Origin of the sequence: uncultured Marinobacter sp. (assembly GCF_947259545.1) — a bacterium.
Classification (GTDB): Bacteria; Pseudomonadota; Gammaproteobacteria; order Pseudomonadales; family Oleiphilaceae; genus Marinobacter.
In genome coordinates, this window is record NZ_CAMYMK010000002.1 from 682023 (window position 1) to 796819 (window position 114797).

Below are 114797 nucleotides of genomic sequence, written 5' to 3' on the forward strand. Positions count from 1 at the left end.
CGGAATATCGAAGAGGTCGTTTCATTTCGTGGATCCGGATTGAGGGGAGTTATAATAATACTGTCCGGGGTTTGCCCGCTTCTGTTGCGTCTTCTAGGCTCAAAGGTAACAGTTAGTGTATGCAATGGGAGGTGGTATGTCAGACCATCATGTTTACAAGAAAGTGGAAATCGTTGGCTCGTCGAAAACAAGCATTGAAGATGCCATCGAGAATGCGCTGTCTGAGTGTGGCAAGAGCGTCCGCAACATGGAGTGGTTCGAGGTTCTCGAAACCCGCGGCCATATTGCAGATGGCAAGGTTGGGCATTATCAGGTAGTCATGAAAGTGGGCTTCCGCATAGTGGACAGTTAACGCTTTCCGCGCCCGGAAGTCCGGATCCGGTACACAGGGGGTGGCATTATGTCTTCCGATAAATGCGCCCTGCTGCTCGTCGATATACAGAATGATTTCTGTGAAGGCGGCAGCCTGGCGGTACCTCAGAGTGATGCGATCTTTCCGGTCGTGAATGAGTGGGTCAGCAAGGCCCGGCAAGAGGGCTGGGCGATTATTGCCAGTCGTGACTGGCATCCTGTTGACCACGTCAGTTTTGTTCAGCGTGGTGGCCCTTGGCCTGTGCATTGTGTACAGGATACCCGGGGAGCAGAATTTCATCCGGCGATGGACCTGCCGTCCGAAGCCGTACGGGTAAGCAAGGGCACGGCCTTTGATACGGATGCTTACTCGGCGTTCGATGGTACCCAGCTCGACAGCTACCTGCGGCGTCACGGTATTGGGTCCCTTTATGTCGCTGGCCTGGCGCTTGATGTGTGCGTGCGTGCGTCGGTTATCGATGCGGTGCAACTGGGATTCAGGGTCAACCTGATTGTTGACGGTACCTACGCGGTAGACAGCGACAGCGCGCCAAAAGTGATGGACGAGCTCGCGGGGCTGGGAGTGTCGCTGCAACACTGACAGGATGCAGGAGCCTGACAACATGGTGCATGAGAAAGATCTTGCACTGCTGGTGGATCTCTACGAGCTTGCCATGGCCCAGGCTTACTGGGCCGAAGGCATGCACGACACGGCGGTATTCAGCCTGTTTTTCCGGGAGCTGCCAAAAAACCGGAATTTTGTCCTTGCCTGCGGGCAACAGCAGGTTGCCACGGTCATCGAGACCCTGAGGTTTTCCCGCGAACATATCAAACGCCTGGAAAGTCTTGACCGCTTCCAGCCGGAGTTTCTCGAATGGCTGGGCAAGTTCCGGTTCAGCGGACATATCAGAGCGGTCCCGGAAGGTACCCCCCTGTTCCCCCAGGAGCCGCTGCTGGAGATAGAGGCACCTATCGCCGAAGCCCAGATCCTGGAAAGTCTGGTGATGAACTATGTGCACCTGGAAACCGTACTCGCATCCAAGGCGGTCAGGGTGCGACTCGCGGCCGGCGAGCGCCCGGTAATTGATTTCGGGATGCGGCGAATGCACGGCGTGGATGCGGCCCATCGGAGTGCACGAGCGTTTCGTCTCGCGGGGCTCGCTGGTACCAGCAATGTGCTGGCGGGCCTGGACTATGGCCTGACGGTCAGCGGTACCATGGCCCACAGCTTTGTCCAGGCGTATCCCGATGAGATGGACGCCTTCAAGGTGTATGCGCGGCTATACCCGGGTACGACGTTGCTGGTGGACACATATGACACCCGGCGGGCGGTTCGGCGCATCGCCGATTGGCTGGCACAGAATCCCGATGTCCGGATCAGCGCCATCAGGCTGGATTCTGGAGACCTCGGGGCCGAGGCCCGGGACTGTCGCGCGATACTGGACGAGGCGGGCCTGCAGGATGTTCGCATCATGGCGAGCGGTGGTCTGGATGAGTATGAAATTTCCCGGCTGGTTGCGGAGGGAGCGCCCATTGATGGCTTTGGTGTGGGGACGGCCATTGGCGCGTCAAACGACGCTCCGGCCCTGGAGCTGGCATACAAGTTGACCGAATATGGTGGCCTGCCGCGGATGAAAAACTCATCGGGTAAACAGTCGTTTCCCGGTGGTAAGCAGGTTTTCCGTCAGTATGACCGGGATGGCCGGATGAAGCTGGATGTGATCAGTGGCCGGGAAGAGGTGTTTGATGGTGACCCGTTGTTGCGTCCTGTCATGAAACACGGGGTGGTGTTGCTGGATGCTATAGACTCCCTGGACCAGCAGACGCAGTATGCTGCTAGGGCGATCCGCTCGCTTCCAGCGGCATATCTTGAGTTGCAACCCTCCGAACCGTTTCCCGTGGTCATCAGTCGCTATCTCCGGGCATTGCAGGTCGATGCCCTGAAGCGGATCCGGGGCTAGCCTTTCCTGAGGGTTCTTTCCCTTATAGTGGTAACGAGTTGGTTGATCATTTCCCTTGCCTCTCCGTCATACAGCATGTGGAACTTTTCGCGCTGGATGTTCCGGTCATGGGTGGTGTTGGAGGTCGCGGACTCCTTCAGCAGATCCATGTACTGGCAGGCGGCAAGGTGCGCCTTGATATCGGTGTCGATGATCTTGGTGACCAGCTCGTCCACATCTCCGTGGCAGAATGGCCGGTTGCGATTGAGTGCGCTGCGCGCCTCCAGTGCGGCGTTACGGGCTTCCAGGCGTAGTTCCCCGACGGTCTCTCCGGATTCCACTGCGCGCAGGAACATGCCGAGACGATCATGGAGTTGCCAGACCAGTGGCCATATCGTTTCGTAGGCGGCCTTCTCGGTCGCGAACTGGTCCGCATCCGACTCGCGATTGCCCGGACCCTGCGAGGAAAGGTCGCTGCTGTTGAACTGACTGATACGCAGCTCGTCCATGTCGCGCCACAGGGTTTCAGTCCGTTGTTTGAGCTGTTTGTCCAGAAAATCCTGCCTGCGCTTGTCATTGGCCACATAAGCCAGCGTCAGTATTGCCACGATGGTTGCTGCGACAGACAGGGCAAATGCGGCGCCGTCATTGGCAATGAGGCTGAGGAGCTGATCCGTATCCATTGGTAGTGCCTCGTTTCGATTCCTGAAACTGATGGTTCCGAAAGTATCAGGAATTCGCGATCGGGGATATTACAGGACAGTATAGTTAACCAGTGTCCTGTTGCCTGAAAGGTAGCGCACTGGTGGCGTCGTCGAAGTACTGCTGGACGTGGTCCGCCTCCTCCAATGTGAAGCGATGGATGGCGTCACGGAAGCCCTGATGGCGGATGCCATGCCAGGAATGGGTGATCACGGGCTCGAAACCGCGTATCAGTTTGTGTTCGCCCTGAGCGCCGGCGTCAAATGTGGACAGACCGAGTTCGATGGCCAGGTCGATGCCCTGGTAGTAGCAGGTTTCGAAGTGCAGGAAGTCGTACTCCTCCAGGCAGCCCCAATAACGGCCAAACAGGGTGTCATGGTCTGTTAGAAACAGGGCCCCGGCGATCATTGTGTCCTCTTTAACCGCCATGATGAAGTGACACTGGTCGGGCATGGTTGCGCACAATTGGCGGAAAAACTGTTGGTTCAGGTATGGCCGCTGGCCGCGCTTGAAATAGGTGGCCTGATAGAATGAGTAGAAGACCGAAAGTACCTGGTCAGGTAGGTCTGTTCCGGAAAAGTGGCGGAACGACACCCCCGACTCTGCAACCTGTCGGCGCTCCTTGCGGATGGATTTTCGCTTGCGGGAGGTGAGCTCGCCAAGGAACGCTTCGAATGAGCGGTACCCCCTGTTGTGCCAGTGGAACTGGCAGCCGAGGCGGTGGAGGCTCCCTGGTTGGTCCAGCAGGCGCTGATCGTCGCTATCGGGAAACAGCAGGTGCCACGAGTGAGCGCCGGTGGACTCACAAACGCTGTCCAGTAATTGATGGACTAATGTCGGCGATAGACTGGCCCTGAACGCGTCATCCAGCAGCAGCCGGGGTCCCTGGCACGGCGTGAAGGGAACGGCGATCAACAGTTTGGGGTAATAGACCTCTCCGTAGCGCCGATAGGCATCGGCCCACGCCCAGTCAAACACGTATTCCCCCATGGAATGGGATTTCAGCCACGCCGGGGCGACGCCAACCAGACGATCCCTCAGCCAGAAGCTCAAGTGTGATGGTGTCCAGCCGGTGGCTGTTGAGGTGCAGCCCGAATCCTCCAGGGCTTTCAGAAAGCCATGTTTGATAAACGGATAGGTGCCGGGGCACAGAGCGTTCCAGTCAGCCTCGGGGACATCGTGAATGGATGAGCAGACTCGAATGTGTGGGAACGGGTAACCGGATTCGGGCATGGTCGGGAATACTCCTTGGTGTTACCCGATACCATACGCCAGAATCCGGTATGTGATCACTGTTGACCTTCTGATGTAAAGGTTATGCAAAAGCAAAGGCGGGCAAAAAGACACCGCCGGCCAGCGTGTTATGCTGAACGCCGTTTATCGGGAGGACCTACATGCAGAACAGGGTATTACTGGTCGAGGATGACGATGAATTACGGCAGCTGCTGGCGCGCTATCTGACCAATCAGGGGTTCAGCGTGCGTGAAGCGGCCAATGGTAACGATGGCTTGTCGCTGGCCCTCGGTCAGAACTGTGACATTGTGGTGCTGGATATCATGTTGCCGGATATCAGCGGCCTCGACGTGCTGCGATCATTGCGTGCGGATACTCATTTACCCGTTGTACTGCTCACGGCCCGGGGGGACGAGACCGATCGCATTGTCGGATTCGAAGTCGGAGCCGACGATTACATCCCCAAGCCGTGCAATCCGCGCGAGCTGGTCGCTCGCCTGCAGGCATTGCTGCGCCGTATAGCATGGGATCAGTCGGTGGAACTGGATGTCGCCAGGACCTACGGTGACCTCAGGGTGGAGCCCGCCCACCGCCGTATCTACCAGGATGATTCAGCTTTGGATCTGACTGCCACCGAGTATGAGGTTTTGCAGGTTTTGCTGGCTCACGCCGGTAGTGTGGTTCGCAAGACCGACCTGATGCAGTGGGCCCTGGGGCGACGCCTGGAAGCCCATGACCGGACTCTGGATATGCACATCAGTAATTTACGCAAGAAACTGGGAAACGATGATCCTCCCCGAATAGAGACAGTTCGTGGCCTGGGCTACAGCTATCGGGTGCCCACATGAAGCGGCGGACGATATTTCCGCTGTTCTGGCGGATCTTCCTCTCGGTCTGGTTGGCCATGGCCGTGACTCTGGTGGTCAGCAACCTGGCCACCCGAATGCTTCTGGATCGTGAACGGGAGGCCATCGAACGTCAGGCGGGGCTCCGGGATCTGGCCGAGGAGGCAATAAGAATTCGTGAGTCTGGTGATAGGGGTGGGGCCTGGCGTTTTCTCAGGTCGGAGGGCGAACGCATAGAATTGCACCTGATCCTCATTGAACAGGAGGAAAACGACGGCAGGCTCCCCTCTTTCATTCGTGAACGGGTGGAATCCGCCTGGTATCCCCAGAAGCCTGCGGTTCTGGATGTTGGTGACGGCTATCGCCTGGTGGCGTGGCCACGGATGCACGGTGCCGGCTGGCTGGACCCGAAATTTTTCCGCGCCATAGAGCTGGGGCTGGCATTTGTGATGATCTCCCTGGCTTGCTGGTGGATTGCCCGTCGGGTCTCGCAGCCACTTCTGCACATGGAAACGACCGCTCAGGCCATCGCCCGGGGGAATAACTCGCTGAGGGTGAGCGCCAGAATCACGGAGAGACGGGATGAGGTGGGGCAGCTGGCGACGGCATTCAATGCGATGACTGAACAGCTGTGCAGTTTGCTGGAGCGTCAGAATCATCTGCTTCGCGATATCTCCCATGACCTTCGGACACCGCTGACACGCCAGCGCATTGCTATTGAGCTGGCGAGCGAGGGTGGCGCGGATGAGGAGCTCATGGCCAGCATCCTGCGTCAGAATGAGCGACTTGAAGCGATGACAGGTCAGATTCTGACGCTGTATCGGGTCAGCGAAAGCGGAGGCGACATAGCGCGGGAGTCGGTGCTGCCCGTGAATGTCATAAACCGGGTTCTGCAAGAAGCCGCAGATTACGCAGAGCATCAGGGGGTGGACTGCAAGCTGGTTGTCTCACCCGCCGGTGCTTCGGTATCCGTGCTCGGCGATGAAGGACTGTTGCAGCGGGCCTTGGACAACGTTCTGCAGAATGCTCTTGATCACACGCCTCCCGGCCGATCTGTACATATCGATTTGACGGCTTCCGGCGAATGGCTGGAGCTCGCTATTGAGGATGAAGGGCCTGGCGTCACCGCGGAACTGCTTCCTCACCTGTTTGAGCCGTTCTTCCGGGCTGACAAATCCCGGGGCGGCAAAGGTTGGGGGCTGGGGCTGGCTATCGCCAGGGACATTGTTGCTGCTCACGACGGCGAGATTGCAGCGTCACCCGGGGAGCGGGGCGGCTTACGGGTTCTGGTTCGCCTTCCGGTGTTTGCGGCGGGTTGAGGATTCTGGTTCACTGCTGTCTTCCAGGCCCTCATCCGCGGGCTTCAGGTCGGCAGCGCCGGAAAAGTCGATGCCTTCCTGTAGCTCCTCTTCATCAAACCGGATTCCGCAGGCGGCTTTCCTGATTTTTGCCGGTTTCGCTGTACCCGGGCTGTCATGTTCGTCTTCAGAGGCCATAGGTCGGTTTCCATGAAAAAAGATTACCCTGTTCCGGCAGGATACCTCGAGCGGGAAACAGAAGTGAAGAAGAGCCGCTTTATCGCAAGGGTGGCTCCAGTGAGCTCCAGGGACGAGGTCAAAGACTGGCTGGATCAGGCTCATAAAGACCACCCGGATGCCCGCCATATTTGCTGGGCCTACCAGATAGGTCGCCCCGGTTCGGCCGCTGAAGCCGCCATGAACGATGATGGTGAGCCGTCGGGAACCGCCGGAAAACCAATCCTGAATGTGATTCAGCACAAGGACATGGGGGATGTCCTGGTCATGGTGATCCGTTATTTCGGCGGCATCAAACTCGGTGCTGGCGGCCTGGTCAGGGCCTATGCGGGAGCAGCGGAAAGTGTGTTGTCGTCAGTGGATCGTGTGGTACAACGGTCGATGGATGCGGCTGTTGTGACTATGAGCTTCGCCGATGAGCAGCCGCTGCGGCACTGGTGTGAAACCAATGATGCCGTGGTGGAGTCCATCGAGTATGGTTCGGCGGTAACCGCCCGACTACTGGTGCCGACCGATCGCGGTGAGCAATTCCGGGGGTTCTGCGATGCCCAGAAGCTGGATTACCGTTTTGACAGGTAGGGAACGGTTGTTACATCTCCGAGCGTCAAGTGTCCGTATACTACCTTAAAGGCAATCTTAAGGAGGTTCGCTATGACTATTCGGATGATGATTGCATCGTTTCTGATGTTGGCGCTGGCCGGCTGCGCCAGTAACGTAGTGACGGATTATGATTCCGCGGCCGTGTTCGGGAACTATTCCTCCTGGGCGTTTGCGGATGAGCTTGACGAGGGCCAGCCCATGGTGTCACTGGATGGCAGTCGCATACGCGACGCGGTGGAACGTGAGCTGAATCGCAAGGCCATGAAGAAGGTGAGCGCGGACGAAGCGGACCTGCTGGTGGCCTGGGAGATCGTGGAAGAAGAGCGACTCGAAAGTTACGGCGTGGGATTTGGCTTGGGATTTGGCAACAGTCCCTTTGGCTGGGCGATCTCATCCGCACCGCCGGTACGGGAAGTTCAGGAAGGCAAACTGGTGATTGAGCTGGCAGACACCAGCACGCAACGCGTGGTCTGGCGAGCGGCCAGCCGGCGCTACCTGAATGAAGATCAGTCTCCGGAGTATCGCCGTGAGCTGATCGACGAAGTGGTGGCCGAAATGTTTTCCAAGTATCCTCCGGGGCTGGACTAAGCAGCTGATTCTTTAAAACGAAAACGGAGAAAGCATGAAGTCGAAATCCTCGGGTGGGTTGGTCTTTTCAACCGAGCAGGGGCGCATGTGCCCTGACTGTCGCAACCCGGTTGCTGACTGCACCTGTGGCCAATCTGCCCGTCCCGCCGGGGACGGGATTGTGCGTGTCAGCCGGGAAACCAAGGGCCGCAACGGCAAGGGTGTGACACTGGTTACCGGCATCCCCATGGATGACAAGGAGCTCAAATCCTTCGCGAAAGTTCTCAAGGCCAAGTGCGGTACCGGTGGCACGGTGAAAGACGGCGTGGTGGAAATCCAGGGCGATCAGCGGGACACCCTCGTTCCGTTGCTGCAGGCCAAAGGCTGGACCGTAAAACGTGCCGGTGGCTGATGGTATAACACGCAAGCCCGCCTTCAGACGCTAGAATAGGTCTGCTCTTGAACTGCCCGTACAGGGACTATCGTTTACCGGAGGATAAGAATGCACATACTGGTGCTGGGTGCAGGTGTTGTAGGCGTCACCACTGCCTGGTTTTTGCGCAAGCAGGGCCATGAGGTCACCGTGGTTGATCGCCAGAGCAAAGCCGGTCTTGAAACCAGTTATGCCAATGGTGGGCAGATTTCCGTGTCCCACGCACAGCCTTGGGCCAACCCATCGGCACCGCTCAAGATATTGAGGTGGTTGACCCAACCGGATGCCCCCCTGCTTTTTCGTCCGAGTCTCGACCCTGCCCAGTGGCGCTGGGGACTGTCATTCCTGATGCAATGCACGTCCGCCAGGGCGGCCCATAACCTCCGGCAAATTGTTAATCTGGGTACTTACAGCCGTAACCAGTTGCAGGCCGTGCGTCAGGAAACCGGGATTGAATATGACCAGCTGGAGAAGGGCATACTGCACTTCTATACCAATCCGAAGGAGTTTGAGGGGGCACTGGAGCCGGCCCGGCTGATGCGTGAACTGGGGTGTGACCGTCAGGTAATCGATGCCGCCCGTGCGGTTGAGCTGGAGCCGGCACTGGCTCCGATTCGCGAACGGATTGCCGGGGCGACCTACACCTCGGAAGATGAATCCGGTGACGCCAGAAAGTTCACCCAGGGCCTGGCACGGAAAGCCGAAGAAGCCGGTGTGACGTTTCTCTATGGCACGGAGATCCTGGGGTTCGACCGTACCCGGGACCGGATTCTCGGGGTTCAGACTCTGAGGGAGGGGCATCACGAAATGCTTCGCGCTGACGCTTATGTGTTGAGTCTGGGGAGCTTCAGTGCCGTACTGGCCCGCAAGCTGGGATTGTTCCTGAATATTTATCCGGCCAAGGGATACTCCATTACCGTTCCGGTCAAGAATGAAGATGCGGCTTTCAAGGTAAGTCTCACCGATGATGAATACAAACTGGTGTTTTCCCGCCTGGGAGACCGGATCCGGGTTGCCGGTACCGCTGAACTGAGCGGTTACAGCCGAAACCTGGATTACACCCGCTGCCGGGCTATTGTCAGACGTACGGCGGAAGTCATGCCGGATGCGGCTTACTGGGACAAAGCTGAGTTCTGGAGCGGTCTGCGACCCGCAACACCTTCCAATGTGCCTTATATAGGTAAAAGTCATTTCGGCAATCTCTACCTGAATACTGGCCACGGCACGCTGGGCTGGACCCATTCCTGTGGTTCGGCGGCTGCCATTACCGATATCATTTCCGGTCGACGGCCGGACGTCGATTTCAGTTTCATCGGGTTCTGAAGCCGGCCAGAGTCCGATCAAGTGCTTCTTTTTGGCCCCCAAAGCCTCATGACTGTCATTTCTCCGTAATAGACTAGATGCAGAATGTGAGTACTTATCACCTTTTGTGTTTCGTTGTAGGTGTACCGCCAGGCGACTTCAGGCGGGACCGTTGGAGAGACGTCATGAACAAACAGCGTCGTGCTGTCGTAAAGGGGCTCGCTGCCGCATCGTTTACCGCCTTGACCGCCTGTGGTGGTAGTTCGTCAGAGTCTTCTCGTGCTGGCCAGGCACCTTCCCCGGGAGTCGTTGCTGGAGACGAGTTGTCGCTTCCGGCAGTCGCTTTCAACCACGGTGTGGCCTCCGGAGATCCTCTGGCTGATCGGGTGATTCTCTGGACCCGGGTGACACCAACAGACGCTTTACCCCGAACTGTCGACAGCATACCTGTGCAGGTGACTGTCGCGCGGGATCGGGACATGAAAGAGGTCGTCGCGAAGTTTGATGCCTCTACCGGTCCGGACAGGGATTTTTGCGTCAAGGTTGATGCCGTGGGCCTGCAACCGGATACCTGGTACTACTACCAGTTCGCAGTTGGACGTCAGCGCTCTGCCATCGGGCGCACCCGTACCTTCCCAACCTCCAGCGCGGCAACTGAACGGGCACGGTTTGCGGTCGTCTCCTGTTCAAACTATGCGTTTGGTCTGTTCTCGGTTTATAAGGCGGTGAGTGACCACGCCGACCTGGATTTCGTGTTGCACCTGGGCGATTACGTCTATGAGTACGGGCCTGGTGAGTATGGCGATTTCCCCGGGCGAGAGCCGTTGCCTCCCCATGAAATGATTGAGCTGGCGGATTATCGTCAGCGCTATGCCCAATACAAGACGGATCCCCATCTGCAGGCCGTTCACCAGCAGTTCCCGATGATTTGCATCTGGGATGACCACGAGTCTGCGAACGACAGTTACGCTGGCGGCGCGGAAAACCACGATGAAGCCACCGAGGGCGACTGGTCGACACGAAAGGCGGTCTCCATACAGGCCTACCATGAGTGGCTGCCAATCCGCGAGAACCCGACGGACCCGGAGAGGATCTGGCGTGGTTTTGCTTTTGGCAATCTGATTGACCTGTTCATGATGGACACTCGATTGGAGGGCCGGGATCAGCAGGTTTCCTCGCCCAGTGACCCGGCTCGTTTCAGTGCGGATCGCAGGCTGATCAGTGAGGATCAGTTAGGTTGGTTGGTGGCCGGGCTGACAGAGTCCGCAGCCCGGTGGCGAATGATCGGCCAGCAGGTAATGTTTGCCGAACTGAATATAGCCCGCACTGTCGACGTAGCCAAAACTCTCGGACTGGAAGATGAGACCGAGTTCAACGGTCAGTTGGCAGCCCTGAATGTCGATCAGTGGGACGGTTACGTGGCCGATCGCGAGGTTATTCTGCAAACGCTGGCAGAAAACGGGATCGACAACACGGTCATCTTTACCGGCGACATTCATACCTCCTGGGCAAATGAGGTCTACGCAGATTCGGGCAACCTTCTGGAAAACAACCTGACCACACCGTTGGCTGCCGAATTTGTCACACCCTCTGTAACGTCGCCCGGATTACCTGATGGGGTGGCGGAGCTTGCGGAACTGGCTGTGCCTGTCGCTAATCCACACATGAAATATGTTGAGCTGAAAGCCCGCGGGTTCATGCTGGTGGACGTCACTCTGGAGCGCACCCAGGCAGAGTTCTATTACGTGCGCAATATCACCAGTGAAGATGATGTCGGCAAGATCGATCCGGCTAAAACAAAAGTGGTTGGCGTGGATGATGGAAACAGTTCCATATACCAGGATCGGGCGCTTTCCGAGCCGCGGGCTCTGCGTACGGCCATGTTTCATCCGCCTGTTCGAACGGCTGTAAGTTGAGGAAGCTTCTATGTCTGAACCAATGATCCCCAATAACAAGCGATGGAGCCGTCGTGATGTGCTGCGCACCATCTTCTTTACAGCGGGGGCGGTTGGATCAGCCTCCTGGCTGAGCGGGTGCGGTGGCGGCTCGGAATCGTCGGCTTCACCCATTGCTCCCGGGCCGGGTGTTGAGCCAGTGCCAGGAGACATTCCTGATACAGTAGAGAGTCTGGTTGGTCGTTTTGCGAATATTGGCCCCCTGCGTGAGACTCCGGATATACACGGCGTGCGCACACCGGAGGGGTTCGCGACGAGGATCGTTGCAATCAACGGCGAGTTACCCCAACCCAATGGCATGTCACCACTGGTACCGGAAACCGGCGGTGTTGGTAACCGACCCTGGCACATTTTTCCGGATGGCGGCGGCGCGGTTCCCAGAGACAACGGCGGTTGGATATATATCAGCAACAGTGAAGTACCCGGAGTCGGGACCATTGGTTTTACCTATCCGGCATTGGCGACATTGGCCAATGCCGCGGAAGAACTGACCCCGGGTCTGGCCCAGGTAGGCACGCTGGTTTTTGATCCCGATGGCACAATTGTTGACTCGTACACCATCCTGTCCGGAACGACCTTCAACTGCGCCGGTTGTGTTACGCCCTGGAATACCTGGCTCTCCTGCGAGGAGTTTCCCAATGGTCAGGTGTGGGAGTGTGACCCGTACCAGCCGGGTGAGGGTCTGGCCCGCCCGACGCTGGGGTATTTCTCCCACGAGGCCATTGCCATTGATCCGCAGCAACGTCTGCTCTATCTCACTGAAGATATGCCGGATGGCCGTTTTTACCGCTGGATACCGGATCCCTCCGATTGGCCTGAGGGGGCAGAGCGCGCCGCCCTGCAGTCAGGCCGATTGCAGATGCTGAGTGTGGGCGGGGGCGGAGCGGAAGCCGCGGTCGACTCGCCCCAGCCCGTGACCTGGGTCGATGTGCAGAATCCCCATGAGCCCCAGCATGAGAATCGTCTGGAAGAAGCTACGGTCTTTGATGGGGGAGAGGGCGTCTGGTTTTTCCAGGGTATCGTCTACTTTGCAACCAAGGGAGATGATCGAATATGGGCCCTGGATGTAGCCGCTCAGACCATAGAGGTTATTTATGATCGCGCCACCGCCGAGGCGCCCAATGACATCCTTTCCGGCGTCGATAACCTGTTTGTGACCTCCCAGGGTGACGTGCTGGTGGCCGAAGACGGTGGTGACATGCAGGTGGTGGTGATTCTCCCGGATCGCACCCTCAAGCCCTTGCTGCAGATTGTTGGTCAGGACGCCTCGGAAATCGCCGGCATTGCGTTTTCGCCGGATGGCAAGCGTATGTACTTTACCTCGGATCGGGGAGGCCGGAATGGCCTGGGCGGATTTACCAATGGACTGGGCATGGTTTACGAGCTGATTCTGCCCGACGGTGTATAACGGTCCTCGTTGCAGGGGTGATCTCCCAAGCAAATGCAGGGTACATAGTAAAACGCCGCCCCTCGGGGCGGCGTTTTCCATGGTGCCAGTGAAACGCAGCGTTTACTTGAGTTGGTCGCGGATCAGCTTCTTGTTGATCTTGCCGACGCTGGTTTTCGGGATATCCTCCACGAAATCGATTTGTTCGGGGATGGCCCACTTGTTGATTTCACCGGTGTCGACAAACTGCTTCAGATGACCCTGAATGTCTTCCAGTGACGCTTCTTCACCCGGCTTCAGAATGACCAGAGCGTGAGGACGCTCGCCCCATTTCTCATCGGGAATACCTACAACGGCAGCGCCGTCTACGGACGGATGCTGGCTGATCAGGTTTTCCAGGTCCAGGGATGAAAGCCATTCACCGCCGGTCTTGATGACGTCCTTGATGCGGTCCTTGATCACCAGGGTGTTGTCCGGTTCAATCGACGCCACATCGCCAGTGTGGAGCCAACCACCTTCCCACAGTTCTTCCCCTTTCTCAGGTTCCTTGAAGTAGCTCTGGGTCAGCCAGGGAGCGCGGGCGACCACTTCCCCTTTGGCTTCTCCGTCATGGGGGACCGGGTTGCCGGACGGGTCCACGATCTCCAGTTCGGCCATGGGCACCGCGATGCCGGTTTTGACCCGCTTGGCGGTCTGTTGCTCCAGTGGCAGCTCAAGATCTTCCGATTTCAGGTGGGTAGCGCTCAGCAGCGGGCAGGTTTCCGACATGCCGTAACCGGTGTACATGCGGATGCCAAGCTTGGCGCCGGCATCACACAGGCCCTTGGTCAGAGCGCTACCGCCAATCAGCACGTGCCAGTTGCTGAGGTCTGCTGTCTTGATGGACTCGGTGCCCATCATCATCTGCATGATGGTGGGTACGCAATGGGAGAAAGACACCTTGTGCTCTTTCAGCAGGTCCACCAGCAGTTCCGGTTCATAGCGGCCAGGATAGACCTGCTTGATGCCCATCATGGTAGCGGCGTAGGGGACGCCCCAGGCGTGGACGTGGAACATGGGGGTGACAGGCATATAGACCGATGATGATCGCAGCAGTGGCATCTCATCATAGGCTGACAGGGACCCGGTCATCGCCAGTGTGTGCAGTACCAGCTGGCGGTGACTGAAAAAGACGCCTTTGGGATTGCCCGTTGTGCCGGTGGTGTAAAAGGTGGTTGCGACGCTGTTCTCGTCGAAATCCGGGAAGTCGAATTCAGTCCCGGCCTTTGCCAGCAGGGCTTCGTATTCGCCGGCGGCGTCGAGACTGGTGGACTTTGCGTCGTTCTCGTCGGTGAGCTGGATGTAGCTTTTTACGGTTTTAATCTCATCCTTGACGCCCTCGAGAATGGGCAGGAAGTCATCATGCACCAATACGACATCGTCTTCGGCGTGGTTCATGGTGTAGACGATCTGATCGGGCGAGAGACGTACGTTGATGGTATGCAATACCGCGCCAATCATCGGGACCGCAAAGAAGCACTCAAGGTAGCGCGGGGTGTCCCAGTCCATTACCGCAACGGTATCTCCGGGCTTTACGCCCGCATCGGTGAGAGCGTTGGCCAGGCGGTGGATACGTTCAACCAGATCGGTGTATGTGTACTTGCTGCGGTTGGCGTAAACAATTTCCTGGTTGGGAGAGTACCTGGGGCCAGAGAGCAGAAGCTGTTTGATCAGCAAGGGATACTGGTGGGCGTTGTCCGCTGGTGGAAGAATGCGGGTTTGTGCCATTACTTGTTACCTCTTTCCCGGTTGTTGATGTTATTGCGAGAAACAGGAGTAAATCTGACACACTTTGGCTGAAACCGGAACCTTGAATTGCAGAAAAATCGCAGAACGAATCAGGTGTTACAGAAATTCTGTTTCGCTCTGCAATTCAATATCGCCAGTCTTATTTACTCGTAGGTGCAGAGGTAGGCGGTATCGATATCGGTTTTCGCCTTGAAGCTTGCCTGGCCGGCAACATCGAAACTCTCACCGGAACCGTAGGTCATCCACTCTTCCATACCGGGAAGCAGAACCGTCAGGGCACCGCTGATGACGGTCATGGTTTCTTTCTTGCTGGTTCCAAACTCATATTCGCCCGGGCTGATCACGCCAACGGTGGCGGGAAGCGTGGACGTCTGGAAGGAGATGGACTTCGCCTTGCCGTCAAAGTATTCGTTTACATTCAGCATGGGTATGGCTCCTTGATGAAAAGTGGGGGCCTACTATACGGCAATTTGCTTTCCATCCAATGACATTTTTTCGGCCCGGTTCATTGTTCCCAGGGATTGCCTTTGGTGCCTTCCATTACATCGACGTCGAGGTGCATGGCCGCCTTGGCCAGCATGTTGGCACTGATCGGCGCGGTCATGAACAGAAACGCCATAATCAGGATCTCTGTGATACCAATGCCTTCTCCCTGGAAGCTGAAATAGACCACAGACGCCAGTATGATAGCGCCCACGCCCAGAGTTGTAGCCTTGGTCGGCCCGTGAAGGCGGGTAAAGAAATCCGGCAGGCGGGCCAGGCCGATGGCCCCGACCAGGGTAAACGCCCCCCCGATCAACAGCATGACTACTATCGTGTACTCGGCTAGCGTACTCATGAGGTATATCCTCCGTTAACCTTCGATACGTCCGGCAACCTATTCAATGACGCTGCCCCGTTTCAGGTACTTCGCCATCGCAACGGTGCCAACAAAACCCATGACGGCAATCAGAATCGCCGCTTCCAGGTACATGCGGGTTCCGAGAGTAATGCCGAGCAGAATAATAAGGGCGATGGCATTGATATACAGAGTATCCAGTGCCAGGACCCGATCGGGGGCATCCGGCCCCTTGAACAGCCGATAGACATTCAACACGGCTGCCAGTACGACCATGGCAATGGTAATGTTAAGAGCGATGGCAATCATCGAAACATCTCCATCAGTGGTTTTTCGTAACGCTGCTTGATGGCGTCTATAACCTCCTGTTCACTGCCCGCATCCAGGGCATGAATCAGCAGTATTTTCTGGTCGTCACTGACATCGGCGCTCACCGTCCCTGGTGTGAGAGAAATGGTGCTGGCAAGAATGGTTATGGCCATCGGTTGTTCCAGTTCCAGGGGATAGCTGACGAAAACTGGTTTCGGGGGGCGCCCACTCAGAATCAGGCGGGCAACCGTGACGCTGGCGATGACAATATCCACCAGTACCCGCAACAGGTAGCCAGGCAGGCGCCATGGCCTGGTTAGCGCCGGACGATCCGGCCAGAAGCCCTGGGTCAGTTGGGGGATCAGCCAGGCAAGAAGTAGCCCCATGACCACGCTGGCACCGGAAACACCATTACTCAGAAATTGCCAGACTAGAAACAGGGTCAGGCTGAGCCATGGTTGGGGAAAATTCAGGCGGTCAAACATTATTCCTCCTTCCCTACCATGGGTGTTTTCAGTATCTCGATGTAGTCGCTGCTGTTGTGCAGTTGTGCTGCCGTTGCATCGGTGTAGCGGGTGATGGGTCCGGCCAGGACGACGATCACAAAACTGAGTGCGACCAGTGCGCCGGCTGAGACTGACACGGTACCACTGAGCCTTCCCGGATTTTCAACGTGACCATCGACGGTGCGCCAGAATACGATGCTGCCGGCGCGACTGTATGCAATGAGTGTGAAGAAGCCGCCAGCCAGCACTACCGACCATAGCCAGGCCATTTGTGTGCCTGGTGTTGCGGCCTGGAGGATCAGCAGCTTGGCAAAGAAACCACTCAATGGCGGCAGGCCGGCAGCTGCGACAGCGCCGATCAGGAACAGGGTGCTGAGGAATGTGCGGTTGTGCATTCTGGGCGCCGTCACGATTCGGTCCCCGGCGCTACCGCGCTGTCGGCTGATCAGGTCGGCTACCAGGAACAGGCCGCCCACCACCCAGGTAGTATTGAGCAGATAGAACAGAGCAGCGGAAGTGCCCGCTTCGGAGCCCAGCGACATCGCAGCCAGAAGAGTGCCCACGGAAATGATGACCTGCCAGGCAACGAGGGTTTTCAGGCTTTCGGAGCCAACCGCGCCAACAACGCCCATGGCCAGGGTGACCAGCGCCATTGGGAACAGCCAGTCCATGCCCAGGCCGGCGAGCTCGCCGGCCTGGTCTCCAAAGACCAGAGTGTAGACGCGCAGGATCGCGTAGATTCCCACCTTCGTCATCACCGCAAAGAGTGCGGCGACAGGCGCGGTCGCCTTAGCATAAGCCCTTGGCAGCCAAAAGCATAGGGGCAGGATCGCAGCCTTGAGTCCAAATACCACCAGCAGCATCATACCGGCGGCTTTGACAATAAGCAGGTCCTCACCGCTAACTCGTGGCACCTGCAGAGCAAGGTCGGCCATGTTCAGGGTGCCGGTAACACTGTAGATCATGCCAACGCTGATCAGGAAGATGGAGGAACCTGCCAGGTTCAGGACCACGTAATGCAGTCCGGGTACCGTGCGTGCGGTGCCGGCGCCATGCATCAGCAGACCATAGGAAGCGATCAGCAGTACCTCAAACGCCACGAACAGGTTGAAAAGGTCACCGGTCAGGAAGGCGATGTTCAGCCCCAGCAACTGAAACAGATACAGGGCATGAAACTGCCGGTTGCCTTCATCCGCGCCGCCGACGGAATAGATGTGGCAGAACAGTGCCAAAATGGCCGTTAACACCAGCATCAACGCCGCCAGGCGATCGAGAACCAGGACGATGCCGAACGGTGGTGCCCAGTTGCCAAACGCATAGGCGCGATAGCTGCCGTCGTCAGCAAGCACCAGGAGAACAATCGCGGACACCAGAATGAGAACGGTGGTTGTCAGGGCGAGGGTTCGGCGCAGGCTGACGGGGGCATATCCCATGAAGACCTGGAGTATGCCGCCCAGAAGGGGGATCAGAATGGGCGCGGTAAGCCAGTGGTTCATTTTTCGGATACCTCCGCTTCTTCTGTCTTCAGCTTTGGCGTCCGTTCGGACTGGTATCCGTCTACATGATCGTCTTCATTGTCTGCGAGGTTCCGCAGCGCCAGCACCACCACAAACGCGGTCATGGCAAAACCGATCACGATGGCTGTCAGAACCAGGGCCTGTGGCAGTGGATCCGAATACTGGCTGGTGCTGCCGATGATGGGTTGCCCGCCGGTAGCCAGCCGGCCGGAAGAGAACAGGAACAGGTTGACGCCGTAGGACAGTAGCGTCAGGCCGATCACAACCGGAAAGGTCCGGGCCCTTAACAGCAGGTAAACGCCGGAGGCGGTCAGTGCGCCGATGGCCAGAGCGAATGCCAACTCCATTATGCGCTCTCCTTAATACTTTTGATGGCGGAATGGGGGGACAGGCGGCCGATGCTGACCAGTGCCAGGAGTGTTGCCCCGATGACCGTCAGGTAGACACCCAGATCAAATACCAGGGCTGACGCCACTTCGAATTTGCCAACGACCGGCCATTTTATGTAATCGAATGTGCTGGTCAGGAACGGGTAACCAAACGCATAGCTGGCAGCGCCGGCGATCACGGCAAACAGCAGGCCGAGACCAATCACGTTGTGGTAGCGGAACGGCACCCGGTACTGGGTCCAGATCATGCCGCTGGCAATGTACTGGAGGATCAGCGCCACTGCTGTAATCAGGCCGGCAATGAAGCCGCCACCGGGCATGTTATGCCCGCGCAGGAAGATATAAGCAGACACCATCAGTGCCAGGGGCAGCATCGGCCGTGCGATCTGGCGCAGCATCAGCGGGTAGGCATCCCGATTCCAGGCATGGCCCTGTCCATCGCCGGGTGGCGGTGTCAGCACGGTATTCTTGAGCATGGAGTAGATACCCAGAGCGGCGATGGCCAATACGGTAATTTCGCCAAGGGTATCAAAGCCCCGGAAGTCGACGAGGATGACGTTCACCACATTGGTTCCGCCGCCGCCAGGCTTGCTGTTGTCGAGGAAGTATTCGGAGATGGATGTAAATGGCCGGGTAAGCATCGCCAGGGTTACCAGGGTCATGCCAGCACCTGCAACCAGTGCGATTGCTGCGTCACGGACCCGTCGACTGGTTGAGCTTTCTATCGGGGTCCAAGAAGGCATGTAAAACAGGGCAAGCATCAGTAGAACGATGGTCACGACCTCCACAGACAGCTGGGTCATGGCCAGGTCCGGTGCGGAGAAGCGGGCAAAACCCAGTGATACCAGCAGGCCAACGACACTTAGCAGGATCAGGGCATAGAAGCGCTCCCTATGCATCACGGCCGTTGCCAGAGCACACAGGATCAGGATGGCAATGCCGATCAGAGTCGGCCAGTCGATGGGGGATAGCCCGTTTTCGCCAACAAATACCCCCAGGCTGGTCAACGGTACGATTGCGACAGCGACCACGCTGATAACCAGTAGCGCCGCATAACGTTGCAAAGAGCCATTTTCGATAAAGAATGTCAGCCGGTTGGCTGTACTGGCCAGCCAGGAAACTACGCCCTCAAAGACCGCCTTTTCATCAATTTCCTTGAAGCGGGCATGGAAGTCGAAAAAACGTTGGCGCTGGCTGTACATAAGCAGGCCACCAAAGAAGGCGGCGAAACTCATCACCAGCGGCAGGTTGAACCCGTGGGCGATCGTCAGATGATATTCCGGCACCGGTCCGCCGAGGGTGGCTGCAGCCGCCGTATAGAGCAGCGGGCCAACGGAGATGGCGGGAAACACCCCGACCATGATGCAGGCAAACACCAGGATTTCCACCGGGATTTTCATATAGCGCGGTGGCTCATGGGGTGGATAAATCGGCAGATCCACCGGTTTGCCGTTGAAGAACACATCGTGGATAAAACGTGCCGAATAGGCGACGGCAAAAATCCCGGCAAGGGTGGCAACCAGCGGTGGTACCCAGGCCCAGAACCCCGGCAGGTTCAACTGCAGGGATTCAGCAAAGAACATCTCCTTGCTCAGGAAACCATTGAGCAACGGCACACCTGCCATCGAGGCGGCAGCAACCATGGCCAGGGTGGCGGTGTGGGGCATGTAGCGCCAGAGGCCGTTGATTCGCCGCATATCCCGGGTGCCGGTTTCATGGTCGATGATGCCTGCCGCCATAAACAGGGAGGCCTTGAAAGTGGCGTGATTGATCACGTGGAAAACGGCCGCGACTGCAGCCAGTTTCGTACCCATACCAAACAGCAGGGTAATCAGCCCCAGATGACTGACCGTTGAATGGGCCAGCAGGCCTTTCAGGTCATGTTTGAACATGGCTACATAGGCACCAATCAACAGCGTGGCCATACCGGTGAAGCTCACCATGTAGAACCATTGCTCGGTGCCTGCCAGCGCCGGGTAAAGGCGGGCCATCAGGAATATGCCGGCCTTCACCATGGTGGCGGAGTGCAGGTACGCCGATACCGGAGTTGGCGCCTGCATGGCGTGGGGAAGCCAGAAATGGAACGGGAACTGGGCCGACTTGGTAAATGCCCCGAGCAGCACCAGGGTGAGGGCGACGGGGTACAGGCTATGGGCCTTGATCAGGTCCCCGGCTGCCAGGACGTCATCCAACTCGAAACTGCCGACAATATTGCCGATGATCAGAATGCCCGCCATCAGGGCCAGGCCACCTCCGCCGGTGACGGCCAGTGCCATGCGTGCGCCGCGGCGGGCGTCCTGCTTATGGTTCCAGAAGCTGATCAGCAGGAAGGAGGTCAGGCTGGTCAGTTCCCAGAACACCAGCATCAGCAGAAGGTTGCTGGACAGGACGATACCCAGCATCGAGCCCATGAAACATAGCAGGAGCGAATAGAACTTCCCGACGTTCTCCTTGGCCTTCAGGTAGTAACGGGCATAAAGAATGATCAGCAGGCCGATAACAAGGATCAGCAAGGCAAACAGCAGCGACAGGCCGTCCAGTCGGAAACTGAAGGAAATACCCAGCGCCGGCAGCCACTCGTAGCTGTGGAGGACGACGCCTCCGTCTGCCAGGGTTGACCAGTGTGGGTAAAGCGCTGCCAGCGCGATGATGGCGGGAACAGACGAGGCAATGGCAATTGCCGTGCGTCCTCCCTGGGCAAACAACGGTGCTGCCAGCGCCCCTAGAAAGGGCAGTAAAACGACCAGCGGTAGCGACATCGCAACCTCGTTATCGGTTTTTCTCTTTCATGGATGAAGATGCAGTCTGTGCCTGAGTCTAGTCCCCGACCAGCCATTCTGCACCGACCGGTGCAAGCCGCCGACGTTGACGGCAGGTGGCGGGAAAAATCAGATCAGATGGGGTGGGTCCGGAAAGTACGGCAACCTGCCCCGGTGTCTCCGCATATCAGCAGTGACCGGGTGGAACCCAGGTTGGTTTAACACGTTGGACCTTGCGGTCATAAGTGCTCCGTTAGTCAGATACGAATGCCGATGATACGTGGCAGGTCCCTCAGGTCAAGTCAGCTTGCGAAAAATCAAGCTGTTGAGTGGTTTTTAAGTCATACATTAGTCTTAGAAGCCTGTGCTACCATGCCACTTTTCATGTGTGTACTCGAGAGAATCACTATGACCGCAGCCTATCCAACGCTTCTAAAGCCCCTCGACCTTGGTTTTACTGAACTCAAGAACCGGGTACTGATGGGCTCCATGCATACCGGCCTGGAAGATCGGTTCTGGAACATACACAAGTTCGCCCGTTACTTTGCCGAGCGGGCTGAAGGGGGCGTTGGGCTGATGGTGACCGGCGGGTATTCGCCAAACCTGGTCGGCCAGCTGGCACCCCTGTCTTCCACCATGAACAATCGTGCCACTGCGTTGTTGCACCGGCACGTTACCGGGGCTGTCCATGAAGCGGGCGGCAAGATCTGCCTGCAGTTGCTTCACGCCGGTCGTTACGGCTATCAGCCACTGATCGTTTCCGCATCCGCCACCAAGGCGCCGATCAGCCCGTTCAAGGCGCGTGCCCTGTCCACCAAAGGTGTGGAGCGGCAAATCAACGATTTCGTCAATGCCGCGAAACTGGCGAAACTCGGTGGCTATGATGGCGTTGAGGTGATGGGCTCTGAAGGCTACTTCATCAATCAGTTCCTGTGTGAGCGGACCAACAAGCGCACGGACAAGTGGGGTGGCCCCTACGAAAACCGCATGCGTCTGCCGGTGGAAATCGTTCGCCGTATGCGTGAGGCGGTCGGACCTGAATTCATCATTATCTATCGTCTTTCCATGCTCGACCTCGTGGAAGGCGGTCAGACCTGGGATCAGATCGTGACCCTGGGCAAGGCCATCGAAAAGGCCGGCGCCACCATCATCAATACCGGCATTGGCTGGCATGAGGCCAGGGTGCCTACCATCGTAACCTCTGTTCCTCGTGGCGGCTTCGCCGACGTAACGGCCAAGTTCTACGGTGAAGTGGATATTCCGATCTGTACCACCAACCGCATCAATACCCCGGAGAAAGGCGAAGAAATCCTCGCCGCCGGCAAGGCGGATATGGTTTCCATGGCCCGCCCGCTGTTGGCGGACAGCGAATTCGTGCGCAAGGCCGAGCAGGGCCGGGCTGATGAGATCAACACCTGCATTGCCTGCAACCAGGCCTGCCTGGATCATGTGTTCAAGGCCAAGCGCGCTTCCTGTCTGGTGAACCCCAGGGCCTGCCACGAAACCGAACTGGTGTTGACGGTAGCGCCCGTGGTTCGCCGCGTAGCAGTCGTTGGTGCAGGGCCGGCAGGCCTGGCGGCAGCTACAACGGCTGCCAAGCGTGGCCACCGGGTGACCCTGTTCGAGGCCGACGATAAGATTGGCGGTCAGTTCAACTACGCCAAGCGCATCCCCGGCAAGGAAGAGTTTTACGAAACCCTGCGCTACTACCAGCGCCAGATCGAACTGTTGGAGATCGACCTGAAGCTCAATGCGCGCGTCGGGGCGGCAGAGCTGGCCGAACAGGGTTTTGACGACGTCATCATCGCCACCGGCGTGAAGCCGCGGACACCACAAATTGATGGCATCGACCATCCCAAGGTACTGGGTTATCTCGATGTCCTGCGCCACAACAAACCGGTTGGTGAAAGTGTCGCGGTCATTGGTGCCGGCGGTATCGGGTTCGACGTCAGCGAATTCCTGACCCACGATTTCGGTCATCACCCGGAAGGCGAGCAGGTCAGTGTGGCGGACTGGCAGGCGGAGTGGGGTGTGAATCCCACGTTTGACGGTCCGGGCGGATTAGCGGAGCGCAAGCCCACATCATCGCCGCGTAAAATCTACCTGATGCAGCGCAAAACCGGCAAGGTTGGCGGCGGTCTGGGTAAGACCTCGGGCTGGGTACACCGCAACAGCCTCAAGCACCGCGACGTCGATATGTTGCGGGGGTGCAGTTACGACCGCATTGACGACGAGGGTCTGCACATATCCATCCGGGATAAGGATGGCAAGGTGCAGGAAAGCAAAGTGCTGAGTGTCGATAATGTGATCATTTGCGCAGGTCAGGAACCCTACCGTGAACTATTTGATCAATTGGCCGGTGCCGGCGTGAAAGCCCACCTGATTGGCGGTGCCGATGTTGCCGAAGAACTGGACGCAAAACGGGCCATACGCCAGGGAACCGAAGTGGCGGCCGGTATCTGACAAAAAGGGACACAAGGGAGGGTGACGTTGAAGGGCACATTAGAGACATTTGGGGCACCGGGATGGTGAATGAAACCGATAATGTCTCTAGCCTTCGCGGCTATATGAAGCAATTGTGGAGCCGACACCGGACATTGGGCTCCGCGATTGATACTTTATCCGTTACCGGATGGACTTCAGGGCATTGAATATGGCTTCCGCTTCCGCTTCAAGTACCTGACAACGCAAGCTGTGTCCCTGCTGACAGGCCTGAGCAAGTTGCTTCTGTTTCATGTCATAAAGCTTGTTCAGAATGTCTGCCTGGCTTTGTCTAATCGGTGCGTTCATGGCGAACCTCCCCATTTTTACACCCGTCAATATTCTTTACGTTCTGTGGCACCTGATGGCTCACATTTAAAACCGATGCATAACCCGGGCCACTCGGGCGTTCCGGCTGCATTAATGTGCAAATCTGGAGCGATAGGTTCCCGGTGTCAGACCGGTGTGTTTACGAAATAGTCGGCTGAACGAACTGACGTCTTCATAGCCTACCCTCCGGGTCACCTCTTCTACTGATATTCGGGAACTTTCCAGGTGTTGTCGTGCCGCCTCTATCCTCAGAACCTGAAGGTAGCCGGTAGGCGTGTCGCCAGTTGCGGCCCTGAACCGCCGAATCAACGAACGCTCTGTCAGGCCGCACTGGGCGGCAAGGAATTGCAGGGTCACCGGTTGACCATAATGCTCGTCCAGCCAGTCCTGTAATTTCAGGATGGCCGCATCCGAATGGTACCGCCGGGCCTGCAGGGCACTGTAAGGCGCCTGGCTCGTGCGCCCGGCATCAATCACAAACGCCTTCGCCAACTCTCGTGCCACCTGGGTTCCGGCGTATCGCTCTACCAGATAAATCCCCAGATCCCACCACGCCATCCCACCGCCCGCACAGGCAATGTCTCCGTCCACCGTCACCAGCTTGTCCTGATGCAGATCCACCGCCGGATACCGCTGCCGGAACTGGTGGCTGAATCCCCAATAGGTCGTCGCCTGCCGCCCGTCCAACACGCCGGCCTCTGCCAGCATGAAAGCCCCGGTGCAGTTGCTGGCTACGCGCACTTGCCCTGACTCCGACGAGTGAAAACCGGCAAGCCACTCAATCAGCTCAGGGTTCTCTGCCAACACCCGCTCTATCGGTCCGCCAATGGTCGGAATAATCACCAGATCAGTGCCGTCTTCAGAGGCCTGGGTCTCGTTCCACGCCCCATCGGGCAGAATCGTCAGACCATTTATGCAGCGGCAGGGTGCCCCGCCTTTAGTTAGCAAACGGGTAGTAAATTGCGGTTCAGGCGGCTCACCGTTTATCCGTGCCCAGGTCACCCCGGCAAGCCGAAACAGATCAATGACGCCAGTGATGGCGCTGGCAAGCGCTCCATCAAACCCAATCACTGCAACAGTCCGCATACTAACTCCCGAAGTAGGGCGTAAGAGGGGCAGTTCCTCCCGGGACTGTGTGCAGCAGGGATGCTGCACTCAAGCCTACATGGATGTATTTACGGCGTGTCCCGGGAGGAACTGCCCCTCTTACGACCGGTCGCCGGACTCCTGCCAGAGCTGTCAAAATATTGAAATGGCGGGATTCACCAAGATTATGGCATAAATGCCGGTTCCCAGAAAAACAGAGGTATGAGAGGCTGTCAGCAACAAACAGGAGACCAAGCATGACCGACACGCTGATTGACCGCCGCGACCTGGCGTTCCAACTCTACGAAGTCCTCGACACCGCCAGCCTCACCACCCGCGAGCGCTTCAGCGAACACAGTCGCGACACCTTCGATGCCGTCATCGAAACCGCCGACAAAATGGCCCGGGAAAAATTTGCCACCCACAACAGCGCTGCCGACAAAGACGAACCCAGGTTTGTCGACGGCAAAGTCGAGATGCTCCCCCAGGTCAAAGAAGCCTTCGACGCCTACGCCGAAGCCGGCTTCATCGCCGGTCGTTACGACTACGACCTCGGCGGCATGCAACTGCCGGAATCGGTCATGGCCGCCTGCAACGGCTTCTTCACCGCCGCCAACCCCGGCACTGCAGGTTACCCGTTCCTGACCACTGCCGCGGCCAACCTCGTTCGTGTCTTCGGCAATGAGCAGCAGAAGGCCACCTTCCTGCCGCACATGCTCTCAGGACGGTTTACCGGCACCATGGCGCTCACCGAGCCCCATGCCGGCTCCTCCCTGGCGGATATTCGCACCTCCGCGACCCCCACCGACGATGGCGACTACCTGATCAAAGGGGCCAAGATCTACATCTCCGGAGGCGAACAGTCCATTACCGAGAACATCGTTCACATGGTGCTGGCGAAAATCAAAGGAGCTCCGGCGGGCGTCAAAGGCATTTCCCTGTTCATCGTGCCCAAATTCCTGGTGGACGAAGAGGGGAATTCCACCGAGCGCAACGGCGTCAACCTCGCCGGTCTGATCCACAAACTCGGATACCGTGGCACCACATCCACTGCCCTGAGCTTTGGCGACGATGCGCCCTGCCACGGTTACCTGGTGGGCGAGCCCCATCAGGGCCTGAAATACATGTTCCAGATGATGAACGAAGCCCGTGTCGGTGTGGGCTTTGGTGCAGCGGTGGTCGGTTATCGTGGCTACATGCACAGCCTGGAATACGCCAAAGATCGCCTGCAGGGTCGCAAGGCCAGTGAAAAGAACCCGGAATCCCCGCAGGTGCCGATTATTGATCACGCCGATGTTCGGCGCATGCTGCTGGCTCAGAAAGCATACAGCGAAGGCGGTCTGGCCCTGTGCCTGTACGGCGCTCGCCTGATGGATGACCAGCATACCCATCCTGACGAACAGAAGCGCCAGGAAGCCGGCAAGCTGCTCGACTTGCTCACCCCGGTTATCAAGGCGTGGCCTTCTGAATACGGCCCCAAAGCCAACGACCTGGCGATCCAGGTTTACGGTGGTGCCGGCTACACCCGGGAATACCCGGTGGAGCAGTGCTGGCGGGATAACCGCTTGAACCCCATCCATGAAGGCACTAACGGCATTCAGGCCCTGGACCTGCTGGGGCGCAAGATCTGGCAGGACCAGAGCCACGGTCTGCAGCTGCTGATGCAGGAAATGCAGGTGGATCTCGAGGCAGCAACCACGGATCGCTGCCAGCAATGGGCGCTGTCACTCAGCGAAACCCTGCAGCAGGCGGTGAAAGTCACCCAGGACCTGGGCAAGTCCCTGATGGGGGGTGACGTGGACAAACCTCTGGCCAACGCCGCCTGTTACCTGCACCTGTTCGGTCACATCATCGTCGCCTGGATGTGGCTCCGCCAGGCCAACGCCGCCGCCAATGCTTTGGCTTCTGCCAACAGTGACGACGAGCGCAACTTCTACCAGGGCAAACTTCAGGCCGCCCAGTACTTTTTCCACTGGGAATTGCCGACGGTGGCCCAGGACCTGGTCCTGCTGCGGAATCAGGACGATACTTGTCTGAACATGAAATCCGAATGGTTCTAGTCAGGGGGTAGGCACAATCGGCTGGTACGGCCTCCCGGGACACGCCACGAGTACATCCATGTAGGCTCGTCTGTGGCCATCCATGGCCACAGACGGTCCCGGGCGGCCGTACCAGCCGCTTGCGCCCAAACATGGGTGGGGCCTACGGAATACTACGAACGAACTTTGAAGGTGTTGGACATGGCCTTGGTTAACGTAGAAAAGAAAAGCCACATCCTTCTGATCGGTCTGAACCGCCCGGACAAAATGAACGCCATGAACCGGGCGATGTACCACGAAATCGCGGCGGCCTATCACCAGCTGGAAAACGACCCGGAATTGAGGGTCGGTCTGATGTACGCCGAAGGCGACCACTTCACCAGCGGCCTGCAACTCGATGACTGGGCCGAAGTATTCGCCAATGGCACCGGCATTGAACCGGGGGAAGGCGAGCTGGATCCCTTCCACATCACCGGTGAAGGCCTCACCAAACCTGTTGTTTTCGCCGCCCAGGGAATCTGTTTTACCTGCGGCGTCGAAATGATGCTCAACACCGACGTGCGCGTTGCCGCCAAAGGCACCCGCTTCGCCCAACTGGAAGTCAAACGCGGCATCTTCGCCTGCGGTGGCGCGACCATTCGCCTGCAGCGGGAAATCGGCTGGGGCAATGCCCAGCGTTACCTGCTCACCGGCGACGAATGGACCGCCGAGCAGGCCCTGCAGTGGGGGCTGATTCAGGAAATGGTGGAGCCGGGCGAGCAGTTCAACGTCGCCATGGAGATCGCAGAGAAAATTGCCAGGGCAGCGCCCCTGGGGGTTCAGGGCAGCCTGAAGTCTTCGAAAATCGCTACCAGCGAAGGGCAGGAAATCGCAAAACAACGGTTGTTCCTGGACCTGCAGCCGGTCATGGCCAGCGAAGATGTGAAAGAAGGAATTCAGTCGTTTCTTGAAAGAAGGGAAGCGGTTTTTAAAGGAAGGTAACTCCGCACTTTGAGCGGGCGGCTGGCCCCTTCTCCCGGGACTGTGTGCAGCAGGGATGCTGCACTCAAGCGTACAGGGACGTATTTACAGCGTGTCCCGGGAGAAGGGGCCAGCTGACCGCCGGCACCCAAGTTCAAAATCTAGGCGGCCTCCTCAGAGTCAGCCTCCCGCCGTGCCTTGGCCTCGGCAGCCACCTCGGCGGCATAATCCGCATACTTGGCCATCAACTCCGCCTTGCGGTCAGGGTCCCAGTTGATCTTGTCCAGATCACCCTCATAGTGCTCGATCACCCGCTTATCCATCATCTCGTACCACCAGGATGGCAGATAGGCCGGCAACAGCATCGACGCATAACCACCCGGCAATTGTGGTGCATCCTCGAAGTGACGCAATGCCTGGAAGCTGCGGGTCGGATGCGCATGGTGATCCGAATGGCGCTGTAACTGATACAGGAACAGGTTGGTCACAATGTGATTGCTGTTCCAGCTGTGGGACGGCTGGGTGCGCTCATACTTGCCTTTGGCATCTTTCTGGCGCAGCAGGCCATAGTGCTCCACATAGTTCACCGTCTCCAGCAGGCTGGCACCGTAGGCTGCCTGTGCCGCCAGGAACGGAATGGCGCGGGGGCCGCACACCAGCGTGGTGGCGCCAAAGAACCCGGCGCTCATCGCCCAGCCCTGCAGCAACTCATTGTCCAGACTCCAGAAGCCCTTGCCCTTGCGTGCCAGACGCGCCTTCTCGATCTTCACGGCAGACTTGATGCCGCCCACCACCGTGCGCGGCAGGAACTTCCAGAAGCTCTCGCCCATGCGACTGCTGGCCGGATCTTCGGGTGTGGCCACACGCTTATGGTGGCCAAAGTTGTGCTCTACCACGAAGTGGGTGTAACCGGTTGGCGCGAGGGCCGCCATGGCCATCAGCTTGTTCAGCTTGTTGGACTTGTGCCCGAGTTCGTGAGCTGTGTTGATGCCCACCCCGTTAATGGCGCCAACCGTCAGAGTGAGACCAATTCGGTCGGACATTGGCGTCTTCTTACGGCTTGCCAGCCAGGCACCCATGAAAGTCATGGCGTATTGGGTTGGAATAAACGCCTTCACGATCCTGTCGTAATATTTGTCCTGCTCAAGCGTCTTTACCGCCGATTCAGGAGGATTGCTCTTGTCTTCGCCGATGGCCCGGTCCAGCCCTGGAATGATGCCATGAACAAGTGCTGGTCCAGTCCAGGCAAGGGCCCGGAGCTTTTTCGGGGCGATGGCATACCCGGCCATGGCGGCAAGGCCTATGCCGGGCAAGGCGGGACCCATCAGCCAAAGATAGCGTTTGGGGTCTTTCCAGTCCTGGCCAACTTTGGAAGGGGAAGAACTCTCAGCGGTGCTGACGCCATTGTTGGCATCAATAGACTTTATATCCAGTTGGTCGCGGGTTTTTGTGCTCATTGTGGGGCTCCAGTGATCAGGATGTGACCTAACTTTATGTCGGACAATCTTGCAATGCAACAAGGATCGTCGGTCATTATGGGTCATACGCTGTTCGCTTCCTGATGGGGCTGGCGCATCAGAGGTTTATGGACCACACTGACTTCATTGGTCACGACCCACAGGGAAGTATCAGCCATGGCCTCGGAAAACCTTTCCAACACCCCGCAATCCGTGCACTGGTCCGTCCACCAGTTTCTGCGTGAGCATCTGTTTTCCTCCCGGATTCTGGAGATTGTGTATCGGGACGATGCCGGTCAGGTCCAGATTGTTCATGATGTCATTCGTGACCTGTTCAGTCGGGCCGGGCAGGAATTCGTGCTGATCGGACGGGGGCAGATGCTTCGTCTTGACCATGTTGTGATGGTTGATGGTATGGAGGTGTCGGCCGGTATTGGTTGATTGCCTAGATAGTGTGCTGGCGGCTGTCAGAGCTAACAGAAGGGTAATCCGCCGGTAATTGCCTCATATGCCTCCGCAGCCATACACTTGCCTGCGTTGTATACATTTGCCAAATAAAGGACATGGTATGAACAAGCTAACTTTAAGTGCACTGGTTCTGATGATGACACTGGGCCTTGCTGCTTGCAGTCAGGAAGACGAGGGTGCCGATTTTGAAAAGGCTGCGGATAACGCTGGTGACATGATGGAAGACGCCGGCGAATCGATGGACGAAGCCATTGATGATACTGGCGATGCCATGGAAGAGGCTGGCGACTCCATGGAAGAAAGCTACGAGGAAGCCACTGACGACAGCAAGTAAACGATAGCCATTGCCAAATGCTGAAAGCCCGCTCCGTGCAAACGGAGCGGGCTTTTTTATAACTGGGTTCCCGAAACCGGTTGTCAAAAAACGTTAAGAAGACTGTCTTCGTATTGTCAGCGGGCTGTCATTCAAAGGCCTGACACTGTCCTCTCAGCACGACATACCGACAACCTGATGAGAGAGGCACCAATGGCCAAACAAGACCTGGACCCCAATTATCTTGATCCGGATTACGAGCCCGTGGTCAATCACTCGGGTAACACCACATTCACCTCTGTTCTGGCGTCGCGGTTGAAGCGGCGTACCGTGATGAAGGGAACCGTGGGTGCAGCGCTGACCAGTTTAATGGGTGCAGCCGCGATTGACGGTAATTTCAAGGGCAATGGCCATGCCAGGGGGCATGAAACAATTCATGGCAACGGCCTTGCCAAAGGCCATACCAAACTTGGATTCAAAGCCGTTGCAGTCTCTGACGCGAACCGGGTTGTGGTGCCCGAGGGTTACACCGCCCAATCCTTTGTTCCCTGGGGAACGCCGTTGAGCGGCGATTATCCGGACTATCGCCCGGATGGGACCAATACCGGGGCTGATCAGGAAAACCAGGTGGGCATGCATCACGATGGCATGCACTTTTTCCCGATCGACCAGAAAGCCGGCGGCAGCAGTTCCACCGAAGGTTTGCTGGTGATGAATCATGAATACATCAACCAATCCGCGCTGCATCCCGCTGGTGCCACCACGAACGAAGACGGCACACGGCCGGTGGATGAGGTTCGCAAGGAAGTTGCCGCTCACGGTGTCTCCGTTATCCATATCAAGCAAGCCAGGGCCGGTGCCTGGGAAGTGGTCCACGGTAGTCCGTTCAATCGCCGGATCACCGGTGGCACGCCGATGGATGTCCGCGGGCCGCTGCGTGGCTACGAAAAGTTGGCTACCAAATACAGCCCCACGGCCACTGAAACCCGGGGTACGCTCAACAATTGTTCCATGGGACCCACGCCCTGGGGCACCTACCTGGCGGCGGAGGAGAACTGGCATGGATACTTTGCCAATAGCGATGCGACCCAGCCCCGTGAACAGGTCCGTCACGGTGTGGGATCAGCGTCCCGCTACGATTGGGAACTGGCCGACAGTGCTGAGGACCAGTATCTGCGCTTCGACGTGTCGGTGAAGGAAGCCTCCGCGGATCTGGACTACCGGAACGAAGCCAACACCTATGGTTTCATGGTGGAGATTGATCCGTTTACCCCGGAAAGCAAGCCGCAGAAACGGACCGCCCTGGGGCGCTTTGGTCACGAAGGCGTCATTTTCGCCCCGGCAAAAGAAGGAGAGCCGGTGGTCTGTTATTCCGGAGATGACTCCCGTTTTGAATACATCTACAAGTTTGTTTCCGCACAGCCCTACTACGCGGCAACCGCCGGTGGTTATCTGCTGGACGAGGGCACCCTGTATGTGGCGCGCTTCAACGAAGATGGGACCGGCGACTGGCTACCGCTGTCGCTGGAGGATGAGAACTTCGCTGCCAGGGTAGCCGCCGCCAAGGGCACCAGCGTGGGCGACATTGCCTTTGACGGTTTTGACAGTCAGCAGGATGTTCTGCTCAATACCCGCCTGGCGGCGGACATTGCGGGCGCAACCACCATGGATCGCCCGGAGTGGGGGGCGGTGGATCCGAGAACGGGCGAGGTTTACTTCACCCTGACCAACAACAGCAACCGGGGCAAGGACGGGTTTGACGACGTCAATGCCGCGAACCCGGTGGTTGAGAACCGCACAGGACACATCATTCGCTGGATGGAGGCTGGCAATGACCACGCTGCCACCGCTTTCGAGTGGGACATTTTCGTGTTCGCCGGCGAGCAGGGCACCGAAACGGTCGTGGATGGCGAGGCCGTTGTGACCCTCGATGACTCCAATACCTTTAACAGCCCGGATGGTCTTTGGTTCGATTACAACGGCCGCCTGTGGATCCAGACCGATGGCAGCTCCAGTGAGCCGTACCTCAACAATATGATGCTGGCCGCTGATCCGCGGACACGGGACATTCGTCGCTTCTTCGTTGGCCCGGTTGGTTGCGAGGTCACCGGCGTTGTTACGACCCCCGATGGCAAGACCATGTTCGTTAATATCCAGCATCCAAAGGGCAACTGGCCTAACGCGGATGAATCACGCCCCCGGGATGCAACGGTCATTGTGACCCGGGATGATGGCCGTGTTGTGGGTGTCTGAGCCTATATCGCCTTAGGCTAACCACGACACAATAGCGAAAGCGGGCTGCTCAATGACTGGGTGGCCCGCTTTCGTTTGGCTTCCTGATTCACGCTGCGGACACTTCCGTGTCTGCCGCCCTATGGTAAACTTCGGCCATCGAATTGACTGGAGTTACCCGTGACTGACCCCGATTTCATCTCTGCCGATTCCGACCCCATCGTACGACGGTCTGAGCCCGCCCGTAATCTGGCGGTTGTCGTTTACGTACTCCAGGGTCTGTTCTTTTTCGCCGGTATAACGCCGTTGGTTGGGGTAATCATCAATTACGTCAAGCTGGATGACGTAACAGGCACCTGGATCGAACCACATTTTCGATGGCAGATTCGCACCTTCTGGATCGGGCTGTTGTGGATGGTTATCGGTACTTTGACTGCTCCCCTGATCATCGGCTGGTTTATTCTGCTTGGCATCGCCATCTGGTTCATCTATCGCATTGTCAAAGGGGCGCTGGCCCTGAATGACGGAAAGTCACCCTAGGTTACTCACAATAACAATTATGTGAGCTGGGTCCTTGATCAATGAAAAGTTGCCATTTTTTTAGAATTTTTTTTGACAAAAAATGGTCGCTAAAAAACCTAATCTTTGGACAGTTTTCTGACGCACCCTGTTCCCGAAGTTAACATCCATCTTATTTCGGCCCGGAGCCTTCGATAAAAGGCATTAAATTTCAATAGCATAAGTAGAGTCATACTTCTCTCGCCCCTGATCATTCTTTTGATTTCCATCTACTACTATGGGTATCACCCGAAAGTGTCATGGCTTTTGTAGCCTTTTGTACGCGGCAATAGAGCCAATTTTTGCGGTGAATTGTTCTATACTCTGGCAGGTTAGCGTGTGAGTCAGTTCGCATGGTGGCTACCGTTCAGACAAAAAATAAAGGGAGAACTTTTGGAATGAGGAAGCCGATACAAATACCTTCGCTGTTGGCCGCAAGCATGCTTGTGTCGCTGGCACCGGACGTTGCAAAGGCTACAGACAGTGTCCAGCACAACACTGAATTGTCGGTTATGGGTGTTTATATTGAGCCGGACAGCGAGCGTACCGATGAGTATGGCTCTGCGGTAAGGGTTATTTACGGCATTCGGCTGGACGACCACTGGTGGGTTGAGCCCCAGGGCTTCTCAGGTGTCATTGAAACAGATGACTCGGCACTGACAGATTATTACCAGCAGGGACTGGGTGTAGACCTGACCTATCGATTCTTCGGCGATGAGGAATTTACCCCTTATGGTCTGATTGGCGGTGGTGTCTCCCGCAATGACGTTGCCAACAATTCCGCAGGCGAGTTTGGCGGTTTTGCCAATGTCGGGCTTGGCCTGATGACCTCTCCCCTGACGCAGTCCGGGATCCGCATTCGCGGTGATGCCCGCTATTTTTACGACTCGTTTGACGATGGGCAGTCTGACATCCAGTTCAGTCTGGGGCTGACGGTTCCGATTGGCGCGACTCGCAAGCAGATTGTCGAAAAGACAAAGGTTATCGAGCGTGAAGTCGTGGTTGAGAAAGACTTTGCGGATTCCGACGGTGATGGCGTGGTTGACGGTGTCGACCAGTGTCCGAACACTCTGGAAGGCCTGGAAGTGAATTCCGTCGGTTGTGTTGATACCGAGCAGGAACAGTCTGTGGTTTTGCGTGGCGTCACGTTTGAATTCAACTCGAACCGCCTGACCGCTAATGCCAAAGACATTCTGATCCGTGCCGCTGACGCCCTCAAAGGTCAGTTGGATATGAAGGTTGAGTTGGCCGGACATACCGATAGCGTAGGCTCCGAGGCATACAATCAGCAGCTGTCCGAACAGCGGGCCAATGCTGTGCGTGACTACCTGATTGATCTGGGGGTTGATCCGGATCAGCTGACTGCCAACGGTTATGGTGAATCCAAGCCTATTCGCAGTAACGACACGGAAGAAGGACGAGAGCGGAATCGCCGCGTTGAATTCAACGTGATTTCCCGCTGAGCTTTGGCAACAGGAGCAATACAATGAGAATGACTCGATTTAGCTGGTATATGGCGTTGCTGTTCACGGCACTGCTGGCATTGGCTGGTTGTAAGTCGGATAGTAATGGCGGCGGCTCTGTAGGCGGGGACACCCAAGGGTTTGACTCCGATGGTGATGGGGTTCCCGACAACGAAGATTCTTGTCCGAATGCTGTGAATTTGGGTATTGATCAGGATGTTGACGGTATCGATGATGCCTGTGACGACAATATCACCGGTAAAGATATCGACGGCGATGGTATTCTGAATAACGAAGATAATTGTCCAGCAGTTCCAAATAATGATCAGTTGAATACCGATTCTGATCTTTTTGGCGACGCTTGTGATATCGACTCTGACGGTGATGGTGTGCCTGACAAGACCGATAATGGCGATGGTACCTTTACTGACATTTCTGACGATAACTGCCCGCTGGTGTTTAACGAGGCTCAGGCGGATCTGGACGGAGATGGAATCGGCGATGCATGTGATGACGATATCGATGGAGACGGCACCGCAAATGATTCCGATGCGTGTCCACTAACAGACGGTACTGATCCGGCCCTTTGTGATGCTACCGCAGATACTGATGGGGACGGTATCCCCAATAATGCAACCGGCTCCACACCAGCGGATAATTGCCCGGACACTGCAAATGCAGATCAGTCGGACATTGACGGTGACGGTATCGGTGATGCCTGTGATGTTGATCAGGATGGTGATGGTGTTGATGACAAGGTTGACCTCGGTTTAGGAGGATTTCAGTCGCTTTCTCCAACATTGGGCGGGGACAACTGCCCGACTGTCCAAAACCCAGATCAGCTAGACTCCGATAATGACAACATCGGTGACGAGTGTGATGCGGTAGACAATGCATTGTACCAGTGTGGCATCAATGGCGAGCAGTATACGCCGATGTTGACTAGCGACTCTGATGTTGTTGCTACGGCCGAGGCTGATACTTCTGAGTGTCTTGGTAGTGCGCTGCTGGGAACGCTGACTTGTGGTGTGGAGAATCCTGATAATGTGGTTACCTTACCGCTGACAGATTTTGCAACCATGAGAAATACGAGCCTGTTGGATGTATTGTTGAATCCTCTTGGGCTTCCGTCTGAGGTACGCCTTAACGTTGCAGCGACTTCTGGCTTTGTCTATCCCGGCGCGAACGTTGTAGGTGTCGCCTTTGAAGACTCTGCGGCGTTGCTGGAACTGGACCTGCAGGGTGGTGATATTCAGGTTCGAACACTAAGAGCAGGCAACGTTGTTCAGGACAGTGCTGATATCTCTGAGGCCGGCCTTGATCTTCTGGGGTTGTCTGGCTTGATCGATACGGAGGAAACTACGTTCCTGATCTTCCAGACATCTGAGCGCTTCGATGCAGTCCAGATCTACAGTAGTTCGAATGTGGCGTCTCTCCTTGAGGATGTCCGGATTCGTTCAGTCTGTGCTAGTAAGACGGACGTGGTTACTCCCTAATGGTGGTAGCTTACTTTTAGATAAAGCGGTTGTATGACAGTTAGTCACAACCGCAGTAAACGAAAATGCCCCGGACGAAAGCTCCGGGGCATTTTTGTTTAAGGCCCAAGGTGATTCGGGGGAGTTGTGAATGCCAGGGCTTGATGGGGGTAGAGGAGGATGTACTGCCGGACCCTCGAACACCTCTCCTGGGTATCGAGGAGACCCTAAGATTCTATGTTATCTGGCCAGACTTGGTGTGCTGGATTCGCCGGGATAATGAATCCGGTAGTTGATATCGCTAGGGGTATAGTCGTAGCTGGCCCAAGTTAAAGCAGCGAGCCCGAAAATGAACCCAAATAGAGCTATGAACACCCTGTGTCGCCGATGACGAGGAACAAGCATCTCCTGCTCGCCCTCATCTATTCGCTGTTGATCCGCTGTCACGAAGCGACCATGCCCTGGCGGAGAATATACGCTTCGGCACACAGGGCGCAGTTGGTTTTATGGCAGTGTGAGGAATCGTGAAGTGAAATTCCCGTGTGCGGTTTGCCGTCACGGTCGTTACGGGTGTTCACTCCTTTATAGACCTGGATATGCCGAGTCAGCGCCTCAGAGGCTTCCTGCTTACTGGGGAAAGGGCCCAAATCCGACTGTTCACGGGTGAGGGCGTACCAGCCAAATGCTGTATGGATCAGCCGCTTTTCATGGCTGGCGGGAATATTCGGATCTGCTCGCATGCTCAATCCTCAGCGGATATTAGTTTCAGAACTACTACGCGAAACAACTAGTCCTGTTCTCCTGCTCATACCGACGCTAGTAGATGGACCTCGGGCATCACGGATACTACGGGCTATACGTGACAATTCATTGCTTTTTGTGACGTAGGCTATGGTATTTTGGGTCAATCTTCAGTCACTTCTTTCAGGCGCATGGCACTGAGCGCGCCTGCCATCCCCATCAAGCCAAGCGTCAGGATGACCGCGACATCGGAAATCATTGAGATCAGGGCTGTGAATCCGCCGATAACAAGCAGCAGAACACCAATAACAGTGTTGCTGACAGCGGTATAATCCGTGCGTTTGTTGCCTCCGGCCATGTCGACCAGATAGGTCTTCCGGCCAAGCCGGACGCCGGCGTGGGCGATGCTGAGGATGAAAAAGGCGATTGGATAGAACCAGACGCTGCCGGTCAGCTCCCCGCTAACCAGGGCGATTACGGCCACCAGAAGGCAGACAGAGCTGGCAATGGTGGCCCCACGAATCATCACCCGTCGGCTGGAGGTGTCCGCCATCCAGCCCCAGATGCTGGCGCTGATAGAACTGGCCAGGCTGCTGGCCAGAAGAAAGGTTCCCAGCAACCAGCCGTTATCTGCTCCCTTTTGGGCCAGCACGACAAAATACGGTGAGGCCAGAGCGGAGCAGAGTAATAGGGCGCGGGTGATGACAAAATGCCGGAAAGGTGCGTCGTCCCGTAACAGTGACAGGCTCTTGAATGCATCTGTGAGGGCGTTGCCGCCCCCGCCTGTTTCGCCGTGATGCTCCTGAATGCCGGCGAACAGGAAACCCGCCATCAGCCACAGGGTGGCTGCCAGCAACAGAAGCAGGGTATAGAACGCAATGCCCGGGTCGCCACGGTCCCAGAACAGGAGGACGGTTAGCACCACAGTGGCGGAGCCGCCGATGGTGGTTGCCAGGCCGGACAGGCGGCCTCGACGGGTCTTGGGAATGCATTTACCCTGCACATCCTTCATCGAGACCGAGCAGAATCCTCGGGACAGGGAAAAGGCCACCAGTGCGGCAATCACTCCGCCACCAGCAGCATACCCCTCGAAGAACCAGATGCTGGCCGCCATCGCCACAACACTGATGGCCTGACCGAAGCTGCCCAGTGTCCAGAACCATTTTCTAATGGGTTTGCGCCGTACCCAGGCCGCAATAACCATCTGCGGCACCATGGACCCGGACTCCCGGATGGGTACCAGCCAGGCGACCAGGGCGGGGGCGCCGACCGCGCTGAGCAGCCAGGCCAGCACGGTCTTGGGGCTGATCAGCAGATCACCGAGCTTGGTCAGGACGTTACTGGCCAGTATCAGGAAGAAATTGCGGGGCACCTCGCGGCAGGCCTCATCGGAAATATCCTTGCAGACCCTGGCGTCTTCCTCGTTGGCGATCAGGGCATAGAGTTGTTCCGCTGCATTTCTGGACTTCGCTGACAAGTGTGCCTCCTCTGGAAACCGGGATCCGCTCGGGATGATAACAGGGCCGGCGCGCAGGCCCCAGTTGGCTTGCTCCCTTTCCGATCTTCGGGCCTAATGCGGACATACGATGACCGATCGCCACAGGATGTTTCATGCTCAGCTATCTCCACGGTTTTCATGCCGGTAACTTTGCCGATGTCCAGAAACACGCGGCCCAGGTTCTCGCGTTGCGGATGCTGCAGGCCAAACCATCCGGTATCGCCTGTTTCGACACTCATGCCGGCAGTGCACTGTATGATTTACACAGCGATCGCTCACTGAAAACGGGTGAAGCGGAGCAGGGCGTCCAGAAGCTGTGGGCGCTCGCCGGCAAGCAGCCATCCTCACTTGGAGAAGATTGGCAGCCGTTGATCGATGCGCTCACAGACATTAACCGGGGGCGCCCAACCCTGGACCGCTACCCCGGTTCGCCGGAGTGGTTCCAGCGTTTCCGGCGCCCTCAGGATTCATTGACCACGTTCGAGCTTCATCCGACCGAGGGACGGCAGTTGGAGGATTGGGCAGGGCGGGGCAAGATCCGGGTCTTTCGTGAGGATGGCCTGCGTGGCCTGTTGCGTCAGCTGCCGCCGCCGTTGCCGAGACTGTTCGTGCTGATTGATCCGTCCTATGAAATCAAATCCGATTACGGCGCGGTGGCGGATACTCTGGCCAGCGCCTGGCGCAAATGCCGTCACGGCGTCTATCTTGTCTGGTATCCGATACTGACGTCGGGTCCGGACCAGGCTCTGAAGCAGGCAGTCGTGGATGGTCCGGTGTCACGGGTTCTCTGTAGCGAAATTCACCTCAAACGCCCGCCTGGCAGGGGTATGGTCGGATCAGGCATGTTGGTTGTTAATCCGCCCTGGGGCTTTGATGAACGCCTTGCGGCCATGCTGGCCGATGTCTCGGGGGATGATTGCCTGTCGGTGTCTGCTTCCATGGACTGGCTGGTTCCGGAGTAGATCGAATCCTGTTTTTGTTGTGAGGGAGTGTGTTGTTTGGCCAAAGTTGCCGAAAAGCAAGTAGTTCATCCGCAACTGCCCGGAGGCCTGATTCCGCTGGAGGAATGGCGGCTTCCTGAAACATCCGTTCATCGGTCTGTAAAGGACGCCATACGCAATGCCTGGACACAGGTAACAACCGGCCTTTCGCCGGACGATGAGGCATTCGAAAGCCTGGATGATCTCCCAATGCTGTCGCGGGGCCAGATTGAACGATTTGCCCCAGACCCGGATTACGGCCGCATCGCCAGTCTGTTGCTGGCGTCGGTGGCGGACAGTCAGGGGAATAATCCCGTGAGTTTTCTGGTGGCACCGCCTTTCTCCGGTATACGCAAAGCCCTTGAAGTGCTGGCAGACGATGACGCCGCTGGGGTACGGAATCTGATTATGCCCCCTGAAAACCTGCTGCTGTCCGACAGCGATGCCTCGGAATGGTGGGATGCCTGCGATCTTTCGACCCCCTGGGTTATTCCCGAATTGGCGAGTTTCTGGCTCAGGCACCGCTCCGGACTGGCGTTGGTGCGGGAGCTTTTGCGACGAGTTGCCGCCAATGAGGTTGGAGACGGTTTGATTGGTTGCTCAAGCTGGTGCTGGCAATTCTGGAGTTATTACCTGCCTGACGCGCGATTTCAGCCGCTGACGCCGGCTCCCATGGATTCCGGCAAGCTTGGCCTCTGGCTGGGTGGCCTGGCGGCCCCGGCCAGCGACTCCGGGGTCGTGGCAAGAATGGCCGATACCGGGTTATGGGTACTCCCTTCGGACCCTGATGCTCTGGGCGAGGGGAACAAAACGGCGAATTTCCTCCGCGATCTGGCTGCCCTGTCCAGGGGGATTCCCGGGGTTGCCCTGGGCATCTGGCAAAAGGCGCTGCGGGCCAGGCCCGAAGAAGAAAAGCTGGAGTCGAAAGAGCAGGGCGAGCGCCAGTCAGTGCGCGCGCACTGCTGGGTCGCGCCACTGAACAAGCTCAGTCTTCCCGTGGTGCCTTCTTCCTCTGGTCGTGGGCTTGAGTTCATTCTTCATGCCTTGTTGTTGCACGATGGCCTGGGCAGCGATCGTCTTGAGTTGGTGACAGGGATGAAAGGCCATGAGGTAGCCCCGGCGCTGAATCGATTGCTGAGGGCCGATCTGGTCGAGTACCACGAGAGTGACGGGGTATGGCGGGTCACGCCTCTGGGCTATCCCGCCATTCGCAGGCAACTGCAGAGCGACGGCTTCCCCGTTGATGCCTTTTGACAGGAGCGGTGTATGGGCGATCTTGATTTAAGCGGTGCATTTTCCGGTATCACGACCGATGCGCTGCTGGAAGCGTTATTCCTGATAGTGCTGGCTTCCATCGTGATCATGCTGGCGCAGAACCTGTTGCCACGTGTGGCGCATACTCTGGGCGGCAAACCACGGTTATACCTGTTGGCTTCCGTTCCCCTGCTGCGGTTGGTGGTCATCGTGGCCACCATCATTTTTGTGGTGCCGGTTCTGGTGGAGCCGTCGTTCGAAAACATGGTGGCGATTTTTGGCGCCCTGGCCCTGGCTCTGGGGTTCGCTTTCAAGGATTACGCCAATAGCCTGATTGCCGGCATCGTGACGCTGTATGAGATGCCCTACCGGCCCGGCGACTGGATAGAGGTCAACGGGCAATATGGGGAAGTAAAGTCCATCGGTACCCGATCGGCGGAGATTGTCACGCCGGACGACGACGTGGTGATCATTCCTCACAGCACCCTTTGGACAGCCCTGATCGCCAACGGTAATGATGGCACTGACAATCTGATGTGCGTGACGGAGTTTCACGTCGAGCCCCATCATGAGGTCAGCGCCGTGCTGTCACTTCTGCGGGATATGGCTTACACCAGTCCTTGGGTGAAAACATGGCAGCCAGTATCCGTGACGGTGCGGAATACTCCCTATGGCATGCAGTACAAGGTCAAGGCCTACCCCCTGGCACCCAGGGAGCAGTTCCGGTTTATTACGGACCTGACAGCGCGGGGCACGGAAGCCCTGGCGTCGGAGGGGGTGCGTATGGTGTCAGTACCCGTTGCTGCTGTTTGAAGCGGTCAGTTCCTGTTCCCGTTTGGCGATCATGTCCAGTAACGTATTGAGTATTTCCTCTCCGCGGTCACCGGCCCGTTCAACATAGGTATCACGGGCACTGAGGCTGGCTTCGCGGAAGCGTTCGCGCTCTTCCTCGGTCAGTCTCACCAGCGAGATATTACTGTCCTCGGTTATTTTTTGCAGCCTGGATTCGTTCAGCTCCGCCTGTTTACGGTAAATCAGCTGGGCAACCTTTGTGAGGGCGCCATCCAGCCATTGCTGCTGTTCCTCCGGCAGGGCTTCGTACCATTCGCGGTTGGAGATTACTGAGGCAATAAACTGGGCCGGGCGTGCAAAGGTCATGGTGTTCTGGACCTCATAGAAGCCCATCTCTTCAATGGCGAAAATCGGATTGGCCTGGCCATCAATCCGTTGCAACTGGAGGTCGCTGTAGACCTGGGAGTAGGGTGTGGGCTGGGGATCGGCGCCATACGCCCGGTAAGCTTCCTTTGCCAGGTTTGCCGTCATGGTCCGTATCTTGAGTCCGTCAAAGTCCTCGGGGCTGCGCAGGGGTTTATTGGCGGTCCACACCATCCAGCCCTCCGGCACAAAACCCAGGAGCTTCATGTTGTGCTCGGCGTAGGGGGCGCTGAACAGCTCCAGAAGCTGGTCGCTGGCCAGGAGCTGGCGATTAACTTCATTGTGGTCGGACAACACATAATGCAGGGTAAACACGCCCACTTCCGGAATGGCGTCAGCCAGATGTCCGGGAGAAGCGAAGGCAAGATGAACGGAGCCATCCTGCGTCAGCTCTGTCAATTGAGCTGACGTGCCCAACGAACCATAGGGGAAAATGTCCAGCTTGATATTGCCCTCGGAAATGCTTTCGATCCGCTCCTTGAGTTCATTGGCATAGACATGCTGGACACTGCCCTCAATCTCTTCCAGGGCAAATCGCCAGGTGACCGGGTAGTCTGGCACACCGTTGTTCGATCCGGTTACCTCGGGCTCTTTCTCCTGTTGCGGTTCCGAGCAGCCTGCCAGCATGGCCAGTACTGCTGCGAACAACAGGGTAAGCCGCGGGCGAAATGATGGCATGTCTGTGTCTCCAATGAATTTTCCGGTCTGAATCTCCATATAACAAGGTATCACAAGATCCCGGTTTTCGGGGGTGACCGTTCTGCTGTGGAACAAAAAAAAGGCCCCGGTAGCGGGGCCTTTAACTGACGACGATCGCCGGGGATGCGATTACATCAGCGCATCAACGCGGTTGCGTACCTTCGGCTCGCTGTTATAGGCCGTAGCAATCGCGTTGTAGGTCGGAATATCCAGTCCGGCATCTTCGATAATGGTGACCATTTTATCGTTGGCCTCCATCTGAAGCTTCTGGGCTTTTTCCTGGGAGTCCGAACTTTCGATCTTCTTCATGTATTCGTCGCGGATATCATTGATGCCGTTTTGCGCTTCGACGAATTTTTTCAGTTCCGCGTCGTTATACGTGGTTTTTTGTGTGCCCGACGCTGCCGGGTTGCTGTAACCATCCTGACCGGTCTGGGTAGGGCTTTGCTGCTGGCTTTGCTGCGCCACGGCAGGGCCTGCGGCAAGCAGTGCCATGGAGATGGTCAGTGACGTGAGAAGTTTGTTCATAGTGTTACTCCTTCCTCTTCATTTGGGCCGTCGAAAGTCAAAGACAGCCGCCGACTTGAAACCAGGTAGTTTCGGTGTATTTGCATCTGTACCCTTCGGACAATCAAAGTGCGTGCCACCTTTCAATATCTGATTAAAATCATTAAAAACAATAAGATATGAATTTTCTTGGTTAACTTCAGTTAATAACGGTTGTGGCTATATGCCACATGTGGCAAAACGTTGTGACATTTTGTCGGAGTGCGCCTTATGCAAAGGCCTGTCCTGAATGCAGGAAGAATGTTTCGTTCGCTGCGCCTGACACTGGTACTGAGTCTGGTGGTACCGCTGATGTTATTCAGTGGTCTGGCGATATACCTGGGCTTGAGCGCAGTTGAGCGCAACCTGAATGATCGGTTGAGGGAAGACCTCGAACTCGTGGCCCGGGCCGTCAGCGGCCCCCTTTCCAGAGCGATGTCGGAAGGGGATGAGATCGTAATGGGGGAATCCCTGGAATCCATTTTCCGGATTGGCAGGGTGTACGGGGCCTCGGTGTTTGATGAGGAGGGTAAACAGGTTGCCAGTCTCGGCGTGGCGGACAGTGACGTCGGTAGCAGTAAAAGTGCCGAGCAGGTCATCGCCAGTGGTGAACTGGGCGGGGCCTTTCGCCGGGTGGAAGGAAAGTCTGTGTTTTCCCAGTTTACGCCCCTGGTCGCGGAGAATGGCCGTATTCAGGGACTGTTGCAGATTACCCGAAAACGCAGTGACTTCCACGAACTTGTGGCCTCAAGTCGTCTTTGGGCCATTGTCATCTGGTGTTCTTTTTCCCTGATAGTGATTTTCGTGGTGGTGCTGGGGCATTACGGCGCCGTGGGTCGCCATGTTAGCCGGTTATTGGAAATTATGTATGGGATGGCGCCCGGGCACTGGCGTGTTGATTCCCGTCCGGGTGGCCCCCGGGAGCTGCGGCAGATTCATGAGGGCCTTCAGGATATTGGCGAGCGAATGGCCGCGGCGGAAGAGGAAATCAGCGAGCGTGTCGTGCGTGAGCGGGAGCTGGCGGAGCAGCTCGAGTACCAGGAAAAGGTGGCCATGATTGGCCGCGTGGCCGGTGGTGTGGCTCACGAGCTCGGAGCTCCGCTGAACGTCATTCAGGGGCGCGCGAACATTCTGCGCCGCGCGGGTTTGCAGGCGGGGCAGGAGCGGCACCTGGACGACATTGAGCATCAGGTGGAGCGTATGACCCTGATTATCCAACAGCTGCTTGATTGTTTCCGTCATGTGCCGGACTCACGAAGAAATACCGATTTGGCGAAGATCCTGCGCGAGGTGACCCATCGCATTTCCGATGATCCCAAATGCTCGGAGAAGACGGTCGTGACCCACGGCCTGGAGCAGCAAGCAGGGATCAAAGCCGAACCAACCCGTCTTGAGCTGGCGTGTGCCAACGTAGTCCGCAATGCCTGCCAGTCCAGCAAAACCCAGGTCGAGTTGTCGCTGTTGCACGATAACGGTTTCTGGGAAGTTCGTGTTGATGATGACGGCGAGGGTATTTCCCCCGACGTCCGGGATCGTATCTTTGAGCCCTTTTACAGCACCCGTCCAGCCGGAGAGGGAACGGGCCTGGGGCTCGCGGTGGTGGGCAGTGTTCTCAAGGAGCATGGGGGTTACGCAGAGGTTGGTGATAGCCCCTGTGGTGGCTGTCGTATGAGTCTGTTCTGGCCGGGAGGTGAGTATGAATGACAGACATCCTTCCATTTTGCTGGTAGAGGATGACGCCAGCCTTTGCTTGCTGTTGGCGGAAGAGCTGGAGCTGGACGGGTATCGTGTAGAAACCGCGTCGACGGCTGCGGAGGGCAAGCAAAAAGCACTGGCGAGTATGCCCGGCCTGATTGTCTCTGATTTGCGCTTGCCGGATGAGGACGGGTTGTCGATCCTGCGGGAACTTCAGACCGCCGGGCATTCGGTACCCTTTATCATCATCACGGCATTCGGCACGGTCGACCAGGCGGTAGACGCCCTCAAGGCTGGGGCTGACGATTTCCTCACCAAGCCACTGTCCACCGATCATCTGCGTTTGAAAATTCGACGCCTGTTGGCCCAGGCTGAAATCACCAGTGAACTGGCCAGGTATAAATCCAGAAGCAGCGAGGATACTGCGCTGGGGCTGGTCGGCGAAAGTGCCGCCATGCAGCGGTTGCGTACCGAAATCCGTCAGGTCGCCCGCAGTCACGCCGCCGTGCTCATCAACGGCGAGAGCGGCACTGGCAAAGAGTTGGTGGCGAGGGCGATTCACCAGGAAAGCGAGCGCAAAGGAAAACCCTTCCTGCCGATCAATTGTGCGGGTATCCCCCAGGAACTGATGGAGAGCGAGTTCTTCGGACATGAGGCAGGGGCGTTTACCGGTGCCAGGCAGGCAAGAAAAGGGCTCTTCGCCGAGGCAGATGGTGGCACTCTGTTGCTGGACGAAATTGGTGAAATGCCCCTGGCGTTACAGGCCAAGCTTTTGCGGGTGTTACAGGAGGGCACCATCAAGCCCGTGGGGGCTGATCAGGAAGAAACCGTGGATGTCCGTATCATCGCAGCAACACATGTGGATCTGTTAAAGGCGGTTGAAGAGGGTGCCTTCCGTGAGGATCTGTACTACCGGCTGGAGACTCTGGCGCTGGTGGTGCCGCCATTGCGGGAGCGGGGCGACGATGTTGATATTCTTGCCATGCATTTCCTCAAAGAGGCGGCTCTGCGGCACAATCGTGGCTTTATGCGTCTTGGGGAGGTGGTGTCCAGGACCCTGATGGATTACCCGTTTCCGGGTAATGTGCGGGAGCTTGCCAGTGCCATTGAACGTGCCGTGACTTTTTGTGATGGTGACGTGATCCAGCCTGAGCATCTGCCTGCCAGGATCCGTAAGCGCCAGGCTGATTCTCCCGCTGCACCAACCCGGCTCAATGCGGATAATCTGGCAGATTGGCCCACCCTTGAAACCCTCCAGCAGAATTACGTCAGCGACGTCATCCGTGCCGTGGGCGGTAACAAGCGCCGGGCCGCCCAGATCCTGGGGGTGAATCGAAGGACACTCTATCGCTGGCTGGATGCCGGTGCGGGGGAAAAGGAATGACCAATCAGAAACAGGCGATGTTGTACGGACTGGCGACGGTGCTGCTCTGGTCCACCGTCGCCACTGCGTTCAAACTGTCCCTGCGTGAGTTGTCTCCCGTGCAGATGTTGGTCATTGCCTGTGCGGCATCGGTCATCGTGATGGCGACGATACTGGTGGTGCAGGGACGCTGGCACCTGGTTTTCTCACTGAGTCGCAAGCAGTATCTGCAGTCCATGGGGCTGGGGCTTATTAACCCTTGTCTCTATTATTTTGTGCTGTTTGGCGCCTTCGATCGCCTGCCGGCGCAGGAAGCCCAGCCATTGAACTACACCTGGGCTCTGGTCCTGGCCTACATGTCCGTGCCTTTTCTGGGGCAGCGGCTGCGTCGCCTGGATATTGTAGCGGGCCTGATCTGTTACGCGGGAGTGGTGGTTATAGCCACCCGGGGGGATGTCCTGTCACTGACATTCTCTGATCCGGTCGGGGTCGGGCTGGCCATTGGGAGCACGCTGATCTGGGCGTCCTACTGGATCATCGCCACCCGCGATACCCGTGATCCGGTGGTGGGGCTGTTCCTGAACTTCCTCTGCGGGCTTCCCGTCATCGCCGTGATATGTGCGGTCACCGATGGTTTCGACATCGTGCCGGGGACCGCTGTTGCTGCGGCTGTTTATGTGGGTGTATTTGAAATGGGTATTGCCTTCGTGTTGTGGTCCTACGCCATGAAGAAGGCGGAAAATACATCACGGGTCAGTAACCTGATTTTTATTTCCCCGTTTCTGTCCCTGGTGTTTATTTCTCTGATATTGGGGGAGGTTATTCTGCCGTCGACCTATATTGGTCTGGTATTGATCGTGGCCGGGCTCTGGGTTCAGCAGCGCAAGGTCAGGGAGCGCGTTTCACAGGTGGAAAGTGCATGAGTTGTTGGTACGTCTATATGGTACGGACGGCCCGGGGGTCACTGTATACCGGCATAACCACGAATGTGGATCGCCGGTTCTCTGAACATCAGGCCGGCAGCCCCAAAGGCGCAAGGAGCCTGCGAGGAAAAGGGCCGCTCGAACTGGTGTTCACTGCCGAGGTCCGCGACCGGAGTGTCGCATCCCGGCTGGAGTGGCAGCTCAAGCGGTGGCCCCGCACCCGCAAGGAAGCGTTGGTGCGGGGAGAGATTACTTTGCCCGGTGGCGATTGATGTGTGCCGCCGCGCCGGCCAGAGCATTGGTTGCGCGATCCAACTGGCCCGCATGGACATGAAATACATGCCAGAGGCTGTTATAGATCTCCAGTGTGGCTTCGCCGTGGTGCTGGTTAAACCGTTCTGACAACCGTTGGGCATCGTTCAAAAGAATTTCCTGGCTGCCAACCTGGATCAGTAGCGGGGGTAAGCCACTGAGGTCCCCATGGATAGGAGACATCAGGGGGTTGGTTCTGGGTTCCTTGCCAGCATAGAGTCTGGCTGCTTTCTCGATCCAGCGAGGCTGCAGGACTGGCTCACATTCCGGAGAATAAAGCTGCTGGTGCGTCAGGTCGACCCAGGGCGAGAACACCGTAAGGGAAGCGGGTAGCGGCCGTCCCTTGTCGCGGAGTCGCATGGCCAGTGCGATCGTCAGGCCACCTCCGGCGGAGTCGCCGGCAATGGCGATGGAGGCTGGGGCGTGCCCCTCCTTTAACAAACCTTCATAAGCGGATTCGGCGTCATCCAGGGCGGCGGGAAACGGGTGTTCCGGTGCCAGGCGGTAATCCGGTGCGATGATGGTGTGGCCACTGGACTTCGCGAGATGACCGGTAATCCCCCGGTGGGTGGAAGGCGATCCGATAATATAGCCACCACCGTGCAGGTAGAGCACAACGCCCGACTCGCCTGCTCCATGACGGGTGCGGATTGCCTTGATGCCACCAATGGTGACATTGTCAAACTTGCAGCCTCTGGGGGGAATAGAGCTGCGATAGGCCTGAGCAGTGACCGTGCGCTGGAGGGAGACCGGTACTGCTGGGTGCAGCAGGGGACGAACCATGCGGTTCATGGTCTGTCTTAAACTGGATTCGAGCAGATGTTGCAACATGGGTTTCTCCATGGAAATGTTCCGGTTCTGTCCGTGATGATACGGCGGTGTGCTAACCTAATGGCGGAAGCTGAAGCGAGCAAGGGGCGTCAGGGCCATCTTGAATCACCTTAAATGACAAGCGTGTAACTCTACGTGTACTGGAAAACAGATACCATAGAAATTCCGGACTGGAATCGCAGTTCATTACTGGACCGGCTTACGCCGTTTGATCCGTCTGCCCCCCGGCAACTGGGGGAAGAGATGGTAGCGTATTGCCGTTATTATGGCCTGGATCTCTGGGTGGAACATCCCGAGGTAAGCTACCATCAGGGGTATGTGAGTGCCGGACGGCATCAGGTCATGGTGCATTACTTTCGGTCACCGGAAAGTGCCGGATCGAAGGGCACAGTATTTATCCTTCATGGGTACTTTGACCATGTGGGTTTATACAGCCAGTTGATTGACCGTTGCCTGGGGGCAGGGTTTGACGTGCTGTCCTATGATCAGCCGGGCCACGGTCTGTCCAGTGGCACACCGGCGGCTATCGGCAGCTTTCTGGAATACCAGGCGGTGCTATCCGAGGTGATGGCCCGGATGAAAGGTAAGGTGAGGGGGCCCTGGTATGCGGTTGGGCAGAGCACCGGAGGGGCTATCCTGATCGATTACCTGTTGTCGAATCAGCACGATCAGCAGACATCGGATTTTCGTCAGGTTGTGTTATTGGCGCCATTGATCAGGCCCATGGGTTGGCTTGGCGCAAAGGTTCTGCACAGCCTTGCCAGACCCTTCCTGACACGGTGGCGTCGGGTGTTTGCGGAGAACAGCGGTAACACGCGGTTCCTGCGATTCCTGAAGGAACACGATCCGCTCCAGGCGCGGGCGGTTCATGTCGACTGGGTATCGGCTCTGCGGAGTTGGGTGCCCCACATTGAGTCTGCCAGGCCGGTAAACTTTCCGGTCACGGTGGTTCAGGGTGAAAAGGACCTGACCGTCGATTGGCAGCACAATTTGCGGATCATCCGTAATAAATTCTCCTCAGTGGAGGAACTTCGTATTCCGGATGGTCGTCATCATTTGGTGAACGAAGCACAGGATCTGCAATCGACGGTATTCAATACCATTATTGATACCTTCACAAACGACCGGGCGGGTACTCTGTCAGAGGCCTGCTAGGGATAAAAAAGCCAGGAGTAAGCTGTGAAAAAGACTATTCTCGCATTTGCGGTTGCCACCGTTGGTTTGGGTGGCTGTATGACCTATGACCCGTATACCGGGGAAGAGAAAACTTCCAGTGCCACCAAGGGAAGTATCATCGGCGCTATCGGTGGTGCCGCTGTGGGCGCTGCGACTTCAAGCAGCAGCGACCGTGGCAAGGGTGCGTTGATCGGTGCCGCCAGTGGTGCCGCCGTTGGTGGTGGTATCGGTTATTACATGGACAAGCAGGAAGCTGAGCTTCGCCGCAAACTGGAAGGTTCGGGCGTACGGGTTGTGCGTAACGGTGATGAGATTGAGCTGGTCATGCCGGGCAACATTACCTTCGATACCGATCAGTCCACGATCAAACCCTCCTTCAGCAACACCCTGGAGTCCGTTGGCCTGGTACTGAAGGAGTTCGACAAGACGATCATCCAGATCGATGGCCACACTGACAGCACTGGTTCCCAGAACTACAACCAGCTGCTGAGTGAGCGCCGTGCCGGTTCGGTACGGGACTTCCTGCTCAATCAGGGTATTGAACCCAAGCGTACCCGGGCTGTAGGTTATGGCCCGCGTTATCCGATCGCATCCAATGACACGGCTGCCGGACGGGAGCAGAACCGTCGGGTTGAGCTGACATTGGTGCCGATGCAGTAAGAGCTGTTTCTGGCAGCAAAAGCCCCGGTCTCGTGAGACGCCGGGGCTTTTTTTCACCTAGTTGGTGTTGCTGGGGAGCCACTCATCAATGCGGTCTTTGAGGTCCTGAAGCCGGTCTTCGCCGGAATCCCTTACCTCGCCCAGTTTTTTTCGGGCATCCTCGATCCGGTCCTCCAGTTTCTGCACTTTCTCGGAAAACTCTTTCTGAATTTCGGCTTCAGCCTGGTCGTCTTTGGCTTTTGCCATTTTGTGTTCAGCGTCTGCCCTGAGACTGTCGATCTGCTTGCTCCAGCGTTCAGTCTGGGTTTCCAGCTTGGTCAGCAGGGAATCCTTCAGTGACATAGTCTTCTCCTGTTATGAGGTAAGCGTGCAAATGGAACAAACCCTCTCCCTATTAACCATGGACGTTATTGGCAGTTTCTCAAGTGCAAATCAGAACCCCGGCCGTTAAATAACGGTAACTTGTGCACACTTTGGCCTTCGCAGCCATGTTGGGGGAGGTGCTAGTTGTGACAGATTGTCACGCTCGAACGCCTGAAAAACCAAAAAAAAGGACGAGCACTATGATCAACAGAATGTTTCCCGCCGTTTGTTTCGGTGTGGCCCTGGCCGTTTCCGCTCCAGTGCTCCATGGTGGTCTTCTAGGAGGCACCAGCAGCACTGACGAAACCACCCAGCAGGAGTTGCAACCCGGTGATGTACTGCCCGGGCGTTATATCCTGACACTGGATCCACAGTTGCCCGACTTGCTCGGATTGCCTGACTTACAAGCAGGGGTTGAGTCCTTGCTGGTGGCTGTGGGTGGTGGCGACATCGTTCATCTTTACAGCACCGCACTGACTGGTGCTGCCGTTGAGTTGACCGAGGGGCAGGCTGAGCTGCTGTCATCCCTGCCGGGTGTGCTGGCTGTCGAGCCGGATCGCATGGTTGCCGCCAATGCGGAAGTTCAACAGGGTGCAACCTGGGGGCTGGACCGCATTGATCAGCAGTTTTTACCTCTGGATGAGTTGTACAGTTATCCAGCTTCCGCCGGGGCGGGTGCCAACGTTTACATCATTGATACGGGGCTGCGGGACAGTCATGTGGAATTCTCCGGTCGTGTCATTGAGGGACGCAACTTCGCTGTAAACGACACCGGGCTGCTGGGTCTTGGCGGACTGCCCCTGGTCGGATCTTTGTTGAATGTTGGAGGCGAAACCGACCCCGAAGATACAACCGATTGCAATGGTCATGGTACGCACGTCGCCAGTACGGCTGTGGGTAGCGAATATGGTGTTGCAAAAGCTGCCTCGGTGGCTGCGGTGCGGGTGCTGGACTGTTCCGGTTCCGGTTCGAATGCTGACGTGATTGCCGGTGTGGACTGGGTCGCTGAAAACCATCAGGCGCCGGCGGTTGCCAATATGTCACTGGGCGGTGGAGATTCAGACGCACTGGACTTTGCAGTGAAGGGAGCGATTCAGAAAGGCGTTACTTTTGTGGTTGCCGCTGGTAACAGCGATGCCGATGCCTGCTCCGGTTCTCCCAACCGTGTGGCCGAGGCCATTACCGTGGGCAGTACCACACGCGACGATCAGCGTTCGTCCTTCTCCAACCATGGTGACTGTGTAGACCTGTTTGCGCCCGGATCCGATATCACTGCGGCCTGGTATCAGACCGACACTGAAACCAACACCATCAGCGGTACTTCGATGGCTTCGCCCCATGTGGCCGGTGCCGCGGCCCTGGTTCTGGGTGATCAGAGCGGTTTGAGTCCCGACCAGGTGGGTGCCGCCATTCTGGAGATGGCGACGGCGAATGTTCTGAGTGGTATCAAGGCAGGTTCGCCGAACCTGTTGCTGCGCGCGCCTCAATAACGTCGCCGCAGGCAGAATAAAAAACGGGAGCCCGAGGCTCCCGTTTTTTTTGGACTATCCGTCGATCTGATTTGATCAGAACAGAACGCGGCAGCGAATGGTGCCTTTGACGTGGAGCAGTTTTTCCAGCGCCAGCTCGCCATACTCCTTGTCTACGTCGATAACGACGTAGCCAATGTCTTCCTTTGTTTGCAGATACTGGCCGCAAATGTTGATGCCATTCTCCGAAAACACCTGGTTGATCTCTGACATCACTCCCGGCACGTTCTCGTGAATATGCAGCAGGCGATGCTGGTTCGGGTGCGAGGGCAGCGCCACTTCCGGGAAGTTCACGGAAGACACAGAGGTGCCGTTGTCACTGTACATGGCCAGCTTTTCCGCCACTTCACGACCGATGTTCTCCTGGGCCTCGATGGTTGAACCGCCGACGTGCGGGGTCAGGATCGCATTATCGAACTCCCGCAACGGGGAAATGAATTCCTCGTCGTTGGATTTTGGCTCAACCGGGAAGACGTCGATCGCTGCGCCCAGCAGTTTGCCACTTCTCAGGGCATCCGCCAGAGCGTCGATATCCACGACGGTACCGCGGGAGGCGTTCATCAGGATGGAGCCGGGCTTCATCTGAGCGAACTGTTCGGCCTTGAACATGTACTTGGTGGACGGGGTTTCCGGCACGTGCAGGCTCACTACATCCGAAATGTTCAGCAGTTCCTGCAGGGTACCCACCTGGGTGGCGTTACCGATCGGCAGCTTGGAGACTACATCGTAGAAGTACACGTCCATGCCCAGGCCTTCCGCCAGAACACTGAACTGGGTGCCGATGTTGCCATAGCCGATGATGCCCAGCTTCTTGCCGCGAATCTCGTAGCTGTTCTTGGCGGACTTCAGCCATTCACCGCGATGGGCCTTCGCGCTTTTCTCGGGAACGCCGCGCAGCAGCAGGATGGCCTGAGCCAGAACCAGCTCGGCCACGCTGCGGGTGTTGGAGAAGGGGGCGTTGAATACGGCGATACCCCGGCGGGTAGCCGCCTGCAGGTTCACCTGATTTGTGCCAATACAGAAACAACCCACTGCCACCAGTTTCTGGGCGGCATCAAATACTTTCTCGGTCAGCTGGGTGCGCGAGCGAATCCCGACGAAGTGCGCGTCGGCAATCTTCTCAATCAGGTCTTCCTCGGCCAGCGAGTGAGTCAGGTACTCGATGTTGGTGTAGCCTGCGGCATTCAGGGTATCAATGGCAGATTGATGCACGCCTTCCAGCAGCAGGATCCGGATTTTGCTCTTTTCGAGAGACGTATTTGACATGGGCTTGCTTCCGAACCTTTCGTCACGTGAAATGACCTGGAGCCAGGATCGTCGGGCTGGCTCACAGAACAGGGGCGGTATGATACCATAAACGCAGATTTTCACAGCGCGTCGGATTGCCTGAATCAATTGCCCCGTGATTCGCTGAATGCAGGCCCGCCGTCCAACCCTTACGAGACTGATAGCTTCATGAATTCCGAACAGATTATCGCTTCGCTGAGAGAGCTGATTGCCGCAGGGGATGCCCCCGGTAAAGTGCTGACCGATCCGGCAGACCTGGAAAACTACGGCAAGGACTGGACCAAAATTTATCCCCCGAAGCCTCTGGCCATTGTGCTGCCGAAGACAACGGAGCAGGTGCAGGCACTGGTGAAGTTCGCCAATGAGAACCAGGTGGCACTGGTGCCCTCTGGTGGTCGTACCGGCCTGAGTGCGGGCGCGGTTGCCGCCAACGGTGAAGTGGTGGTGGCGTTCGATAACATGAACCAGATCCTGGATTTCAGTGCCAGTGACCGCACCGTGCGTTGTCAGGCGGGTGTGGTGACCGAGCAGTTGCAGACATTCGCGGAAGACAATGGCCTGTATTACCCGGTGGACTTCGCCTCTGCCGGCTCCAGCCAGCTGGGCGGCAACCTGTCCACCAATGCCGGCGGCATCAAGGTGATCCGCTACGGCATGAGCCGTGACTGGGTAGCCGGCCTCAAGGTCGTGACCGGCAAGGGCGATATCTTGGACCTGAACAAGGACCTGGAAAAGAACAACACCGGTTACGACCTGCGTCATCTGTTTATTGGTGCCGAGGGCACGCTGGGCTTTATCACTGAAGCCACCATGAAGCTGTCCCGCAAACCGGACAACCTGACCGTGCTGGTGCTGGGTCTCAATGACCTGACCAACACCATGGACGTGCTGCAGACGTTCCAGAAGCAGATCGACCTGACCGCCTACGAGTTCTTCTCCCATGAAGCCATGGGGCACGTGCTGGCCCACGGTCAGGTGCAGGCACCGTTCGAAACCGAGGCTCCGTATTACGCCTTGCTGGAGTTCGAAGCGGTGTCCGATCAGGTGATGGATGACGCCATGACCCTGTTCGAGCAGTGCGTGGAGAATGGCTGGGTACTGGACGGCGTGATCAGCCAGAGTGAAACCCAGGCCAACAATCTTTGGCAGTTGCGGGAGCGGATCTCCGAATCCATCGCGCCGCGCACGCCCTACAAGAACGACATTTCCGTGGTGGTATCCAGGGTGCCTGGCTTCCTGCAGGAAATCGACGCCGTGGTGAACGAGTATTACCCGGACTTCGAAATCATCTGGTTCGGCCACATTGGAGACGGCAACCTGCACCTGAACATCCTCAAGCCGGAAGACATGGCGAAAGAGGACTTCTTCGAGAAGTGCCAGCAGGTCAACAAGTGGGTGTTCGAGATTGTCGAGCGGTACCAGGGCAGTGTCTCCGCCGAACACGGCGTGGGCATGACCAAGAAGCCCTATCTGCATTACACCCGCAGTGAAGCGGAGATCGCCTACCTGAGGGGTATCAAACAGGTTTTCGATCCCAACGGCATCATCAACCCGGGCAAGATTTTCGACTGATGCAGGATCACATCGTCGTACTGACAGGCGCTGGCATCAGCGCCGAAAGCGGACTCTCCACCTTCCGTGACAACGGCGGGCTGTGGGAACAGCACAGTGTCTACGATGTGGCCACCCCCGAAGCCTTTGAGCGCAACCAGGAACTGGTGCTGAGGTTCTACAACGAACGCCGGCGCCAGCTTCAGTCCGCCCGCCCCAATCAGGCTCACCGCCTGCTGGCGGAACTGGAACAGCGCTATCGCGTTACCGTGGTCACCCAGAACGTGGACGACCTTCACGAACGTGGCGGCTCCTCCAGCGTGATCCACCTGCACGGTGAATTAACCAAGGCCCGCAGTTCCCGCTTTCCCGAACTGGTGTATGACATCGGTTACCGGGATATCGCCCCGGGTGATACCTGTGACCACGGCGCCCAGCTCAGACCCCATATCGTCTGGTTCGGCGAGGAAGTGCCGATGCTGGAGAAGGCAGCGGAGGTTGTCCGCACCGCCGATCACCTGCTGATCGTCGGCACCTCCCTACAAGTCTATCCCGCCGCCGGGCTGGTCTATGAAGTTGACTTCGACGTGCCCATTACGGTGATTGATCCGGGAGAGCCAGCCTCTGTTTCACGAGCCAGGATTATCCGTAAGAGTGCGTCTGACGGAGTGACGGAGTGGATTAATAGCCTCAGTTAACTCAATGCCCGGTGTGCTGTTGTGGGGGGCGGCTTCCAAAACTGTGCGGAGCCAGGGATGGCGGAGCCCAAGCGCCACATGGATGTGCCGAAGGAGCGTGTTTTGGAAGCCGCCCCCCGCAACAGCACTCACTCCGCGGCTTTAAGGTACTTCTCCAGTTCACTTCTAAAAGCAGCCTGCACCCCCAACCGCTTAAGCATCCAGTAATGCCCTGCAATCATCCGGTCGATAAAGATACTCTCCACCGGCGGCTTGAAGTAGTCCAGGTATTTGAAGACCGTACTGGTCTTGGCCGCGACATGCTTGTGTAGCTCGGACTCGGCGAAGTCGTAGGGCTCGTCCTGGTCAAAGGGGACAATCAGGATATCCCGCCACATGGCGTAGTAGGCTTCATCCACGGCAGGCTGGTTTTCCACTCGCGCGCCCAGATCGATCAGGTGATGGTCCAGAGCCTGGTAGTCCTCGTCCAGGGCTGCAACCAGAACCTTGCGGTAGGCCTCTACAATCTCCGGTTTCAGTTTCTTCACGCAGCCGAAGTCGTACATGATGACCGAGCCGTCGGGCCGGTAGGCAAAGTTGCCGGCATGGGGGTCGCCATGGATGCACTGGAAACGGAACAGCTGGTCAGCCATGGTGGTGAAGATGCGGTGACCGATCAGGTTGATGGTGTCCTGATCGTAGCGGGCTGGGGTAACCTGACTGACGTGGTCGCCCTCCACCAGCTCCAGGGTGAGTACCCGTCGCGTGGAATGGCTGTCGATAACGGCCGGGATAATGACCCAGGGATCGTTTGCATGGAACTCCCGGAACATCTTCAGGTTGCGGGCTTCGTTTTCGTAATCCAGCTCTTCCTTGAGGCGCACCCGGATCTCGCCGAACAGCTGGTCAACGGTTTCTTTGGGCATCTTCAGCAGACCACCGAGTTTCAGTGCCAGGCGAAGTTGCTTCAGATCCGAGTCACAGGATTCGTCCACCCCGGGGTACTGGACTTTGACGATCACATCGGTGCCATCGTGCAAGCGTGCCCGATGGACCTGGCCGATGGAGGCGGCGGCGTAGGGCGTCTCCTGCAGGTATTCAAACAGCTCAGGCACCGGCTTGCCGAGCTCGGACTCCACCTGCGCGACAATCACCTCGAACGGCATCGGCGGCGCTTCTTTCTGTAGCTTCTCCAGGGCCTCGGAGAACTCTATGGGCAGGAAATCCTGGGTCTGGGACGCAATCTGTCCCACCTTCATCACCGCCCCCTTGAGCTCGCCCAGGGTGTCGGCGATCTGGCCAGCCATGCGGGTATAGCTTTCACTCTGGGCGCCTTCGTCATTCTCGGTGCCGAACAGGCGACGGGCTCTCTGCCCGGCGTATTGCCCCGCCACGGAGGCGGTCATGCCTGCAAGTTTGAAAAAGCGTCCACTGCGGGAAGTCACCGGTTTTTTAGCCATGCACTAGATACGTCCTGAGCGGCGGAAAGGTTTGGTACCTATCTTACGCTAAATGACCCGGGTTTCGACAAACAGCACGTCTTCCAGTTCCAGGGACAGAATCTGCCCGGACGCCAGGGCGCCGACGCCACTGGGGGTGCCCGTTAGCACCACGTCTCCCGGCATCAGGGTAAACTGGCTGCTCATATGGGCAATCAGGGGAATGATCGGGTTGAGCATATCGCGGGTATCGCCGGTTTGCTGGCGTTTGCCGTCAATGTCGAGGGTAAAGGTGAGGTGGTCCTTCCTGAGCTTGTCTGCGGCGACGAAAGGCGACAGCGGACAGGCACCGTCAAACGCCTTGGCTCTTTCCCAGGGGTGCCGTTTTTCCTTCAACAGGCTTTGAACGTCCCGCAGGGTAAGGTCCAGTGCCAGGCCATAGCCCAGGATGGCAGCCTCCGCTTCGCTGGCGGAAGCGTTGGTGATGGGGCGTCCAATGAGAACCGCCAGTTCCGTCTCGAAATGAACGTCACCCCGGTCACGGGGAAAGTCCAGGGGGCGGGTAATGTGAACCGCTGAAGTGGAGGGTTTGATAAACAGCAGCGGTTCATCGGGTACCGGGTTGTTGAGCTCCCTGGCGTGCTCCGCGTAGTTGCGGCCAATACAGACAATCTTTCCCAGCGGCAAATGAACGGGGGTACCGTCCTTCCAGTGGTGCTGATAATCGGGCATGGCCGCCTCCTGATTGCTCGCGCTATTCGCCTTCAAATGAGCAAACAGTATAAACCTTCAAACCTTCCTCCTGCAGCTTCCGCGAGCCGCCGAGATCCGGCAGGTCGATCATTGCCGCCACTTCCACGATGTCAGCTCCGATACGACGGATCAGTCGTGTGGCGGCCAGCATAGTGCCGCCGGTGGCAATCAGGTCATCGACCAGAACAACGTTATCGCCGGGCTTGAAGGCATCCTTGTGCAGTTCCACCGAGGCGGTGCCGTACTCCAGTTCGTAATCTTCCACCAGAGTGTCGAACGGAAGTTTGCCCTTCTTGCGCACCAGCACCAGTGACGCGTTCAGTTCATAGGCCAGAGCCGAACCAATAATAAATCCGCGGGCATCCACGGCGGCGACTGCATCAATCTCCTTGCCGTGGTAACGGTGCACAAAGGCATCAATCAACTTCCGAAAGGCCGTCTTGTCCTGAAGCACAGTGGTGATGTCGCGGAAAGCAACGCCGGGTTTGGGCCAGTCCGGTACCGTGCGGATGGTGTTTTTGATGCTCTCTGAGAAGTAGTCCATAACAGTTCCGGTGATCGCTCAGGATGCGGCTCAGGCCACGTCCAGGAAAATGAATTTCAGGATAAAGACAACGGCGATAATGACCACGCTGGCATTAAGGTCAGGCCAGCGGCCACTCAATGCTTTAAGAATAGCGTAGGTAATAAAACCCAGTGCGATACCGTTTGCGATGGAAAACGTCAGCGGCATCATCAGGGCTGTGACGACCGCCGGTGCAGCCTCGGTAATGTCATCCCAGTCGATCAGTTTCAGGCCACTGGTCATCAGCACCGCGACATAGAGCAGCGCGGGCGCCGTCGCATAGGGCGGGATAATGCTGGCAATGGGGGAGAGCAGCAGGCAGGCAAGGAACAGGGCGGCAACCACCACGGCTGTCAGACCGGTCCGGCCGCCCGCGGAGATCCCCGCTGTGGACTCAATGTAGCTGGTAGTCGTGGAGGTACCCAGTGCCGCGCCCGACATTGTGGCTACTGAATCTGACATCAGCGCCCGGCCCAGACGTGGGAGCTTGCCATCCTTGTCCAGCAGGCCGCCACGCTGGGCAGCGCCGATCAGCGTGCCGGATGTATCGAACAGGTCCACAAACAGGAACGCAAACACCACGCTGATCATGCCGACGTTCAGTGCACCGGCGAGATCCAGCTGCATAAAGGTCGGAGCGAGGCTCGGTGGTGCGGATATAAAGCCTTTGTATTCCACCATCCCCATGGCCATCGCAGCACCGGTAACCGCAATAATCCCGATCATGACTGCGCCGGTGACCTGGCGGAATGACAGGGCGCAGATCAACAGGAAGCCGCCGAAGAACAGGAGACTCTCGGCACCCTTCAGTTCGCCCAGGCCGACCAGAGTGGCGGGATGATCCACAACAATGCCGGCATTCTTGAGGGCGATCAGGGCCAGGAAAAAGCCGATACCTGCGGAGATACCGAACCGCAGTGACATCGGGATACTGTTAATAATCCATTCCCGCACCCTGAAAATACTGAGCAGAAAGAACAGAAAGCCGGACAGGAAGACCGCCCCCAGGGCCACCTGCCAGCTGTAACCCATGCTGCCGACCACGGTGAACGAGAAAAACGCATTCAGCCCCATGCCCGGAGCCAGGGCGATGGGGTAGTTGGCCCACAACCCCATAATAAGCGTGCCGATGACTGCCGCCAGACATGTGGCGACGAACACCGCGCCGAAATCCATACCGGTGGAGGACAGGATGCTGGGGTTGACCACAATGATGTAGGCCATGGTCAGGAAGGTGGTAATGCCGGCCACCACCTCTTTACGAACATCGGTGCCGTGGGCCTTTAACTGGAATAGTCGCTCAAGCATGACGGGGGACTGCCTCACTGAGTTCTGGGTAGGGTTTCGGGATTGAAAAGCGTCGATAAAACGGGATTGTGTGAAAAAACGGCAATCTTACCGACTGAGGGACGTCAGGCCAAGGGATGATCGCTGATTCAATATTACGGATTGCCCCTAGAGAGGATCCCGCTGCAACCTGATATCAAACCGGACAGCCAGCATCCGCACAAGAACGATGAACAACAGGCCGACACTCAGGGCCAGGGTCTCGCTTTCCATGGCCCATTGGCACACAAAATAAAGCCAGCAACCGGCGAACGAGATCGAGGCGTAGATCTGGTCCTTCCGGAATATGAACGGTACCTCATTGCACAGGGTATCCCGCAGGGCGCCACCGAAGGTGCCGGTCATTACGCCGAGCAGGGACGCAATGAACCACGAATGCCCAAGGTCCAGCGCAAGCTGGGCGCCGAGAATGGAGAAAATGCCCAGGCCGATGGCATCGGGAAACACGATTCGTGATTCACGGATCCTTTCCGCCCGGCGCCAGTAACTGAACACAATGGCGATGGCGAGAATGAGAATGGGTTGCTCCTGATGCTTGATCCAGTACAGCGGATGGTTGTCCATCATCAGGTCCCGCAGGGTTCCGCCGCCCAGTGCCGCGATGAAGCCAATAGTAAACACGCCCACGGGATCCATATTTTTGGATCGCGCAACAATCATTCCTGAAATGGCGAACGCAACAACGCCAATCATTTCAAGAAAATAGATGATATCGAACATAACAGACCGTGAAAGACAGGCAACGGCGGCGAACCAGCCGGGTTTGAGTGCGCGAAGGATAGCCTAAAAGAGGCCTGGATTCATCCCCGTAGCGGGCCGGGAAGTGATCTGTAAGCGGGAGAGGAAACGTATTCGTTGCACATCATCTATCCATTCATTGTATGGAGATCCTTTCATGGCCCTGATTCGCCTTGCGTACGCCAGTGAAGCGACCTTTGAAGCCAAACCGGCAGAGCAGGGTGTTGAACCCCATGTTGCCAGGATTCTGATGACGTCCCGCAAGAACAACGCCAGGCACGAAATTGTCGGTGGCCTGTACTACGGTGACGATCATTTCTTCCAGTATCTGGAAGGTGAGGAAGAGGCAGTGCGAAGCACCTTCCAGCGCATTGTTGCGGATGGACGCCATCGTAATGTCAGGACGCTGATAGAGGCACCGCTGACCCAACGCACCTTCACCAGTTGGTCCATGAAGTATGTACCGGCTTCAAGTGACGTGCGCAGGCTACTCAGCAAGCACGGTCTTGAAACGTTCAATCCCGTGCAGTTTTCCAGGGAACAGTGTGAGGAGATGATCGAGCTGATCCGAAGTTCCAGCCACGATCATAAGCTGGTGAACCATAATGGGGCTCACCATGATACGGCGAGCCCGCCAGGATTCTTCTCGAAAGGCATCACATTCGGTTTGATAATTGCTGCTATCGGATTGATTGGTGCGCTTGCCTACGCCGGAACCTTGCTCTGATGAGTCCAGAGTCATAAGCCAGCCTAATGCGTCTGGATAAGATATCTTTATTTGCTTCATGGAGTGACTCTGTTTAGCTTGATGGGAATCAAAAACGGCATGTACGTCTTCCCCATAACAATGGAGTCACTATGAAAGCCATCCTCTGTAAAGAATACGGCCCGGCCGAAAAGCTGGTGATCGAAGATGTTGCGAGTCCTGAGGTCAAAGGCCGCGGTGTAAAGATCCGCGTGAAGGCGGCGGGTCTGAATTTCCCCGATACCCTCATTATTGAAAACAAGTACCAGCTAAAGCCGTCGCTGCCATTCTCTCCCGGCGGTGAAATGGCCGGCGAAGTGATCGAGGTGGGTGATAAAGTTACCCGCTTCAAACCGGGCGACCGGGTGGCTGGCCTGACCGGTTACGGTGCCTTCGCTGAGGAAATCGTGGCGCCGGAACAGAACCTGCTGCCGATCCCCGATGCCATGCCTGACGAAAAAGCCGCAGCCTTTTCCATGGTCTATGGCACCTCTTACTATGCGCTGAAGCAACGCGCCAATCTGCAACCGGGTGAAACCCTGCTGGTGCTGGGTGCCAGCGGCGGCGTGGGCCTGGCCACTGTGGAACTGGGCAAGGCCATGGGCGCTCATGTCATTGCAGCGGCCAGTTCCGCCGAGAAGCTGGCGGTGGCGAAAGCAGCCGGTGCCGATGAGCTGATCAACTACACTGAAGAGCCCTTGAAAGAGGCGGTCAAGAAGCTGACCAAGAGCAAGGGCGTGGATGTCATCTACGATCCGGTCGGCGGTGAATTCACCGAGCAAGCCCTGCGCGCCATGGCCTGGAACGGCCGCCACCTGATCATCGGCTTCGCAGCCGGAGATATCCCCAAGATTCCCGCCAACCTTACACTGCTGAAGGGCTGTTCCGTGGTCGGTGTGTTCTGGGGCAGCTTCACCCAGCGCGAACCAGAGGCCAGCGCCCAGAACATGATGGAGCTGATGAAGCTCTACTCTGAAGGCAAGATCGATCCGAAGATCAGCGAAGTGTTCGAATTCGAGGACTACGCCAAGGCTCTGGGTGCCCTGACCGAACGGCGTGCTACCGGGAAGGTAGTGCTTAAGGTCGGTTCCTGAGTTTTGGTTTAGTCTGGGATCTCAGCCTGCCTGATCTGGTGGTGACGCCGTGTCGGGCAGGCCTTCCCAAAAACCGCTACGAGCACATCCATGTGCGCTTCGTTCCGGCCATCCATGGCCTCCAAGATTTTTGGGAAGGCCTGCCCGACACGGCTTGTCAGCTTCTCGGATATCTCAGGCCTGCGTAACTACGCTTTTGAATTTGACCGGACATAACTGAGCTGTCGGAACGCGCTGGTGGGCGCCCCCTCCCAAAAATTTCGGAGGCCATGGATGGCCGGAGAGAAGCGCACACGGACGTGCTTGTAGCGGTTTTTGGGAGGGGGCGCCCACCAGCGCAGCCCCCCAGAAAAAACAGGCTAGGGCCCAAAGAAGCAGGCCCCTCCAAAGTCAGAAACTAACCTTCCCAGCATCAATCTCAGAAACCAGCTTCTCATCAAGCTTGGTATACCCATCCGTACGAGGCAGCCAGGCATAAACTTCCTCGCCAGGCTTGCCGAGGGAATAGCCGGCTTTCTGGATATCCACCTTGCGGTACTTGAAGGTACCGGTTTTCTCGATGGCGTGGGTCACGCGTACGAACACCGGGATCGCGTAAGCGGGCAGGTTCTCCTTCAGGTAAGCGAACAGCTTGTTGATATCAAACTCGCTGCCGTTGCTCTGGGGAACCAGAGTGACCATGCCGGCTTTGCCGTTGGTTTTGGGGATTTCCACGCCGTAGACAATGGCTTCTTCCACCATGCCCGAGCCGTCAAGGATGTTCTCCACTTCCGTGGTGGACACGTTCTCGCCCTTCCAGCGGAAAGTATCTCCCATGCGGTCGACGAACTGCAGGTGGCCGCAGCCGATTTCCTTGAGCACGTCGCCGGTGTTGAACCAGGCATCGCCTTTCTTGAACGCATCGCGAAGGATGGATTTTTCTGTGGCCTCTTTCTGGGTGTAGCCCTCGAACGACCACTTCTTGGTGATCTCGCCAATCAGCAGTCCTGGCTCACCCTTGCGAACCGCTTGCATATAGCCCTTCTTGTTGCGGATCGGATCCCGCGTGCCTTCGTGGAACTTCACCAGTTTGTACGGGGCAGTGGAGAAGCCCACGGTGTTGTCCATGTTGAAGAAGTTGGAGAAGCCGATGTTGCCTTCACTGGAGGCATACAGTTCTGCCACGGTCTCGATACCGAAGCGGTCTTTGAATTCCTTCCAGATCGACGGGCGCAAACCATTGCCGATCATCTTGGTCAGGCTGTGGTTACGATCTTGCTCGCTGGCGGGCTGGTTCAGCAGGTAGCGGCAGAGTTCACCGACATAGCCGAAGGTGGTGGCGTTGTAACGGCGCACATCATCCCAGAAGGCGCTGGCTGAGAACTTGCGGCGCAGGGCGATGGATGAGCCGCCAGCCAGTACCGACCCCCAGCACACCAGCAGGGCCGTGCCGTGATAGAGCGGCAGTGTGCAGTAAAGGACATCCTCCGGCTCCATGGCCAGGGACATCAGGCCGAAGCCGCCGTAGGCTTTTACGAACTTGCGGTGGCTGCCGGGAGCGGCTTTGGGCAGGCCGGTGGTGCCAGAGGTAAACAGGTAAATCGCCGTGTCACCCATTTTCGGCGGGTTGCTGAGTACCGGATTGGTGCCACCGTGGGCGCTCACTTTCTCGGCCATGTTGACGTAGCCTTCCGGCGCCTCGCCAAACATGTTGAGGGTATTGGTATCGGCCAGGAACAGGAAAGGCGTGCGGTGCCGGGTCAGCAGGTCTGCCTTGACCGCATCGAACGGTTCTACCAGTTCCTCGCCAACTACTACCATGCGCGGTTTGATCAGGTTGACACTGTGTTCCAGCACCTTGCCTTTCTGGGAGGTGTTGAGCATGGCACAGGACACGCCGATCTTGGCAGCACCGGCCACCACAGCCAGAATTTCCGGGCGATTTTCCAGAAAGACGGCGATGGACTCACCCTTGACCAGTCCCTGGGCGAGCAGGAAGTTGGCGATGCGGTTAGCCCAGGCGTTAAATTCGGACCAGGTGAGGCTGCGGTCTTCGTAGGCAATGGCGGGGCGGGACGGGTATTTCTCCGCGTTGCGTTCCACCAGGGTGCCGAGGGTCAGTTCTTTCTTTTCATTTTTGACCGAGTAGTAATAGTAACCCTTGGCAATGGAGGGAAAACGGCGAACGATGCCGGGAATGCTGCGGACGATGTCGCGGGCTGAAACGTTATCTTGACTCATGGTGCTATCCGTAAGGGTGTTGAGTTGTCGTTTTATCTTTTCGGCCCCGGGACACCATCCGCCGTCGGGGCTAATCCAGAAACAGGTCCGGTAGCAGCGGTTTGTCGCCCGCCGCGTACCGGTACTGTTCAAAATCGGTTACGCCATCGCCCCTGAGGACGTCTTCGTCGATCAGGGCCTCACCTGTGAGGCTTGTGCCCGGTCGGTTCAGGATGCTGACTGCGGCATCGGCCATGATCTCGGGCTTGCGGCCCTGGGCCATCATTTGAGGACCACCCACTTCAAACTCGATGGCCGCCGTGGCGATCAGCGTTTTCGGCCACAGACAGTTGACGGCAATGTCGTAACGCTTGAATTCCTCTGCCATTCCCATGCTGAGCATGGTCATGGCGTACTTTGTTGTCGTGTAGGGTCCGTACTGGGCGAACCATTTTGTGTTCAGGTTCAATGGCGGCGACAGGCTCAGGATGTGAGCATTATCCGACGCCTTCAGCCAGGGCAGCGCGGCCTGGCTGCACAGAAACACCGCCCGGGCGTTGACCTGATGCATCAGGTCGTAGCGACTGGCCTTGAGGTTTTCCACCCCGGTCAGCCTGATGGCGCCGGCGTTGTTCACCAGCACATCAATGCCGCCAAAATGTTCAGCGGCCTCATTCACACGTTGGCGTACCAGGGCTTCGTCCCGCACATCCAGGACCAGAGGCAACGCCTGTCCGCCGGCAGCGCGAATTTCCTCCGCCACGCTGTGAATGGTGCCCGGCAATTTCGGGTGTGGCGTGTCGGACTTGGCTCCGATCACCACGTTTGCCCCCTGCCTGGCACAGGCCAGGGCGATGGCCCGGCCGATGCCCCGGCTGCCGCCGGTGATAAAGACTGTTCTGTTGTTCAGGCTGTTCATGCGCTGGCCTCCTGATCTGCGGCCTCTGGGGCCGCGATGTTTACCAGCATCTGGCTACGCTTGACCTGGTCGCCATTGCTGACAAGCACCTCGTCCACCACACCATCGCGATCTGCCTTGACCGGATGCTCCATCTTCATGGCTTCCAGTATAACCAGTGTGTCGCCCTGTTGGACGGTCTGGCCCGATTTTACCAATACATCGATGATGGCGCCGTCCATGGTGGCCTGCACTTTGCCACTACCAGCGCCGTTGGCGCCTGCCGCCGGCTGGTGGGTTACGTCCCGCACAGACCAGGCTTGCCCGAACGCCTGCAAATATAGGGAATCCCCTTCACGGTGATATTGGCAACGTTGACGTACATTGTTGTCGATGATGCATAACAGGCCATCACCAAAGCTTTCCAGAAGCAGCTGATAATGACTGTCGCCATGGCTGACAGACACTGTGTTCCCGGTCTTTCGCACCAGAAGCTCAACAGTATCCCCGCCAGTGTCCAGCTTCATTGGCGTCATGGTCGCTGGAGCATTGCTCCAGGCGCTCTGGCCCAAATTGCCATGGTCGAGTATGCAGGCCGCCAGGGCGAGTTCGCGGATGCCCGGCGTGTAGGGAGCCAGTGACGGATCATCGCGGAAGGCTTGCTGCAGGAACGCGGTGGTGGCTTCTCCTGCACCGAAGGTCTCGTCGGCGATGATGCGGCTGAGGAAATAACGGTTAGTCGTCACGCCAAACACCGTGGTGTCTTCCAGAGCGCGAATCAGCCGTCGGCGTGCTTCGTCCCGATTCTGGCCCCAGGCAATGACTTTGGCGAGCATGGGGTCATAGTGTGGCGTGATGGTGTCGCCGGAACGCACGCCGGTGTCGAAGCGCAGACCTTCGCCCTGTGCGGGTTCAAAGGCGTACAGCGGGCCGGTCTGCGGAGTGAAATCGTGAGCGGGATCCTCGGCGTACAGTCGCACTTCCATGGCGTGGCCGTTGAGCTGAATCTCCTCCTGCTTGAGGGGCAGGGGCTGATTTTCAGCCACGGCCAGCTGCCAGGCCACGAGATCCTGTCCGGTGATCAGTTCGGTGACCGGGTGCTCCACCTGCAGGCGGGTGTTCATTTCCAGGAAGTAGAAGTTGCGATCTTTGTCCACCAGGAATTCGACGGTGCCGGCACCTTCGTAGCTGCAGGCGAGAGCGGCTTTAACGGCCGCTTCACCCATGGCTTGTCGCAGCTCCGGGGTGACGAAAGGTGAGGGGGCTTCTTCCACGACTTTCTGGTGGCGACGCTGCACGGAGCAGTCCCGTTCACCAAGGTAGACGGCGTTGCCGTGGCGGTCGGCGAAGACCTGGATTTCCACGTGGCGGGGCTCGATGACCGCTTTTTCGAGGATCAGTTCGTCGTCGCCGAAGGCCTGTTTGGCTTCGGAGCGGGCGCGTTTGATGTTGTCTGCCAGTTCGGTTTCTTGTTGTACCAGGCGCATGCCCCGGCCACCGCCGCCGGCGGAGGCTTTGATCATCAGTGGGTAGCCGATGTCGCCTGCGGCGCTGATGAGCTCGTCGTCGCTGGCGTTATTGCCTTCGTATCCGGGGACGACGGGTACGCCGGCTTCCTGCATGGCGATTTTTGAGCGGCGCTTGCTGCCCATGAGTTCGATGGCGCTCGCTGGCGGTCCGACGAAGATCAGGCCAGCATCTTTGCAGGCGTTGGCGAAGCCGGCGTTCTCGGAGAGGAAGCCGTAGCCGGGGTGGATGCAGTCGGCGCCGGTTTTTCTGGCTGCATCGAGTATGGCGTCGACATTCAGGTACGACGCGGACACCTGAGCGGGGCCAACGCACACGGCTTCGTCGGCCTCATGCACGTGCAGGGCGCGGGCGTCGGCTTCGGAGTAGATGGCTACGGTCCGGTACCCCAGGGCTTTGGCGGTGCGGATGACCCGGACGGCAATTTCGCCTCGGTTGGCTATCAGTAATTTTTTCAGCATGACTCTGTGACCTACGTTTGCAGCGCGCTGGCGTTGTTTGGTGCTCGTCCGCACCCCTGTCGGGGCAGGCTTCCGGAAAACCGCTACAAGCACATCCCTGTGCGCTTCTCTACGGCCATCCATGGCCTCCGAAATTTTCCGGAAGCCTGCCCCGACAGGGGCGCTCCCTCTAACTTTGTTCGTGCCCGCTGGTTGAACACTATTGTTTTATTGGCTGAATCATTCGGCGTCGCCTGCCCATTTCGGGGGGCGCTTTTTCATAAAGGCCATTGTTCCTTCGGCGCCTTCGTCGCCGCGAATGGCTGCGGCAAACTTTTCTGCGGCACTGTCCAGCAACCCGCTCATGGATTCGTGACCCACCCGGTGCAGTAACGCTTTGGTTTCCGCCGTCGCCTTCGGGGCACAGTGACGAACGCGCTCAAGGGCCTGGCCGAGTAGTTCGTCGATCTGTTCATCCGACGTCGCTACCTGGTGAACAATTCCGAGCGTGCACGCCTCATCCGCACTGATTCTCAGGCCAAGCAGCGCCAATCGACGGGCTTGGGTCAGGCCGATGCGTTCAACAACAAAGGGCGCGATCTGTGCAGGGATAACCCCGAGCGACGTTTCCGGCATGCCAAACTTGGCGGTCGGCCCGGCGATAGCGACGTCTGAGACGCAGGCCAGGCCGAAGCCGCCGCCCATCACCGCGCCTTCGGTGATGGCGATGACAACCTTTGAGGATTCGTTCACCTGCTGGATCATCTGGCCGAAGGCCCGGTTCAGTCGGTAGAACGGATCAGCTTCGCCGTCACCGGCTTCCTGTCCACGGGCTCCGGCCATGTCTTTGATGTCACCGCCGGCGCAGAAGTGGCCGCCGGCGCCGCGGATGACCGCGGCGCGTATGCTGAGGTCGGTTTCGATCTGTGCGAATACCGCCGACAGTTCAGCCACCATCTGCAGGCTCATGGCGTTGCGCACGTCCGGCCGGTTGATGGTGATGTGCAGGGTGGGCCCCTCTATCTCCAGTAGCAGCGTTTCGCAATGCGGTAGCTGGTCCATTGATCGCCTCCCTGTATCAGTCTTTGCGTTTACCCGGCAGGGTTCCCATCATCTTGCAGATGATGCCCAGCATGATTTCATCGGCACCGCCGCCGATGGAGACCAGTCGCACATCACGGAACGCGCGGGACACGGGGTTATCCCACATGTAGCCCATGCCGCCCCAGTATTGCAGGCAGCTATCGGTCACTTCGCGGCCCAGGCGGCCGGCTTTCAGTTTGGCCATGGAGGCCAGACGGGTGACGTCCTTACCTTCCACGTGAAGCTCGCAGGCCTGATAAGTCAGGGCGCGCAGGGCTTCTACCTCGGTTTGCAGTTCTGCCAGACGGAAGTGGATGACCTGGTTGTCGATCAGTGGCTGACCGAAGGTCTTGCGCTCGCGGCAGTAGTCGATGGTCAGGTTGATGCAGTTCTCCAGTGCCTTGATCACGTTGGCGGCACCCCACATGCGTTCTTCCTGGAACTGCAGCATCTGCATCATGAACCCGGTCCCTTCGGCGCCAATGCGGTTACGCTGGGGAACTCGCACGTCGTCAAAAAAGATCTGGGCGGTTTCCGAGGAGCGCATGCCGAGTTTGTTCAGGTGCGTGCTGAAGGAGATACCCGGGGAATTCATCGGCACTACGATCAGAGACTTGTTCTTGTGGGGCTTGTCGTCAGAGGTGTTGGCCAGCAGGCAGATAAAGTCAGCCTTCGGGCTGTTGGTGATCCACATCTTGGAGCCGTTGATGACGTAGTCATCGCCGTCTTTTTTCGCGGTGGTTTTCATGCCTGCGACATCGGAACCGGCGCCCACTTCACTCACGCCGATACAGCCGACCATGTCACCGGCGATGGCCGGTGTAAGGAAATCGCGCTTGAGTTCGTCCGAACCAAAGCGGGAGATCGCGGGGGTACACATATCCGTCTGCACCCCGATGGCCAGCGGCACACCGCCGCAACGCGCCATGCCCAGCTCTTCCGCCGCGACCAGGTTGTAGCTGTAATCCAGCCCCATGCCGCCATACTCTTCCGGCTTCTGGATACCCAGCAGGCCGAGGTTGCCGAGTTTCTTGAAGATGTCGTGAATGGGAAACTCGCCGGCTTCTTCCCACTCGTCGCAGTGTGGGTTGATTTCTTTTTCCACGAAGTCACGGACGGTTTTTCTCAGGGCTTCGTGTTCGGCTGTGAATTTCATTTTGTTGTGCTCCTCGGGTTAGTTCTTGCCTGCTTGTGTTGGTGCAGGTCCTTTAGCTTGGGTGCGAGTGTGTGGAACGCCTTCCAGAAAACCGCTACGAGCACATCCATGTGCGCTTCTCTCCGGCCATCCATGGCCTCCGAAATTTTCTGGAAGGCGTTCCACACACTCGCTTTGACTATAAATGTGGTGCTGTTTGCTGAATTTTTGTTCAGCTCTAGTTCTTTTGTAGGTCGGATTGGTCACAGGCATCACCCGACTTACGTTTGTTTTTCCAGCTATATGCCTTTAGAAAAGCCTTCTCGTTAAAGGCGTTAACTCTGGGCTTGGTCAAACCGTCTGGGAGGGCGTGTCCAAAAATTTCGGAGGCCATGGATGGCCGGAGAGAAGCGCACACGGACGTGCTTGTAGCGGTTTTTGGACACGCACTCCCAGACGGTGCCCCCACCCAAACAAGCAATCCACGAGGCGGGCTCCCCCAAAACTCAAACCACGATCAAAGCCGAGCCACCCCAAACGTATTAGGCCGCAACTGCCGCGCCTCAGCTTCCCGGCACACATCCAGAACGAGAGCCACTACCCGCCGTGTATCCCGCGGGTCGATCAGGCCGTCATCCCACATGCGGGCGGTGCCGAACAGGGCAGTGGAACCGTCTTCCAGTTTCTTGGCCGTGGCCTGTTCCAGGAAATCCAGCGTCTTCGGATCCGGCTCCATGCCGCCCCGGCGCTGCTTGTCCTCCGCCACGATGCGCATTACCTTGCCAGCCTGGGCCGGGCCCATGACCGCTGTGCGGCTGTTGGGCCAGGCGAAGATAAATCTCGGGTCCAGACCGCGACCGCACATCGCATAGTTACCTGCACCATAGGAACCGCCGATCACAATTGCGACCTTTGGTACCCTGCAATTGGCCACGGCCTGGATCATTTTCGAGCCGTGTTTGATGATGCCGTTCTGTTCCGAGTGCGTGCCCACCATGAAACCGGTGGTGTTGTGCAGGAACAGCAACGGTGTGCCAGCCTGGTCGCAAAGCTGGATAAATTGTGCGGCTTTGGCAGAACCCGCCGGGGTGATCGGACCGTTGTTGCCGATGATGCCGACGGAGTGACCTTCGATGCGGATGGTGCCGCAGACCGTCTGATCGTCGAACTCATTCTTGAAGTCCATGAATTTTGAGCCATCGGCAATGCGGGCGAGAATTTCGCGGACGTCGTAGGGTTTTTTCGAGTCCGCCGGGATCACGCCCAGCAGCTCCTCGACAGGATGCAGTGGCTCTTCCCATTGCAGTTCCCGTTTCGGTGGCAGCTGTTCGTTCCAGGGCAGGGCTTCGAGGATATTACGGGCCTGGCGGATGCCATCAGCGTCATCTTCGGCCAGGTATTCAGCGGTGCCGGCCACCTGGGCGTGCATTTCGGCTCCGCCCAGCTCTTCGTCGGTGGCGACTTCACCCGTAGCCGCTTTGAGCAGCGGTGGGCCAGCCAGGAACATTTTGGCCTTGTTGCGCACGGCAATGACGTAATCGGACAGTCCCGGCTGATAGGCGCCACCGGCGGTCGCGTTGCCATGGACAACGGTGACCTGGGGAATGCCGGCGGCGGACATGCGCGCCTGGTTGGCAAAGCCGCGGGCGCCGAGCACGAAAATGTCGGTGGCGTAGTTCAGGTTGGCGCCGCCGCTTTCTGACAGGGACACCACCGGCAGTTTGTTTTCCATGGCGATTTGCTGCAGGCGCAGGGTCTTGTCCAGCCCGGCGGGCGTGATCGTGCCGCCTTTTATGGCGCTGTTGCTGGCGACCACCAGGCAGCGGATGCCGCTGACGGTGCCAATGCCGGCGATGATGCCGCCGCCGGACAGGCTGCCGTCCTTGTCATCGTGCATCTTGTAGCCGGCCAGTGAACACAGTTCCAGAAAGGGAGTGCCACGGTCCAGTAGGCGATTGATGCGGTCCCGGGGCAGCAGTTTGCCCCGTTTGGTGAACTTCTCCCGGGCCGCTTCCGCCAAATCCAGAACTTTCTGTTCCACATCGCGAAACGTTGCAATGTGGGCTTCCATGGCTTCGGCGTTGGTGCGGAAGTCGTCTGATTGGGGGCTGACACTGGATTCGATGACCTGCATTGGTAACTCCTCAACCTTCGCCCAACACTTTGGGGGTAGTGGCCCGGTGGAAGCCGTTGAATGGCTCGTTGTTCTTCGCTTTCGGGAAGGGCCAGACCCGACCACCCTGGGATGCAGCACCGTCGATTCGCAGGCAGTCTCCGCTAACAAAAGCCGCACCGGGGCTCAAAAGGAAGCAGATGGCGGCGCTGACCTCGGCCTCCGTGCCCATGCGTTTCAGGGGTACGTTATCCCCGAGGCTGCGAATCCACTGCTTCATGTGTTCCGGGTAGTTGTCCATGCCGCTGGAGGCTATCCAGCCGGGGGCAACGGCATTGACGCGAACGCCGGACGTCCCCCATTCCACCGCAGCGGTCTGGGTGAAATTCACCATGCCGGCACGGGCGGCGCCTGAGTGGCCCATGCCGGGCATGCCGCCCCACATATCCGCAACGATGTTGACGATGGCGCCGCCGGTTTTGCTCAGTGCCTGTGTGTAGGCCTCGCGGGCCATCAGGAAACCGCCGGTAAGGTTGGTGCGCACCACGGTTTCCCAGCCTTTCTGGTTGATGCCGGTAAGGGGGGAGGGGAATTGGCCGCCCGCGTTGTTGACCACGCCATTGAGTCCACCGTGTTCCTCAACAATAGCGGCTACGGTCGCTTTGACGGACTCTTCCTCGCGAATGTCGCATACGTGGGCGGTAGCGATCCCGCCGTCCTCGGTAATCTCGGCTTTCACTGCCTCAACTTTTTCGGCCTTGCGACCCACCAGAGCGACGCGGGCGCCGAGGGCAGCCAGCTCATGGGCGGTACAGCGGCCGATGCCGGAACCACCGCCGGTGACGATAAAGGTCTGGCCCTTGAACAGGTCAGGGTGAAAGATGGATTGGTAGCTCATCAGTGTTGTCCTTTTTCCAGAACGGCCCGGGTAACGGGCACGGGGAATTCCAGTAATTGCTGGGCGAAGGCTTTACCTTGCGGGTCAATACGCAGGCTGGCGACACCGCCGCCGCCAAGGCTGTGCTCCAGCAGAAAATTGAAGGCATGGAAGCCGGGCAGGGCCCATCGGGTTACCTTGCCGGTTTCGGGATTCAGGGTATGTGCCATCCAGTCGGTCACGGCGGCTTCGGTCAGTGCTGCTTCAATAAAGGGTACGAAGTCCGGATGGCGGGCAATTACCCCAATATTGCTGTGGTCGCCCTTGTCGCCACTGCGGGCCCAGGCCAGATCAATCAGAGGTACCGTCGTGTCGGTGGCCGGTAGCTCCTGGTGTACTGACGGATCAGCCAGTTGAGCCGGGTCGAAGCCACCTTCGGTGCTGACATCCACTGTGTGTTTCTGATCCGCCAGATCAACGGCAACCGACACTTCGGATTTCGGCACCAGACAGGAATACAGGCGGATCTTCGGCCACACGGTCGGGCGACCACCCACGATGCCGGTGATTCCCGGTGCCATGCCGGTGGCGGCCTGGGCGATTTCCCGGGAGAACAGCACCAGCGCTTCCTTCTTTGGATGAGCGGTACTGATCTTTACCACGACTTCACGGCAATCCTGCCGTCGACCATGGGCGCCGTAGGTCGCTTCCGTGCCCAGCAATTCCACGCTGGTTTCTGTGTAATCCGGCAGGCCGCGTTCGCTGAACAGGCGGGAGGTTTTGGTCAGAATTGCATCGGCCACCGTCTGTGCTTTGGCTTTTGCGTCAATGCCGGCCAGCAGGAAGGTCACTGTGCATTTGAAGCCATCCGGCCAGGTGCCGGATACCTTGTAGCTGTCTGTCGGTGGCAACCCACGGGCGCCGCGCACCGTGACCTGGTCCTTTCCGGTCTCGGTCAGTTCCACGCCGGTGAAGTCGCAGGTCACATCCGGTAGCAGGTAAGCGCGCGGATCGCCAATTTCATACACCAGCTGTTCGGCCACGGTGCCACGGCTGACCTTGCCTCCGGTGCCTTCCGGTTTGGTGATCAGAAAGTTGCCATCGGCGCTGACCTCGGCAATAGGGAACCCCATATCGGAGAACCCGTCGGCCACGTCCTGCCAGTCGGTGAAGTTGCCGCCGGTGGACTGGGCGCCGCACTCCAGTAGGTGGCCAGCCAGGCTGCCCTGGGCGAGCTTGTCATAGTCGCTCCAGTGCCAGCCAAACTCGTGAACCAGTGGCGCCAGTACCAGTGCGCTGTCTGCCACACGACCAGTAATGACAATGTCGGCTCCCTGCTCCAGAGCTGCCACCAGACCCGGTGCGCCGAGGTAGGCGTTCAGGCTGACCATCATCGGTGGCATGGGCTGGCCGGTGGTCATTTCAGTGATGCCGGCCTCAGCGAGTTGTTTCTTTTTCGCCATAAGGTCGTCGCCCAGAACGAGGGCAATCTTCATGTCCACGCCTGCCTTGTCGCACAATGCCTGCAGGGCATCCCGGCAAGCGGCCGGGTTGACGCCCCCGGCATTAGCCAGTACCCGAATGCCTTTGTTTTTGATGTCCCCCAACAGTGGGCCCATGACGGTCTGGACGAAATCCCGGGCGTAGCCCTGGGTGGGGTCCTTCATTTTCTGGCCCGCCATGATCGACATCGTGATCTCGGCCAGGTAGTCCGCGACCAGATAATCGATATTGCCTTGTTTGACGAGTTGGGCTGCGGCGGTCTCGGTGTCGCCCCAGAAAGCAGCGGAACAGCCGATGCGAACGGTTTTCGGTGAGTCTGCCATGGTAGTTGCCTTGCTCTTTATGGTCGTCGAGGTTTCGGGTCACCTGACCTGACGGGGTTGTCCAATGATAGAAATGACAATACCAAGCAAGCGCTTGGTTTGTAAACAGGGAAATTGTGGGTAGAATGTCGCCATTGTTTCTGCAGCTGGACTAGCCCGTGACCCAAGACGCCATTCTCCGTTCCCTTATTGCTGATAACCTGGTCTCCGATCCCTCAGGTGCCCGTGGTCGATTGCTACGGGAAGCCGCCCGGCTGTTCCGCGATAAAGGTTATGAGCGCACTACGGTTCGGGATCTGGCGGCAGCCGTTGGCATTCAGTCCGGCAGTCTGTTTCACCACTTCCGCACCAAGGAAGAGATTCTCAAGGCCGTGATGGTGGAGACCATTCGTCTGAATACGGCTCTTATGCAGGCAGCCATGGATAAGGAGAGCACCTGTTATGGAAAACTCCGCGCTCTAATTCGCGCCGAGCTTGAGTTCATCAACGGCCAGACTGGCGAAGCCATGGCGGTGCTGGTGTATGAATGGCGCAGTCTGTCTGAAGCATCCCAGTTGGAAGTGCTGGAGTTGCGGGATATATACGAGCAGCTCTGGCTGGATGTGCTGAGCACGATGAAAAGCGAGGGAAGCCTGAAGGCGGAACCTTTTGTCGTGCGCCGAATGCTGACGGGAGCCCTGAGTTGGACCGTGACCTGGTATCGACCGGATGGTGGTTTGAGCCTCGACGGGCTGACGGATCAGGTGGTGGCCATGATGGGGCTGACGAAATAAAAATGGAAACCATTTGTTGGAGGCGGTCGTCTTTGGTACAAGCGTGCCTAGATTATATGGCCTCCAAATCACTTGTTTTTCATCAAGATAAGTTCGTATTCTTTGTTTCTCTGGGGGCCATTGGCCCGATCGGCATAACCAAATCGGCATTCGAGCCATTTCTGTCCGACAAGATTCACCGCATTCTTTGTATCGTCAAAGGTGCAATAGGTTCGTGGGATGACAGCACCCTCTCGTGCTAAACGGGAAGCAAAACCTGATAACAAGCTGTGGTCGCTTCATCCCGGACATATAAAAACAACGTAGAACACAGGGCGAATTATGATCTCTACACTGGCGAAGTCCCTTGGCAGCATTGTTTCCATGCGCAACAAGCTCCTGACTCTGGCCGCTCTGGCCTTGCTGGCTGGCTGTTCGGCAAATCCGATTTATTCCACCACCGGCATGGTGCTCTCCGCCTACTCGGAGGGAGAAGCGACCCCCTACGTGCTGCAAATGTCCGACCCGGAAATGGCCTGTGCCCTGGGTGAAGGCATTGATCCCTTGCTGTATTCGTTTTCCCGGGTCACCGCAGCGCCGGACAGCACAGGCTCCCTGCTAATGCTGCTGGCGGGTAACTGTGCCGAGTACCGGGCCTGGGAGGCCGAGCTGGAATACCTGCGTGAAGATTACGCCGGCAATGTACCTGCAGCGAAGGACGCACGTGAGCGGGCCAAGCGTTTGAATGCGGAAACCGCCAAGCGTCGTTACATTGCTTTCCAGCGTGCCATGGCCGCCTACGAGTTTGATCCCGGCGCTGAAGAGCTGGAATGCCCGTTCCTGTTTAACGATCAGGACGAGCTGACATTCATGGTTGGGCTTCTGACCGGTCTGCAGGCAATCGTCAACGATGCCAACTCCGGTGCCATGGCGGGTGTGCCCCGGAACATTGCGCCCCAGGCGGAACGCGCCGCAACTTGCCTGGATAACGAAAAGTGGGGTGGAACGCCGAATGCAATTCGCAGCCTGGTCTGGTTGCTGTTGCCGGATACCCGCCCGGCACTGTCGCCGGATCCGTGGGCAGTTCTGGAAGACAGTTCCAGGCTTTCCATCGAATCGGGTTTCCGGATTTCCATGGCACTGGAAGCGGTGGCCGCAGAAACATTTGGTAAGCCGGAAGTCCTTGAAGACCTGATCGCACGTTTCGCAGAGGCGGACAACACCATTGAGGTCAACGACGACTACCGTTTGCTGGACGAAGTCGCCCGTGACGTAATCCAGTTCTCTTCCGATAAACACTGGACGGCCAATTACGGTTACCGGACGCCACGACGCCATTTCGGCAAGATGAGCCCGGAAAGCGAAGAAGAAGTTGAAACCATGAACCTGGATGACCTGCTGTAAGCAGGCATCCAGCCTCGGTCAAAGCAATCCCTTACAAACACAAGAATGACCCGGAGGTCAGTTATGATCCGTAAATCCCTTGCTGCCTTATCACTCGTCGCTGCTGCACCGTTTGCCTCAGCCGAACCAATCAAAATGTGCGTGTTTGATGTCATCGGCGCTAATGGTGACATGTTCAACATGGTCAAGGACTACGCCCTTGAGATGAAAGCTCACGGTGTTGATTTTGACCTGCGCCCCTATACTGACGAGGGCGTCGCGGTGGGCGATTTCAACTCGGGCCAGTGTGACGCAGTTGCAGCGACAGACCTTCGTACACGTCCGTTCAACAAGTTTACCGGCAGTATCAGTGCGGTCGGCGCGCTTCCCACATACGGCGACCTGAAGACGGTGCTGGCAACTCTGGCAACCCCCAAGGCCGCCCCGCTGATGAAGGATAACGGCTATGAAGTGCTGGGCATTGTACCTGTCGGTGCCGGTTACCTGTTTGTAAACGATCGCAGTATCGATACCGCAGGTGAGCTGGCAGGCAAGCGCATGGCGACTCTGGATTACCAGAAGGACGCCATCCACATGGTTAACCATGTGAAGGCCACGGTGGTTCCTTCCGATATCACCAACTTTGCCGGCAAGTTCAATAACGGTTCAGTTGATGCCGCATACGCGCCAGCGTTCGCCTACGAGGCGTTGGAACTCTACAAGGGTATCGGCGATAACGGCGGCATTGTCGACTATCCGCTGGCCCAACTGACCATTCAGGTCATTGCTCGTGATGATGCTTTGAGCGATGAAGCAGCGCAAAAGTCCCGTGAAGTAGCCTGGGGCATGTACGGGCAGGCCATGGACCTGATCCAGGGCCAGGAAGCAGCAATCCCTGAAGAGAAGTGGATCCGTATCCCGGAAAAAGACATCCAGGGTTACCAGGAAATGTTCCGTGAAAACCGTCTCCAGCTTCGTGACGGCAGCCATGGTGCGGACAAGGTTTACCATCCCAAGATGATGAGCCTGCTCAGCAAGATCCGTTGCTCCAGCAACCCGTCTGCGTCTGAATGCACCGCAAGCGATCGCGAATAATAACTTCAAGGCGGATCCTTCATGAACTGGCAAGCGCTTTCGACAGCAGGCGTCAAGACCCTTTACCCCGTGCATCGTATGCACGGGGTCATCCTCCTGCTGCTCCTGCTTTTCACACTACTTCTCGGCATGGGCAATTCCCTCCACTCCAGAATGCTCTGGGTGGGGGAACAGACCTGGCCGAACTACTATCTGCTGAATCCGGACGCGACCGAACCCACGTGTAACAGAACGATGGATGTTGAGGCCGAGGTCCAGAAGCGGATTGATGCCTACGAGCCTGATCCGGACGATTTGTTCAGCTCCCCGCCGAACGCAGCCTCCATCAGGGAGTCCCTGGAGCGGAATCTGGCGCTTTGCGGAGAGAAGTACCAGATGTACGCCGAGAACCAGAAGCACGCTACGGCGGCTTTGTCGGTGTTCAAGACCGTGGAGCAGGGGTTCGCCTCATTCCTGCTGGAAAACATTGAGCTGACCAAGTTCCTGTTTATCGCAATGTTTGCGATGGCGGCCGCGATTTCCGCGCTGGATGCCGATCACATTGCGCTGAGGCTGCCTCGCAACCGGGCGGAATGGCGTTTGAGTCAGGGTGTGCAGCTGGTCATTAATGGCCTCATGGTTTTCTCCCTGCTCTCTTACGTCGGGAAGTTGGAAACCTCGCCGGGGTCGGAAGACAATATCGTGCTTCAGAATGCCTGGGCCGCTGTATTCGGGCTGTTCATGGTGATTAACCTGGCGCGCTTTATCAATGTCCCGGAGCGAATGAAGGCGGGGAGTCTGAAAGCCTCCTCTGGCCTGGTGCTGCCGTTGTATTGCGCCATGGGCCTGATCGCGATGAGCTACTTCTTCTTCGTGGACGGTTATTCTTCGGGTCTTGCCATCTACTTCGGCATGATGACCAACCTGTCATCCATGTTTATCAACATCGGTCTGTACGTGTTGGTGGGTATGGCTCTGAAGCAGACGCGTATACCAGAGCTGTTGCTGAACATCATCAAGCCGTTCCATTTGCCTGCGCCGTTGCTGGCGTCTGTGATGATCTTTGCCACGGCATTCCCCACCGCGTTCACCGGGGCGTCCGGTATCTTCATTCTGGCCGTCGGTGGCGTGGTCTACGATGAACTGCGCCGCGCCGGCGCCGGTCGTCAGCTGTCTCTGGCAACGACTGCCATGTCTGGAAGCCTGGGTGTGGTGTTGAATCCGTGCCTGCTGATTGTTGTGGTGGCTGCCCTGAACAAGGAAGTCACAACGACCGAGATGTATGGCTGGGGCTTCTGGGTGTTCATGATGTCAGCCACCCTGTTCTCCATCATTGTGTGCAAGACACAGGGCAACTGGAAACCACGCCCCGCACCGGGTGCATTCCGCGAGGCGCTGAAAGAGCTTCGTCCTCTGGCTCCGTATGCAGCCGTCGCTATCGGTGTGGTACTGGCTATCTGGATCATTCTGGGACTGGGCTTCAATGAGTACAGTGCCCCGATGATTATGCCGCTGGTGATCCTGGCTCTGGTCTATCTGGATGCCAACAAGGACAGCCGGGACGACGGGCAAAGCCGCTCCCAGGCGTTCTGGAGCCGCAGTACTGCCGCCGCCAGTGATGCAGCGGTGCATATCGGGGCGCTGTTGGCGTTGATCGGTTTCTCCATCTGTCTGGGCGGGATCCTGGAGCGGTCTGACATTGTTCATGCCCTGTTCCCGGAGGATCTCACTAGCCCGTGGATTGCCATGCTGGTGATTGTGATCATGCTTACCATCATTGGTATGGTGATGGATCCATTCGGCGCGGTCGTCCTGGTGTCGGCAACCATCGCTCAACCAGCCATTCAGTTGGGTATCGATCCGTTACACTTCTGGATTGTCTGTCTGGTGGCGTTCGAGTTGGGCTATCTCAGCCCGCCGGTTGCGCTGAACCACTTGCTGACCCGTCAGGTGGTGGGCGAAACCGAAGTGTTGGCGGCCGAGCGGACAGGCTCGTTCTGGCATCGATACGAGCGCCTGTTGCTGCCCCTGGCGGTAATGGTGCCGACGCTGCTGATTTCAGCCTTCGTGCCGATGTTGTTCTACGCCCTGTAAGGTGGGTGTAGTTATGCTTCAGAAACCGCCGGTGGGGTAACCTGCCGGCGGTTTTTTTGCATCCCGGTATCGTTCAGGAACGTAATCACAACAGAAGTTGTCAGATAACCGGTGGCACTGTGCTATACCCTTTAGTACATAACACGTATCAATGACAGGAGTCAGGTGGGTGCAGATGTTGACAGAGCGCTTGGGAATCGGTGGTTTGCTCGTAGCCGGGTTGTTGTCCGGATGCGGTGGCGGCGGTGGCGGCGGTAGCGTTTCCGGAGAAGTGGAAGCGGATCTGTCGGGGACCATTTCCATGGAAAGCCGGACCCGTGTGGATATGGATACCGCAGACGATATCCGGGTGGGCCTGGCCGGAGATAACGATTCCAGAAATACCTCCCAGGCACTTCCCAATACTGCAGTGGTGGGCGGCTACCTGAGCTCGTCTCGTGGCACCTATAACACCGACACCGCGGATAATTTTGAGTATTTTACTGACCGTATCGATATATACGCTGCCGAACTCTCGGAAGGGGACCGAATCAATTTCCAGGTCTTCGAATCACCTGGCTCGTATTTCCCGGTAGGAACATTGCCTCCCCAGCGAACCTTGAGGATCGTGGATGCGGATACCGGCCAAGAGGTGATCATCCTCAGTGAGTCTACCGGCTCCCTCCCCATAACCGCAGTGATGGGTACTGGTTTTGAAGAGGGCGCCTATTTTATTGAGTTGAGTACCTCTGGTGGTGCTCCGTTCCGGTATGTGCTGACGCTGGCCAGTGAGAGCTCTGCCAGTGTGATGAATACCCGCTATGCCGAGCCGGATTTTCTGGTTGATGAAGCGGTGGTTACCTTCAGGGCCGAAACTGCCGCGGGGCAGGATGGTCTGGCCGTAGCCCAGGCGATGTCAGCAGCCGAGGCGCGTTACCTGGGTGGACAATCGTGGCGGGTACGTCGCAGTACGGGGCAACCGGTGACAGCGTTGTCGGCTCAAACGCCCGAGCAGAGGCGGACGGAAACCCTGAGCTGGATTCAGCAGCTGGGAGAGAGTGCGGATGTGGACGTTGCAGAACCCAACTACATTTACACGGCCCAACAGATTCAGCCTGATGACGATCCGCTTTACTCGCGGCAATGGAACTATCCGTTGGTCCAATTGCCCCTGGCCTGGCAGGCGGCTCCCGAAGGAGGTCAGGGTGTCGGGATTGCGGTGATGGATACCGGCCTGTTCCGCAACACGCCGTCAGCCAGCGGTGACTGGCATCCCGATATTGACGCCAATGTGAATCTTGTCATCGGTCAGATCATGGATTACGTGTCCGCCGAACTGGATATCGATAGTCGGTGGGGGGATCCGAATGGCCGCGATGCCAATCCCGCGGATCCCGGCGATGGCAGGGCCCAAAGCAGCAGCTTTCATGGTACTCATGTGGCCGGTATCGCCGGTGCGGTGGATAACATGAATGGTGTGATTGGCGTGGCCCCCCTGTCGCGTATTTTGCCCGTTCGGGTGTTGGGTGAAGGTGGCGAAGGTAACGCGGCGGATCTGATCGATGCCATCAACTGGGCAGCGACCCGCAGTGAAATCGATGTGATTAACCTCAGCCTTGGGGGGCTGGGGCCGAGTCAGAGCCTGGAGGCGGCGATCAATAGTGCGACGGACGCCGGTAAACTGGTGGTTGCGGCGGCCGGCAACCAGGGCACGGATGAGCCCATCTATCCGGCCGCATTTGAAAATGTTGTCGGTGTTGGCGCGGTCGATGGCGCGGGTGAGCGCTCGTCCTACTCCAATATCGGTCCCTCCGTGGATCTGGTGGCGCCTGGCGGTGATGCCAGCCGGGATGCCAATCAGGACGGCCAGGCTGATTTGATTATCAGCACCTGGGGCACCGATGACGGTGGCGTTTTTGTCCCTGGATATGCGGGCCTGCAGGGCACATCCATGGCCGCTCCCCATGTGTCTGGGGTCTATGCCCTGATGAAATCCGTGGATGCGGCTATGACACCGGATCGTTTCTTTGCGTTCCTGATCGGCGGCCAACTGACCAGCCCCCCGCCCAATCAGACGGAATATGGCGCTGGCATGATTGACGCTCTTAAATCGGTGGACGCAGCTCTGGATGGGACCACCTCAACCATCCTGGCAGCAAATCCCTCGAGCCTGCAGTTCAATGGGGTGGTCAACCAGCAGCAATTCGATTTCGCCAAGTTTCCCTCCAATGCGAACATTTCGATTGACAGTGTGACCGATTCGGCGCCCTGGCTGGTCGATCTGGAAGCCGGGGCGATCAATACCTCCGAGCCTGTCACCGTTTCAGTGGATACGACAGGACTGGATCAGTCCCAGACGTACAGTACTGATATCGTCATCGAATACAGCGATAATGCCGGCGGGGAGACGGCCAGCCCCCTGACCATTCCAGTGACCCTGCAGTTTGGCGACTCCCCGGAGGATCGGGATGCCGGTCGACACTATGTCTTGCTGGTCAGCACGGATGACAGTCGGGCGACCGAGGCACAAACGGTCGTCAATGCCTCGGAGGGTCAGTACAGTTTCGCATTTGACGAAGTGGAGCCGGGTGAGTATTTCCTGGTGGCGGGCACCGACATGGACAACAACGGATTGATCTGCGAGAACGGCGAAGCCTGTGCCGAATACCCGGTTAACGGCCTGCCTGAAAAAATCGTCATTGGCGATGACCCCCTCTCCGGTGTCACACTGAGCACCAGTTTCAGGCGCCCAACCATTGCCTCTCTGGGCGTGCCTCGTTATGGTTTCGAGGGCTATCGCCTGAAAACCGGTGTCGATGATCAGGAAGAGCCCGTGCGTCAAGTGGAGACAGATCGTTGAAGTTACGTTATGCCAGAGTGGGTTTTGTGGTGAGTGTCCTGTTGTTTGCGGGGTGTGCCGCTACCGTCAGTCGTTCCGAGACGTCAGAGGGTGCCCCCCTGGCCCGACAGGTGACCCAGTCTGATCACTGTGGACTGACCGCGCCTGGAGTGGTCTACGTAGAGCAGTACGATCAGCTTCAGCGCTTGTCCCGATTACCTGCCCAGAACCTGGCTCTGGACACCCTGGCCAGTGTGGATTTTGAACGGGAACATCTGGTGCTGGTCGGGCTGGGGCAGAAACCGACAGGTGGTTACGGGGTTACCCTGGATTCTTCCATCATCGCTGAGGGTGTTCTGGAGCTCGCCGTCAACGTCAGACAGCCTTCCGCTGGTGCCATGGTGACCCAGGCGCTGACCACGCCCTGTGCGGTGATCGCCGTCACTTCGCAGGGCTGGGACCGCCTGCGGGTGTCCGGCACCGGCATGGAAACCGTGACCCGCAAACGCTAGATTTCCTCCCACGGACAATGCTGCCCGGACCACGCCTGCGCCGGGTTCGTCATCGGGGCACAAAACAACCGTTGATCTTTCTCCGTGAATCCCTAAGCTATGGGCCAGTTTGATTACAAATCCGCGGAGTCTCTTCCTGCTTATGAGCCAGAAACAGTATAACGCCGACGCTATTGAAGTCCTGAGTGGTCTGGACCCCGTTCGCAAGCGCCCGGGAATGTACACAGACACCAGTCGCCCCAACCATCTGGCGCAGGAAGTTATCGATAACAGTGTGGATGAAGCCCTCGCTGGCCACGCCCGCCGGATTGACGTGGTGTTGTACGCCGATGGTTCCCTGAGTGTCGAAGACGATGGCCGAGGCATGCCGGTGGATCTTCACAAGGAGGAAGGTCTGCCCGGCGTAGAGCTGATCCTGACCCGCCTGCATGCGGGCGGCAAGTTCTCACAGGGTAACTACAACTTCTCCGGCGGTCTGCACGGGGTCGGGGTGTCGGTGGTGAATGCGCTGTCGACCCACCTGGAAGTGACTATCAAGCGCGACGGTCAGTTACATCGCATGACGTTTGCCGACGGGGATAAAGCTTCCGAGCTGGAAGTCGTTGATAGCGTTGGCAAGCGCAACACGGGTACCCGTCTCAAGTTCACCCCGGATTCGAAGTATTTCGACAGTCCTAACTTCTCCGTCAGTCGTCTGCGCCACAACCTGCGGGCCAAGGCCGTCCTGTGCCCGGGGCTGACAGTGACTTTCGTTCAGGAGAAGACCGGGGAAAAAGACGAGTGGTGCTACGAGGAAGGGTTGCGTGACTATCTGCGCACCGCCCTTGCGGATATCGAGGCCATCCCGCTGGATCCGTTCACTGGCAGTTTCTCCGGTAACAAGGAAGCGGTGGACTGGGCGATCCAGTGGCTGCCAGAAGGCGGCGAGGCGGTGATGGAAAGCTACGTGAACCTGATTCCGACTGCCCAGGGTGGCACCCATGTGAATGGACTGCGTACTGGACTTCTCGAGGCCATGCGGGAGTTCTGTGAGTTTCGCAGCCTGCTGCCCCGGGGAGTCAAGCTGTCTCCGGAAGACATCTGGGAGCGTTGTGCCTACGTGCTGTCATTCAAGATGCAGGAGCCGCAGTTCTCCGGGCAGACCAAGGAGCGTCTGTCTTCACGGGAAGCGGCTGCGTTTATTTCCGGTGTGGTCAAGGATGCCTTCAGCCTGTGGCTGAATCAGCACACCGATGTGGCCGAGGTGCTGGCCGAGCTGTTTATCAGCAATGCCCAGCGTCGATTGCGGGCATCGAAAAAGGTTGCCCGTAAAAAGGTAACGTCCGGCCCGGCGCTCCCGGGCAAGCTGGCGGACTGTTCCGGCAGTGATACCAACCGTTCCGAGCTGTTCCTGGTGGAGGGTGACTCCGCCGGTGGATCCGCCAAGCAGGCCCGGGACCGCGAGTTCCAGGCGGTCATGCCGCTACGAGGCAAGATCCTCAACACCTGGGAAGTGGATTCAGGTGAAATCCTGGCGTCCCAGGAAGTCCATGACATTGCCGTTGCCATCGGTGTGGATCCCGGTTCCGAGGATCTGGCGGGCCTTCGGTACAACAAGATCTGTATCCTCGCGGACGCCGACTCAGACGGGCTGCATATCGCGACCCTGCTGTGCGCCCTGTTCGTCAAGCATTTCCGCCCGCTGGTCAGCGCTGGGCATGTCTTTGTTGCCATGCCGCCGCTGTATCGGGTGGATCTGGGCAAGGAGACTTTCTATGCCCTGGATGAGCATGAAAAGCAGGGCATCCTGGATCGGCTGGCGGCGGAGAATCGCCGTGGCAAAATTTCCGTGACCCGCTTCAAGGGCCTGGGTGAGATGAATCCGCTTCAGCTGCGGGAAACCACCATGGCGCCGGACACTCGCCGCCTGGTCATGCTGACCATTGAAGACGGAGACGACACCGACAGTCGCATGGATATGCTGTTGGGCAAGAAGCGTGCGTCGGATCGCCGGTCCTGGCTGGAAACCTACGGCAATATGGCGGACATCGCCGTTTGATATTCTTTATGGTGCTTTAAAAAGCATCCTTTATTCTTTCTCTGTATTCTGCAAAGCCGTTATCCTGCCCCCTTTGACTTAGGGAAGCAGGGTGTATGGACTGGCAGGGCTGGTTTGCGTTGAGCCTGGCAGGCTTGGCGCTGATACTCATGAGTGTAGGACGGTTTGGCCCTCATCTGGTGATGATGGGGGTGCTTGTCGTGCTGAGTGCCAGTGGTATCATCGCTGCTGATCAGGCTCTGATGGGGTTCAGTAACAGCGGTCTGATTACGGTTGTGGCCATGTTTGTGGTGGCGGCCGGCATTCACCATTCCGGTGGCGTCGACCTGGTGGTCCACCACCTTCTGCGTTCGCCCAAGAGTGTCCGCTCTGCCCAGGCACGGATCGCGTTGCCGGTGTCCCTTCTCAGTGGTTTCCTCAATAACACGCCGGTGGTGGCCACCATGATTCCGGCTGTTCACGCCTGGTCCCGGAAAATCGGTATTTCCCCCTCCAAGCTGATGATTCCTCTCAGCTATTCAGCGATCCTCGGCGGTACCCTCACGCTCATTGGCACCAGTACCAATCTGGTGGTCAACGGCCAGTACCGGCAACTGACCGGAGAAGAGGGGTTCTCGATTTTCTCCATCACCGCCGTGGGCCTGCCGGTGGCGGTGATTGGTATTTCGGTGATGTTGCTGGTGTTGCCTCGGGTTCTTCCGGACCGCAAGGATCAGCAGAAATTCGGATCCATGCGCGAGTTTACCCTGGAAGTGGCGGTTGCTTTCGACGGTCCCCTCGTTGGCAGGAGTGTCGGCGAAGCCGGTTTGCGGGAGCTGGAACGACTGTACCTGGTTGAGATCGAGCGTGACGGCAGCGTGGTGACTGCTGTGCCGTCCGAAGAACGGCTTCAGGGCGGTGACCGCCTTGTGTTCGCGGGCGATACCCAGGCGATCTCAGATCTGCTGCGGATCAATGGCATTGTGCCCTCTGTTCACGATGACGAACCCAGCCTCAGTAAGGACCGCGCGGAACGCCGTCTGGTGGAAGCGGCGCTATCACCGCAGTCTGAAGTGCTGGGCCTGACAATTCGTGATGCCCGCTTTCGCGATCGTTATGGTGCGGTGGTGCTGGCCGTTGCCCGGGGAGGCGAGCGGGTTTCCGGGAATCTGGGCAACATCCGCCTGAAGCCCGGAGATGTCCTGTTGCTGGAAGCCCGTCCGGCTTTTGTGACCCGGCAACGGTACAACAAGGATTTCCTGCTGATCAATGACCTTGAAACCGAGACCCCACGGCATGACCGTGCCTGGCTGTCATGGGGTATCCTGCTGGTGCTGGTCGGATCTGCGGCCTTCGGCCTGTTGAGTATGTTAAACGCTGCCCTGATGGGCGCCGCCCTGATGATTCTCAGTGGCTGCTGTTCCGTGGGGCAGGCTCAGAAAGCGGTGGACGTCCCGGTCGTGCTGACCATTGCGGCATCTTTTGCCCTTGGTGCGGCTCTGGAGCAGACCGGTGCCGCAGGGTACATGGCCGAGGGTATTCTGGGTGTGAGCAACGGCCACCCCTTGCTGACCATCTTCCTGGTGTATTTCACTGTGTCGGTGTTGACCGAAGTCATTACCAACAATGCCGCAGCGGTTCTGGTGATTCCGGTGGTGTTGTCGATGACCAACTCACTCGGTGTGCCTGCCGAACCGTTTGTGATCGCTGTGATGATGGCGGCGTCGGCGAGCTTCGCCACCCCCTTGGGCTATCAGACCAATATGATGGTGTTCGGCCCCGGTGACTATCGCTTTATGGATTTCGTGAAAGTGGGGCTGCCAATGAATATCTTTATTGGCCTGGTGACCGTCGCGGTCATTGCCCTGGTTTACGGCATCGGTCCTATTGCCTGACGCTGTTGATTGAATTGGCGATCAGGTCGCAACAAAGCACTCTCAGCTCCCCCTGGCAGTAATAGCCCAGCGACAGGGTGACACACATGTAGGCACCCGTAATGCAGAGGTATGGCGTAGTAACCTGCAGAGATTCCGGCTGCGCGATTGCCTGTCTCAGATACTGTTGACGGTACCAGTCCGCACTGGTGGTACTTTCCAGTGGGCGGAACCGTGGGTCCAGGCCACTGGCCATGGCTTCAGAGACCAGGGTGTCCTCAATCTGGACGCCCTTGTCATCCACCAGGTAACACCGGGAAACGGCGGGATGTTCAAGCAGTCTCAGGCAAGCCCGTTGCAGCCCGACCCCCTTGTTCAATTTTGTGATGGCTTCGCGGAAGTCGTCTGAGAAATGGTGGATCAATTGGCGGGTGGGATCCCTGGTGACCATGCTCTGGCTTTTGTATTCGTTGAGCAGGAGGTCAAGGTCTGGCGCTCTGGCTGAAATTTCCTCCAGCAGTATGCTGGGCTTCCTGAAGTAGAAACCCTGAACAAAGTCCACGTCGGCATCCACTGCTATCAGGGCCTGATCCCGTGTCTCCACGCCCTCCAGCAGCACCAGGCAGCCGGATTGATGCAAAAGCGAAACGATGCCGTTGAGGATCTGCCGCGCCTTGTCGTCCTCTGTGGCGCGGGTCAGCAGTTTGCGATCCAGTTTCACAATGTCCGGAGAAAGGTTCCAGATACGCTCAAAGTTTGAGTGGCCGGCTCCAAAATCGTCAATGGCGGTGAGGCAGCCGAGTTGCTTGTAGTACGCCACCGTCTCCCGGAGCTTGTCCGGATCGTCCGTCGGCTGTTCCACGATTTCGATGACGATGCGATGAGCGGGGAGGCCGGTTTTTTTCAGTAACTGCCCGAAGAACGAATCCGCCTGGGTGCCGCTGGTGACCACTTGTGGTGATACGTTCAGGAACAGCCAGTTAAGTTGATCATGGAATCCTGTGTAGTTACGGATGTGGAGGTAGCGGCAGAGCCGGTCAAGCAGCAGGTTTTCTGCGTTGGATGTGGGTAGTTGGAAGAGGTGTATCGGTAAGACCGCGGCGTTGTCGTTATCGAAAGCCCGAATCAGTGCTTCGTAGCCGATGACCCGTTTATGGGAGATGCTGTAAATGGGCTGTAGTGCGGTTCTCAGGGTCAGACCCTGATAGTCTGCTGTCCACAAATCGCCTGCCTGGTTGAGCATGGGGGACAGTAAATCGATATCCGGTGCTGTCAGCTTTTCAGGAAGGGATTGAGACATAGGCGGTACTGAATCTATAGACGAATGCATCGAACGGGCTGATTGATAGCCGACCGAACTGTTAAGACAGATTACAGGCGCCTTCTTCAAGCTGGGGGCGACCCTGTGGTGGCGGAAAGGGTGCCAAATTCACTGGGGCTTTGCTACTGGAAAATGTAAAAAAAACAGGTAACGAGGCCTTATTGGAGGCAATAGAGGCTGGGAGGGGAAATTCCGGCGGCCCGGGGGCAGGCCGCCAGGGAATCAATTGTTGCTTGGGACTACAACGCTTTCGTCAAATTCAAGTTCCATGTTTACACCTCTTGTTCGCTGAGCTACCCAGACCGGGTATCGAGTATGTAGCAAGTCTATCTTTTTCATGCTTTCCGGCAATCCGTAGAACCCGTATCAGACCAAAGGCAAAGTCTCCCCGGCTCGAGAGAGTATTTCAGATACACTGGAAACTTTGTGAGGGCCTCTTGGTCAGAAAAACTGACCTAGGCATACAAATCATTTTGGTTGGTTTTCTAACAGGGTCTTCTAGACTGTGCTCTGGCGTTCAGACTGATCAGGGAGTGAGGTTTTCCAGACTATGCAGGTCCGCAATTCTTCCAGTAATTTTGGTGCCGTCAGCATAGTTGTGCACTGGCTGGTGGCATTCACGGTCTTCGGGCTCTTCGGGCTGGGTTACTACATGGTGGGGTTGTCATATTATGACGACTGGTATCGCCTGGCACCGGATATTCATCGCAGCCTGGGTATTCTTCTGTTTCTGGTTGTTCTGTTCCGGGTGGTCTGGCGGTTCGCCAATCCCGCTCCTGAGCCTTTGCCTAGCCATACCCGTTGGGAGGTAACGTCTGCACATTTTGTCCATGTGCTGCTCTATATCCTGTTATTTGTCGCCATGGTCAGCGGTTATCTCATCTCTACCGCGGACGGATCCTCCATCAGTGTGTTCAACTGGTTTGAAGTACCATCCGTCACCGGACAGGTAAAGGGCATGGAAGACATAGCGGGAGATATCCACTACTGGGCTACCTGGGCCATCGTCATCGTGGCGAGCCTCCATGCCCTGGCTGCGGTCAAGCACCATATTCTGGACAAGGACAATACCTTGCGTCGCATGTTGGGTGTCAGCCGCTAACGGCTGCTCCCGAGATCCATCTTATCGTTGGCCCGCGTTGGGCTGTTTTCACAAAGGGAGATGATTATGAGAAAACTATTGCTGGCTTCTGCAGTATCCATGTCCTTGGTTGCAGGGGTTCAGGCATCTGAGCACAGCGGCACCTACGCTTTTGATACCGAGGGGGCTCATCAATTCGTGACGTTCAAGATCTCGCACCTGGGATACAGCTGGCTGTATGGTCGCTTTAATGATTTTGACGGGCAGTTTGTCTTTGATGCCGAAAACCCGGAGAACAGTTCTGTTGAGGTCACCATCGACCCCAGCAGTGTTGATTCCAACCATGCTGAGCGCGACAAGCACCTGCGCAGTGAGGATTTCCTGTATGTGGACGAGTACCCGCAGGCCATCTTCAAGAGCAAGCGTGTGATTCTGGATGAAGATGGCGACGAGGCGGACATCATTGGTGATCTGACTTTGCGTGGTGTGACCAGAGAAGTCACCCTGGAAGCCGAACTGGTGGGCCATGGAGACGACCCCTGGGGTGGCTACCGTATGGGCTTTGCGGCTGAAACCGAGTTGAAACTGTCTGATTTCGGTATTCCGATGGACCTGGGCAAAGCCTCTGAAACTGTCGAGATCGAGATTTCGGTGGAAGGTATTCGTCAGTAATCGAAGTTTGGTGGTCGGGCTGGCGTCTCGTCAGCCCCCGTTTTCTCTGGTAACCAGGTTAACCTGAATCCGCTTTTTCTCTCCGTCGCGCTCCGCTCCACAACGACATAAGTGACGTTGCCGCCAGAACTGGGCAATGAAAATCACCAGCCAGATCAGCAGTCCTGCCCAAAGGTAAGGATCCGCCATATGAAACGTGCCACTAATGGCAAATTCTACGAGCAGCATCAATGCCAGGGCTAGCACCGCGTTCACCATGGCGGTGACCATGGCCTGACCACAGGCTTTCATATTTGGCTTCATAGTGTTCCGCTCGTTCAGAGTTGAAAACGGTCATCTATTCACTGCAGGGGCAGCATACGGCCAGCATTAAAGACTCTCCATGCGGGAATTCCGCTATTGGAAACCCGGTATTCACGCCATCCTGATTGTCCGGAACCGGAGATATTACCTCCAGGTTGTTGGTGTATCGGTGCCTGCGTCCATATAATGTGCCCTCAAACTCAGGGCCGGACATTTCCGGCCGAGGGCAGGCGCAGCCAGCAGAATTCACAACAGGTAAAAAGAGGCATCCATGCCAGAGTTCCAGACAACGGATGAAGGCTTTGAGCGGGTTTCACTAAGGGACTACACGGAAAAGGCCTATCTCGATTATTCCATGTACGTCATCCTCGATCGCGCACTTCCCAACGTCGGGGACGGTCTCAAACCGGTTCAGCGGCGTATTGTGTACGCCATGTCCGAGCTAGGTCTCAAATCTACCTCCAAGTATAAAAAGTCTGCCCGTACCGTGGGCGATGTGCTGGGTAAGTTTCATCCCCACGGTGACAGCGCCTGTTATGAAGCGATGGTGTTGATGGCGCAGCCATTCTCCTATCGTTATCCGCTTGTGGATGGTCAGGGCAACTGGGGTTCCCCGGACGATCCCAAGTCGTTTGCTGCGATGCGTTACACCGAATCCCGCCTGGCCCCGTTTGCCGATGTGCTGCTGAGTGAGCTGGGGCAGGGCACGGTGGACTGGGTGCCCAACTTCGACGGCACCATGGACGAGCCATCGGTGTTGCCTGCGCGGCTGCCCCATGTATTGCTGAATGGCACTACCGGAATTGCGGTAGGGATGGCAACGGATATCCCACCCCACAACGTCAGGGAGGTGACAGCGGCCTGTATCCGCCTGCTGGATCAGCCTGAGGCCACGGTTGATGATCTGTGTGAGCACGTCAAGGGGCCGGACTTCCCGACCGAGGCCGAAATTATCACCCCGAGAAAAGACATCCGCCAGATGTACGAGACCGGTCGCGGCTCCCTGCGGATGCGGGCCCGCTGGATTCGGGAAAGTGGTGAGGTAGTGGTGACCGACCTGCCACACCATGTATCCGGATCGCGGGTGCTTGAACAGATAGCACAGCAGATGCAGACGAAGAAGCTGCCCATGGTGGCGGACCTGAGGGACGAATCGGACCATGAAAACCCGACCCGCCTGGTGATCGTGCCGCGCTCCAATCGAGTGGATCTGGACGGCCTGATGGCCCATCTGTTTGCCAGCACCGATCTGGAGAAAACCTACCGGGTCAATATCAATGTGATCGGTAACGACGGCCGTCCCGGGGTCAAAGGCCTCAAGACCATGCTGACGGAGTGGCTGAGTTTCCGCCGCACCACCGTCACCCGTCGACTCCGGCATCGCCTTGATAAGGTGCTGGCGAGGCTGCATCTTCTTGAGGGCCTGTTGATTGCCTACCTGAACATCGACGAAGTGATTGAAATAATCCGCACCGAGGACAAGCCCAAGCTTGAGTTGATGTCCCGGTTCGGTCTGTCGGCGGAACAGGCGGAAGCCATCCTCGAACTGAAACTGCGCCATTTGGCCAAGCTCGAGGAAATGAAAATCCGTGGTGAGCAGGACGAGCTGTCCGCGGAGCGGGATGAACTGCAGGCTATCCTGGGATCCGAAGATCGTTTGCGCGAGCTGATCAAAGCCGAGCTGCAGGCGGATGCTGAAACCTATGGGGATGACCGTCGGTCTCCCATTGTCGAGCGTGAGGAGGCAAAAGCCTTCAGTGAGGTTGACCTGGTATCCAACGATCCGGTCACCGTAGTGCTTTCTGAAAAAGGCTGGGTGCGCGCAGCCAAGGGCCACGACATTGAGCCTGAGGGGCTTAACTACAAATCCGGTGACCGGTTTGCGATGGCGGCCAAGGGTCGACAGAACCAGCAGGCAGTGTTTCTGGATTCCACCGGACGGGCTTACGCCCTGATGGCTCACAGTTTGCCTTCTGCCCGCGGCCAGGGCGAGCCGTTGACGGGGCGTATCAACCCACCGTCGGGTGCGAGCTTTTCCGGGCTGTTGATGGGGGAGCCGGCACGCAAGGTTTTATTGGTTACCGATGGCGGTTATGGTTTTGTCACCTCTCTGGAAGACATGATCAGCAAGAACCGCAACGGCAAGGCGGTGGTTAGCGTTCCCAAGGGGGCGAAGATCATGCCCCCGGTGACAGTGCCTGTGACGGACAAACCGCTGTATCTGGGGGCGATCTCCAATGAAGGGCGGATGCTGGTGTTCCCGTTGAATGAGCTACCGGAACTGGCCAAAGGCAAGGGTAACAAGATCATCAGCATTCCGTCCGCGAGGGTGCAGAACCGTGAGGAATATGTCGTCGCGGTGGCGGTGTTTGCCGAGGATGATAGTCTTGAGATTCGGGCCGGCAAGCGCAAGATGGGCTTGCAGTTCAGTGATCTTGAACACTACCTGGGCGAGCGGGGCCGGCGTGGTCATAAACTGCCGCGGGGCCTGCAACGGGTGGATGCCATTGAAGTAACGTCGGCCGCCGGTAACGGCACAGAAGAGGAGTTTTCCGACAGTGAGTGAACTGGTCCTGATCAATGTTTCCGGGCGTGACAAGCCCGGTCTCACGTCGGAAATTACCGGGATTATGGGGCAATACGACGTCCGTATTCTGGATATCGGTCAGGCGGTCATTCACGATCACCTTACCTGGGGAATTCTTATCGAGATTCCCGATGCTTCCAAATCCTCGCCGGTAATCCGTGATCTGCTATTCCGCTTGCATGCTCTGGATTTGCAGGTCCGTTTCGCACCGATCACGGAAGCGGATTACCAGACCTGGGCAGCTGCGAGGAACCGCGCCTGCTACATCGTTACCCTGTTATCCCGTGATATCAAGGCCGAACAGATCGCCCATGTGTCGGCGATCACTGCCCGGCATGGCCTGAATATCGATAACATCACCCGGTTGTCGGCCCGACCTTCCCTGAACCCGGCCGAAAACCGGATTGCCTGCGTCGAATTCTCCGTGCGGGGAACACCGTCGGACCTGGAACGGCTCAGGGCCGACTTCCTGCATATTGCCGGCGAAATGAACGTGGATATCGCCTTCCAGGAAGATTCGATTTTCCGCCGCAACCGGCGCCTGGTGGTGTTCGATATGGACTCCACGCTGATTGAAGCGGAGGTCATTGACGAGCTTGCCTTTGAAGCTGGCGTGGGAGATCAGGTCGCGGAGATCACCGAGCGCGCCATGCAGGGGGAGCTGGATTTCAGCCAGAGCTTTGCAGAGCGCCTGGCCCTGCTAAAGGGGCTGGACGAATCTGTGCTTGAGGGTATTGCCAATCGCCTGAGGCTGACCGAGGGCGCGGAGCACCTGATCAGCCGGCTCAAATCCCTGGGCTATCGAACCGCGATCCTCTCAGGTGGCTTCACCTACTTTGCCCGTCATCTGCAGCGCAAGCTCGACATCGACTATATCTATGCCAATGAGCTGGAAATCGAGAACGGCAAGGTCACCGGTCAGGTGTCCGGCCAGATCGTCGATGGTAAGCGCAAGGCCGAACTGTTGCTGGAGATTGCCGAGAGGGAGCATATATCCCGCGAGCAGGTGATCGCCGTAGGTGACGGAGCCAATGATCTGCCGATGCTCAGTCAGGCTGGCCTGGGTGTGGCGTTCCGGGCCAAACCCCTGGTCAAGGAGTCAGCCCGGCATTCCATCTCAACCCTGGGGCTGGATGCCATTCTTTTCCTGATTGGCTATCGGGAAAACGAAGAACGCTAAGCACGCGGGGATCACTGATCCCCGAAGTCGTAGTTCATTTCCGGTACCGGCGCCTGCAGGTAGTAGCCCTGAATGTAGTTCACCCCGGCCTGCCAAAGCGTTGCCAGTACACCGGCATTCTCCACCAACGGAATGATGGTCAGTTTGCCGGCACTTTGCAGGCTCTTGACCATCTCCTTGACTCCTTCCTTGGCTTCATCGCTCTTCTGGATTTCCTCGGTGAACGAGCCATCAATCTTCACGTAATCCACGTTGATGTGTTTCAGCGTATTGAACGGGTTCAGGGCACAGCCGAACTGACAGATGGAAATCTTGCAGTGCAGTTCGTGAATCGCCTTGGAGAACTCCTTGGCCTGTTTCATGTAATTGTTGGCGTCCCCTTCGCGGATCTGGAAAATCAGCGAGTCGCCGGGCAGTCTGGCGGCCTTGAGGGCGACACTCAGCCAGGACGTGAAGGTCTTGTCTTCCAGGGTTTCCGCGGTAATGTTCAGGAACAGCCGGGTGTCGTGGCCCCGGGAGCGGTGGCTGGAAAGCTGTTTAATGGTTTGCAGGATCACCCACCGGTCAATCTTGATGGACATGTCCGTGGGGCCGACTGGTGGCAGGAAATCGTAGGGCGAGACTTCTCCTCCATCCTTATCCAGCATTCTTACGAAGGCTTCGTAATGTTCCTCACCTTCACCCCTCAGGTTAATGATGGGCTGGAAAAGGAGCCGGAAACGGTTCTCATCCAGGGCTTTCTGGATCGCCTCAGCCGAATTGGTGTCGTCCAGAGTTTCGTAGTCGGAGGGGTTGTATATCAGAACGCCGTTGCCCTGTTCGTGACCTTCCTGCTTTTTGAGCTCGGCAGACGCCGTATGGGCGCGGCCAAGGACATCCGGAGCTTTCGGAGAATTCTCGGTTACTGCTGCAACACCAATGCTCAGCGTCACCGGGACAGTCCGCCCATTGATGTCAAACAGATGATTTTCAACCGTTTTACAGAGGTCTTCACACTGGCTGGCCAGCTCTTTCTCGTCGCCAGGCTGACACAGCAGGCAGAAAGCATCGTCGCTCAAGCGGGCCAGTGTCGCCCCTTCCGGGGCATGTTCCTGCAGGATGCTGGCCAGATCGCCCAGCAGAAGATCCGCGCCGGCGATGCCAACCCGGCTCTTCAGGCTCATGAAGTTGTCCAGCGCGATATAGGCGAGCGCGCCGCTTTCGTTGTTCTTGCCGGCATTGGCGACGGCCTGACCAAGGGCGTCCATCAGGTACTGCCGGTTGAAAAGGCCGGTAAGCAGATCCTGGCTGCTGATCTGGCGCAGTTTCTCTTCCAGTTCAGCATCACTGTGTTCTGGCTGAAGTACGATCTGGGTGCATGCCTCACCATCATAGGTGGCCGATGACACCGACATGACAACGTTCAGCTCGTGGTCATCGCTGCGACGGGCGACACAGGTCAGAGTCATACCGTCTTTACCGCTTTCGGCAAAGGATTTCATGAACTCCTTGTACTGTTCCTGGCTTTCCGGTGTGAGGGTGTCGAGGACGGGAATGCAGATCAGTTCGTCGATGTCTTCGTAGCCGAGGAAGTCCAGGTAGGACCGGTTGGCATAGATGTGCATGCCATCATTGATGTAGGCGATGGCATCCTTGGAGCTTTCCAGTAACAGCTGACAACGCTGTTCGGCTTCCCGCAGATGGGATTCCAGAACCCGCCGCCGGCGTCTTTCGTCGAGGGAGGCCAGTTCCCGGTTTACGACAAGAACCAGTTGATCGGTATAATCGAATGGTACCGTGTCCTGGGCTCCTGCCCGCATAACCGAAACGGTCCGATCCCGGTCGTATTCACCGGTTAAAAGTACAAAGGGAATGTCCTTGTCCATGCGGCGAATCATGGCCAGCGCATCGTCCGCGCAGAATTCCTGATCAATATCGCGGGCCAGTAGCAAGTCCCAGCTGCCGCTTTTCAGCGCTTCTTCCAGATCTTCCTCGGAAGTAATACGGTGAGCCCGGGTGGCTTTCCCGGAGTTCCTCAGCAAACTGATCAGCGATTCAGCGTCGTTTTGTGAGGGATCAAGAATCAGAAGGTGTACGGTGGCGTTCTTTTTCTGCATTCGTCAGACGTCTCGTGATACGCATGGGCAGTGCCTCCCCGTTGATGGCACCGGAGGTGCTGAAGCTACAGGGAGGGCCACAGAGAGTCAAATTCATCCTCATTGGTGTTTGCCGGAGGCTTCGGACCGGTGCTCAGAGCCCCGGAATTCTGAAGCTTCAGCTCAAACTGGCTGATGCTGCCGGTGGAGGCCAGCTTCTTCAGCAGTTGACCGTTATCCTCGCGTCCATCATGGAGCAGCGAGATGCGGCTGCCAGACTGGAAAGGCAGTCTGGGTGTTATCAGTGTAGCAGCCTGATTCACGATGCCGATTTCCGGTAGCAGCAGCCCACGCAAATATTCGCTGCAGGCACCGACTTTCTGGATAAGTCGGACGCCACATGGGGCGGCACTGGGTGCCAGAAGTTCAATGCCAATCTGGGTGCCTTTATGCTTGATCTGGCGAATCCAGCGCACCACCGCAATGCTCCACGGGTGGCTGGCATGTTCTCTTACCCCCAGAACCTCGCCGGTTTGCAGCGTCGGAGGTACGTTGCTTTCCCAGGCTGCGCAGTAGCCTCCGGGGCTGCTGTTGATGAGCAGGGCCTGGTGTGACTTCGGTCGCTGTTTTTTATGAGTTTCGATCGGGGGTATTCTGCCGGCACTGCTGCGGAAATTTATCGGCGTTTCGGGCGAGCGGGGGCGTTCCTCCATCGGGGCGGCGTCGTGGGCTTGTGCCCAGACATCGTCATTTGGGCGCGAGGATGCACTAGACGAAGCATCAAAAAGATTTGGCGCCTCATCGTGTTCGCTTTCGTTTCCCCTGACGAACTCATGAAACTGTTTTTCGCCGGCCACAAAATAATGTGTGGCAGTCAGGCCAACGCTGATCTCCAGCTTGCCCTGACTGGAAATACGATTGAAGTTGCGCTTGGCCAGGATGCCCAAAGCCTGGCTCAAGTGTGTCAACAAGGTTTCGTTGACCCGGGGAGGCAGTTGGAGACTGCTTCTGGCCATGTCCCGGGCGCTACCTGCCTGCAGTGCTTCTGACAGCATTTGCGACAGCTCTGTAGTGTCAAAGCTAAATGTGTCGCCATCGGGCCCCTGCTCCAGCAAGCTTCGATAGACCGGTGGGTTGTCTTGCTCCATGTTGACTGCGAACAGACTGTCTTCGCCGAGGTCGGGGCCACAGCTGACACGCTGGGTCCAGATCTCAAACAGTTCGTAGCTTTGCAGCAATTCGTTCTGTCGCAGTTGATTCGGACGTGCGCATCCCAACAGGAGGATGCGTTTGTAGGCATCCTCAACGGTACTGCTACGGCGATGGACCAGGGTGTTGTCATCGATGTCGATACCGGCCAGCTTGTTGCGATGGGCAAAGCGGAACAGGCGGTGACATTCCAGCCAGCTATGCGGGGGTGTCGGGCAGTAGAGCTGGTGGGCGCGAAGTACGGTGGCTCCTAACTCGGAGAGGGTGCGATGCACTGACAGGGCAATCGCTTTGCGATTCTTGTCCAAACCACCGTTGTCCAGGAGTTCCAGTATGCACAACTTATAGCCACCAGCGGAGTGGAGCTGCAGAGCCTGGGAAAGATTCGCGATCTTGCGCTGTTTTTCCGGCAGTGCCACCGATAGCCCAAGATAGTGACGTGACAGCTCGGTGCACACAAAATGAATTTTTGGTCGAAGCATTTCGAGAAACTGCAAGCGCTGCTGGGGCGCGATGAAGAGGTGGTTCAGCTCGATAATGGCGTGATACAGCTGGCGCGATGCTTCACCAATATTGGCCATCGGTAACTGGCTGACCCAGTTCCGGAAGGCTTTCGGAGAGGTCTCGCAGAATGAGAGGCTCGCCGTTCTTTGCTCGGGGACACGGAGTTCGGGTTTCAGAATCGTTCCTTCCATTCTTTTGCGCCAACAAGTTGTGCCAAGTTCTTGAACTGTAAATTAGCAAAGGCGGAACAGAAAGCGAGAAGTTCACGAGTTGACAAACTTTCACAAGTGATATCAGGCCATCTATGCCCTGAGCTGAACGTTATGCGAACAGGTCGATGGGCGTTTTCCCCGTTTTGCCCGGCACCTCGCGGACCAGTTTCGGGACCAGGAATCCGGGCAAGGTAGCCAGCAATGTTCGCACAAGTTCCCTTGCCCGGTCGTCACTGACGTCAAAATGGTGCGCGCCGGCAACAGGATCGAACGCGTGAAGATAGTAGGGTAGCACGCCTGCGCCAAATAACCGTTCGCTGAGTTCGCAAAGCACGTCTGGGTTGTCGTTGACCCCTTTCAGGATGACGCTCTGGTTGAGCAGGGTGGCGCCAGCCGACCGCAGATAACCAAGTGCCTGGCGGGTCTGCAGATCCAGTTCCGCCGGGTGGTTAACGTGGAGTACCACGACAACTTGCAGTCGCGTCTTCGAAAGCCAGGCCAGCAACGAGTCGCACACCCGCTGCGGAATGACTACCGGTAACCGGGTGTGGATGCGCAACCTTCGAATGTGGGGGATGCTACTGATGGAGTCTGCCCAGGCAGAGAGCAGCCTGTCGTTAACGGCCAGGGGGTCCCCGCCACTGAAAATGACCTCATTGATTTCGCTGTCCCGGGCCAGGGTGTCGATGACATGGGCCCTGTCCGCAGCCGATAAGCGGTGCTCTTCGTAGGGGAAGTGACGGCGGAAACAGTAGCGGCAGTTAATGGCGCACTGGCCTGTCACCATCAGCAGTGCCCGGCTGCGGTACTTGCGGATCAACCCCGTGGTTTCCATAGCTCCGGATTCCTGCAGCGGGTCAGAAACATAGCCTTCCATAGGCTCGTCCTCCGCGGTTAGCGGGAGCACCTGACGCAACAGCGGATCGTGGGGGTCTCCCCGGGTTATCCGGTTCAGATAGGGTTCTGGTACCCGAACCGGGAACAGCCTGTGACCTTGCCTGGCGCCGGCCAGCCATTGTTCCGGATCCAGCCCCAGTCGTTTGAGCAGTTGCTCGGGGCTGGTGACGGACTCCGACAGCAGTTGTTGCCAGCTGCGGCAGTCGTTATCGGCCAGGCGGGCTTCTATACGGGTGGGGGTTCGCTGTATCATAGCGACCCTTGAATTTTTAATTGCATCTTTTCGGGTGAACATTTCATGGCTTCATATTCTACCAACGAATTTCGCAGCGGTCTTAAGGTTTTGCTTGATGGCGACCCCTGCGTCATTCTTGAGAACGAATTCGTAAAGCCGGGTAAAGGTCAGGCCTTTAACCGGGTAAAACTCCGTAACCTGATGAGCAACCGGGTGTGGGAACGCACCTTCAAGTCCGGTGAAAGCCTGGAAGCGGCTGACGTAATGGATCAGGACATGGAGTACCTGTACACCGACGGCGAATTCTGGCATTTCATGCTGACCGACGGTTCCTTTGAGCAGTATCCTGCCGATGCCAAGGCCGTGGGCGATACGGTTAAGTGGCTGAAAGAGCAGGATGTCTACACCGTAACCCTGTACAACGGAGCGCCGCTGTCAGTGTCGCCGCCAAACTTCGTCGAGCTCGAAGTTGTGGATACCGATCCCGGTATGAAAGGCGATACCGCCCAGGGTGGGTCCAAGCCCGCTACCCTGTCGACCGGTGCCGTGGTCAACGTGCCACTGTTCATCACCATTGGTGAAGTGCTGAAGGTGGATACTCGCTCCGGCGAGTATGTCAGCCGCGTCAAGAGCAGCTAAAGGCCGTTGTTATGAGCCGAGCGTTCGAGTGGCAGCCATCGGCTTCACCAGGCGCCCTGAAAAGCCGCGCAGACCAGCTAGCCTGGGTGCGCGGCTTTTTTGCGCAAAGGGGAGTGCTGGAAGTGGAAACGCCGGTACTGGGTCGTCACGGAGTGACGGATCCCAACCTGGACGGTATTTCCGCCAATACTGCTGCTGTAGCCGGCGGTGTCGCCGGTGGCTGGCTTCAGACTTCTCCGGAATATCATATGAAGCGCCTGCTGGCGGCCGGTTCCGGTCCCATTTTTCAGGTCTCCAGAGTGTTCCGGGACGGTGAACGCGGACGCCGCCATAATCCGGAATTTTCCATGCTGGAGTGGTACCGGCCCGGGTTTACCGACAGCGATCTGATGGCGGAAGTTGGCGATCTGGTGTGCGGCTGGCTGGGCTGTGCTCAGCCCGGGGTGCTGGCTTATCGGGATGCTTTTCGCCGGTATGCCGGACTGGATCCCTTTCTGGCTTCCGATCGGGAATTGGCTCGCCGTTGTGAAGCCTGGCTGGAGCCGGAGCAGGCAATGACATTGGGCCGTGACGGCTGTCTGGATCTGTTGATGAGTTATCTGGTGGAGCCGGCACTGGCGGATTACGGTCCTGTGTTTGTCACCGGGTACCCGGAGTCCCAGGCGGCGCTGGCCAAAGTCAGTGAGCATGACGGGACTCGCCAGGCCCACCGCTTTGAGCTGTATGTCCAGGGTATTGAATTGTGTAACGGCTATTGGGAGCTGACAGATCCGGCTGAACAGCGCCGGCGCTTTGCCGTTGATAACCAGATCCGACGTCGGTCAGGCAAGCCTGAGATGGCGATTGACGCGGCTTTTCTGGGGGCTTTGGAGGCAGGTATTCCGGAATGCTCCGGTGTTGCGCTGGGGCTGGATCGACTCTTGATGCTGAAGCTGGAAACCAGTGATATTGCCGATGTTATTGCCTTCCCCGTTGAGCGGGCCTGACGACAGCCCCTGGCGATGTGCCGGGGCTGCCTGAAGCCTGATCAGGCGATCGTGCCGAAGGCTTCGCCCATTTTGACTGTTTTTTCCGGCACTTCGTCTTCATTCCACTTGACCGAACCTTTCGGCATCACCAGGACAACGGTAGAGCCCAGGCGGAAGCGCCCCATTTCCTGACCTTTCTCGAATTGAATCGCCGGTTGATCACCGTCGTAACGGGTGGACGTGACGAGGCCGTTGCCGGGTGCCACGACACCGCTCCAGGTGGTTTCAACGCTGCCGACGATCATCGCTCCGACCAATACCATCGCCATCGGGCCGGCATCGGTGTCGAATATACACGCCACGCGCTCGTTCCGGGCAAAGAGGTTGGGCACGTTTTCGGCGGTGACCGGGTTCACGGAAAACAACTTGCCGGGGACGTACACCATCTCCCGGAGCTTGCCAGCGAGGGGCATGTGGATCCGGTGGTAGTCCTTGGGCGAGAGGTAGATGGTGGCGAATTCGCCTTCTGCAAACTCTGCCGCCCGTTGTTCGTCGCCCCCGAGCAGTTCCGTCAGGCTGAAAGACTGGCCTTTGGCCTGAAATACCCGGTCCTCGGTGACCTGCCCGAGTTGGCTAATGGCGCCGTCCACCGGGCTGACCAGGACCGAATCCCTGCTGTCCACCGGGCGCACCCCTGGTTTCAGGGCGCGGGTGAAAAAGGCGTTAAAGCTCGGATAGGCTTCCGGGTTCGATTCCGCGGCCTCGCTCATGTTTACGCCGTAGCGGCCGATAAACCATCGAACAACGCGATTCTTGAGCGCCGGTGTGCGGTCATAGTCCGCCAGGCGACCTGCCAGCCGGGAAACAGCCAGCTGGGGGGTGATGTACTGGCTCAAAACGAAGAACTTGTTGAACATTAAACGGGATCCTTTGCGCTCGAAGGCGCGAAGTTTACCAAATACGGCGGCTTGTATAGAAATTGTTTCACGGCTTCGCGGTTCATGCCGGCCCTTGCTATGATCAGACCTGTTTCGGCGGGGTCGGTACGATAGTATTTTCCCGATAACTATTACATAAGGCGTTCTCTACTTCCCATGTTGCTTATTATCGGTGCAGTCATAGTCGTTGCGAGTGTTCTCGGTGGGTACGTCCTGCACGGTGGAAACCTGATGGTGCTGTGGCAACCCACTGAGATTCTGATCATCGGTGGGGCAGCGGTTGGCTCCTTTGTCATTGCGAATCCGATGCACACGGTAAAAGAGGTGTTTCAGGGAGTCCTGCGCCTGTTGACGGGGTCCCCGTACAACAAGGCGTTCTACATGGATCTCCTGAGTCTGTTGTATGACATCTTTGACAAGTCCCGCAAGCAGGGCGTGATGGCCATCGAGGAAGACATCGATAACCCGGAATCCAGCCAGATCTTTTCACGCTACCCGGCAATCATGAAGTCCGGTCACTTACTGGCTTTTGTCACCGACTACCTGCGTATCATCAGTTCCGGCAACATGGCGACCCACGAACTCGAAGGCATGATGGAAAATGAGATTGATAGCCGTCAGCACGAACTGGAAGAGCCGGCCCATGCGGTCAATAAAATAGCCGACGCTTTACCCGGCCTGGGTATCGTGGCGGCGGTACTGGGTATCGTGATTACCATGAACTTCCTGTCGGAAGGTCCCGAAAAGATTGGTCTCAGCGTGGCTGCGGCACTGGTGGGTACCTTCCTCGGGATCTGGATGGGCTATGGCTTTGTTGGTCCTACCTCCATTGCTCTTGAGCATGCCGTCAAATACGAGTTGAAAGCGTATGAGTGTGTGAAAGCGTCGGTTGTGGCAACGGTCTCGGGGCAGGCGCCACAAATGGCTATCGAATTTGGCCGCAAAGCGTTGCCAACGGACAAGCGCCCGGGATTCCAGGAGCTTAACGACCACGTCCGGTCGAAGTAAGGCCAATCTAGGGCTGTTGGAGCAGGTTTGTGGAAGAACAACCGATCATCGTAAAGCGTAAAAAGAAGGTTGCCGGCGGCCACCATGGTGGCTCCTGGAAGGTTGCCTTTGCGGACTTCGCGACTGCGATGATGGCGTTCTTTCTGGTGTTGTGGTTAACCGCCACTGCCTCCCCGGAACAGAAGCGGGCGGTGGAAGGGTACTTTAAGGATCCGGTGGGCTTTACCGAGGGTGGCTCACCAAACCCGGTTGATCTCGAGGGCAGTGCCTCGGTGATCAAGGAAAGTACCCAGGATATCGAAAGGAGCGATATTCAGATCGAAGACCAGGTGGTGGAAGAGCTGGCGGAAACGCTCGAGCAACGCAAGATGGAAGAGTTGTTCCAGGAACTCCAGGACCGCATAGAGCAGAGCGAAACGCTTCAGGAATTCAAGGATCAGCTGCTGATCGATATCACCAGCGAAGGGCTGCGAATCCAGATCGTCGATCGCTCCCAGCGCCCGATGTTCGACAGCGGCCGGGCGGAACTCAAATACTACTCCCAGGATATTCTTTTTGAACTGGCCAAGCCTTTGGGCGCGGTCAGCAACAAACTGAGTATTACCGGCCATACCGACGCCACGCCATTCAATGGTCGCCCGGGCTACACCAACTGGGAGCTGTCTGCAGATCGCGCCAATACCGCCCGCCGGGCCCTGGTTGCCGGAGGGGTTGGCTCGGGTCAGATCGCCCGGGTGGTGGGTTTGAGTGATTCCGTGCTGTTTGATAAAGACGACCCCACCGCACCAGTGAATCGCCGCATATCGATCATTGTCCTCAATAAGAAAGCCGCGCAAGGTATCCAGAACAATGCGGGGAGTGGTGATGAGCCCCTGATTGACCTGACCCGGCCAACCGAGGCAGAGCAGGAAGAGGCAATGGAAAACCTCAAGCAGGGTGATTGGATGCGTGAGCAGGAAGAGCCCGCCGAGGGCGAGCTCAACTGGTAAGGGTAAGTCGGGTCAGTCCAGCTTGAGGCCCCGTGACTGCTGCTCCGCCATATCCTTGAGGATGCGATGGAAGCTCTTCAGGCGCGGATAGCTGATGCGTCCCTCTTCGGCAGCCGCATCAATGGCGCAGCCGGGATCGCCCAGATGGCGGCAGTTGCGGAAACGGCAGTGGCCGATCAGGTCGCGGATTTCCCGGAATCCGTATTCAATTTCCTGCGGCGTCATATGCCAGAGCCCAAACTCCCGGATGCCCGGGGAATCTATCAAGTCACCACCAATAGCCAGGTGGAACAGCTTGGCGGTAGTCGTGGTATGGGTACCCTTGCCCGTGCTCTCCGACAGCGCTCCGACCCTGAGTGATTCATCCGGCAGCAACGTCTGGATAATGGACGACTTTCCAACGCCTGACTGACCCACAAAAACGCTGGTCTGATCCCGGACAAGAGCCTCCACCTGCGGTGACGGCGTGCTGCCGGATGCGGTGGCGGACGTGCGCACCACCTGATATCCCAGTGCTTCGTAGCGCGCCAGCAGTTCATCGATATCCTGACGGTTCTGGTCGGTTAGAAGGTCGGTCTTGTTCAGCAGGATCACTACCGGAATGTCGGTACTCTCGGCCGCCACCAGATACCGGTCTATCAGGTTGTCATGGGGCTCCGGCTCCGATGCGATCACCAGAATAATATGATCGATATTCGCCGCCACCGGTTTCAGAGCGCCGAAGTTGTCCGGGCGTTGCAGCAGGTTGGTGCGATCACAGCGGGCAACAATGACTCCGGTTTCGCTCTTGCTCGGTCGCCAGATAACTTTGTCACCGGTCACCAGGCTGTCGATGTTGGCGCGCACAAAGCAGCGCACCACCTGACCCTGGTGTTCGCCTTCCAGTGCTTCCACATCCAATTGCTGGCCGTAGTGGGCAATAATCAGCCCCTGCTGTTCAGGCCCCAGCTCGCCGGCTTCCGTCAGTTCCTCAATGGCCTTCTCCTTACGGGAGACCCGGGCCGTCCGTTCCGCCTGGATTTTCTTGATGCGCCATTGCTGCTGTTTGTTCAGTCGCCGTTTAGCCATGAAGTAATTTCTGGATTCTTGATGAAGGGTGGTATTTGCTGTGACATCATACGCTAACCTGAGGATCGCAGCCCGCACGATTGGCATCAACCTCTGAGAATTTATCTGACTTTACGGGCACTGGCGGGTGCCACGCTCCGGGACACGCTACAAGCACATCCCTGTGCGCTTGATCTCCGGCCATCCATGGCCTCCGACAGTCCCGGAGCGTGGCACCCGCCAGCACCCTGCACCAAACCGACAGTTTTGAGGAATTACGCATGGCGGACGTGAATAACCTGGTATGGATTGATCTGGAAATGACCGGTCTGGATCCGGAAAAGGAACGAATTATCGAGATGGCGACCATCGTCACCGACTCGGAGCTGAAGGTGGTGGCCGAAGGCCCGGTGATTGCCATCCATCAGTCAGATAGCCTGCTCGACGCCATGGATGAATGGTGCACCAAAACTCATGGTGAGAATGGTCTCACCCAGCGGGTGAAAGACAGCAAGGTCTCCGAACGCGAAGCAGAACTGGAAACCCTTGAGTTCCTGAAGCAGTATCTGGAGCCCGGCAAGTCACCGCTGTGCGGCAACAGCATCGGCCAGGATCGGCGCTTTCTAGTGAAATACATGCCGGAACTGGAAGGCTTCTTCCATTACCGGAATCTGGATGTCAGCACCATCAAGGAATTGGCGCGGCGCTGGCGGCCGGATGTGCTGGCAGGTGTGAAGAAGCAGGGCAGTCATCTGGCGCTGGACGATATTCGTGACTCCATCAACGAACTGCGCCACTATCGGGAAACCTTTTTCAAATTATAAGCCGTGCTGCCTCAGGGCCCATTGGACGTGTTCCCGCACCATGTCTGATGGGTGGTCCGCGCGCCTTTTCAGTGCCTCAATCACCGGGATGGTTGAGGGCGCGTTGCCGAGGCCGACCGCCAGGTTGCGGAGCCAGCCTTCGTAGCCGGTGCGGCGAATGGCCGAGCCCTCGGTGCGTTTCAGGAACTGCTCCTCCGTCCACATAAACAGCTCGGCCAGTTCGCTGTTGTTCAGGCCGTGCCGGGGCTGGAAATCGGGTTCCTGTGTGGGTTTGCTGAATTTGTTCCAGGGGCAGACCAACTGGCAGTCGTCGCAGCCGAACACCCGGTTGCCCATCAGCGGGCGCAGCTCTTCCGGGATGCTGTCCTTGAGTTCGATGGTCAGGTAACTGATGCACCTGCGGGCGTCCAGCAGGTGAGGGCCCTTGAAAGCGTCGGTGGGGCAGAGGTCCAGGCAGGCGCTGCAGCTGCCGCAGTGATCGGTTTCGAACGGCTCGTCCACCGGCAGCGGGGCGCTGGTGAAGATCTCCCCGAGGAAGAAAAACGAACCCGCTTTCGGGTGAATCACCATGTTGTTCTTGCCAATCCAGCCCAGGCCCGCACGCTGGGCCAGGGCTCTTTCCAGAACCGGTGCGCTGTCGACGAAGGCGCGGTAATCGTGGCCGCTGACGGCCTCGTCAATGCGTTTGGCCAGGGTGGCCAGGCGCTTTCGCATCAGTTTGTGGTAGTCCCGACCCAGCGCGTAGCGGGTGACATAGGCCTTTTCCCGGTTAGTGAGCGCTTCTTTCGGACTGTCCGGTGATGCCAGGTAATCCAGGCGTACGGAAATCACCCGAAGGGTGCCGGGCACCAGGGATGTGGGTGTATAGCGCTTGTCGCCATGGTCTCCCATGTACGTCATTTCGCCATGGTAGCCTTTTGCCAGCCAGCTCTTGAGACGCTCGCCATGGATGCCGGTATCCGGAAAGGTTATGCCCGCGTCACTGAAGCCCAGTTCCCGTGCCCAGGAGCGGATGGATTCCGGCAGGTTTTCAATCGCAGTGGTTGGTTTCGCGGTCATTTCCATGGGATCAGGGTGAACGTACGGAATTTTAATCTGATTAAGTTATGACCTTTTTCTCTGTTTTGCTATTCTTTACAGGTATCTGGCCAATTTTCTTAAACTGATTTCTTTAGCTGGAGCGCGGGTGCATGCCCCTGTCTGATTCACACAGTCTACCAGAAGACCTGTATTCCGCAGATGCTGTGCGGGAGATCGATCGTTATGTGATTGATGAAAAAGGGGTTAATGGTTTCGACCTGATGCAGGCGGCAGCGGCCTCGGTCTTTCGCCGGCTGGTGAAACGGTGGCCAGAGCCAGGCCGGATCCTGGTGCTGTGTGGCGCGGGAAATAATGGCGGCGATGGTTATCTGGTGGCTGCCGCTGCCAAGCGCCATGGTCTGGATGTGAGTTGTGTGGCTGTAGCTCCGGTCAGGAAGCTGTCTGGCGATGCCCGTCTGGCCTGGCAGAAAGCAAAAAAGGATGGCGTTGATATCGTAGCTTGTGCCGGTATGGCGCCGGATGAGCTGGAAGCCCTGTTGGAATCAGCGAACCTGCTTGTGGACGCCATGCTGGGTACCGGCGTCTCAGGTGCACCGCGGGAGCCGTTTGCAGAGATGATCCGCCGCTGCGAATCTGCCCGGCTGCCCGTCGTGGCGGTAGATCTGCCATCGGGGCTGAATGCGACTACCGGTGCAGCAGCAGGAGATGTGATTCGGGCGGATATGACGGTCACCTTTATCGGTCTGAAGGCGGGCCTGTTCACCGGGCATGGCCCGGAAGCCTGCGGTGAAATCTGCTTCGAGTCGCTGGAAACGGAACCGTGGCTGGAGGACTGGCGACAAGAGCCACTGGCGCTCCGGGTTGACTGGGCCTCAGTGTCGGCCTCTGTTCCGCGTCGGCCAGTCACCGCCCATAAGGGGCATTTTGGTCACGTGCTGGTGGTGGCTGGTGACAGGGGCTTTGGTGGCGCCGGTATCCTGGCTGCCGAGGCAGCCTCCCGTGCTGGTGCGGGGCTGGTCACTCTGGCGACGCGTCCTGAGTATGTTGCACCGGCGCTGGCGCGTTGTCCGTCGATCATGGTCCAGGGACTGATCCACGGCTCAGAGCTGCCCGCTTTGCTGGATGCCGCCGATGTGGTGGTATGCGGCCCGGGTATTGGCCGGAGCGCCTGGGGCCAGCAAATGCTCGAGCAGGTGATTGCCAGTGGCAAGCCCAGGGTTTTGGATGCCGATGCGCTGAATCTGATGGCCTCCCGGGTTGCGGTAAAGGACGATGTCCATATCCTGACGCCTCATCCGGGTGAGGCTGCGCGGTTGCTTAACTGTGAGGTGGCTGAAATCGAAGTGGACAGGGTCAAGGCTGCCGACAGGTTGTGTCAGGTGTTTGGTGGCACGGTGTTACTCAAGGGCGCAGGTACTGTCATCGCATCAGGTGTGGAGGCGCCCAGGATTGTTGCTGGCAGTAATCCGGGGATGGCAACAGGAGGCATGGGAGACGTGCTTTCGGGTATCATAGGCGCCTTGTACGGGCAACTGGGTAATCCGCTGCACGCTGCCAGCACCGGGGCCTGCCTGCATTTGGCGGCTGCCAACCTTGCCGCCCGGAGTAAAGGTTTTATGGGGCTGTTGCCGGGCGATGTGATTGATGCCGTGCCGGGGGTATTGGCAGAAACTGAAAGGAAGCGTGGCAGCTTGCAAGCGATAGAGTCGGGAACGTAATGCAGTCTGATCAACAGGAATTTCGCATCTTTCTGGCTGACGAAGCCGCCACGGAAGCACTGGGGGGGCAGTTGGCAAAAGCGGTCGTAGGTGCCGGGCATGGAGGAATCCTGTTCCTGAAGGGCAACCTGGGGATGGGCAAAACCACGCTGAGCCGGGGCTTCATGAGAGGGTTGGGGCATGAAGGGGCGGTCAAGAGCCCGACCTACACCCTGGTGGAGCCCTACGAGCACCTCCAACCAGCGGCGTTCCATTTCGATCTCTATCGGCTGGGTGATCCGGAAGAACTGGAATACATGGGAATTCGGGATTATTTCGAAGGTGGCAATGTTTGCCTGATCGAGTGGCCGGATAGAGGGCAGGGTGTTTTGCCTCAAGCAGATCTTGAGATCTCCCTCGAGCGGGAAGGCAAGGGGCGTTCAGCGAGACTGGCGTCGGGAACGAAGAACGGTGAGTTACTGTTGGCGATGCTAGAGGATGCTGGCAACAACCGATCCGACACAGCTTCAGATCAGGACAAGCGCGGGTGAGCAGTATGACAATCATCAGAGCATTAAGAACTTCGATGGCAGCCGCTATGCTTGCCATGCTGCTGGTCTGGCCAGTGGCTGCCATGGCGGGTAAAGACGTGGAAAGTGTGCGTATCTGGCCTGCGCCTGACCACACAAGGCTGGTTCTGGACATCGCGGGCAAGGTGGAGCACAACGTGTTTTCATTGTCAGGACCTTCCAGATTGGTGATCGATATGAAGGATGTCACCCTGAAGGCCGACTTTTCTGCGCTGGACCTGTCCGGGAGCCCGATTCAGAGAATCCGGAGCGCCCCCCGCAACGGCAATGACCTGCGGGTCGTGCTGGATCTGAAAAGCGAAATCAAGCCCCGAAGTTTCCAGTTGGAGCCCAACCAGCAGTATGGTCATCGCCTGGTGGTGGACCTGATCGATGAGGGCGGCCTGAAGGTACAGAAAGCCGCCAAACCGACCGTCACTGATCATGCCAGTGGCAAACGGGATATTATCGTGGTGATTGATGCGGGCCATGGTGGTGAGGATCCGGGGGCTATCGGACCGAGAGGGACTCGCGAGAAGGATGTTGTGCTGTCCATGGCGAAAACCCTGCAGCGGATCATTGACGGGAAACCCGGCTTCACGGCCAAGCTGACGCGCACGGGTGATTATTACATTGATCTTCGAAGCCGGACCTTGCTCGCCAGAAAGCACAATGCGGACCTGTTCGTGTCGGTCCATGCGGACGCGTTCAGGACACCGCAACCGAGGGGGGCCTCTGTGTTTGCATTGTCCCAGCGTGGTGCGACCAGTGAATCCGCGCGCTGGCTGGCCCAGAGTGAAAACCGTTCCGATCTCATTGGTGGCGCAGGCGGTGTGTCCCTGAACGGCCGTGATGAAATGCTGGCGGGTGTGCTTCTGGATCTGTCCATGACCGCCAGTATCAACTCCAGCCTGGGAATCGGTAGTTCAATCCTTGGTGAACTTGGGAATGTCACCAAGCTGCACAAGCGTGGCGTAGAGCAGGCTGCCTTTGTGGTGTTGAAGTCACCGGATATCCCGTCACTGCTGGTGGAGGCAGGCTTTATTTCCAATCCGCAGGAAGAGAGGAACCTGTCCAGCTCATCCTATCAACGCAAACTGGCTAATGCCGTTTTCGATGGTATCTACGACTATTTCTCGGACACACCGCCCCCTGGCACGTTACTCGCAGCACAAAAGATGAACAGGCAGGGCGGTAACTCGGTGAGTCAGTATCGGATTCGACGTGGCGACACCCTGTCAGACCTGGCGCGGGAGAACCAGATTTCTGTCAGTGAGCTGATGCGATTTAACGGCCTGAACAACGACCGTGTTATGGTAGGGCAAACCATTCGTATTCCTGCTTCCTGAACAAGAGGTTTTTCCGAAACATGCCCGCCATCCGATTGCTGACTCCACGGCTTGCGAACCAGATTGCCGCAGGCGAAGTGGTGGAGCGCCCCGCTTCTGTTGTCAAGGAACTGGTGGAAAACGCCCTGGATGCCGGCGCCAACCGGGTTGATATCGATGTAGAGCAGGGTGGTGTGAAGCTGATTCGGGTGCGGGACGATGGCTCCGGCATCGGTGAAGCCGATTTACCCCTGGCGCTCAGTCGCCACGCTACCAGCAAGATAGAAAGCCTGGATGATCTGGAGGCGGTCGCCTCCCTGGGGTTTCGTGGTGAGGCCCTGGCCAGCATCAGCTCCGTGTCGCGCCTTGCCCTGACGTCCAGGACGGAAGCGCAGGAAGCGGCATCCCGTGTCGAAGTCGAAGGTCGTGACATGGACGCCCGGATTTCACCCGCTGCTCACCCTGTGGGCACAACCGTGGAAGTGCGGGATCTGTTCTTCAACACGCCGGCCCGCCGCAAATTCCTGAGAACCGAAAAGACCGAGTTTAACCACGTCGAGGAGTGCGTTCGAAGGCAGGCGCTGAGTCGGTTTGATGCCGGGTTTACCCTGCGCCACAACCAGCGTGTTATCCAGAGCCTGCGCCCGGCGGAGAATCCCCTGGACCGGGAGCGCCGTATCGGTTCCCTGTGCGGCCAGCAGTTCATAGATAATGCGGTGGTGATTGATGCCGAGGCAACCGGGCTGCGCCTCTGGGGTTGGGTTGCCCTGCCAACCTTCTCGCGCAGTCAGGCGGACCTGCAGTACTTCTTCGTCAATGGCCGGGTCATTCGTGATCGTCTGGTCGCACACGCCGTGCGGCAAGCCTACCGGGATGTCCTGTACAACAATCGTCATCCGGCGTTTGTCCTGTATCTGGAAGTGGATCCGGCCACGGTGGATGTGAATGTTCACCCGACCAAGCACGAAGTGCGATTCCGCGACGGCAGGCTGGTACACGATTTCATTTTCAGGACCCTCCACAAGGCACTGGCGGATGTTCGTCCGGATGACCATCTGCGTGGCGCCGTTGCCCAGTCTGCGGTGAGGGAAGACGTCGGAGGTACTGGCGTTGTTGGTGGTGCATCTTCTTTTCCTGGTGGCAACGCAGCATCGTCAGCCGATCAGCAGATGTCCCGCAGTTGGGGAGAAACCGCGTCCGTATTTCCGTCACAGGGGAGTGGCGGGCATCAGCCGCAACCGCACCATGAGTGGCAGGCCCGGGATCAGATGGGCTTCTATCAGTCCCTGAATGAAGGTGGCGGCCTGGCCGGTCGGGAGCAAAGTGCGCCTGTGTCGGACCTTGCCGTGGGGCAGCCTACGCCGCCGACGGACGGTGAAGCTGAGCCGCCACTGGGATACGCCATCGCGCAATTGCATGGTATTTATATCCTGGCCCAGAGCCGGCAGGGGATGATCGTCGTGGATATGCATGCGGCTCATGAACGTATCACCTACGAGCGCATGAAGCGGGCGCTGGAAGCTCAGGATCTGAAGAGTCAGCCATTGCTGGTGCCAGTATCACTGGCGGTCAGCCAGAAAGAGGCGGCCCTGGCGGAAACCCATGGCAGCGAACTCCAGCAGTTGGGGCTCCAGGTGGAGCGCATTGGTCCGGAAACCCTGGCCATCCGGCAGGTGCCTGCCCTTTTGCGGGGCGCGGATACCGAACAATTGGTGCGTGACATCCTGGCCGATCTGATAGAAAACGGCCAGAGTGATCGGGTTGAGGCGGTGACCCACGAACTGCTGGGTACCATGGCCTGTCATGGGTCGGTCCGGGCAAACCGGCAGTTGACCATTCCGGAAATGAACACCTTGTTGCGGGATATGGAAGCGACCGAACGCAGTGGTCAGTGCAATCATGGTCGTCCTACCTGGACGGTCGTGACCCTCTCCGAGCTGGACAAACTGTTCCTGAGAGGGCGTTAAGGGCACCATGGCTGATCATCTGTGCCGGGCTTCCCGGTTGCCCCCTGCTATTTTTCTGATGGGCCCGACCGCATCCGGCAAGACCGACCTTGCCATGGCGTTGTGTGACCAGTTGCCTTGCGACATCATCAGCGTTGACTCGGCGATGATTTACCGGGGCATGGATATTGGTACCGCAAAGCCGTCAGCGGAGGAACTTGCCCGGGCGCCCCATCGTCTGATTGATATCTGTGATCCGGCCGAAAGGTATTCGGCTGCCGATTTCCGGCGGGATGCCCTGCGGGAGATGGCGGCCATTACCCAGGCTGGCAGGATTCCGCTGCTGGTGGGCGGTACCATGATGTATTTCAAGGCTTTGCTTCATGGTATGTCGGATCTGCCATCCGCGGACCCGGAGCTCCGCAGTGGACTGGAGAAGGAGGCCGGGGAAAAAGGGTGGGCCGCGCTGCATGAGGAGCTGGCAGCCCGGGACCCGGTCGCCGCAAGGCTGATACACCCGAACAACCGTCAGCGGCTGATAAGAGCTCTGGAAGTCGTGCGCCTGACAGGGCGGCCAATCTCTGAACTCTGGCAACAATCGGGCGACGAGGGCGCGAATGGGAATGGCAAGCCCTCTAATGTCGAGGATTACACCTATTTTACTCAATGGCAGGCAGACGAATCCTCATCGCTTCCGTATACTGTTGTGCAACTTGCTGTTGCTCCCACCGACAGAAAGGTCCTTCACGAGCGGATACGTCTGCGTTTCATGAAAATGCTGGAGGCCGGCTTTCTGGAGGAAGTCCGGGCGCTGATGGCCCGGGGAGACCTTGAAGCGGGTTTGCCTTCCATGCGTTGTGTCGGATACCGCCAAGCGTGGCATCACCTGGCCGGTGATGACGACTATGACACCATGATTAGCAAGGGTGTGGCTGCGACCCGCCAGTTGGCAAAACGGCAGCTAACCTGGTTGCGAAAGTGGTCCGATGTGGACTGGCTCGACAGTGACGATAGATATATCACTGAAACGGCCTTGAAAATTATCAGACTTCGCACCACATTTAAATCTGAAAAATGACGATCTGCACTTACTTATAAACAGGAGAAAACACATGTCAAAAGGGCATTCTTTACAAGACCCTTACCTCAATGCATTACGCAAGGAGCGCATTCCGGTTTCCATCTTTCTGGTCAATGGCATCAAGCTTCAGGGCCAGATTGAATCTTTTGACCAATTCGTGATTTTGCTGAAAAACACTGTCAGCCAGATGGTCTACAAGCACGCCATTTCTACCGTTGTACCGGCCCGGAACGTACGTATTCCGCCGCAGGCACCTGGCGGAGAAGGTGAGGTTGAAGACTGAGTTGTCCGGTTTTCCGGTATTGCCACCCGCGTTTCCAACGAACCCCCTGGCGGTTCCGAGGAGCGCGGGTGTTTGTTTTTATGAGGCTAACGGTTTGACTGTTTCGGAGTTGTTACCACTTGTTTGAGCGTCCCGACGTTGGTGAAAGGGCAATTGTCGTCCATATTGATTTTTCCTCTCACGAAGAGACTGAAGACCCGGATGAGTTTCGGGAGCTGGTGACCTCCGCCGGAGTAGAGCCGGTGGGCCTGGTGACTGGTTCCAGAAAACAGCCAAGCCCCCGCCTGTTTGTCGGGGAAGGCAAACTGGAAGAGATTCGCGATGCGGTCGCCGCGAATGAAGCAGACGTGGTCCTGTTCAATCATGCTCTGAGCCCCTCCCAGGAACGTAATGTCGAGCGTGAACTCAGGTGTCGGGTCCTGGATCGTACCGGTGTCATTCTGGATATTTTTGCCCAGCGTGCACGAACCCATGAAGGCAAGCTTCAGGTGGAGCTCGCTCAACTCGAGCATATGTCGACACGACTCGTTCGTGGCTGGACGCACCTTGAGCGTCAGAAAGGGGGGATCGGTCTTCGCGGGCCTGGTGAAACCCAACTGGAAACGGATCGCCGGTTACTTCGTGAACGAATCAAGTCCATTCACAAGCGGTTGGAGAAGGTTCGTCGTCAGCGTAACCAGGGGCGCCGGGCCCGTAAGCGTGCAGATATTCCAACCGTTTCTCTGGTGGGCTACACCAACGCGGGAAAATCGACACTGTTCAACCATATCACCACTTCGTCCGTATATGCTGCGGATCAGTTATTTGCGACGCTGGATCCGACGTTGCGGCGGCTGGAACTTCCGGACATTGGGCCGGTCGTATTGGCGGATACCGTCGGGTTTATCCGCCATTTGCCCCACAAACTAGTGGAAGCCTTCCGCGCGACACTTGAGGAAACCACCGAGGCAACCCTGTTGCTCCATATCATTGACTGTCATGATAGTCGTCGTGACGAAAACATGGAGCAGGTGGAAGAAGTGCTGGCCGAAATCGGCGCCGATGAAATCCCGGTGCTTCAGGTCTTTAATAAAATCGACCTGCTTGATAGTTTTACTCCGCGTATTGAGCGTAACGAGGACGGCTTGCCGGTCAGGGTGTGGTTGTCAGCGGTCACGGGTGAGGGGATTCAAGGGCTGTTTGACGCGATTGTTGAGCGTCTGGCTGAGGATGTCATTCACCAGTTTGTGTTGCTGGGCCCGCGGGACGGCAAGCTCAGGGCGCTCCTCCATCAAGCCGGTTCGGTGTTGAGTGAAGAGCATCGGGACAGCGGTGATACAGTGCTGGAGGTGCGCCTGCAGCACCGGGACTGGCTCCAGTTGTTGAGCCGGGCCGGTATAAAGGAAAATGAGATCAGATTAGACGCAAGGGAGGCGTAGGCCGGCAACGCTATTGCCGGGGCGCTTATAAATCCCTAGTATTTGCAGCCATTCTATCAGTCAGGAACGGAGAGCATTATGGCCTGGAACGAACCGGGTGGTAACCGCAACGACAATGACCCTTGGGGAACCGGTGGTGGTCGTGGCGGCAATGATCAAGGTCCGCCAGACCTCGATGAGGCGCTGAAAAAAGGCCTCGACAAACTGAACAGGATGCTGGGTGGAAAAGGTGGTCGCTCCGGCGGCTCCGGCGGTTCTTCATCCGGCGGTGGTGGATTTGGCGCCATTCTGGCGCTGATAGCCATTATTGGTGTGGGTTACGTC

General features: G+C 57.6%; 101 protein-coding genes and 1 pseudogene (2 of these 102 cut by a window edge). 59 read left to right on the plus strand and 43 right to left on the minus strand.

From position 1 onward, the window contains the following. On the minus strand, nt 1-25 hold the start of the coding sequence (locus Q0Y21_RS03310) for a DUF3750 domain-containing protein (protein ID WP_297791512.1). 746 nt of this gene lie to the left of the window's left edge; only the first 25 of its 771 coding nucleotides appear in the window; the start codon lies at nt 23-25; its stop codon lies beyond the left edge, outside the window. A 111-nt stretch (nt 26-136) separates the two neighbouring features. Between Q0Y21_RS03310 and Q0Y21_RS03315 the strand changes: the two genes are divergently transcribed. Genes Q0Y21_RS03315 through Q0Y21_RS03325 form a run of 3 tightly spaced genes read left to right on the plus strand, consistent with a single transcriptional unit; the run spans nt 137 to nt 2312 of the window. Further along, entirely contained in the window at nt 137-352 is a 216-nt protein-coding gene (locus Q0Y21_RS03315) for a dodecin (protein WP_297791514.1), read from the plus strand. A gap of 48 nt (nt 353-400) precedes the next feature. Further along, complete coding sequence (locus tag Q0Y21_RS03320; protein WP_297791516.1) at nt 401-952, plus strand: isochorismatase family protein; 552 nt, start codon at nt 401-403, stop codon at nt 950-952. Between the two features lie 22 nt (nt 953-974). Next, a complete protein-coding gene (locus Q0Y21_RS03325; protein ID WP_297791518.1) occupies nt 975-2312 on the plus strand; it encodes a nicotinate phosphoribosyltransferase in 1338 nt (445 codons plus the stop codon). Here Q0Y21_RS03325 and Q0Y21_RS03330 read toward each other — a convergent pair. Together Q0Y21_RS03330 and Q0Y21_RS03335 are read right to left on the minus strand one after the other, a co-directional pair. Beyond that, entirely contained in the window at nt 2309-2974 is a 666-nt protein-coding gene (locus Q0Y21_RS03330; RefSeq protein ID WP_297791520.1) for a hypothetical protein, read from the minus strand. The genes Q0Y21_RS03325 and Q0Y21_RS03330 overlap by 4 nt on opposite strands. 85 nt (nt 2975-3059) lie before the next feature. Continuing rightward, a complete protein-coding gene (locus Q0Y21_RS03335) occupies nt 3060-4226 on the minus strand; it encodes a GNAT family N-acetyltransferase (protein WP_297791522.1) in 1167 nt (388 codons plus the stop codon). Nucleotides 4227-4387: 161 nt separating this feature from the next. Here Q0Y21_RS03335 and Q0Y21_RS03340 point away from each other — a divergent pair, with 161 nt between their 5' ends. Continuing rightward, nucleotides 4388-5074, plus strand: coding sequence for a response regulator transcription factor (locus tag Q0Y21_RS03340; RefSeq protein ID WP_297791524.1), 687 nt, complete (start codon nt 4388-4390; stop codon nt 5072-5074). Further along, nucleotides 5071-6390: a HAMP domain-containing sensor histidine kinase gene (locus tag Q0Y21_RS03345; protein ID WP_297791526.1), complete on the plus strand. Its 1320-nt coding sequence runs from the start codon at nt 5071-5073 to the stop codon at nt 6388-6390. Before Q0Y21_RS03340 ends, Q0Y21_RS03345 begins: the two co-directional genes overlap by 4 nt. On the opposite strand, the gene Q0Y21_RS03350 is transcribed toward Q0Y21_RS03345, so the two are convergent. After that, a complete protein-coding gene (locus tag Q0Y21_RS03350; RefSeq protein WP_297791528.1) occupies nt 6349-6567 on the minus strand; it encodes a hypothetical protein in 219 nt (72 codons plus the stop codon). The genes Q0Y21_RS03345 and Q0Y21_RS03350 overlap by 42 nt on opposite strands. 12 nt (nt 6568-6579) lie before the next feature. On the opposite strand from Q0Y21_RS03350, the gene Q0Y21_RS03355 reads away from it, so the two are divergent. The 6 genes from Q0Y21_RS03355 to Q0Y21_RS03380 all read left to right on the plus strand — a co-directional run bounded on the left by Q0Y21_RS03355 (nt 6580) and on the right by Q0Y21_RS03380 (nt 12871). Then, the gene (locus Q0Y21_RS03355; protein ID WP_297791530.1) at nt 6580-7185 is read left to right on the plus strand and encodes a YigZ family protein; all 606 of its coding nucleotides are present in this window, start codon (nt 6580-6582) and stop codon (nt 7183-7185) included. Nucleotides 7186-7257: 72 nt separating this feature from the next. After that, nucleotides 7258-7794, plus strand: coding sequence for a DUF4136 domain-containing protein (locus Q0Y21_RS03360; protein ID WP_297791532.1), 537 nt, complete (start codon nt 7258-7260; stop codon nt 7792-7794). 34 nt (nt 7795-7828) lie between these two features. Then, nucleotides 7829-8185 carry a translation initiation factor Sui1 gene (locus Q0Y21_RS03365; RefSeq protein WP_297791534.1) on the plus strand — a complete coding sequence of 119 codons (357 nt, stop codon included), beginning with the start codon at nt 7829-7831 and terminating at the stop codon, nt 8183-8185. 90 nt (nt 8186-8275) lie between these two features. After that, on the plus strand, nt 8276-9529 hold the full coding sequence (locus Q0Y21_RS03370; RefSeq protein WP_297791535.1) for a D-amino acid dehydrogenase: 1254 nt from the start codon (nt 8276-8278) through the stop codon (nt 9527-9529). 164 nt (nt 9530-9693) lie between these two features. Continuing rightward, nucleotides 9694-11424: an alkaline phosphatase D family protein gene (locus Q0Y21_RS03375; protein WP_297791537.1), complete on the plus strand. Its 1731-nt coding sequence runs from the start codon at nt 9694-9696 to the stop codon at nt 11422-11424. A gap of 10 nt (nt 11425-11434) precedes the next feature. Beyond that, nucleotides 11435-12871, plus strand: a complete 1437-nt coding sequence (locus Q0Y21_RS03380) for an alkaline phosphatase PhoX (RefSeq protein ID WP_297791539.1) — start codon at nt 11435-11437, stop codon at nt 12869-12871. A gap of 102 nt (nt 12872-12973) precedes the next feature. On the opposite strand, the gene Q0Y21_RS03385 is transcribed toward Q0Y21_RS03380, so the two are convergent. From Q0Y21_RS03385 to Q0Y21_RS03420, 8 genes are all read right to left on the minus strand, one after another. Further along, nucleotides 12974-14617 (minus strand): fatty acid--CoA ligase, encoded by a 1644-nt coding sequence (locus tag Q0Y21_RS03385; RefSeq protein ID WP_297791541.1) that lies wholly within the window; start codon nt 14615-14617, stop codon nt 12974-12976. Between the two features lie 164 nt (nt 14618-14781). After that, the gene (locus Q0Y21_RS03390) at nt 14782-15063 is read right to left on the minus strand and encodes a pyrimidine/purine nucleoside phosphorylase (RefSeq protein ID WP_012136445.1); all 282 of its coding nucleotides are present in this window, start codon (nt 15061-15063) and stop codon (nt 14782-14784) included. An 80-nt stretch (nt 15064-15143) separates the two neighbouring features. After that, nucleotides 15144-15476, minus strand: a complete 333-nt coding sequence (locus tag Q0Y21_RS03395; protein ID WP_297791544.1) for a Na+/H+ antiporter subunit G — start codon at nt 15474-15476, stop codon at nt 15144-15146. 39 nt (nt 15477-15515) lie between these two features. Beyond that, nucleotides 15516-15785, minus strand: coding sequence for a K+/H+ antiporter subunit F (locus Q0Y21_RS03400; protein WP_297791546.1), 270 nt, complete (start codon nt 15783-15785; stop codon nt 15516-15518). Continuing rightward, nucleotides 15782-16270, minus strand: coding sequence for a Na+/H+ antiporter subunit E (locus Q0Y21_RS03405; protein ID WP_297791548.1), 489 nt, complete (start codon nt 16268-16270; stop codon nt 15782-15784). Before Q0Y21_RS03405 ends, Q0Y21_RS03400 begins: the two co-directional genes overlap by 4 nt. After that, nucleotides 16270-17787: a monovalent cation/H+ antiporter subunit D gene (locus Q0Y21_RS03410; protein WP_297791550.1), complete on the minus strand. Its 1518-nt coding sequence runs from the start codon at nt 17785-17787 to the stop codon at nt 16270-16272. The genes Q0Y21_RS03405 and Q0Y21_RS03410 overlap by 1 nt, the downstream gene beginning before the upstream one ends. Further along, a complete protein-coding gene (locus Q0Y21_RS03415) occupies nt 17784-18155 on the minus strand; it encodes a Na+/H+ antiporter subunit C (RefSeq protein ID WP_297791551.1) in 372 nt (123 codons plus the stop codon). The genes Q0Y21_RS03410 and Q0Y21_RS03415 overlap by 4 nt, the downstream gene beginning before the upstream one ends. After that, nucleotides 18155-20956 (minus strand): monovalent cation/H+ antiporter subunit A, encoded by a 2802-nt coding sequence (locus Q0Y21_RS03420; RefSeq protein ID WP_297791553.1) that lies wholly within the window; start codon nt 20954-20956, stop codon nt 18155-18157. Before Q0Y21_RS03420 ends, Q0Y21_RS03415 begins: the two co-directional genes overlap by 1 nt. A 408-nt stretch (nt 20957-21364) precedes the next feature. Between Q0Y21_RS03420 and Q0Y21_RS03425 the strand changes: the two genes are divergently transcribed. Next, nucleotides 21365-23419 (plus strand): NADPH-dependent 2,4-dienoyl-CoA reductase, encoded by a 2055-nt coding sequence (locus Q0Y21_RS03425; protein ID WP_297791555.1) that lies wholly within the window; start codon nt 21365-21367, stop codon nt 23417-23419. 162 nt (nt 23420-23581) lie between these two features. Here the strand turns inward: Q0Y21_RS03425 and Q0Y21_RS03430 are convergent, their stop codons facing one another. After that, on the minus strand, nt 23582-23746 hold the full coding sequence (locus Q0Y21_RS03430; RefSeq protein WP_297791557.1) for a DUF6862 domain-containing protein: 165 nt from the start codon (nt 23744-23746) through the stop codon (nt 23582-23584). A gap of 111 nt (nt 23747-23857) precedes the next feature. Continuing rightward, nucleotides 23858-24853, minus strand: coding sequence for a helix-turn-helix domain-containing protein (locus Q0Y21_RS03435; RefSeq protein WP_297791560.1), 996 nt, complete (start codon nt 24851-24853; stop codon nt 23858-23860). 257 nt (nt 24854-25110) lie between these two features. Here Q0Y21_RS03435 and Q0Y21_RS03440 point away from each other — a divergent pair, with 257 nt between their 5' ends. Then, nucleotides 25111-26913 (plus strand): acyl-CoA dehydrogenase, encoded by a 1803-nt coding sequence (locus Q0Y21_RS03440; protein WP_297791563.1) that lies wholly within the window; start codon nt 25111-25113, stop codon nt 26911-26913. A 180-nt stretch (nt 26914-27093) separates the two neighbouring features. Next, a complete protein-coding gene (locus Q0Y21_RS03445) occupies nt 27094-27873 on the plus strand; it encodes a crotonase/enoyl-CoA hydratase family protein (protein WP_297791565.1) in 780 nt (259 codons plus the stop codon). Nucleotides 27874-28013: 140 nt separating this feature from the next. Here Q0Y21_RS03445 and Q0Y21_RS03450 read toward each other — a convergent pair whose 3' ends face one another. Continuing rightward, nucleotides 28014-29177: an alkane 1-monooxygenase gene (locus Q0Y21_RS03450; protein ID WP_366517652.1), complete on the minus strand. Its 1164-nt coding sequence runs from the start codon at nt 29175-29177 to the stop codon at nt 28014-28016. A gap of 309 nt (nt 29178-29486) precedes the next feature. Between Q0Y21_RS03450 and Q0Y21_RS03455 the strand changes: the two genes are divergently transcribed. The 6 genes and pseudogenes from Q0Y21_RS03455 to Q0Y21_RS03480 form a co-directional block, all read left to right on the plus strand. Beyond that, a complete protein-coding gene (locus Q0Y21_RS03455) occupies nt 29487-29750 on the plus strand; it encodes a hypothetical protein (protein ID WP_297791571.1) in 264 nt (87 codons plus the stop codon). 127 nt (nt 29751-29877) lie between these two features. Further along, nucleotides 29878-30111, plus strand: a complete 234-nt coding sequence (locus Q0Y21_RS03460; RefSeq protein WP_297791574.1) for a hypothetical protein — start codon at nt 29878-29880, stop codon at nt 30109-30111. Nucleotides 30112-30303: 192 nt separating this feature from the next. After that, nucleotides 30304-32343 (plus strand): PhoX family phosphatase, encoded by a 2040-nt coding sequence (locus Q0Y21_RS03465; protein WP_297791576.1) that lies wholly within the window; start codon nt 30304-30306, stop codon nt 32341-32343. Nucleotides 32344-32502: 159 nt separating this feature from the next. Next, a complete protein-coding gene (locus Q0Y21_RS03470) occupies nt 32503-32862 on the plus strand; it encodes a hypothetical protein (protein ID WP_297791578.1) in 360 nt (119 codons plus the stop codon). 416 nt (nt 32863-33278) lie between these two features. Beyond that, nucleotides 33279-34343 (plus strand): OmpA family protein, encoded by a 1065-nt coding sequence (locus tag Q0Y21_RS03475; protein WP_297791580.1) that lies wholly within the window; start codon nt 33279-33281, stop codon nt 34341-34343. A gap of 143 nt (nt 34344-34486) precedes the next feature. Continuing rightward, nucleotides 34487-35839, plus strand: a pseudogene (locus tag Q0Y21_RS03480) (thrombospondin type 3 repeat-containing protein); the annotation flags it as partial. A 422-nt stretch (nt 35840-36261) separates the two neighbouring features. Here the strand turns inward: Q0Y21_RS03480 and Q0Y21_RS03485 are convergent. Beyond that, nucleotides 36262-36558 carry a DUF6316 family protein gene (locus tag Q0Y21_RS03485; RefSeq protein WP_297791582.1) on the minus strand — a complete coding sequence of 99 codons (297 nt, stop codon included), beginning with the start codon at nt 36556-36558 and terminating at the stop codon, nt 36262-36264. Between the two features lie 164 nt (nt 36559-36722). Continuing rightward, nucleotides 36723-38036 carry an MFS transporter gene (locus tag Q0Y21_RS03490; RefSeq protein ID WP_297791585.1) on the minus strand — a complete coding sequence of 438 codons (1314 nt, stop codon included), beginning with the start codon at nt 38034-38036 and terminating at the stop codon, nt 36723-36725. A 134-nt stretch (nt 38037-38170) separates the two neighbouring features. Here Q0Y21_RS03490 and rlmJ point away from each other — a divergent pair, with 134 nt between their 5' ends. Genes rlmJ through Q0Y21_RS03505 form a run of 3 tightly spaced genes read left to right on the plus strand, consistent with a single transcriptional unit; the run spans nt 38171 to nt 41104 of the window. Continuing rightward, nucleotides 38171-39019 (plus strand): 23S rRNA (adenine(2030)-N(6))-methyltransferase RlmJ, encoded by an 849-nt coding sequence (rlmJ, locus tag Q0Y21_RS03495; protein WP_297791587.1) that lies wholly within the window; start codon nt 38171-38173, stop codon nt 39017-39019. A gap of 36 nt (nt 39020-39055) precedes the next feature. Further along, nucleotides 39056-40291, plus strand: a complete 1236-nt coding sequence (locus Q0Y21_RS03500; protein ID WP_297791588.1) for a hypothetical protein — start codon at nt 39056-39058, stop codon at nt 40289-40291. Nucleotides 40292-40303: 12 nt separating this feature from the next. Then, nucleotides 40304-41104 carry a mechanosensitive ion channel domain-containing protein gene (locus Q0Y21_RS03505; RefSeq protein WP_297791590.1) on the plus strand — a complete coding sequence of 267 codons (801 nt, stop codon included), beginning with the start codon at nt 40304-40306 and terminating at the stop codon, nt 41102-41104. Here Q0Y21_RS03505 and dctP read toward each other — a convergent pair. Continuing rightward, nucleotides 41081-42184, minus strand: a complete 1104-nt coding sequence (gene dctP, locus Q0Y21_RS03510) for a TRAP transporter substrate-binding protein DctP (RefSeq protein ID WP_297791593.1) — start codon at nt 42182-42184, stop codon at nt 41081-41083. The genes Q0Y21_RS03505 and dctP overlap by 24 nt on opposite strands. Before the next feature lie 150 nt (nt 42185-42334). Further along, nucleotides 42335-42733: a DUF4168 domain-containing protein gene (locus Q0Y21_RS03515; protein WP_297791595.1), complete on the minus strand. Its 399-nt coding sequence runs from the start codon at nt 42731-42733 to the stop codon at nt 42335-42337. 249 nt (nt 42734-42982) lie between these two features. Here Q0Y21_RS03515 and Q0Y21_RS03520 point away from each other — a divergent pair, with 249 nt between their 5' ends. From Q0Y21_RS03520 to Q0Y21_RS03535, 4 genes are read left to right on the plus strand one after another with little or no spacing between them, the layout of a single operon-like run. Continuing rightward, on the plus strand, nt 42983-44455 hold the full coding sequence (locus tag Q0Y21_RS03520) for an ATP-binding protein (RefSeq protein WP_297791597.1): 1473 nt from the start codon (nt 42983-42985) through the stop codon (nt 44453-44455). Beyond that, nucleotides 44448-45830: a sigma-54 dependent transcriptional regulator gene (locus Q0Y21_RS03525; protein WP_297791599.1), complete on the plus strand. Its 1383-nt coding sequence runs from the start codon at nt 44448-44450 to the stop codon at nt 45828-45830. Before Q0Y21_RS03520 ends, Q0Y21_RS03525 begins: the two co-directional genes overlap by 8 nt. Beyond that, a complete protein-coding gene (locus Q0Y21_RS03530) occupies nt 45827-46732 on the plus strand; it encodes a DMT family transporter (protein WP_297791601.1) in 906 nt (301 codons plus the stop codon). The genes Q0Y21_RS03525 and Q0Y21_RS03530 overlap by 4 nt, the downstream gene beginning before the upstream one ends. Then, nucleotides 46729-47004 (plus strand): GIY-YIG nuclease family protein, encoded by a 276-nt coding sequence (locus tag Q0Y21_RS03535; protein WP_297791603.1) that lies wholly within the window; start codon nt 46729-46731, stop codon nt 47002-47004. Before Q0Y21_RS03530 ends, Q0Y21_RS03535 begins: the two co-directional genes overlap by 4 nt. On the opposite strand, the gene Q0Y21_RS03540 is transcribed toward Q0Y21_RS03535, so the two are convergent. After that, nucleotides 46982-47875, minus strand: a complete 894-nt coding sequence (locus Q0Y21_RS03540) for an alpha/beta hydrolase (protein ID WP_297791605.1) — start codon at nt 47873-47875, stop codon at nt 46982-46984. The two genes, Q0Y21_RS03535 and Q0Y21_RS03540, sit on opposite strands and share 23 nt — an antisense overlap. A gap of 135 nt (nt 47876-48010) precedes the next feature. Between Q0Y21_RS03540 and Q0Y21_RS03545 the strand changes: the two genes are divergently transcribed. Further along, nucleotides 48011-49030, plus strand: coding sequence for an alpha/beta hydrolase (locus Q0Y21_RS03545; protein WP_297791607.1), 1020 nt, complete (start codon nt 48011-48013; stop codon nt 49028-49030). Nucleotides 49031-49054: 24 nt separating this feature from the next. Next, on the plus strand, nt 49055-49711 hold the full coding sequence (locus Q0Y21_RS03550; protein ID WP_297791609.1) for an OmpA family protein: 657 nt from the start codon (nt 49055-49057) through the stop codon (nt 49709-49711). 57 nt (nt 49712-49768) lie between these two features. On the opposite strand, the gene Q0Y21_RS03555 is transcribed toward Q0Y21_RS03550, so the two are convergent. Continuing rightward, nucleotides 49769-50053, minus strand: a complete 285-nt coding sequence (locus Q0Y21_RS03555; protein WP_297791611.1) for a hypothetical protein — start codon at nt 50051-50053, stop codon at nt 49769-49771. 221 nt (nt 50054-50274) lie between these two features. Here Q0Y21_RS03555 and Q0Y21_RS03560 point away from each other — a divergent pair, with 221 nt between their 5' ends. Continuing rightward, entirely contained in the window at nt 50275-51564 is a 1290-nt protein-coding gene (locus Q0Y21_RS03560; RefSeq protein WP_297791613.1) for a S8 family peptidase, read from the plus strand. A 75-nt stretch (nt 51565-51639) separates the two neighbouring features. On the opposite strand, the gene serA is transcribed toward Q0Y21_RS03560, so the two are convergent. Beyond that, nucleotides 51640-52869: a phosphoglycerate dehydrogenase gene (gene serA / locus Q0Y21_RS03565; protein ID WP_297791615.1), complete on the minus strand. Its 1230-nt coding sequence runs from the start codon at nt 52867-52869 to the stop codon at nt 51640-51642. A gap of 189 nt (nt 52870-53058) precedes the next feature. Between serA and Q0Y21_RS03570 the strand changes: the two genes are divergently transcribed. Both Q0Y21_RS03570 and Q0Y21_RS03575 read left to right on the plus strand, forming a co-directional pair. Continuing rightward, complete coding sequence (locus Q0Y21_RS03570; RefSeq protein ID WP_297791617.1) at nt 53059-54462, plus strand: FAD-binding oxidoreductase; 1404 nt, start codon at nt 53059-53061, stop codon at nt 54460-54462. Beyond that, nucleotides 54462-55139: an NAD-dependent deacylase gene (locus tag Q0Y21_RS03575; protein ID WP_297791619.1), complete on the plus strand. Its 678-nt coding sequence runs from the start codon at nt 54462-54464 to the stop codon at nt 55137-55139. Before Q0Y21_RS03570 ends, Q0Y21_RS03575 begins: the two co-directional genes overlap by 1 nt. Before the next feature lie 128 nt (nt 55140-55267). Here Q0Y21_RS03575 and Q0Y21_RS03580 read toward each other — a convergent pair whose 3' ends face one another. From Q0Y21_RS03580 to Q0Y21_RS03600, 5 genes are all read right to left on the minus strand, one after another. Next, the gene (locus Q0Y21_RS03580; RefSeq protein WP_297791621.1) at nt 55268-56578 is read right to left on the minus strand and encodes an AarF/ABC1/UbiB kinase family protein; all 1311 of its coding nucleotides are present in this window, start codon (nt 56576-56578) and stop codon (nt 55268-55270) included. A gap of 48 nt (nt 56579-56626) precedes the next feature. Then, nucleotides 56627-57289 (minus strand): fumarylacetoacetate hydrolase family protein, encoded by a 663-nt coding sequence (locus Q0Y21_RS03585; protein WP_297791623.1) that lies wholly within the window; start codon nt 57287-57289, stop codon nt 56627-56629. 22 nt (nt 57290-57311) lie between these two features. After that, nucleotides 57312-57854: an adenine phosphoribosyltransferase gene (locus Q0Y21_RS03590; RefSeq protein ID WP_297791625.1), complete on the minus strand. Its 543-nt coding sequence runs from the start codon at nt 57852-57854 to the stop codon at nt 57312-57314. 30 nt (nt 57855-57884) lie between these two features. Continuing rightward, complete coding sequence (locus Q0Y21_RS03595) at nt 57885-59183, minus strand: NCS2 family permease (protein WP_297791627.1); 1299 nt, start codon at nt 59181-59183, stop codon at nt 57885-57887. Between the two features lie 147 nt (nt 59184-59330). Continuing rightward, on the minus strand, nt 59331-59942 hold the full coding sequence (locus tag Q0Y21_RS03600) for a trimeric intracellular cation channel family protein (RefSeq protein ID WP_297791629.1): 612 nt from the start codon (nt 59940-59942) through the stop codon (nt 59331-59333). Nucleotides 59943-60117: 175 nt separating this feature from the next. Between Q0Y21_RS03600 and Q0Y21_RS03605 the strand changes: the two genes are divergently transcribed. Beyond that, complete coding sequence (locus Q0Y21_RS03605) at nt 60118-60687, plus strand: BLUF domain-containing protein (protein ID WP_297791631.1); 570 nt, start codon at nt 60118-60120, stop codon at nt 60685-60687. Nucleotides 60688-60818: 131 nt separating this feature from the next. Next, nucleotides 60819-61799, plus strand: a complete 981-nt coding sequence (locus Q0Y21_RS03610) for an NADPH:quinone oxidoreductase family protein (RefSeq protein WP_297791633.1) — start codon at nt 60819-60821, stop codon at nt 61797-61799. A 390-nt stretch (nt 61800-62189) separates the two neighbouring features. Here Q0Y21_RS03610 and Q0Y21_RS03615 read toward each other — a convergent pair whose 3' ends face one another. The 8 genes from Q0Y21_RS03615 to Q0Y21_RS03650 all read right to left on the minus strand — a co-directional run bounded on the left by Q0Y21_RS03615 (nt 62190) and on the right by Q0Y21_RS03650 (nt 73897). Then, nucleotides 62190-64019: a long-chain-acyl-CoA synthetase gene (locus Q0Y21_RS03615; protein WP_297791635.1), complete on the minus strand. Its 1830-nt coding sequence runs from the start codon at nt 64017-64019 to the stop codon at nt 62190-62192. A 70-nt stretch (nt 64020-64089) separates the two neighbouring features. Then, nucleotides 64090-64917, minus strand: coding sequence for an NAD(P)-dependent oxidoreductase (locus Q0Y21_RS03620; protein WP_297791637.1), 828 nt, complete (start codon nt 64915-64917; stop codon nt 64090-64092). Continuing rightward, nucleotides 64914-66884: an acetyl/propionyl/methylcrotonyl-CoA carboxylase subunit alpha gene (locus Q0Y21_RS03625; protein ID WP_297791639.1), complete on the minus strand. Its 1971-nt coding sequence runs from the start codon at nt 66882-66884 to the stop codon at nt 64914-64916. Before Q0Y21_RS03625 ends, Q0Y21_RS03620 begins: the two co-directional genes overlap by 4 nt. A gap of 219 nt (nt 66885-67103) precedes the next feature. Further along, nucleotides 67104-67925 (minus strand): enoyl-CoA hydratase-related protein, encoded by an 822-nt coding sequence (locus Q0Y21_RS03630; RefSeq protein WP_297791641.1) that lies wholly within the window; start codon nt 67923-67925, stop codon nt 67104-67106. Nucleotides 67926-67941: 16 nt separating this feature from the next. Further along, entirely contained in the window at nt 67942-69102 is a 1161-nt protein-coding gene (atuD, locus tag Q0Y21_RS03635) for a citronellyl-CoA dehydrogenase (RefSeq protein ID WP_297791643.1), read from the minus strand. A gap of 496 nt (nt 69103-69598) precedes the next feature. After that, nucleotides 69599-71215 carry an acyl-CoA carboxylase subunit beta gene (locus tag Q0Y21_RS03640; protein ID WP_297791645.1) on the minus strand — a complete coding sequence of 539 codons (1617 nt, stop codon included), beginning with the start codon at nt 71213-71215 and terminating at the stop codon, nt 69599-69601. Between the two features lie 10 nt (nt 71216-71225). Further along, complete coding sequence (locus Q0Y21_RS03645; RefSeq protein WP_297791647.1) at nt 71226-72092, minus strand: SDR family oxidoreductase; 867 nt, start codon at nt 72090-72092, stop codon at nt 71226-71228. Beyond that, entirely contained in the window at nt 72092-73897 is a 1806-nt protein-coding gene (locus Q0Y21_RS03650) for an acyclic terpene utilization AtuA family protein (protein WP_297791649.1), read from the minus strand. Before Q0Y21_RS03650 ends, Q0Y21_RS03645 begins: the two co-directional genes overlap by 1 nt. Nucleotides 73898-74055: 158 nt before the next feature. Between Q0Y21_RS03650 and Q0Y21_RS03655 the strand changes: the two genes are divergently transcribed. The 8 genes from Q0Y21_RS03655 to Q0Y21_RS03690 all read left to right on the plus strand — a co-directional run bounded on the left by Q0Y21_RS03655 (nt 74056) and on the right by Q0Y21_RS03690 (nt 86442). Continuing rightward, the gene (locus tag Q0Y21_RS03655; protein ID WP_297791651.1) at nt 74056-74670 is read left to right on the plus strand and encodes a TetR/AcrR family transcriptional regulator; all 615 of its coding nucleotides are present in this window, start codon (nt 74056-74058) and stop codon (nt 74668-74670) included. Nucleotides 74671-74991: 321 nt separating this feature from the next. Beyond that, on the plus strand, nt 74992-76053 hold the full coding sequence (locus Q0Y21_RS03660) for a hypothetical protein (protein WP_297791653.1): 1062 nt from the start codon (nt 74992-74994) through the stop codon (nt 76051-76053). 63 nt (nt 76054-76116) lie between these two features. Continuing rightward, nucleotides 76117-77127 (plus strand): putative solute-binding protein, encoded by a 1011-nt coding sequence (locus tag Q0Y21_RS03665; protein WP_297791655.1) that lies wholly within the window; start codon nt 76117-76119, stop codon nt 77125-77127. Between the two features lie 21 nt (nt 77128-77148). Then, a complete protein-coding gene (locus Q0Y21_RS03670) occupies nt 77149-79200 on the plus strand; it encodes a TRAP transporter large permease subunit (RefSeq protein WP_297791657.1) in 2052 nt (683 codons plus the stop codon). A 175-nt stretch (nt 79201-79375) separates the two neighbouring features. Then, complete coding sequence (locus Q0Y21_RS03675) at nt 79376-82039, plus strand: S8 family serine peptidase (RefSeq protein ID WP_297791659.1); 2664 nt, start codon at nt 79376-79378, stop codon at nt 82037-82039. Further along, nucleotides 82036-82530 (plus strand): protease complex subunit PrcB family protein, encoded by a 495-nt coding sequence (locus Q0Y21_RS03680; protein ID WP_297791661.1) that lies wholly within the window; start codon nt 82036-82038, stop codon nt 82528-82530. The genes Q0Y21_RS03675 and Q0Y21_RS03680 overlap by 4 nt, the downstream gene beginning before the upstream one ends. A 142-nt stretch (nt 82531-82672) precedes the next feature. Further along, entirely contained in the window at nt 82673-84568 is a 1896-nt protein-coding gene (parE, locus tag Q0Y21_RS03685) for a DNA topoisomerase IV subunit B (protein WP_297791663.1), read from the plus strand. A 95-nt stretch (nt 84569-84663) separates the two neighbouring features. Further along, nucleotides 84664-86442: an SLC13 family permease gene (locus Q0Y21_RS03690; protein WP_297791665.1), complete on the plus strand. Its 1779-nt coding sequence runs from the start codon at nt 84664-84666 to the stop codon at nt 86440-86442. On the opposite strand, the gene Q0Y21_RS03695 is transcribed toward Q0Y21_RS03690, so the two are convergent. Continuing rightward, on the minus strand, nt 86432-87721 hold the full coding sequence (locus tag Q0Y21_RS03695) for an EAL domain-containing protein (protein ID WP_297791667.1): 1290 nt from the start codon (nt 87719-87721) through the stop codon (nt 86432-86434). The genes Q0Y21_RS03690 and Q0Y21_RS03695 overlap by 11 nt on opposite strands. Nucleotides 87722-88292: 571 nt before the next feature. On the opposite strand from Q0Y21_RS03695, the gene Q0Y21_RS03700 reads away from it, so the two are divergent. Together Q0Y21_RS03700 and Q0Y21_RS03705 are read left to right on the plus strand one after the other, a co-directional pair. Beyond that, nucleotides 88293-88844, plus strand: a complete 552-nt coding sequence (locus Q0Y21_RS03700) for a cytochrome b (RefSeq protein ID WP_297791669.1) — start codon at nt 88293-88295, stop codon at nt 88842-88844. Between the two features lie 66 nt (nt 88845-88910). Then, nucleotides 88911-89495, plus strand: a complete 585-nt coding sequence (locus Q0Y21_RS03705) for a YceI family protein (protein ID WP_297791671.1) — start codon at nt 88911-88913, stop codon at nt 89493-89495. A gap of 30 nt (nt 89496-89525) precedes the next feature. Here Q0Y21_RS03705 and Q0Y21_RS03710 read toward each other — a convergent pair whose 3' ends face one another. Continuing rightward, nucleotides 89526-89798 carry a hypothetical protein gene (locus Q0Y21_RS03710; protein ID WP_297791673.1) on the minus strand — a complete coding sequence of 91 codons (273 nt, stop codon included), beginning with the start codon at nt 89796-89798 and terminating at the stop codon, nt 89526-89528. Nucleotides 89799-90069: 271 nt separating this feature from the next. On the opposite strand from Q0Y21_RS03710, the gene parC reads away from it, so the two are divergent. Next, a complete protein-coding gene (gene parC / locus Q0Y21_RS03715) occupies nt 90070-92364 on the plus strand; it encodes a DNA topoisomerase IV subunit A (RefSeq protein ID WP_297791675.1) in 2295 nt (764 codons plus the stop codon). Next, nucleotides 92357-93565, plus strand: coding sequence for a phosphoserine phosphatase SerB (gene serB / locus Q0Y21_RS03720; protein ID WP_297791677.1), 1209 nt, complete (start codon nt 92357-92359; stop codon nt 93563-93565). Before parC ends, serB begins: the two co-directional genes overlap by 8 nt. An 11-nt stretch (nt 93566-93576) precedes the next feature. On the opposite strand, the gene Q0Y21_RS03725 is transcribed toward serB, so the two are convergent. The 3 genes from Q0Y21_RS03725 to epmB form a co-directional block, all read right to left on the minus strand. Next, complete coding sequence (locus tag Q0Y21_RS03725) at nt 93577-95661, minus strand: EAL domain-containing protein (RefSeq protein ID WP_297791679.1); 2085 nt, start codon at nt 95659-95661, stop codon at nt 93577-93579. Between the two features lie 65 nt (nt 95662-95726). Further along, nucleotides 95727-97544, minus strand: coding sequence for a GTPase (locus Q0Y21_RS03730; protein ID WP_297791681.1), 1818 nt, complete (start codon nt 97542-97544; stop codon nt 95727-95729). Nucleotides 97545-97674: 130 nt separating this feature from the next. After that, nucleotides 97675-98715, minus strand: coding sequence for an EF-P beta-lysylation protein EpmB (gene epmB, locus Q0Y21_RS03735; RefSeq protein ID WP_297791683.1), 1041 nt, complete (start codon nt 98713-98715; stop codon nt 97675-97677). Between the two features lie 45 nt (nt 98716-98760). Between epmB and efp the strand changes: the two genes are divergently transcribed. Together efp and epmA are read left to right on the plus strand one after the other, a co-directional pair. Then, nucleotides 98761-99336 carry an elongation factor P gene (efp, locus tag Q0Y21_RS03740; protein WP_297791685.1) on the plus strand — a complete coding sequence of 192 codons (576 nt, stop codon included), beginning with the start codon at nt 98761-98763 and terminating at the stop codon, nt 99334-99336. A gap of 11 nt (nt 99337-99347) precedes the next feature. Further along, nucleotides 99348-100322, plus strand: coding sequence for an EF-P lysine aminoacylase EpmA (gene epmA / locus Q0Y21_RS03745; protein ID WP_297791687.1), 975 nt, complete (start codon nt 99348-99350; stop codon nt 100320-100322). Nucleotides 100323-100363: 41 nt separating this feature from the next. On the opposite strand, the gene asd is transcribed toward epmA, so the two are convergent. Next, nucleotides 100364-101221, minus strand: coding sequence for an archaetidylserine decarboxylase (gene asd / locus Q0Y21_RS03750; protein ID WP_297791689.1), 858 nt, complete (start codon nt 101219-101221; stop codon nt 100364-100366). 177 nt (nt 101222-101398) lie between these two features. Between asd and motA the strand changes: the two genes are divergently transcribed. Further along, nucleotides 101399-102250: a flagellar motor stator protein MotA gene (gene motA / locus Q0Y21_RS03755; RefSeq protein WP_297791691.1), complete on the plus strand. Its 852-nt coding sequence runs from the start codon at nt 101399-101401 to the stop codon at nt 102248-102250. Nucleotides 102251-102279: 29 nt separating this feature from the next. After that, nucleotides 102280-103239 (plus strand): flagellar motor protein MotB, encoded by a 960-nt coding sequence (motB, locus tag Q0Y21_RS03760; protein ID WP_297791693.1) that lies wholly within the window; start codon nt 102280-102282, stop codon nt 103237-103239. A gap of 12 nt (nt 103240-103251) precedes the next feature. On the opposite strand, the gene rsgA is transcribed toward motB, so the two are convergent. Next, complete coding sequence (gene rsgA / locus Q0Y21_RS03765) at nt 103252-104307, minus strand: small ribosomal subunit biogenesis GTPase RsgA (protein WP_297791695.1); 1056 nt, start codon at nt 104305-104307, stop codon at nt 103252-103254. Between the two features lie 260 nt (nt 104308-104567). Between rsgA and orn the strand changes: the two genes are divergently transcribed. Continuing rightward, the gene (gene orn / locus Q0Y21_RS03770; protein WP_297791697.1) at nt 104568-105110 is read left to right on the plus strand and encodes an oligoribonuclease; all 543 of its coding nucleotides are present in this window, start codon (nt 104568-104570) and stop codon (nt 105108-105110) included. Here orn and queG read toward each other — a convergent pair. Then, entirely contained in the window at nt 105105-106169 is a 1065-nt protein-coding gene (gene queG / locus Q0Y21_RS03775; protein ID WP_297791699.1) for a tRNA epoxyqueuosine(34) reductase QueG, read from the minus strand. The genes orn and queG overlap by 6 nt on opposite strands. Before the next feature lie 131 nt (nt 106170-106300). Between queG and Q0Y21_RS03780 the strand changes: the two genes are divergently transcribed. From Q0Y21_RS03780 to hflK, 8 genes are all read left to right on the plus strand, one after another. Next, on the plus strand, nt 106301-107869 hold the full coding sequence (locus Q0Y21_RS03780; RefSeq protein ID WP_297791701.1) for an NAD(P)H-hydrate dehydratase: 1569 nt from the start codon (nt 106301-106303) through the stop codon (nt 107867-107869). Beyond that, entirely contained in the window at nt 107869-108399 is a 531-nt protein-coding gene (gene tsaE / locus Q0Y21_RS03785; RefSeq protein ID WP_297791703.1) for a tRNA (adenosine(37)-N6)-threonylcarbamoyltransferase complex ATPase subunit type 1 TsaE, read from the plus strand. The genes Q0Y21_RS03780 and tsaE overlap by 1 nt, the downstream gene beginning before the upstream one ends. A 35-nt stretch (nt 108400-108434) precedes the next feature. Then, a complete protein-coding gene (locus Q0Y21_RS03790; protein WP_297792494.1) occupies nt 108435-109766 on the plus strand; it encodes an N-acetylmuramoyl-L-alanine amidase in 1332 nt (443 codons plus the stop codon). A 20-nt stretch (nt 109767-109786) separates the two neighbouring features. Then, nucleotides 109787-111712, plus strand: coding sequence for a DNA mismatch repair endonuclease MutL (gene mutL / locus Q0Y21_RS03795; RefSeq protein WP_297791705.1), 1926 nt, complete (start codon nt 109787-109789; stop codon nt 111710-111712). Nucleotides 111713-111719: 7 nt separating this feature from the next. After that, on the plus strand, nt 111720-112769 hold the full coding sequence (gene miaA, locus Q0Y21_RS03800; RefSeq protein ID WP_297791707.1) for a tRNA (adenosine(37)-N6)-dimethylallyltransferase MiaA: 1050 nt from the start codon (nt 111720-111722) through the stop codon (nt 112767-112769). 34 nt (nt 112770-112803) lie between these two features. Next, nucleotides 112804-113055: an RNA chaperone Hfq gene (gene hfq / locus Q0Y21_RS03805; RefSeq protein WP_297791709.1), complete on the plus strand. Its 252-nt coding sequence runs from the start codon at nt 112804-112806 to the stop codon at nt 113053-113055. Nucleotides 113056-113174: 119 nt separating this feature from the next. Further along, nucleotides 113175-114473, plus strand: a complete 1299-nt coding sequence (gene hflX / locus Q0Y21_RS03810) for a ribosome rescue GTPase HflX (RefSeq protein WP_297791711.1) — start codon at nt 113175-113177, stop codon at nt 114471-114473. A 78-nt stretch (nt 114474-114551) separates the two neighbouring features. After that, a protein-coding gene (gene hflK, locus Q0Y21_RS03815) for an FtsH protease activity modulator HflK (RefSeq protein ID WP_297791713.1) crosses the window boundary here: on the plus strand, nt 114552-114797 show its beginning. Its footprint extends 936 nt past the window's final position; 246 of the gene's 1182 nt are visible here — the first part of the coding sequence; its start codon is at nt 114552-114554; its stop codon lies off the right edge, out of view.

What these genes read in the sequence shown, in the direction of transcription:
- Q0Y21_RS03315 (WP_297791514.1), top strand. Translation starts at nt 137, where the DNA reads ATGTCAGACCATCATGTTTACAAGAAAGTGGAAATCGTTGGCTCGTCG.
- Q0Y21_RS03320 (WP_297791516.1), top strand. Translation starts at nt 401, where the DNA reads ATGTCTTCCGATAAATGCGCCCTGCTGCTCGTCGATATACAGAATGAT.
- Q0Y21_RS03325 (WP_297791518.1), top strand. Translation starts at nt 975, where the DNA reads ATGGTGCATGAGAAAGATCTTGCACTGCTGGTGGATCTCTACGAGCTT.
- Q0Y21_RS03330 (WP_297791520.1), bottom strand. Translation starts at nt 2,974, where the DNA reads ATGGATACGGATCAGCTCCTCAGCCTCATTGCCAATGACGGCGCCGCA.
- Q0Y21_RS03335 (WP_297791522.1), bottom strand. Translation starts at nt 4,226, where the DNA reads ATGCCCGAATCCGGTTACCCGTTCCCACACATTCGAGTCTGCTCATCC.
- Q0Y21_RS03340 (WP_297791524.1), top strand. Translation starts at nt 4,388, where the DNA reads ATGCAGAACAGGGTATTACTGGTCGAGGATGACGATGAATTACGGCAG.
- Q0Y21_RS03345 (WP_297791526.1), top strand. Translation starts at nt 5,071, where the DNA reads ATGAAGCGGCGGACGATATTTCCGCTGTTCTGGCGGATCTTCCTCTCG.
- Q0Y21_RS03350 (WP_297791528.1), bottom strand. Translation starts at nt 6,567, where the DNA reads ATGGCCTCTGAAGACGAACATGACAGCCCGGGTACAGCGAAACCGGCA.
- Q0Y21_RS03355 (WP_297791530.1), top strand. Translation starts at nt 6,580, where the DNA reads ATGAAAAAAGATTACCCTGTTCCGGCAGGATACCTCGAGCGGGAAACA.
- Q0Y21_RS03360 (WP_297791532.1), top strand. Translation starts at nt 7,258, where the DNA reads ATGACTATTCGGATGATGATTGCATCGTTTCTGATGTTGGCGCTGGCC.
- Q0Y21_RS03365 (WP_297791534.1), top strand. Translation starts at nt 7,829, where the DNA reads ATGAAGTCGAAATCCTCGGGTGGGTTGGTCTTTTCAACCGAGCAGGGG.
- Q0Y21_RS03370 (WP_297791535.1), top strand. Translation starts at nt 8,276, where the DNA reads ATGCACATACTGGTGCTGGGTGCAGGTGTTGTAGGCGTCACCACTGCC.
- Q0Y21_RS03375 (WP_297791537.1), top strand. Translation starts at nt 9,694, where the DNA reads ATGAACAAACAGCGTCGTGCTGTCGTAAAGGGGCTCGCTGCCGCATCG.
- Q0Y21_RS03380 (WP_297791539.1), top strand. Translation starts at nt 11,435, where the DNA reads ATGTCTGAACCAATGATCCCCAATAACAAGCGATGGAGCCGTCGTGAT.
- Q0Y21_RS03385 (WP_297791541.1), bottom strand. Translation starts at nt 14,617, where the DNA reads ATGGCACAAACCCGCATTCTTCCACCAGCGGACAACGCCCACCAGTAT.
- Q0Y21_RS03390 (WP_012136445.1), bottom strand. Translation starts at nt 15,063, where the DNA reads ATGCTGAATGTAAACGAATACTTTGACGGCAAGGCGAAGTCCATCTCC.
- Q0Y21_RS03395 (WP_297791544.1), bottom strand. Translation starts at nt 15,476, where the DNA reads ATGAGTACGCTAGCCGAGTACACGATAGTAGTCATGCTGTTGATCGGG.
- Q0Y21_RS03400 (WP_297791546.1), bottom strand. Translation starts at nt 15,785, where the DNA reads ATGATTGCCATCGCTCTTAACATTACCATTGCCATGGTCGTACTGGCA.
- Q0Y21_RS03405 (WP_297791548.1), bottom strand. Translation starts at nt 16,270, where the DNA reads ATGTTTGACCGCCTGAATTTTCCCCAACCATGGCTCAGCCTGACCCTG.
- Q0Y21_RS03410 (WP_297791550.1), bottom strand. Translation starts at nt 17,787, where the DNA reads ATGAACCACTGGCTTACCGCGCCCATTCTGATCCCCCTTCTGGGCGGC.
- Q0Y21_RS03415 (WP_297791551.1), bottom strand. Translation starts at nt 18,155, where the DNA reads ATGGAGTTGGCATTCGCTCTGGCCATCGGCGCACTGACCGCCTCCGGC.
- Q0Y21_RS03420 (WP_297791553.1), bottom strand. Translation starts at nt 20,956, where the DNA reads ATGTCGCTACCGCTGGTCGTTTTACTGCCCTTTCTAGGGGCGCTGGCA.
- Q0Y21_RS03425 (WP_297791555.1), top strand. Translation starts at nt 21,365, where the DNA reads ATGACCGCAGCCTATCCAACGCTTCTAAAGCCCCTCGACCTTGGTTTT.
- Q0Y21_RS03430 (WP_297791557.1), bottom strand. Translation starts at nt 23,746, where the DNA reads ATGAACGCACCGATTAGACAAAGCCAGGCAGACATTCTGAACAAGCTT.
- Q0Y21_RS03435 (WP_297791560.1), bottom strand. Translation starts at nt 24,853, where the DNA reads ATGCGGACTGTTGCAGTGATTGGGTTTGATGGAGCGCTTGCCAGCGCC.
- Q0Y21_RS03440 (WP_297791563.1), top strand. Translation starts at nt 25,111, where the DNA reads ATGACCGACACGCTGATTGACCGCCGCGACCTGGCGTTCCAACTCTAC.
- Q0Y21_RS03445 (WP_297791565.1), top strand. Translation starts at nt 27,094, where the DNA reads ATGGCCTTGGTTAACGTAGAAAAGAAAAGCCACATCCTTCTGATCGGT.
- Q0Y21_RS03450 (WP_366517652.1), bottom strand. Translation starts at nt 29,177, where the DNA reads ATGGGTCCCGCCTTGCCCGGCATAGGCCTTGCCGCCATGGCCGGGTAT.
- Q0Y21_RS03455 (WP_297791571.1), top strand. Translation starts at nt 29,487, where the DNA reads ATGGCCTCGGAAAACCTTTCCAACACCCCGCAATCCGTGCACTGGTCC.
- Q0Y21_RS03460 (WP_297791574.1), top strand. Translation starts at nt 29,878, where the DNA reads ATGAACAAGCTAACTTTAAGTGCACTGGTTCTGATGATGACACTGGGC.
- Q0Y21_RS03465 (WP_297791576.1), top strand. Translation starts at nt 30,304, where the DNA reads ATGGCCAAACAAGACCTGGACCCCAATTATCTTGATCCGGATTACGAG.
- Q0Y21_RS03475 (WP_297791580.1), top strand. Translation starts at nt 33,279, where the DNA reads ATGAGGAAGCCGATACAAATACCTTCGCTGTTGGCCGCAAGCATGCTT.
- Q0Y21_RS03485 (WP_297791582.1), bottom strand. Translation starts at nt 36,558, where the DNA reads ATGCGAGCAGATCCGAATATTCCCGCCAGCCATGAAAAGCGGCTGATC.
- rlmJ (WP_297791587.1), top strand. Translation starts at nt 38,171, where the DNA reads ATGCTCAGCTATCTCCACGGTTTTCATGCCGGTAACTTTGCCGATGTC.
- Q0Y21_RS03505 (WP_297791590.1), top strand. Translation starts at nt 40,304, where the DNA reads ATGGGCGATCTTGATTTAAGCGGTGCATTTTCCGGTATCACGACCGAT.
- dctP (WP_297791593.1), bottom strand. Translation starts at nt 42,184, where the DNA reads ATGCCATCATTTCGCCCGCGGCTTACCCTGTTGTTCGCAGCAGTACTG.
- Q0Y21_RS03515 (WP_297791595.1), bottom strand. Translation starts at nt 42,733, where the DNA reads ATGAACAAACTTCTCACGTCACTGACCATCTCCATGGCACTGCTTGCC.
- Q0Y21_RS03520 (WP_297791597.1), top strand. Translation starts at nt 42,983, where the DNA reads ATGCAAAGGCCTGTCCTGAATGCAGGAAGAATGTTTCGTTCGCTGCGC.
- Q0Y21_RS03525 (WP_297791599.1), top strand. Translation starts at nt 44,448, where the DNA reads ATGAATGACAGACATCCTTCCATTTTGCTGGTAGAGGATGACGCCAGC.
- Q0Y21_RS03530 (WP_297791601.1), top strand. Translation starts at nt 45,827, where the DNA reads ATGACCAATCAGAAACAGGCGATGTTGTACGGACTGGCGACGGTGCTG.
- Q0Y21_RS03535 (WP_297791603.1), top strand. Translation starts at nt 46,729, where the DNA reads ATGAGTTGTTGGTACGTCTATATGGTACGGACGGCCCGGGGGTCACTG.
- Q0Y21_RS03540 (WP_297791605.1), bottom strand. Translation starts at nt 47,875, where the DNA reads ATGTTGCAACATCTGCTCGAATCCAGTTTAAGACAGACCATGAACCGC.
- Q0Y21_RS03555 (WP_297791611.1), bottom strand. Translation starts at nt 50,053, where the DNA reads ATGTCACTGAAGGATTCCCTGCTGACCAAGCTGGAAACCCAGACTGAA.
- Q0Y21_RS03560 (WP_297791613.1), top strand. Translation starts at nt 50,275, where the DNA reads ATGATCAACAGAATGTTTCCCGCCGTTTGTTTCGGTGTGGCCCTGGCC.
- serA (WP_297791615.1), bottom strand. Translation starts at nt 52,869, where the DNA reads ATGTCAAATACGTCTCTCGAAAAGAGCAAAATCCGGATCCTGCTGCTG.
- Q0Y21_RS03570 (WP_297791617.1), top strand. Translation starts at nt 53,059, where the DNA reads ATGAATTCCGAACAGATTATCGCTTCGCTGAGAGAGCTGATTGCCGCA.
- Q0Y21_RS03575 (WP_297791619.1), top strand. Translation starts at nt 54,462, where the DNA reads ATGCAGGATCACATCGTCGTACTGACAGGCGCTGGCATCAGCGCCGAA.
- Q0Y21_RS03580 (WP_297791621.1), bottom strand. Translation starts at nt 56,578, where the DNA reads ATGGCTAAAAAACCGGTGACTTCCCGCAGTGGACGCTTTTTCAAACTT.
- Q0Y21_RS03585 (WP_297791623.1), bottom strand. Translation starts at nt 57,289, where the DNA reads ATGCCCGATTATCAGCACCACTGGAAGGACGGTACCCCCGTTCATTTG.
- Q0Y21_RS03590 (WP_297791625.1), bottom strand. Translation starts at nt 57,854, where the DNA reads ATGGACTACTTCTCAGAGAGCATCAAAAACACCATCCGCACGGTACCG.
- Q0Y21_RS03595 (WP_297791627.1), bottom strand. Translation starts at nt 59,183, where the DNA reads ATGCTTGAGCGACTATTCCAGTTAAAGGCCCACGGCACCGATGTTCGT.
- Q0Y21_RS03600 (WP_297791629.1), bottom strand. Translation starts at nt 59,942, where the DNA reads ATGTTCGATATCATCTATTTTCTTGAAATGATTGGCGTTGTTGCGTTC.
- Q0Y21_RS03605 (WP_297791631.1), top strand. Translation starts at nt 60,118, where the DNA reads ATGGCCCTGATTCGCCTTGCGTACGCCAGTGAAGCGACCTTTGAAGCC.
- Q0Y21_RS03610 (WP_297791633.1), top strand. Translation starts at nt 60,819, where the DNA reads ATGAAAGCCATCCTCTGTAAAGAATACGGCCCGGCCGAAAAGCTGGTG.
- Q0Y21_RS03615 (WP_297791635.1), bottom strand. Translation starts at nt 64,019, where the DNA reads ATGAGTCAAGATAACGTTTCAGCCCGCGACATCGTCCGCAGCATTCCC.
- Q0Y21_RS03620 (WP_297791637.1), bottom strand. Translation starts at nt 64,917, where the DNA reads ATGAACAGCCTGAACAACAGAACAGTCTTTATCACCGGCGGCAGCCGG.
- Q0Y21_RS03625 (WP_297791639.1), bottom strand. Translation starts at nt 66,884, where the DNA reads ATGCTGAAAAAATTACTGATAGCCAACCGAGGCGAAATTGCCGTCCGG.
- Q0Y21_RS03630 (WP_297791641.1), bottom strand. Translation starts at nt 67,925, where the DNA reads ATGGACCAGCTACCGCATTGCGAAACGCTGCTACTGGAGATAGAGGGG.
- atuD (WP_297791643.1), bottom strand. Translation starts at nt 69,102, where the DNA reads ATGAAATTCACAGCCGAACACGAAGCCCTGAGAAAAACCGTCCGTGAC.
- Q0Y21_RS03640 (WP_297791645.1), bottom strand. Translation starts at nt 71,215, where the DNA reads ATGCAGGTCATCGAATCCAGTGTCAGCCCCCAATCAGACGACTTCCGC.
- Q0Y21_RS03645 (WP_297791647.1), bottom strand. Translation starts at nt 72,092, where the DNA reads ATGAGCTACCAATCCATCTTTCACCCTGACCTGTTCAAGGGCCAGACC.
- Q0Y21_RS03650 (WP_297791649.1), bottom strand. Translation starts at nt 73,897, where the DNA reads ATGGCAGACTCACCGAAAACCGTTCGCATCGGCTGTTCCGCTGCTTTC.
- Q0Y21_RS03660 (WP_297791653.1), top strand. Translation starts at nt 74,992, where the DNA reads ATGATCTCTACACTGGCGAAGTCCCTTGGCAGCATTGTTTCCATGCGC.
- Q0Y21_RS03665 (WP_297791655.1), top strand. Translation starts at nt 76,117, where the DNA reads ATGATCCGTAAATCCCTTGCTGCCTTATCACTCGTCGCTGCTGCACCG.
- Q0Y21_RS03670 (WP_297791657.1), top strand. Translation starts at nt 77,149, where the DNA reads ATGAACTGGCAAGCGCTTTCGACAGCAGGCGTCAAGACCCTTTACCCC.
- Q0Y21_RS03675 (WP_297791659.1), top strand. Translation starts at nt 79,376, where the DNA reads ATGTTGACAGAGCGCTTGGGAATCGGTGGTTTGCTCGTAGCCGGGTTG.
- parE (WP_297791663.1), top strand. Translation starts at nt 82,673, where the DNA reads ATGAGCCAGAAACAGTATAACGCCGACGCTATTGAAGTCCTGAGTGGT.
- Q0Y21_RS03690 (WP_297791665.1), top strand. Translation starts at nt 84,664, where the DNA reads ATGGACTGGCAGGGCTGGTTTGCGTTGAGCCTGGCAGGCTTGGCGCTG.
- Q0Y21_RS03695 (WP_297791667.1), bottom strand. Translation starts at nt 87,721, where the DNA reads ATGTCTCAATCCCTTCCTGAAAAGCTGACAGCACCGGATATCGATTTA.
- Q0Y21_RS03700 (WP_297791669.1), top strand. Translation starts at nt 88,293, where the DNA reads ATGCAGGTCCGCAATTCTTCCAGTAATTTTGGTGCCGTCAGCATAGTT.
- Q0Y21_RS03705 (WP_297791671.1), top strand. Translation starts at nt 88,911, where the DNA reads ATGAGAAAACTATTGCTGGCTTCTGCAGTATCCATGTCCTTGGTTGCA.
- Q0Y21_RS03710 (WP_297791673.1), bottom strand. Translation starts at nt 89,798, where the DNA reads ATGAAGCCAAATATGAAAGCCTGTGGTCAGGCCATGGTCACCGCCATG.
- parC (WP_297791675.1), top strand. Translation starts at nt 90,070, where the DNA reads ATGCCAGAGTTCCAGACAACGGATGAAGGCTTTGAGCGGGTTTCACTA.
- Q0Y21_RS03725 (WP_297791679.1), bottom strand. Translation starts at nt 95,661, where the DNA reads ATGCAGAAAAAGAACGCCACCGTACACCTTCTGATTCTTGATCCCTCA.
- Q0Y21_RS03730 (WP_297791681.1), bottom strand. Translation starts at nt 97,544, where the DNA reads ATGGAAGGAACGATTCTGAAACCCGAACTCCGTGTCCCCGAGCAAAGA.
- epmB (WP_297791683.1), bottom strand. Translation starts at nt 98,715, where the DNA reads ATGATACAGCGAACCCCCACCCGTATAGAAGCCCGCCTGGCCGATAAC.
- efp (WP_297791685.1), top strand. Translation starts at nt 98,761, where the DNA reads ATGGCTTCATATTCTACCAACGAATTTCGCAGCGGTCTTAAGGTTTTG.
- epmA (WP_297791687.1), top strand. Translation starts at nt 99,348, where the DNA reads ATGAGCCGAGCGTTCGAGTGGCAGCCATCGGCTTCACCAGGCGCCCTG.
- asd (WP_297791689.1), bottom strand. Translation starts at nt 101,221, where the DNA reads ATGTTCAACAAGTTCTTCGTTTTGAGCCAGTACATCACCCCCCAGCTG.
- motA (WP_297791691.1), top strand. Translation starts at nt 101,399, where the DNA reads ATGTTGCTTATTATCGGTGCAGTCATAGTCGTTGCGAGTGTTCTCGGT.
- rsgA (WP_297791695.1), bottom strand. Translation starts at nt 104,307, where the DNA reads ATGGCTAAACGGCGACTGAACAAACAGCAGCAATGGCGCATCAAGAAA.
- orn (WP_297791697.1), top strand. Translation starts at nt 104,568, where the DNA reads ATGGCGGACGTGAATAACCTGGTATGGATTGATCTGGAAATGACCGGT.
- queG (WP_297791699.1), bottom strand. Translation starts at nt 106,169, where the DNA reads ATGACCGCGAAACCAACCACTGCGATTGAAAACCTGCCGGAATCCATC.
- Q0Y21_RS03780 (WP_297791701.1), top strand. Translation starts at nt 106,301, where the DNA reads ATGCCCCTGTCTGATTCACACAGTCTACCAGAAGACCTGTATTCCGCA.
- tsaE (WP_297791703.1), top strand. Translation starts at nt 107,869, where the DNA reads ATGCAGTCTGATCAACAGGAATTTCGCATCTTTCTGGCTGACGAAGCC.
- Q0Y21_RS03790 (WP_297792494.1), top strand. Translation starts at nt 108,435, where the DNA reads ATGGCAGCCGCTATGCTTGCCATGCTGCTGGTCTGGCCAGTGGCTGCC.
- mutL (WP_297791705.1), top strand. Translation starts at nt 109,787, where the DNA reads ATGCCCGCCATCCGATTGCTGACTCCACGGCTTGCGAACCAGATTGCC.
- miaA (WP_297791707.1), top strand. Translation starts at nt 111,720, where the DNA reads ATGGCTGATCATCTGTGCCGGGCTTCCCGGTTGCCCCCTGCTATTTTT.
- hfq (WP_297791709.1), top strand. Translation starts at nt 112,804, where the DNA reads ATGTCAAAAGGGCATTCTTTACAAGACCCTTACCTCAATGCATTACGC.